The organism is Methylobacterium sp. 13MFTsu3.1M2, from assembly GCF_900112625.1.
GTDB lineage: Bacteria > Pseudomonadota > Alphaproteobacteria > Rhizobiales > Beijerinckiaceae > Methylobacterium.
Genome location: NZ_FOMM01000021.1, coordinates 54642 through 144633, shown reverse-complemented (window position 1 = coordinate 144633; position 89992 = coordinate 54642). Strand labels below are relative to the sequence as shown.

The following is an 89992-nucleotide window of genomic DNA, read 5'->3' as shown; positions in this document are numbered from 1 at the left end:
ATCGCCGCCGTCAGAGACGTCTTGCCGTGATCGACGTGGCCGATCGTGCCAATGTTGCAGTGCGGCTTGGTGCGGGAGAACTTTTCCTTGCCCATGATTCCCATTCCTGCGGCGGGGACCACGCAAGGGCCCCGAATCCTGGTCCGCCGCCCCGAAGTTCCGACAGGGGCGAAAAACGCGGTCCGCTTAGAGGGTCGGCCGCCAGGGATCAAGCTCCGCGACGCGCGGGGGCCCGCCGACCGGCCCCGCTGTCAAGCCGCGGATGCGAGTCTTGAACGCCGAAACATCAATCACAGGCAGTATCCGCGCCGCTTTCGCGCCACAGTGTGGCTTCGCGGGCATAGCGGGATCCGTGCGGCCGAGCTTAAGTGGCGACAACAACGCGTCACCTCGGACCCCCGCCATGATGAAGAAGCTCCTCCTCGCCACCGCCGCGACGGCCCTGGTCACGACGGCCGCCTCCGCCGCCGACCTGCCGCGTCGCGCCGCGCCGCCGCCGGTCTTCACGCCGGTGCCGGTCTTCACCTGGACGGGCTTCTACGCCGGTCTCGAGTCCGCCTACACCTTCACCGACCGCGAGCGCATCACGACCGTCGGCGTCCAGCCCGGCAACGCCACCAACGTCGCCCTCGGCCGCCGCCCGTTCGCGACCTCGACCTCGCAGGACGGCTTCGCCAACATCGGCGGCACCGCCGGCTACAACTACCAGTTCACGCCGGGCGCCGGCATCGTCGTCGGTATCGCCAACAGCATCGACTGGACGGACATCACCAAGAACCGGGTCGTGCTCGGCACCGGCAACGTCGCCGGCGGCCCGCCGAACATCAGCCAGTTCCGCCAGAGCCTCGACTGGCTCGGCACCCTCACCGGCCGCGTCGGCTACGCCTTCGACCGCGTCCTGGTCTACGGGATGGGCGGCCTCGCCTACGGCAACGTGTTCCACGACGCCAACTTCTACACCCCGGGTGGCCGCCTCCAGTTCGCCGGCCGCTACGACGACTTCAAGACCGGCTTCGCCTACGGCGGCGGCATCGAGTTCGCCCTGCCGACCGACAGCTTCCTGAACACCTTCGCGCTCGGCCGCTACATCGGCATCAAGTACGACGCCATCACGGTGAAGGCCGAGTACCTGCACTACGACCTCGGCAGCCAGAACGTTCTCGTCGGCGCGGTCCCGGGCGTGGGCAACGGCGCGTACATCTCGCGCTTCCGCACCGAGGGCAGCATCGTCCGCGCCGGCTTCAACTACAAGTTCGGCGGCATCTGAGTCGGACGACGCCGGGGTCTCCCCGGCGAATCCCAGCGAGGGCGGGTGCCGACATCGGCGCCCGCCCTTTTTTCGTGGCGCACGCGCGCCGCGCGGCCGGCGCGCGAGACCCGGATCGCGCCCCACGATCTGCGACCGGGATCGCGGCCCGAGCCGCCGAGAGCCGCGTCAGCAGGCGCGCAGGTGCGCCACCAGCCGTCCGGCCGCAGCCTCCGCGGAGCCGGTATTGAGGATCGTCAGGTCCGCGGTGACGCCGCCCTCCCGAGCGAGACGCGCGGCCAGGTCGCCGTCCTGCGCCCGGCCGCGGGCGGCGATGCGCCGCGCCAGGATCTCGGCCGGCGCCGTGATCTCGACGACGCTCACCCGCGGGCAGGCCGCCCGCGCCCGCGCGACGACGCGGCGCGAGACGTTGCAGACCGCCACGTGCCCGTCGGCGACGCGCCGGCCGACCGCCTCCGGGAGCGCGTAGCCGAGGCCGTGGGCGCGCCAGCTCAGGGTGAAGCGCCCGGCCGCGCAGCCCTCGGCGAAGGCGGCCTCGTCGATCTCGTCGTTGTCCTCGTCGGCCGAGGGCGGGCGGGTGACGAGGCGGCGCGGGAAGACGTAGCGCGGGTCGTCGGCGAGCGCCGCCCGGGCGAGCCGGAGCAGCGTGTCCTTGCCGGCCCCGCTCGGGCCGACCACGAGGACGAGGCAGCCCGCCATCAGGCGACCCGCCGGCCGGCGCGCCAGACCTCGCGGACGACCGGCACGCCCTCGGCCCGCTGCACGCGCACGAGATCGGCCCGCAGCCCGGGCGCCAGGGCGCCGCGATCGGTCAGGCCGGTGGCGCGGGCGGGGTTTGACGTGACGGTGGCGAGCGCCGCGGGCAGCGTGATCCCGGGCGCCTGCTCGGGCAGCAGGAAGGCCGCCATCAGCAGGCTCGCCGGCACGTAGTCCGACGACAGGATGTCGAGGTGCCCGGCCTCGGCCAGCGCCAGGGCTGCGACGTTGCCGGAATGCGAGCCGCCGCGGATCAGGTTCGGCGCGCCCATCATCACGGTGAGGCCCTGCCGGTGCGCGGCTTCGGCCGCCTCCAGGGTGGTAGGGAACTCGGCCAGCCGCACGCCCTCGCCGACCGCGAGGTCGACGTCGGCCAGGGTGGTGTCGTCGTGGCTCGCCAGCGGGATGCCCATCTCGCGGGCGAACTGGACGAGGGCCGGCCGGTTCTTCGCGTTGAGCGCCCGCCCGTCGCGGACCTTGCGCTCGGTGTTGGCGCGGATCTCGTCCATCGGCCGGCCGCCGCGGGTGGCGTAGGTGTAGTACTTCTCCATGTCGCGGAACTGCCGCTGGCCGGGCGTGTGGTCCATCAGCGAGATCAGCCCCACCGGGTAGCGGGCCGTGAAGGTCGCCACCGTGTCGAGCACGTCCAGGGAGGGCAATTCGCAGCGCAGGTGCGTGAAGTGCTCGGCCCGGAACAGGTCGGCGGCGCGCGCGGTGGCGATGGCGCCGGCGAGCTGCTCCAGCTCGGAGCCGAGGCCGCTGCCGTCCGGATCGCTGCCGGCACGGAGCGAATCGAACACCGTGGTGATTCCCGAGGCGGTGATCTGCGCGTCGTAGGCCAGGACGGCGCCGAGGGGATGCCAGCGCACCTTCGGGCGCGGCGCGAAATGGCTCTCCAGGTGGTCGGTGTGCAGCTCGATCAGGCCGGGGATCAGGTGGTCGCCGCCGAGATCGAGGCCGCGTGCGGGCGGGCGCCCCTCGCCGATCTCGGCGATCGCCCCGTCCGACACCGCGAGCCAGCCGCGCTGTACCCGGTCCGGCAGGACCAGGGTCGCGTTCTCGAGGATGAAATCGTCCATCGTGAGGATCCTCAGGCTGCCCGGGCTTGCGGCGCGAAGCGGGTGACATCGACCACCCGGGTCGCCACAGCGTCGCGCATCTCGCTGTCGTGGAAGATGCCGAGCACGCCGGCCCCGGCCCGGAGCTTCTCACGGACGAGCTCGGCCACCACGGCGCGGTTCTCCGCGTCCAGGGAGGCGGTCGGCTCGTCGAGGAGCAGGAGCGGCCGGTCGGCGATCAGGCCCCGGGCAATGTTCACCCGCTGCTGCTCGCCGCCCGAGAAGGTCGCGGGCGGCAGGCCCCAGAGCCGCTCCGGCAAGTTGAGCCGGGCCAGCAGGGTCTCGGCCCGCGCGCGTGCCGCCGCTTCGGACAATCCGCCCTCGCGGCCGGCGGCCTCGACGACGTCGAGGGCCGGGACCCGGGGGATCACCCGGAGGAACTGCGACACGTAGGCGATCACCCGCGCCCGCAGCGCCAGGACCGCCCGCGGATCGGCCCGGACGACGTCCACGACCGTCGCGCCGTCGCGGACCAGGATCGCGCCGCCGTCGCAGCGGTAGTTGCCGTAGGCCATCTTCAGCAGCGAGGATTTCCCCGCTCCGGACGGGCCGCCGAGCACCACGCACTCGCCGGGCTCCACGGACAGGCTGACATCGCCCACCACCGGCAGCACGACGCCGCCGCGCAGGTGCAGGGTGAAGCTCTTGGCGACGGTCTCGAAGGTCAGGAGCGCGGTCATGCGGCGAGCACCGAGGCAACGAGGAGCTGGGTGTAGGCGTGCTCGGGATCGTCGAGCACGCGGTCGGTGAGGCCGGTCTCGATCACCCGGCCGGCGCGCATGACCATGATCCTGTGCGAGAGGAGCCGCGCCACCGCGAGGTCGTGGGTGACGATGATCACCGCGAGCCCCAGCTCGGCCGAGAGCCGGCGGATCAGGTCGAGGAGCCGGGCCTGGACCGAGACGTCGAGGCCGGAGGTCGGCTCGTCCATCAGCACCAGGCGGGGGCCGGTGACGAGGTTCCGGGCGATCTGCAGGCGCTGGCGCATGCCGCCGGAGAAGCGCGTCGGCGGGTCGTCGATCCGGTCGGCGGCGATCTCGACGCGGCCGAGCCAGTCGAGGGCCTGGGCGCGGATCCGCCCGTAATGGCGGTCGCCGAGCCCCATCAGCCGCTCGCCGACATTGCCGCCGGCCGAGACCGCCATGCGCAGGCCCTGGGCCGCGTCCTGGCGAACGAAGCCCCACTCGGTGCGCATCAGCGCCCGGCGCCCGGCCTCGCTCAAGGTGGCGAGGTCGCGCAGCGCGCCGTCGCGCGTCCGGTAGGCGACCGTCCCGGAATCGGGCGCCAGCTCGGTGGCGATGAGGGAGAGCAGCGTCGACTTGCCCGAGCCGGATTCGCCCACGATCGCCAGCACCTCGCCGGGGACGAGGTCGAACGACACGTCGGCGCAGGCGAGCCGGGCGCCGTAGCGCTTGGTCAGGCCGCGGACCTGAAGCAGGGTTTCGCTCATCGGGTCGCCTCCGCGGCGTCGGGCAGGAAGGGGGGATCGAGGCGGAAGCTGTAGCCGTAGCGCTCGAAGCCGAGGCTCTCGTAGAAGGCGTGGGCCGGCTTGGCGTCGACGTTCGACGACAGGGCGAGCTTGTAGCAGCCCCGCGCCTCGGCGAGCCGGGCCGCCTCGTGCATCATCGCCCGGCCGTGGCCGCCGCCGCGGTGCCGGGACGCGACCACGACACTCTCGACGAGCGCCGAGGGCGTGCCCCAGTGGGCGATGTTGTCGAGGATGACGAGACAGAAGGTGCCGACGACCGCGCCGTCGCGTTCGGCCACGTAGAGCCCGTAATCGGGATAGGCCGCGAGCCGGTCGAGCAGCGCCCCGGCCTGTGCCAGGGTCGCCACCCGCCCGCCGTTCAGCTCGGCGTAGAGGTCGAGGATCGCGGGCAGGTCGGGCTTTCCGGCCCGGCGGACCGTGAGGTCGGTCATAGCGCGTCTCATGCCGCGTCCCCCGTGCCGACATGGCCGTCCGCGCGGCGCCCCTCGCAATGGTCGGTGTCCGAGCAGACGAACATCCGCCGGCCCGCATCGTCGAGCAGCACCTCGTCGAGATAGACGCCCTCGGCACCGCACAGCGCGCAGGGATGCTCGAACGCCTGGATCCGGAACGGGTGGTCCTCGAAGTCGAGGCTGCGCACCCGCGTGTAGGGCGGCACCGCGTAGATCCGCCGCTCGCGGCCCGCGCCGAAGAGCTGGAGCGCCGGGCAGTCGTCCATCTTGGGGTTGTCGAATTTCGGCGTCGGCGACGGGTCCATCACGTAGCGGCCCGCCACCTCCACCGGGTACGCGTAGGTGGTGGCGATGTGGCCGTGGCGGCTGATGTCCTCGTAGAGCTTCACGTGCATGGCGCCGTACTCGGCCAGCGCGTGGAGCTGGCGGGTCTCGGTCTCGCGGGGCTCGAGGAAGCGCAGGGGCTCGGGGATCGGCACCTGGTAGACGAGGGTCTGCCCCTCGGTGAGCGGCGTCTCGGGGATGCGGTGGCGGGTCTGGATCACCGTCGCCTCCGCGGTGCGGGTGGTGGTGGCCACCCCGGAGGTCTTGGCGAAGAAGCGGCGGATCGAGACCGCGTTGGTGGTGTCGTCGGCGCCCTGGTCGATGACCTTCAGCACGTCCGAGCGGCCGAGGATCGCGGCCGTCACCTGCACGCCGCCGGTGCCCCAGCCGTAGGGCATCGGCATCTCGCGGGAGGCGAAGGGCACCTGGTAGCCCGGCACCGCGATGGCCTTGAGGATGGCCCGGCGGATCATCCGCTTCGTGCCCTCGTCGAGATAGGCGAAGTTGTAGCCCGGTTCGCTCTCCGGGCGGTGCGCGATCGCGGCGCTCATTCGGCGGCCTCCTGCATCTCGACGGTGTCGGACCCGTGCTCGAACTCGGTACGTAGCCGGCGAACCAGCTCCAGCTCGGCCTGGAAGTCGACGTAGTGGGGCAGCTTCAGGTGCTCGACGAAGCCGGTCGCCTGGAGACTGTCGCAGTGGGCCAGCACGAACTCCTGGTCCTGGGCCGGGCTCGCCACTGGCTCACCGAGCTCCTCCGCGCGGAGCGCCCGGTCGACCAGGGCCATCGCCATGGCCTTGCGCTCGCTCTGCCCGAAGCTCAGCCCGTAGCCGCGGGTGAACTGGGGCGGGGCCGCCCCGGAGCCCTTGAACTGGTTGACCATCTGGCACTCGGTGAGCCGCACCCGGCCGAGCGGCACCGCGAAGCCCAGCTCCTCGGGCACGAACTCGAGCGCGACCTCCCCGACCCGGATCTCGCCGACGAACGGGTGGGTGCGGCCGTAGCCGCGCTGCGTCGAGTAGGCGAGGCCGAGCACGAAGCCCTCGTCGCCCCGGGCCAGCGCCTGGAGGCGGAGCGCCCGGTCAGCGGGGTAGTCCACCGGCTCGCGGGTGAGGTCGCCCGCGGGCGCGCCGTCGTCCGGGGGCGAGGGCTCGATCAGGCCGTCCCGGGCCAGCAGGTCGGTGACCCGCGGGCAGGTGCTGGCATCGGCGCGCGGCGCGGCCTCGGCGGCGGACTCGATCCCGGCTTCGGACTCGGCCGCGAGCGCGAAGTCGACCAGCCTGTGGGTGTAGTCGAAGGTCGGCCCGAGCACCTGCCCGCCGGGCAGGTCCTTGAACGTCGCGGAGATCCGGCGCTCGACCGCCATGGCGCCGGTGTCGACCGGCGCGGAGGCGCCGAAGCGCGGCAGCGTGGTCCGGTAGGCCCGGACCAGGAACACCGCCTCGACGACGTCGCCGCGCGCCTGCTTGAGCGCCAAAGCCGCGAGGTTCGGATCGTAGAGCGAGCCCTCGGTCATCACCCGGTCGACGAGCAGCGCCATCTGCTCCCGAATCTGCTCGACGGAGAGCTCCGGCACGGCCGGATCGCCCCGGCGCGCCTCGGCGAGGAGACGGTGAGCGTTGTCGATGGCGGCCTCGCCGCCCTTCACGGCCACGTACATGGATCAGGCCTCCGTCACCGTCGTGGAGCGCGGCAGGCCGGCCACGCGGCCGGGCGCCGTCAGGATCAGGTCGACGCCCAGGGGGAAGCCCGCGCGGTTCTCCGCGAGCTGCGCCGCGAAGCCGTCCGGCAGGGGCGCCGGCGCGATCCCGGCGGTGCCCCGGATGCCGGGGCCGGACAGGCACAGCCCCTCCCCCTCCGCGAGCGCGTCGAGGGCGAGCACCAGCGTCGTGGCGGTGTCGGGATAGGTCGGCGTCCCGGCGGCGAACTCCGCCAGCGGCGGGCAGCGCGCCGGGTCGCTGACCAGCGCGAAGGCCGCCGCGGCCGGGTCGCCGGTGAGCGGCGCGCCGGTGTGGAAGCGCAGGTATTCCGCGACCTCCGGCGCCGCGGCGAGGGCCGGATCGAGCCAGACCGGCGTGTCGGCGTCGGTGAGCGTAAGCGCGACGGCGGCCAGTTCCGGCGTCAGGGGCGCGGGCGGCGCGAGGCCCGGCGCGAGGGACCGGACGCGTCCGGGGCGGGCGAGGGCGTCCATCACGGCGCGGAACGTGTCCTGCGCGTCGTGGACCGGGTCGGCGAAGCCGGGGGCGAGCATGCTCAATCCTCTCCGCGGGCGAGGGTCAGGAAGTCGACCCGGGTGGCGGCCGTGCGCCGGGCGGCCCGATCCCGGGAGGCCGCGAGCCGCCGGGCGGCGGGCTCCAGGGCGGCCTCGACCCGGGCGCGCCGGACCGGATCCTGCCAGAGGGCGTCGAGGATCGCGGCGAGCCGCGCCTTCGCGCGGTCGCGGCCGAGATGGTAGGCGAAGCCCGCCGGACCGTCCGCGAGGCGGATGGCGGCCCGGGTCACGCTGACCTCGCCGAGATTGAACGGGCGACCGTCGCCGCCGATCCGGCCCGACGCCATCACGAGACCGGTCTCGGGCGGACGCAGGTCCGCGGCCGCGGGCGCTTCGAGGCCCGACACGGCCGCCTCGAGGGCCGCCTCGAGATCCGCGCGGCTCGCCTCGGCACAGAGGGCCATGACCGCCTGGCGCGCCGCGGTCTCGCCCTCGGATCCCGGATGTCTCGGGGTCGTCGTCATCGCGAATCCCTTCGTCGCTCGGTTGTCTAGGTGTATAGACAACTGGCGTGCGCCGCACAAATGAAGTTTGGATGACAGGATGGATGCGCAGGAGCAGGCGGCCGGCCTCGTCCGGGGCGAGGGGCTGACGGCGTGGCGGCAGATCGCCGACGCGCTGACGGCCGAGATCGCGGCGGGACGCTACGCGCCGGGACAGCAGCTCCCCGCCGAGGCCGCGCTGGCGGCGCGGTTCGCGGTGAACCGGCACACGGTGCGGCGCGCCCTCGCGGCGCTGGCCGAGGGCGGGCTCGTGCGCGCCAGCCAGGGCCGGGGCACCTTCGTGGAGGAGGCGCCGCTCGCCTACCCGATCGGGCCGCGCACGCGCTTCTCCGAGATCGTCGCCGGGGCCGGGCGCGAGGCCTGGGGCGACCTCGTCGCGGCGACCACGGTCCCGGCCGGGACCGAGCAGGCGGCGTCCCTGGCCCTCGCCCCCGGCGCGCCGATCCTGGAGCTGCTGACGGTCCACCGGGCGGACGGCGCCCCGCTCTCGACGGCGCTGACCTGGCTGCCGCTGCCGCGCTTCGCGGGTTTCGCCGAGGCCTACGCGGCGCGTGGCTCGATCACCCGGGCCTTCGCGACCTGCGGCGTCCACGACTACACCCGGCTCTCGACACGGATCCGGGCCCGCCCCGCGGATCCCGCGGAGGCGCAGCGCCTCGACATCGCGCCGGCGCGGGTCGTGCTGGTGGTGTCGAGCGTCAACATCGATCCAGCCGGCGTGCCGATCCAGGCGAACCGCACCCTGTTCGCCGCCGACCGCGTGGAGCTGGTGATCGGCGGGTGATGCGATGCCCGCGCGACGTCCGCGCGACCTCCGCGCGATGTCCGCGCGACGGCCTCGGCACTCCGTCCTCGCGAGCGGAGCGAAGCGAGCCGGGGCAGAGCGACCCTGGGTCATTGCGCTCCGCGCGTGATGCCGGAAAGCCGAGGCCTCCCTCAGCGCGCCGCCGGCCCGATGATCGCCCGGCGCAGGCGGGTCGAGACCCAGTCGATCGCCGCCACGGTCACGAGGATCATCAGCACCAGGAAGGCGACCTGCTGCAGCTCCAGCACGCGGATCAGCTCGGTGAGGTACTGGCCGATGCCGCCCGCGCCGACGATGCCGATGATCGTCGCCGACCGGGTGTTCGACTCGAAGAAGTAGAGGACCTGGCTCGCCAGCACCGGCAGCACCCCGGGGATCAGCCCGAAGCGGATGCGGTGGAGCGCCGAGCCGCCCGAAGCGACGACGCCCTCGCCGGCCCGCTTGTCGCAGGTCTCGATCGCCTCCGAGAACAGCTTGCCGAGCGCGCCGAAATCCGAGCACGCGATCGCGAGCGCCCCGGCGAACGGGCCCAGGCCGACGACGTTGATCCAGATCAGCGCCCAGATCAGCACGTCGACCGAGCGCATCACGTCGAGGCCGCGGCGGACCGCGAACCGCGCGAACGGGTTGGGCACGACATTCCGCGCCGCCAGGAACGCCACCGGGAAGGCGAGGATCGCCGCCGTCAGCGTGCCCAGGAAGGCGATGCCGAGGGTCTCGCCCAGCGCGTGCAGGAAGGTCCAGAACTGGCCCTCCGGCGATGGCGGTAGCATCAGCACCGCGAAGGTGCCGAGCCGCCCGAGCCCGTGGAGGATCCGCGCCACCGAGAAGTCGAGGCGCCAGTAGCCGAGCGCCGCAAGCCCCACCAGGACGACGAGCAGGGCGGCGAGCCGCGCCCGCCCCGGCCAGTCGGTGTGGAACTGCGCGGGGTAGCGCGCGCGCAGGCGGCCGAGGTCGGCCCGGGCCGCCGCCCGCAGGGTCTCGGGACGCGCGCTCATCGGGCGTGCTCCGCGCCGATCAGGCGGTGGCGGACCCGCTCGGTGACGAGGTCGATGCAGAAGACGGTCAGGATGATCAGCACGAGGATCGCGCTCACGTCCGCGTAGTAGAAATTGCGGATCGCCACGAGGAATTCCTGGCCGATGCCGCCGGCGCCGACGAAGCCCATCACCCCGGCGCCGCGCACGTTGATCTCGAAGCGCAGCAGCGCGTAGGAGGCGAAGTTCGACAGCACCTGCGGCAGGACCGCGAAGCGCACCGTCTGGACCCAGGTCGCGCCCGAGGCCGACAGGCCCTCGACGGGCCGCATGTCGATGTTCTCGACCACCTCGGAGAACAGCTTGCCCAGCGCGCCCGTGGTGTGGATCGCGATGGCGAGCACGCCCACCATCGGGCCGAGGCCGAAGGCGATGACGAAGATCAGCGCGAACACGACCTCGGGGACGGTGCGGCACAGTTCCAGGAGGCGCTTGGCGCCGACGCGCAGCACGCGCGACCGCACGAGGTTGGCGGCGGCCACGAAGCTGAGGGCGAAGCCCGCCAGCCCCCCGAGCAGCGTCCCGAGATAGGCCATGAGCAGGGTCTCGCCCAGCAGGCCCAGCCATTTGGGCAGGCCCCAGTACCAGGCGCGGACGTCCTCCAGCGGGTGCTCGAGGCTGATCGGCGGCAGGATCTGCTGGATGTAGGCGGTGAACTTGCCGATGTTCTCGGCGAAGACCAGCGGCCGCACCTCGGCGATCAGGCCCGCGACCACGGCGAGCGCCGCCACCAGGGCGAAGCCCGCCAGCGTGCGGCGGCGGGCCTCGCCGGTCGCCGCCGCGTAGAGGCCGGAGAGGGCGGCTGCCCGCTCCGGCGACAGGGGTGTCAGACCGCGCAAGGCGGGCGGCTCCGGATCAGGACTTCCGGCGCTGCTCGTCATTGAACCGCAGCATGTCGATGATCGGCTGGTAATCCTTGAGGGTCACCGGCGTGAGATCCTGGTCCTTGCCGTCGGAGAGCCGGTCGAACGCGGCCTTGTCGGCCTTCGGCAGGGCCACGAAGGCGTCGCGGATCTTGGCCTTCAGGTCGTCCGGCAGGCTCGCCAGCACGGCGAAGGGCCCCTCCGGCAGGAAGTCGGACTTGAACACGACCCGGAAGTCCGACTGCTGCATCGGCGTGCCGTCGGGCTTCTTGAGCATGCCCTTGGCGGCCATGCGGGTGACCATCGTGTCGGTCTCGGAGTTCCACAGGTTGGCGGCGGCGTCGGCCGTGCCCTGGGTGAGCGCCAGGACGGCGTTCTCGTGGCTGCCCGCGTAGAAGGTCTTGCCGAAGAACTTCTCGACGTCGTAGCCGGCCCGCTTCAGGAAGAAGCGCGGCGCCTGGTTACCGGAGGTGGAGTTCGGATCGACCAGCGCGAGGTTCTTGCCCTTGAGATCCTCGACGGTCTTGTAGGGGCTGGAGGCCAGCACGTAGACCACCGAATAGTAGCCCGAGGCGCCGGTCTCGTGCTTCTGGTTGACGATCGGCTCGATCTTGACGCCGGTCATCACGGCCCGGGCGAAGGAAGCCGGCCCGTACCACGCGATCTGGATGTTGCCGGCGCGCTGGCCCTCGATCACGGCGGCGTAGTCGCTCGCCACCCGCAGCTTCACCGGCACGCCGAGGGTCTTGGTCAGGTAGGCGGTGAGCGGCGCCCAGCGGTCGGCGGTGCCCGAGGCGTTCTCGGCCGGGATCACGCCCAGCGTCAGCTCCGGATACTGAGCCTTCCAGTCCTGGGCGGCGGCCGGCAGGCCGAGGAGGGCGAGGGCCGCGGCGGCGGCGGCGAGGGTGCGTCGGGTGATCATCGGGTCGTCCTTCGTGGCGTCGGCGAGGTTCGGCCGGCCGGAGGCCGGTCGGGCGTTTCCGAACAGTTTCGTTGGCGGTTTCTGTTGGGGCCCGGGGCCCGGGTCAGGCGCCGAGGGCGGCCTCGCGGACCGGGCGTACCGGTACGAGACCGGGCCGGCCCGGCATCGCGGCCCGCTGCTCCGCCTCGCGCTGCGCGGAATCGTCCAGCACCTCGCCGGCCTCCAGGCCGTAGAGCCGGCGCGCCACGTCCTCGGTGAGGTCGAAGGGGCCGCCCTCGAACACGACCCGCCCGGCCGCGAGGCCGACGAGGCGGTCGCAGTAGGCGCGGGCGAGGTCGAGGGAGTGCAGGTTGCACAGCACCGTGATGCCGTAGCGCCGGTTCACGTCGGCGAGCGCGTCCATCACGAGCCGCGTGTTGCGCGGGTCGAGCGAGGCGACCGGCTCGTCGGCGAGCAGGATCTCGGGTTCCTGCACGAGGGCGCGGGCGATGGCGACGCGCTGCTGCTGGCCGCCCGACAGGCCGTCGGCCCGCTGGCCGGCGAACTCGCCCATGTCGAAGCTCTCCAGGGCGGCGAGGGCCATGGCCCGGTCCTCGGCGGACCATTGCCGGAGCAGGGCGCGGTGGGTCGGCACGTGGCTGAGGCGCCCCATCAGCACGTTGGTCATGACGTCGAGCCGGCCGACGAGGTTGAATTGCTGGAAGATCATGGCGCAGCGGGTGCGCCACTCGCGCAGCGGGCGGCCGCGCAGGGTGGTGACCTCGCGGCCGTCGTGGAGGATGCGCCCCGAACTCGGATCCGCCAGCCGGTTGATGAGGCGCAGCAGCGTGGACTTGCCGGCACCGGACCGGCCGATCACCCCGACGAAGCTGCCGGGCTCGATCCGGAGCGACACGCCGTCGACGGCGCGTCGGTCGCCGTACTGGCGCGTGAGATCCTCGATAACCAGCATGCCACCATCCGCCGGGGAACGGCCGCACGTAGACGCCGGTTTGACGACGATTGGATGACGTATTCGGAACGATTATATTTGCCGGCGCAGCATCTCGGCTTTTCGATAGCCGACTTAATCTTCGTGGCGCTCCAGGAATGCTTCGATGGGCAGCCCGCGGAAATCCGGCAGCGCCCGGCGCAGGCGCTCGTGGTCCCAGTCCCACCACGCCAGGCGGGTCAGACGGTCAGCGACCACCTCGGGGAAGCGGCGCCGGACCGGCCGGGCGGGATTGCCGACGACGATCGTGTAGGGCTCGACGTCGCGGGTGACGATGGCGCCCGCCCCCACCACCGCGCCGGTGCCGATCGTGCGCCCGGGCAGGACGACTGCGCCGTGGCCGATCCAGACGTCGTGGCCGATCGCCACCGGGCTCGCCCGGCGCCGGTCGAAGAAGGCGGGCTCGTCCAGTTCCTCCGGCCAGTAGGCGCGCGCCCGGTAGGTGAAGTGCGCCTGCGACGCCCGCTCCATCGGGTGGTTGCCGGGATTGATCCGCACGCTGGCGGCGATCGAGCAGAACTTGCCGATCGCGGTGTAGATCACCTCGCCGTCCTCACCGATGTAGGAATAGTCGTCGAGGGTCGTCTCGGTGAGGCGGGTGCGGGCGCCGACCTCGGTGTAGCGGCCGAGGCGGCTGTCGACGACCCGGGCGCTCGGATCGAGGGCGGGTTCGAGGCCGAGGGGGCGGTCAACCACGGGCCTCTCCGAAGGGCAGGCGCGCCAGGAGCCGGAACGGCCCCGACCCGTCCTGGGTCAGGAGGCTGACGGCGTCGATCCGCAGGGGCTCCGGTCCCGCGGCGGCGTAGGCCTCGGACAGGCGCCGGTGCCAGAGGTCGCGCTCCGCCTCCGGCAGGGCGTCGGTCAGGGTCATGTGGAAGCGGAAGGCCTCGAACACGTAGGGGTAGCCCCAGCGGTCGAGGAGCGCGCGGCCGCGCGGGTCGAGGCGCTCCGGCCGGCGCTTGGCGCGCTCGGCCTCCGTGAGCGGTGCCCGGAACGGGTCGAGGGCGGCGACGCACTCGGCGGCGAGGAGCCCGAGTTCCGGCGGGGGTGTCTCCGGCACCAGGGCGAGGAACGGCCCGAGGGCGGCGACCCGGAGCGGCCCCACCGCCACTGGCGGGTGCGCGGCCGCGAGGGCGCGGGCGGCGGCCACGAGGTCGGCCTCCCCGGTGCCGGGGGCGAGGCGCAGCGGCGCCTTGAGGGTGGCGTGGAACCCGTAGACCCGCGCGCCGGCCGTGACGGGTGCGAGATCGCCGAGCCCCTCCGGGTGCGGCACCGGCAGCCCGGTGACGTTGTCGGTGCCGAGGATCGCCCGGCCGAAGGCTTCGAGGCGCGAATCCGGGGCGGGCAGCCAGTAGAGGGCGTAGCGGCGCGACACGTCAGGGCCTCCGATCGCCGGGCGGTCAGGCCGTCGGCGCGTAGGTGCGCGCGTCGGCGGCCCGCCGGGGGCGCACGTCCATGGCATTGCCCCGCCACACGATGGCGCTCCGCATCCAGGCGCCGACCCAGATCGCCGGGATCAGGGCGTCGCGCGCCAGGAAGGCGGCCAGCGTGCGGGGCGAGCGGTGCCAGCCCGCGCGGACCGCGAGCCGGTGCTCGGCGGCATAGCACAGGGCGGCGAGGCCGGCAGCGCCCGCGAGGCCCGCGAGGCTTCCGGCCCAGAGGGCGACGAGGAGCGCCGGCAGCAGGACGCCGCTGCCGATCTCGGGGGCGAAGAACAGCGGGAAGGTCACGCGGCGCAGGCGCGCCCAGCGCAGCTGCCGCGCCCAGACCTCCCGGAAGCCGCGCGGGCCGAGCGGCTGCTCGAACGGGCTCGCCACGAGGTGGACCCGCTTGCCGGCGGCGCGCACGAGCTTGGTGGCGGCCGCGTCCTCGGCGATCTCGGCCGCGAGCGCCTGGAGGCCGCCCTGCGCCTCCAGGAAGGGCTTGTGCCAGAGCATGCTCTTGCCCTGCGCGAAGCCCAGCCCGAAGGCCTCGGCGGCGTATTGCCAGCGCGCCTGCAGGGTGTTCAGGAAGGCGCACTCCACCTCCGCCATGAAGCTGCCCGGGCGGGCGCCGGCCGGGGTGGAGCAGACGAGGCCGGTATCGGCGCGCCACGCCGCCTGCAGCCGCTGGAGGTAGTCCGGCGGCATGGCGACGTTGGAATCGGCGAGCACCACCCAGTCGTGGGCGGCGGCGCGCCAGCCGCGCAGGCAGTTGTTGAGCTTCGGGTTGGCGCTGACGCGCTCGTCGCCGCGGATCAGGCGGGCGGGCACGTGCGGGTGGGCCTCGATCAGGCGCTCCACCATCGGGACGATCGGGTCGGCCGGGTCGGCCACGCAGAAGATCAGCTCGTAGGACGGGTAGTCGAGACGGAAGCTGCGGAGGAGCATCTCCTCGCTGTAGGCCTCGACCCCGCGCAGGGGGCGGACCAGGGAGACGGGCGCGCCGTCCGGGAACCGCGACGGGCCGTGGTCCCGGCCGAGGCGCCGGGCCGCGACGGCGATGCTGCCGATCTGGACGACGGCCAGGAGCGCGCCGAGGGACAGGGCCGGCACCGTGGCGTCAATCATGCGGATCCCTCGTGCGATCGGGCGAGCGGTCCGGTCCGCTAGCGGCCGGACCGCGTCAGGCGTGTGACAGCGCCGCCCGACGCTCTCGGACACGCTCTCGGACACGCTCGCCGACGCGCGGCGTCGCGGGCCGTCACCCAACCGTCACCGCGCGGTTTTAATCCCCGCTCACCACGAAAGATTCCGCGCGAGGGTTCATGTCCGATACCGCCGTGATGCCGTCGGGGGCGGTGGGAGGCCGGAAGGCGGGCGGCCCGCGCCTCGACCACGGGATGCATCTCGGCGGGGTGGTGGCGTTCCTGCTCGTCCTCGTGGCGGGCCTGGGCTACGCGGTGGTGAGCCTCATCGCGGACATGAACGCGGTCGGGGAAGCGCCCCTGGCCTACGGCGCCTTCGCGCTGCTCGGCCTCGCCCTGCTGATCGCCCTCGCCTTCGAGTTCGTGAACGGCTTCCACGACACGGCCAACGCGGTCGCCACGGTGATCTACACCCACTCGATGCCGCCGCTCGTCGCGGTGATCTGGTCGGGCGTGTTCAACTTCCTCGGCGTGATGCTGTCCTCGGGCGCCGTGGCCTACGCGATCGTCACGCTGCTGCCGGTCGAGCTGATCCTCAACGTCGGCTCGCACGCGGGCTACGCGATGATCTTCGCGCTGCTGCTGGCGGCCATCATCTGGAACCTCGGGACCTGGGCGTTCGGGCTGCCGAACTCGTCGTCCCACGCGCTGATCGGCTCGGTGCTCGGCGTCGGCCTCGCCAACCAGCTGATGAACGGCGGCGACGGCACCGCGGGCGTCGACTGGACCCAGGCGCTCAACGTCTTCAAGGCGCTGCTGTTCTCCCCGGTCTGCGGCTTCGTGCTCGCGGCGCTGCTGCTGCTCGCCCTGAAGGTCACGGTCCGCCGCAGGGACCTCTACGAGGCGCCCGCGGGCGACGCGCCCCCGCCCCTCTGGATCCGCGGCCTGCTGATCCTCACCTGCACGCTGGTCTCGTTCTTCCACGGCGGCAATGACGGGCAGAAGGGCATGGGCCTGATCATGCTGATCCTGATCGGCGCCGCCCCCACCGCCTACGCGCTCAACCGCACCATGGCGGACGACACGACGCCCGCCTTCGTGCAGGCCTCGACGGCGGCGAGCGCGGTGTTCGCCGCCCGCGCCCCCGGCGCGGCGGTGCCGGACGCCGCGGCCGCGCGCCGGACCGTGACGGAGGCGCTCAAGACCAAGGCGCTGAACACGCCGCCCGTGTACGCGGCGCTGGCGGCGCTCTCGAACGACATCGCCGCCAGCGTGAAGAATTACGGCGCGATCCGCACGGTGCCGGCCGCCCAGACCCAGAACCTGCGCAGCGACATGTACCTCGCCGCCGACGCGGTGCGCGTGCTGCCGGGCGCCGGGGCGGACTTCTCGGAGGCCGACAAGGCCGACCTGAAGCGCTACGCGGGCCTGCTCAACGACGGCACGCGCTACATCCCGGGCTGGGTCAAGGTCTGCGTCGCCCTGGCGCTGGGTCTCGGTACCATGGTCGGATGGAAGCGCATCGTCGTCACGGTGGGCGAGAAGATCGGCAAGACCCACCTGACCTACGCGCAGGGCGCCTCGGCCGAGATCGTCGCCGCCGGCACGATCGGACTGGCCGAGCTCTACGGCCTGCCGGTCTCGACCACCCACATCCTGTCGTCGGGCGTCGCCGGCACGATGGCGGCCAACGGCTCGGGCCTCCAGATGTCCACGGTGCGCAACATGGCGCTCGCCTGGATCCTGACCCTGCCGGCGGCGATCACCCTCGCGGCCGCTCTGTTCTACCTCCTGCGCCACGTGTTCTGACGCGGGTCCGGCCGGACGGGCCGGAGACCGCGCTCCGCCCCCCGACGAAGCGACCCGGTCTCCGGCCTCCCGCAGCGCGCCCCGGCGCTTCAGGAACTCGCCATCGCCCGCACGAAGGCCAGGCAGGTCCGGCGCGCCGCCGGACTGTCGATCGCCACGAAGGCCGAGACGAGGTCGGCCGCCTGGGTCATGGCCGCGTCGGGCCGGTCGGCATCCGGGTAGAAGCTCGCCACCGGCACGTCGAGGATGCCGGCGATGCGGCTCAGGGCGTCGCTCGTGCGCGCCGCCCCCGGTAACGGCGCGCGGTCCCGGGCCGGATCCGCGGAAGCGTCGGGCGTCATCGCTCAGGCCGCCTTGTGGCCGAGCTGGATCGCCCGGGCGATCTCCGAGCGCCGCGCGGCGTAGCCCGGGGCCACCATCGGGTAGTCGGCCGGCAGGCCGTACTTGGCCCGGTACCGCTCGGGGGTGAGGCCGTGCGCGGTGAGGTGGCGCTTCAGGGTCTGGTAGGACCGGCCGTCGATGAAGCTGATCAGGCCGTCCTGCTGGATCGAGGCATCGACCTGCGACTGGCTCAGCCCGACCCCGCCGAACTCCGACGGCGCGCAGCGGAGCACCGCGATCGCCGTATGCACTTGGTCGATCAGCGCCGGCAGCGCCGTGACCTCGATCGCGTTGCGCGAGACGTAGGCCGCGACGATCGCGCCGACCTTCTCCAGCATGAAGGTTGAACGGTGGTCGGTGAGGTGGTCCATCTGAGACATCGCTGTTCGAGGGCGTCCCGATCCTCGTGCCCCGTCCCCGGTGGGCCCGCTCGCGCGGGCTTTGCAGGACGAAACCGAGGCGACGGGCCAGCCGAGGGATTTCTACCTCAAGTTGATTTCACTCCGTTTCTTGAGGTTGCAGATAATATACAATATGAGCCGCCGGCGGTTTGTCCGGCAGCGCGAGGCTTTTTGCTCCACCGCGCAACCGGCGGCATTCCCGCCATGGTTACTGATACGTTCACTGATTTCGGTCGCTGAGATCGGCGTCTGAACCGGATATCGGCATCGGCCGATGCCGGCGGCGCGCAACCTCGGGGGCCCCCGGCGCCGATCCGGGACCGCTCGGTCGCGGCGGTCGCGCGCCTGACCGATCCCGCCCGCGCGGCGTGCGGCCACGCCCGTCTCGCCCCGCTCCGGGGCCAGCCGCGACCCGCCGCCCCGGCCGCGCCGGGGCGGCAGGCCGTCTCACGCCGCGCGGTCGCTCCGGCGCAGGCTCGCCGGCATGGCGAAGAGCGCGAGCCCGGCGGCGACGAGGCAGAGCACGCCGATCCCGTAGAGCGCGGGCGTCGTCGAGCCGGTGAGATCCTTCACCCAGCCGACCATCACCGGGCTGACGATGCCGCCGAACTGGCCGAGCGTGTTGATCAGCGCGATCCCGCCCGCCGCGCCGACGCCGGTGACGAGCTTGGCCGGCAGGGTCCAGAAGGTCGGGATCGAGGCGACGATGCCGGCGCCCAGCAGCGCCAGGGCGAACATCAGCGGCACGATGTGCTTGTCGAACAGGCCGGCGCCGAAGAAGCCGAGCGCCGCCGCGATGGCGAGGCCCGCGACGAATTTCGGCCGCTCGCCCGAGGCGTCGGACAGGCGCCCGATCACCACCATGCTGATCGCCCCGCAGATGTAGGGGATCGCCGTCAGGAAGCCCACCGAGGCCGCCTGCCCGCCGCTCGCGGTCTTGATCAGGTCCGGCCCCCAGAAGTTCAGGCCGTACGAGCCGATCTGGAGCAGGAAGTAGATCAGCGCGATCATCAGGAAGCCGGGCTGCTTGATCGCCCCGATCAGCGAGTGGTCGCCGATGTCCCGGTTGTGGTGTGCGATCCGGCTCGACAGGAGCGCCTTCTCGGGCTCGGACAGCCAGCGCGCATCGGCGATCCGGTCGTCGAGGCGCGTCAGCACGAGCATTCCGAGCACGAGGCAGGGCAGGCCGCCGGCCAGGAACAGCCATTGCCAGCCGGCGAGGCCGCCGACGCCGTTGAGGCCGCCGAGGATCAGGCCCGCCACCGGCGCCCCGAAGATCCCCGAGAAGGCCGAGGCCACGAACATGAACGAGGTGATGCGGCCGCGATGCGAGGCCGGGAACCAGATGGTCAGGTAATAGAGGATACCCGGCGCGAAGCCCGCCTCCATGGCGCCGATCAGGAAGCGCAGGGCGTAGAAGTGCCACTCGCTGCGGATGAAGATCATCAGCGCGGTGGCGATGCCCCAGGAGATCATGATCCGGGCGATCCAGCGCCGCGCCCCGACCCGGTAGAGGAACAGGTTCGAGGGCACCTCGAAGATCACGTAACCGACGACGAACATGCTCGCGCCGAGCCCGTAGGCGACGTTGCTGAAGCCGAGGTCGCTCTGGAGTTGGAACTTGGCGAAGCTGATGTTGATGCGGTCGAAGAACGCGAACATGTAGCAGATCATGATCAGCGGCATGAGCCGCCACGCGACCTTGCGGACGACGCCGGTCTCCGTCACCGCGCCGGCCTCGGCGGCGGCCGGCGACCCGGACAGGGCTGCGGTCATGGTTTCCTCCGTGGTGTGGTCTTGAGGGACGTGTCGTGGGCGGTGCCGCCTTCGGGCGGGCGGCTTCCCGCGAAGTCAGGTTCGGGCGCAGCTCACGGCACACGACGGCGACGCCGCCTTCGCCGGACGAGGCGCGGGTCCCCTCTCCCGTGCGGGAGAGGGACAGGGTGAGGGATCAGGTCTGTCCGGATGAGAAGCGTCCTGCCGGCGCGTCGACGGTGTGCCGCATCCGGAGAGTTCTCATCCCTCACCCCGACCCTCTCCCGGACGGGAGAGGGAGCGCGTCGCGTCCAACGCGTGGGGCGGGCCATTGTGAGCCCGCCCCTCCCCGTCTCCGGCTCAGGCCGCCCGGGCGGGGGCCGGATGCAGGTCGCAGGGCCGTCCGGCCTTGGCGACCTGGCCGGGCACGTCGTGGCCGACGAGGCGCGGCAGGTCCCGCGACAGGCCGATCAGCGCCGGGAGGTCGAGGCCCGTCGGCACGCCCATCTCGTGGGCCATGCTGACGAGATCCTCGGTGCAGATGTTGCCGGTGGCACCCGGCGCGAACGGGCAGCCGCCCAGGCCGCCGAGCGCGGCGTCGAAGCGGCGGGCGCCCGCGTCGTAGGCCGCCAGCACGTTGGCGAGGCCGAGGCCGCGCGTGTTGTGGAAGTGGAGCGTCAGGCGCCCGGGACCGACCAGGGGCAGGACCCGCGCGACGAGGCGGCTCACCTGCCGGGGATTGGCCATGCCGGTCGTGTCGGCCAGCGTCACCCCGTCGACGCCCAGCGACAGGTAGCGCTCCACCTGCGCGACGACCCTGTCGGCCGGCTGGTCGCCCTCGAACGGGCAGCCGAAGGCGGTCGCCACCGTGGCGTTGGTGCTGAGCGGGGCGCCGCGCACCGAATCCATGATCCGCGCGAAGCCGGCGATCGAGTCGGCCGGGCTCATGCCCATATTGGCGAAGTTGTGGGTCTCACTCACCGAGGCGACGAGGTTGATCTCGTCGACCCTGGCGGCGAGCGCCCGCTCGGCGCCCTTCGGGTTCGGCACCAGGGCGACGTAGACGGTCCCGGGCCGGCGCCGGATCCCGGAGAAGACCTCGGCCGCGTCGGCGAGCGCCGGCACCGCCTTCGGCGAGACGAAGGACGAGACCTCGATCCGGCTGAAGCCGGCCGCCGCCAGGGCGTCGATCAGGCGGATCTTCTCCACGGTCGGCACGAAGACCGGCTCGATCTGGAAGCCGTCGCGGGTCGCGACCTCCTGGACGATCAGCGCGTCGCCGCTCATGCCACGGCTCCCTTCTCGCGCAGCGCGGCGATGCGCGCCGGGTCGAGACCGAGCTCGGCGAGCACGGAATCGGTGTGGGCGCCGAGGGCCGGCCCCTGCCAGCGGACCTCGCCGGGCGTGTCGGAGAGCTTCGGCACGATGCCGGGCATCTTCACCGCGGTCCCGCCGGGCAGCTCCGCCTGCAGGATCATGTCGCGCGCCTGATAATGCGGGTCGGCCACGATGTCAGCCACCGAGTAGATGCGGCCGGCCGGCACGTCGGCGGCGTCGAGGGCGGCGAGCGCCTCCTCGACCGTCTGCGTCTTCGACCAGTCGGCGATGGTGCCGTCCAGCATGGCGGATTGCCTGGAGCGGCCCTCGTTGTTGCGCAGCGCCGGGTCGTCCGCGAGGTCGGGCCGGCCGATCGCCGTCATCAGGCGGCGGAAGATCGGGTCGCTGTTGCCGGCGATGACCACGTAGCCGCCGTCCCGCGTCGGGTAGGTGTTCGACGGGGTGATGCCCGGCAGGGCGCCGCCGGTGCGGGTGCGGACCTCGCCCAGCAGGTCGTATTCCGGGACGAGGCTCTCCATGACGTTGAACACGCTCTCGACGAGCGAGACGTCGATGACCTGGCCCGCGCCCTGCCCGGTCTTGACCCGCAGCAGGGCCATCAGCGCGCCGATGACGCCGTGGAGCGAGGCAAGGGTGTCGCCGATGCTGACGCCGACCCGGGCCGGCGGGGCCTCCGGGCTGCCGGTGGTGAAGCGGATGCCGCCCATCGACTCGCCGATGGCGCCGAAGCCGGGCCGGTCGCGGTAGGGGCCGGTCTGGCCGTAGCCCGAGATCCGGACCATCACGAGCTTCGGGTTGAGGGCGGAGAGCACGTCCCAGCCGAGGCCGAGCTTCTCCAGGCCGCCGGGACGGAAGTTCTCGACCACCACGTCGGCGCTCGCGGCGAGCTGCTTGACGATGTCGAGCCCCTCGGGCGACTTCAGATTGACGGCGATCGACTTCTTGTTGCGCGACTGCAGGTACCACCAGAGCGAGGTGCCCTCGTGCATCTTGCGCCACTTCCGGAGGGGATCGCCCTCACCCGGGGGCTCGACCTTGATGACCTCGGCGCCGAACTCGGCCATCAGCCGCGTCGCGAAGGGCGCGGCGATCAGCTGACCGAGCTCGAGAACGCGGATACCGCTGAGCGGACCGGACACGGCTTTCCTCCATCGTTTGTTGCCCCGGAGATAGGGCTCTTCCGGTAGCCAAGTCCAAACGCCATGCACCACCGTGCGTTCGCCGCAGGAGAACGCACGCTCAGCGACCGGCGGCCCGGAGATGCTCCAGCAGGAGGGCGGCCGCCGGCGACAGGGCGCCCGGGCGGACCACGAGGCGCAGCGTGCGCACGGCCCAGGGATCGGTGAGCGGCACCGCGGCGAGCCGCATCGGGGGGCCGAGCAGGGCGTAGACGCGCTCCGGCACGGTCCCGAGGCCGAGCCCGACCTGCGCCATGCGGCAGATCGCGTCGAAGCTCGGGACGTGCATGCGCAGCCGCAGCGGCCGGCCGAGGCGCCGGGCCTCGTCGCGCAGGGCGGCGTAGATCGAGCTCTCCGCGTGCAGCCCGACATGGTCGTAGTCGAGTGTGTCGGCCAGCGCGACGGCGCCGCGGCCGCTCAGGGGATGCCCGGCCGGCATCACCAGGACGAGGCGGTCGCTCCGGTACGGGTAGGCGGTGAGGCTGCGGGTGTCGGTGTTGCCCGCGCAGAGGCCGAGATCGGCGAACCCCTCCTCGACGCCGGCGACGACGCCGCCGCTTGGCCGCTCCTCCAGGTCCACCCGGATCCCGTCCTGCGCCGCCAGGAAGGCCTGCAGGTCCTCGGGCAGGAACTCCACGATGGCCGAGAGGTTGGCGAGCACCCGCACGAATCCGCGCACGCCCCGGGCGTGCTCGGCGAGTTCCAAGGCGATCTGCTCGGCGCTCGCCAGCATCCGCCGGGTGTGGTGCAGCAGGGTCTCGCCCGCCGGGGTGAGCCGCATGCCGCGCGGCTCGCGGGTGAGCAGGGTGCAGCCCAGCGCGTGCTCCAGCTCGGCGAGGCGCTTGCTCACCGCCGAGGGCGCGATCGCCGCCCGGCGGGCCGCGCCGTTCAGGGTCCCCTCCGCGCAGATGGCCGCGAACAGCCGGAGCGTCTTCAGGTCGAGGCGGCTCAGGGTCGCGGCCGCGGGCAGGTCGGCGGACATCGGGCGGCTCGGTGCGGGCGCGCCGTCAGTCGCGGGATCCGACCGGCTGGCCGTAGGTGCCGAGACCAGCCTTGGCCCCCTCCCGGTTGACGAGGCCGAAGCGCAGCACAGCCTGCTCCAGGTAGTCGATCGCGTCGACGAGGTGGGCGCGCGCCGCGGCGACGCTCTCGTCCCCCTCCTCGACCGGCGTCTCGGCGAGCTTCACGGCGGCGATCAGGACGCGGTCGCGCTCGTCCTCGATCCGCGGGTCGCGGGCGAGGTGGCCCCGGACCCGGGCGTCGAACGTCGCGATGACCGACCAGGGCAGCGCGTCCTTGCCGGACGGCGCCCGGTACGCCCGGGCGTGGCGCCGCGCGTCGGCGCTGGCGGCCCTGACATGGTCGGCGAGTGCTGCATCCATTCCCGGCCTCCGCGGCGCCGCGCCGATCGGTCCTCGGCCGGACCATCGGCTCGAGGGTCCGAACGTGCGCCGGCCCGGTCCGTTGCCGACGCCCTTAGCGGGTCGCGGCACAAACCTTCAAGCCCGACCGGGCGGGGGCCTTACCTTGGCGGTTCCGGCCCTTATCTCTCGGGCTCGTGATCAAGCGGCCGAGTCTCGGCCGGCAGATGGGGGACGATATGGGAACGACGCTGACGGCCGGCGCGGTGCGCCGGACATCGCCCGCGGCGCGCCTCCTCGGCGTGCTCTCGGTGATCCTGGTGGCCGCGGGTCTCTCCGGCTGCGGGGCGGTGAACCGGGTGCCGACGCTGCAGGAGCAGGCCAAATCCGCGTGGAGCGAGGTGCAGAACCAGTACCAGCGGCGGGCCGACCTGATCCCCAACCTCGTCGAGACCGTGAAGGGCTACGCCCAGCAGGAGAAGGACGTGCTGATCGGCGTCACCGAGGCGCGCGCCAAGGCGTCCAGCGTGAAGGTCGACGCCTCCACGGTCAGCGATCCGCAGAAGTTCAAGGAGTACCAGGACGCCCAGAACCAGCTCTCGGGCGCGCTCGGACGCCTGCTGGTGACGGTCGAGAAGTACCCCGACCTCAAGTCGAACCAGAACTTCCTCGCCCTGCAATCCCAGCTGGAGGGCACCGAGAACCGCATCGCGGTGGCGCGGCGCGACTACATCACGGCGGTCCAGGCCTACAACACCGAGGTGCGCACGATCCCGGGCCGCTGGATCGCGGCGGTCCTGTACCCCGACGCCAAGCCGATGGAGACCTTCACGGCCACGCCGAACGCCGACCGGCCGCCGAACGTGAAGTTCTAGGATGCGGCGCGTGGGGCGGCGCGTAGGACCGACCATGACCCGGACCCGGGGCGGGATCCTGCCCGACCGGGTGCGGCTCGCCCTGTCGCTCGCCGTCCTGGCGGCGTGCCTGACGATCACCACGATCGGGGCGATGGCTGCCGAGCTGACCTTCCCGGCGCTGACCGGGCGCGTGGTCGACGCGGCAGGCATCCTGACGCCGGAGCAGCGCGGCACCCTCGAGGCCAAGCTCAAGGCGCACGAGGACAAGACCTCGGACCAGGTCGTCGTCGCCACGGTGCCGAACCTGCAGGGCACGACCGTCGAGGACTACGCCAATCGCCTGTTCCGGGACTGGAAACTCGGGCAGGCCAAGACCAACAACGGCGTCCTGCTGCTGGTGGCCCCGAGCGAGCGGAAGGTCCGGATCGAGGTCGGCTACGGCCTGGAGGGGGCGCTGACCGACGCCCTGTCCAAGGTGATCATCGCCGGCGCCATCACGCCGCGCTTCAAGACCGGCGACTATTTCGGCGGCCTCGACGCCGGCGTCGACGGCATCCTGTCGATCCTGGCCGGCGACGCGCAGGACTGGCAGCGCAAGCCGCAGGTGCGGTCCGACGAGGTCGATCCCGCCCAGGTGGCGGTCTTCGTCGTCCTGCTCCTGATCGTGGTGTTCGTCGCGTGGCGCATGAGCCGCGGCGGCCGGTCGAGGTCCGGCGGCCTCGTCATCCTGCCGGGGCCCGGCTCGGGCGGGTGGGGCGGCGGCTTCTCGGACGGCGGGTCGGGCGGCTCCTCGGGCGGTTTCGACGGTGGATTTTCCGGCGGCGGCGGCTCGTCGGGCGGCGGAGGGGCCTCCGGTGACTGGTAGACGCGCGGCTGTCCTGACTCCGGAAGCGCGGGAGCGGCTCGCCCACGCGGTCGGGCGCGCGGAGGCCGGGACCTCCGGCGAGATCGTCGTGATGGTGAGCCGGCGCGCCGGCGCCTACCGCTCGATCGTGCTGCTCACCGCCCTCGTCGCGGCGCTGGTCCTGCCCTGGCCGCTGATCGCCCTGACCGCCTGGAGCGCCGCGTCGATCCTGCTGGCGCAGGCGGCCCTCGTGGCGGCGATCCTCGCGGCGAGCCAGAACGAGCGGCTGCGCATGGCCCTGGTGCCGCGCCGCCTGCGCCGCGCCCGCGCCCGGGAGGCGGCCCGCCGGGCCTTCTGGTCGCGCGGCCTGAGCCTGACGCGCCGGCGCACCGGCATCCTGCTCTACCTGTCGCTCGCCGAGCGGCACGCCGAGATCGTCACCGATCTCGGCGTCCTGCGGGAGATCCCGCCCTCCGCCTGGGACGGGATCCTCGCCGAGCTCATACCGGCGCTCGGGCGCGGCGCCATCGAGGACGGCCTGACGGCGGCGGTCGCGCGCGTCGGGGCCTGCCTGGCGGAGCATCTCCCCGCGGGCCCGGGCGATCCCGACGAGCTGCCGAACCGGGTCGTCGTGGTCGACTGACGGCGCCGCCGGCCGTCGCGGTCGGGCGTCCGTGACGCGTCATCCGAACGGTGGAGGCGCCGAGATCCGGCAGGCCGCACGATCGCTGTGGCCTGTGACACTCCGATATTGCGTCGGACTTCAACCGGATGCCATGGTGCGGCGCCGCACCAAGCACCTTGGGGTTGTGTAACTGCGCTGGACCGGCCGCGATTTCCCCTGTGAGTCCGGCGCGCCGGGGGCCACGGGGCACCCGCGCGTGAAAGCGCCGGCACCCGAGCAGGAGCGACGCCGGCCCGACCGGCGGCGCTCGAGGAGGCCGTGATGAAGATCCTGATCGCCGCGACGCCGCTCACCGGCCACGTGAACCCGCTCCTCGCCATCGGTCGGACGGTGGCGGCCCGGGGGGACGACGTCCTCGTGCTCACCGACCCGGCTTTCCGGCCGAAGGTCGAGGCGGCGGGCCTGCGCTTCACGCCCTACGCGGACAACCACGCGGCCGAGTACCGCGAGACCGAGCTGCCGGCCGGCCCGGAGCGCTACCGCCGCGAGTTCGAGCGCCGGTTCGTGGATCCGATGCCGGTCCAGGCCACCGCCCTGCGGGCGCTGATCGCGGCCGAGGCGCCCGACGTGATCCTGGCCGGCAGCATGTTCCTGGGCGCGCTGCCGCTGCTGCTCGACAGCGCGCCGCGGCCGCCGATCGTGACCGTCAACGTCAGCATCCTGTTCCTCGACCGGCCCGACCACGCACCCGTGGGCCTCGGCCTGCCGCCGGCCCGCGACCGGGACGACCTCGTCCGCTATGCCACCCTGAAGGCCGGCATGGACGCGGCCTTCGTCAACCCGGTGCGGGCCTACACGGACGCGAAGCTCGCCGCGCTCGGCCTGCCGCCCCTGCCGGCGTCCCTGCCCCACTCGATCGTGGTCCTGCCGGACCTGTTCCTGCAGCCGACCGTGCCGGGCTTCGAGTACGAGTACGGCACCCTGCCGCCCGGCCTGCGCTTCATCGGCCTGCTCGATCCGCCGACGCCGCCCGCGCCGCTCCCGGACTGGTGGCCCGATCTGGAGGCGGCGAACGCGGCGGGCCGGCCCGTCGTGCTGGTCACCCAGGGCACGCTGGCCAACGCGGATTTCGGCGAGCTGGTCGAGCCGACACTGACCGCCCTGGCCGACCGGGACGATCTGCTGGTCCTGGCCACCACCGGCGGCCGCCCGGTAGACGCGCTGAAGGTTCCGGTCCCGGCCAACGCCCGGGTGTCGTGCTTCCTGCCGTTCCGCGAATTGCTGCCGCGGGTGAGCGTGCTGGTGACCAACGGCGGCTACGGCAGCGTCTCGCAGGCGCTCGCCGCCGGCGTGCCGATCGTGTCGGCCGGCCTGACCGAGGACAAGGCGGAGGTGAACGCGCGCATCGGCTGGTCCGGCGTCGGGATCAACCTCGGGACCAACGCGCCGGCCCCGGAGGCGGTCGGCGCCGCGGTGGCGCGGGTGCTCGGCGAGCCCGACTTCCGGGCGCGCGCCGGGGCGCTGCGGGACGCCTTCGCGGCCCGGGACGCCATGGCGTCGATCCTGACGGCTCTGGACGATCTCGCGCGCGCCGGGACCGATGCCGGGACCACGCGCCGGCTGGCGAGGTCGGCGTGATGCCGGCCTCCGACACCGCGGCGCTCCGGGTCGTCGTGGATCTCAACCGCTGCCAGGGCTACGCCCAGTGCTGCTACGCCGCGCCGGACGCCTTCGCGATCCGCGGCCACGAGATCCTGTTCTACGATCCCGCGCCGCCGGCCGACCGCCGCGGCGCCATCGAGCGGGCCGTGCAGGCCTGCCCGGTCCGCGCCATCAGCCTCCAGGCCGGCCCGGACGACGGAGACGCGCCGTGACTGCCGAACCCGCCGGCATCGTCGTGGTCGGCGCCTCCCTCGCCGGCCTGCGCGGCGCCGAGACGCTGCGGCGGGGCGGGTACGACGGCCCGCTCACGCTGGTCGGCGCCGAGCCGTACCGGCCCTACGACCGGCCGCCCCTGTCGAAGCACGTGCTCGCCGGCGAGCTCGCCGCCGACGCGACCCGGCTGCCGGAGCTGGCGGATCTGCGCGCCCGCTGGCATCTCGGGAGCCCAGCCGTCGCCCTCGACCGGGCAGCCCGCACGCTCCTGCTCGCCGACGGATCGGCGCTGGCCTACGAGGCCCTGCTCATCGCCACCGGCGCCGAGGCCCGGCCCTGGCCGGCCGAGACCGGCGGCGGGCTCGCCGGCATCTTCACCCTGCGCGGGCGCGACGACGCGGCCGCCCTGCGGGACGCCCTGCTGGCGCGCCCGCGGCAGGTGCTCATCGTCGGCGGCGGCCTGATCGGTTGCGAGGCGGCCTCCTGCCTGCGCGACCTCGGCCTGCCCGTGACCCTGGTCGACCCGAACGCCGCGCCCCTGGCCCGGGGTCTCGGGACCTTCGTCGGCGGCGTGATCGCCGAGCGTTTGCGCGAATCCGGCGCCACGTTCCGCCCCGGCACGATGGTGCGGGCGTTCGAGGGCGACGCGGCGGGGCACGTCGCCCGGGCCCGGCTGGCGGACGGCAGCACCGTCGAGACCAACTTGGTCATCGCCGCCCTGGGGGCGACCCGGGCGACGGGCTGGCTGCGGGGTGCGGGCCTGCGCGCCGATGCCGGCGGCGTGACCTGCGACGCCGCCTGCCGGGTCCTCGACGCCGACGGGGTGCCCTGCCCGGACATCTACGCCGCGGGCGACGTCGCCCGGTGGCCGATCCCGCTCTACGGCAATCGGCTGATCGCCGTGGAGCACTGGGGCAACGCCGTCGAGCAGGCCGCCCACGCCGCGCGCAACATGCTGGCCGGCCCCGGCGAGCAGCGCCCCTACGGCCACCTGCCGGCGTTCTGGTCGAGCCAGTTCGGGATCAACATCAAGCTCGTCGGCCTCCCCGACGGCGCCGATTCCGTCGCGGTGGTGCAGGGGTCGCGGGCCTCCCGGCGCTTCCTCGCCGTCTACGGCCGCGCCGGGCGCAGCATCGCGGCCGTCTCGTTCGATCAGGCGCGCTGGCTGCCGGCCTACGCGGAGGCGATCACGGCCGGCGACCCGTTCCCGCCGATCACCGACGCCACCGACCGGCCGCGCGTCGAGATGGCGGCCCCGGGCTTCCCGCCGCCGCGCCGCGCCGCCCCGGCGCCGCCTTCCACCGAGGCCGTCCATGTCTGACGACGCGCTGTTCGCCGCCGTGATGGATCCGGCCAACCGGGCCGACCCGTACCCGCTCTATCGTCGGTTGCGGCAGCAGCCGGTCTCTCGCCAGCGCGACGGCAGCTACGTCGTCTCCACGCACGCGGCGATCCGCAGCCTGCTGTTCGACCCGCGGCTCAGCTCCGAGGATCTGCCACCGCCCCGGCGGCCCCGCACCGGCAACCCGCTCAAGGACCTGATCCTCAACCCGATCAAGAACCGCATCAGCGCCACGCACCGCCCGTTCATCTTCCGCGATCCCCCGGACCACGACCGGCTGCGCAGCCTGGTGATGCGGGAATTCTCGATCGCGCGGGTTCAGGCGCTGCGGCCGCGGATCGCCCGGGAGGTGGACGGCCTGATCGACGCCTGCCGGGACCGGCGGGAGGTCTGTCTCGTGAGCGACCTCTCCTACCCGCTGCCGGTGACGGTGATCTGCGAGCTGCTCGGCGTGCCACGCGAGGACGAGCCGCGGTTCCAGGCCTGGGCGACGCAGCTCGCCACGGCCGTCGAGCCGGACGCGCGCCACGACGACGCGACCCGGCGCCAGATCGTCGGCGCCTTCGACGAGATCGCCGCCTACATGCGCGACCTCATCCGCGAGAAGCGGCGGCGCCCGGCCGACGACATGCTGAGCGGCCTCGCCGCCCCCGGTCCGGACGGCCGGAAGCAGATGAGCGACTTCGACCTCCTGTCGACGGCGGTCCTGCTGCTGGTCGCCGGTCACGAGACCACCGTGAACCTCATCACCAACGCCATGCTGACCCTGCTCCGGCACCCCGAAGAGCTGGAGCGGCTCCGGGCCGATCCGGAGCGGGCGCCGCGGCTGATCGAGGAGGTTCTGCGCTACGAGCCGCCGGTGCACTTCCGGACCCGCAAGGCTCTCGGCGCGATCGCGGTGGCCGGCGAGATGATCCCGAAGGGGGCACCCGTCATCCTGATGTTCGCCGCCGCGAACCGCGATCCCGACCGGTTCGCGGATCCCGACCGCTTCGATCCCGACCGGGGCGACATCGAGCATTTCGGCTTCGGCGGCGGCCTGCACTACTGCGTCGGCGCGCCCCTGGCGCGTCTCGAGGCCGAGATCGCCCTGGTAGCGCTGAGCCGCCGCCTCGTCGCCCCGCGGCTCGCGGTCGATCCGCCGCCCTACCGGCCGGGCGCGTCGCTCCGGGGGCCCGAGCAGCTCGGCATCGGCATCGACGGGATCGCCTGATCCGAGCGGAGCCGCGCGAGTCGTAAAGCGACGGTGAACGGGGCTGTTTCACGTGAAACATTCGTAAACCCCTTCGTCCGCGGTCGCCCGGACGGCGACGCCGGAACTTGGCCGTGCCGAAGCGGGCTTTACGGGAGAGCGGCCGAGACGGCCGCAATCCCGAGAGCTTCCGGAGAGACGACGCCATGAAGGCATTGTGCTGGCACGGCCGCAACGACATCCGCTGCGACACGGTCCCGGATCCGGTCATCGAGGATTCCCGCGACGTCATCATCAAGGTGACGAGCTGCGCGATCTGCGGCTCGGACCTGCACCTGATGGACGGCCTGATGCCGACCATGAAGAGCGGCGACGTCCTCGGCCACGAATTCATGGGCGAGGTCGTCGAGGTCGGACAGGGCTTCACCAAGTTCAAGAAGGGCGACCGGATCGTCGTGCCCTTCAACATCAATTGCGGTGCATGCCGGCAGTGCAAGCTCGGCAACTTCTCGGTCTGCGAGCGGTCGAACCGCAACGCCGAGATGGCGGCCGCGCAGTTCGGCTACACGACGGCCGGCCTGTTCGGCTACTCGCACCTCACCGGCGGCTACGCGGGTGGCCAGGCCGAGTACGTGCGCGTGCCCATGGCGGACGTCGCCCCCATGAAGGTGCCGGACGGCATGGACGACGAATCCGTCCTGTTCCTCACCGACATCCTGCCGACCGGCTGGCAGGGCGCCGAGCACTGCGAGATCCGGGGCGGCGAGACGATCGCGGTCTGGGGCACCGGCCCGGTCGGCATCTTCGCGATCCAGTCCGCGAAGATCATGGGGGCCGAGCGGATCATCGCCATCGAGACCGTGCCCGAGCGGATCGCCCTGGCCAAGAAGGCCGGTGCCACCGACGTCATCGACTTCATGAACGAGGACGTGTTCGAGCGGATCAAGGAGATCACCAAGGGCCAGGGCGCCGACGGCGTGATCGACTGCGTCGGCATGGAGGCGAGCGCCGGCCACGGCGGCCTCACCGGCATGCTGTCGACGGTGCAGGAGAAGCTCACCGCCACCGAGCGCCCCTACGCGCTGGCCGAGGCCATCAAGGCGGTCCGCCCCTGCGGGATCGTCTCGGTGCCGGGCGTCTACGGCGGGCCGATCCCGGTCAACATGGGCTCGATCGTCCAGAAGGGCCTGACCCTCAAGAGCGGCCAGACGCACGTGAAGCGCTACCTCGAGCCGCTGACCAAGCTGATCCAGGAGGGCAAGATCGACATGACCTCCCTGATCACCCACCGCTCGCAGGATCTCGCGGAGGGCCCGGACCTCTACAAGACCTTCCGCGACAAGAAGGACGGCTGCGTGAAGGTGGTGTTCCACCTGAACTGAGGCGGCGGCGTCCCGGTCGGCGATCGGCCGGGACGCCCCTCTCCGCCGGGCTGGGCGCGGCGTCCCGAAAGCGTGTAGAGCCGGCAACGCGCTCACCGACCACGCGGGGTGTCCATGTGCAATCTCTACAGCCTGCGAACCGGCCCGGCGGACCTGCGCCGGGCCTTCGAGATCGCGGAGGATCGCACCGGAAACCTCCCGCTGTTGCCGGCTATCTTTCCCGACCAGCTGGCGCCTGTGGTCCTGAACGGCCCGACCGGCCGCGACCTCGCGATGATGCGCTGGGGCATGCCCGGCCCGAAGGCGTTCGGCGAGCACCCGATCACCAACGTGCGCAACGCCGCGAGCCCGCACTGGCGGCCCTGGCTCGGCGTCGCCCACCGCTGCCTCGTGCCGGTCACCGCCTTCAGCGAGTACGCCGACACCAAGCCGCGCAAGACGCCCGTCTGGTTCGCCCTCGACGCGGACCGGCCGCTCTTCGCCTTCGCGGGGATCTGGCGGCCCTGGACCGGCGTGCGCGGCACGAAGCGCGAGAACCCCGACCGGGTCGCCGCGGAGCACCGGCTCTTCGCCTTCCTGACCACCGAGGCGAACGGCGTCGTCGGGCCGGTCCATCCCAAGGCCATGCCGGTCCTGCTCACGAAGCCGGAGGAATGGGCGACGTGGCTGGAGGCGCCGACCGCGGAGGCGCTCCGGCTCCAGCGGCCGCTTCCGGACACGGCGATGCGCGAGGTCGCCCGCGGCGCGCGCTCGGACGGGCCGGAGGCCGAAGCCGAGGCGTGAGGGGCGCTAGCCGCCGGCCGGCTCGCCGGAGGCCCCGTCGGGCGCGGCCGACCAGCCGCGGGCCCGCCAGCGCGACACCACGGCGGCGTTGAGCCGGGCGATGCGCGCCCGGTGCGCCTCCCAGAACGACATCGGCTTCGCCGGGACGGCGGCGACGCGGGTCCGGTGGACGGGGCCCGCCGGCCGCGCGGCGAGGCGGTCCGGCGCGGCCGCGCGGGCGCTCGCCCGGACGACGCGCGCCTCCGGGTTGCCGAGGATCGCCTGGGCGCGGGCGCAGTAGAGCTGCGACAGCGGCGACATCGCCTCCGAACCGTGGCCGGCCCGGTACTTCATCAGGGCGCGGCAGAGGTCCCCGTCGGCCCGTCGCCACGCCTCGGCGAGGTAGCGGACGCCGTAGCGGACGTTGATCTCCGGCGACGCCAGTTCGGCGACGGTGCCGCGGAAGCCGAGCATCGCCGCGGTGGTCGGGCGGACCTGCATCAGACCGACCTCGCCGACGCTGCCGACGACGGTGGGATCGTAGCCGCTCTCGATCCGCGCGACGGCGTCGGCCACCGCGAGAGGCAGGCCGGTGCCGGCGGCCTCGCGGGCGATGAGCGGCAGGTAGCGGGCGCGGGCGTCGGCGGCGACCGGTGCGGGCGCGGGCACGGCCGCAGGCGCGGGCGGGACCGGCGGCAGGGCGGCCATGCCGACGGCGTGCACCGCCAGGAAGGTGGCGGGCCGGGCCTGCGCGGGGGCGGCGCAGGTCAGCAGCAGGAGAAGCAACGGAGCGCGCATCGACCGCCACGGAGAGGAACCGGGACCTGTCTATCCCGGCCGCCTCAACGAAGCCTTTCGCCGGCGCCGACCCTACTGGATGGGGCCGCGGTCCCGCGCCTGCAGCAGCCGCAGGGCCTCGCCCAGGACCGCGTGGAGGTCGGCCGCGCCCTGCTGGCTCAGCGGCAGGCCGACCCGCTGCCCGTGGATCGTGTCGAGGACCAGCATGGCGAGGTCCTCGCCGATCAGCAGGTTGGATCCGGGCAGGCAGAGCGGCAGGACGAAATCGCCCTCGACCTCGCCGAGGGCGTCGACCGCGTCCGCGGGCCGGAAGGGCGGTTTCCGATCGGTCATCGCTCCCCTCCTCGCATTCCTCCCGGCGCCGGTCCCCGGCGCCGCGTCTCAGTCGCGGTCCGGCATCCGCACCGACCGCACCGTGAGCGTGTCGATCTCCAGCGAACCGACCTCCAGGGTGCCGACCCGGGCGCGGCCCACCGAGAGGCGGCCGATCGCGAAGGCGCCGACCGCCACGACGCCGAGGGCCGCGGCCCCGAGGGCCAGCGCGCCCAGGGCCGACGCCCCGATCGCCCCCGCGCCGACGGCGCCCGATCCCAGGATCGCCGTGTCGTGGGACGGGATCACCCCCGTCCCGTCGGGGCGGCTCTGCGCCTCCGGAACCCTCGAACGCGACATGCGGATTCCTCTCCGAGCGGGCGATTGCGGAGCCAGCTATACCTGACGTTAACCGCGTTTTCACGCCGCTCGGAGACGATGGCGCTCGATCCCGGCCGGGCCGGACCGCGCGTCCGCCGCCAGAGAGGACGTCGCCCGTGCAGCACCTGTTCCAGGCCGTCGCGATCTTCGCGTTCGGCTGCCTGCTGATCCACGCCGGTCGCGCCTATGCCCGGGCGACCACGCTCCTGCTCTCCGCGACCGTGCTGATGCTGAGCGTCACCCTCGGCACCGTGCTCTGCCAGCGGATCGGTCTTCCGGGGCGCTCCGTCGCGGCCGGCCCGTCCTACACGGTGGCGCTCGGCCGGCCCGCTCCGTAGAGCCGCGTCCGGTCGGACGGGATGCGCCCGAGGCTCGGGACGGTGTCGCGCGGTGGGGCCGCGCCGGTCGAGCGGGATCAGGGCCAGACGCGGATCGCCACCGGGCGGCGCAGCAGGTCGCGGTCGGAAGTGATCGTGCAGCCCTCCGTGCGCAGGCTCGCGTAGGTCAGCAGCGCCCGGTCGCCGACGTCGTCGAAGTTGCGGCCGCGCGCGTCCGGGTCGAGCAGCGACGGGTAGGCGAGGAGCGGCGCCGTCGCCGCGCACGGGTCGTCGTAGAGGGTCGCGCCCTCGAGCAGCAGGCGCGGGCTGTCCCAGGTGATCAGGTCGCGGGAGGTGGTCCAGTAGAAGCCCGACCGGGGAAAGCCCTCCCCCGCCTTGGCCATGAACACGGCGATCCAGGCGCCCGTGCCGCGGTGCCGGACGACGGCGCCGACCGGGCCCGGGAACGGCCCGACCGGCCGGCAGGTCGCCGTGTTCGGGCGGGCGGCGCGGTAGGGGTCCGGGAAGGCGGCGGTGAAGCCGGTGCCGGTCCAGGCCCGCCAGCGGGTCGGATCGGCCGGGTCGTCGCTGCGGAACAGGCAGACCCCGGCCTCCTGATCGCTGCCCGGTCGGGTCCAACCGGTGGTCGAGGCGAGGAAGTACCGCCACGTCCCGTCCGCGACGATGTTCGACGGGTTGAAGAAGCCGCGGTGGCGGCCCTGGTCGATCTCCTGCCGGAACGGCGCTCCGGCGACCACCGCGGGCGGGTTCTGCCGCTTGAAGCTGCGGCCGCCATCCGTCGAGGCGGCGGCCGTGATCGTGTTGTACCAGCAGGCCATGTAGCTGGCGGCCGGGCAGCGGCCGGGATGCTCGTTGGCCTGGTACTCGTGGTGGAGGAGCGCGGCCACGCGGCTCCCGTCCTCGGTCCAGGTGGCGGTGATCCAGGAGCGGTCGTCGTAGGTGGCCGGATCGGGCTTCTCGCCCGAATCGAGCACCACCGCGCAGTCGATCTTGAGATGCTCGAGGTCGGGACCGCGCAGCGCCCGGTTGCGGTAATGCATCCCGTAGAGCGCCACCGCGCCCGACGCGTCCCGGAAGGCGCGCGCCGGCGCGTCGGGCACGTCGGCGCCGTCGCAGGCGTCGCGCCCCGCCTTGAAGACGAGCGCGGGTGGCCCGACCAGCGTCAGCGCCGAGAGCGGCGGCTCGGGCGCGGCCGCGGCAACGCGCGGGAGGAGCGGCAGAAGCACCAGGGGGAGCGCCAGGGATAGCGCCAGGGAAAGCGTCGGCAGGATCCGGCGCGCCGCCGTCCCGGAGCCGGTTGGGCGCGCGGCGCGCGCCCGTCCGGCGATCCCGTTCGCCCAACCCATGATCGCCACCCGGCTGCGTCCCGGCCGCGCCTGGACAAACAGGCGGAGATTCGCTTGAGAACCATTACAGAGTGCTTGCCGCCGACCGGACGCGCGCGGCCCGACCGAAAGTCATCCATGGTTCTCCTGATCCTCGGGCTGGTGCTGTTCCTCGGCACGCACGCCTTCTCGATGGCCCGCACCCGGCGCGCCGCGATCGTCGGCCGGATCGGCGAGGGCCGCTACAAGCTCGGCTACACCGCCCTGTCGCTGCTCGGGCTCGTGCTGATCGGGATCGGCTTCCACGATTACCGGCTCGCCGGCTACATCCCGGTCTGGGACCCGCCGGTCTGGACGCGCCACCTCGCCCTGACGCTGGTCTGGGCCGCCTTCGTGTGCCTCGCGGCCGCCTACCTGCCGGGCCATATCCGCGCCAAGGCCAAGCACCCGATGCTGCTCGCCGTGAAGGTCTGGGCGACGGCGCACCTCCTCGCCAACGGCGATCTCGGCTCGATACTGCTGTTCGGCGGCTTCCTCGCCTGGGCGGTGACCGCGCGGATCAGCGCCAAGCGCCGGGGCCTCGCCCCGGGGGCGGTCGCGGCCCAGCACGGCGGTCCGGCGGCGGCCCCGCTGGGCTGGCGCAACGACGTCCTGGCCCTGGTGATCGGCACGGCCGCGTGGTTCGTCTTCGCCCGCTACTTGCACTACCCGGTGATCGGCGTGCCGGTCTGGCCGGGCACCCCGGCCTGAGCCGGCACCCGAGACGACACACGAGGCGGCCCCGAGACATGGCCTGTCGCCAACCCGGCGCCCGTGTGTTAGGCGCGGGGCCCGAACGCGACGAGGTGGCCCGCTGAGATCATGCGGGCCGGGATAGAATGGCCGAGAACAACGAGTTCCTCCGCGAGGTCGACGAGGATTACCGCCGCGACCGGATCCTCCAGATCTGGAAGCGCTATAGCGGCGTGATCATCGCGCTCGCCGTGCTGCTGGTGGCGGGCGTCGCGGGCTGGCGCTACTGGCAGGCCCAGCAGCGCGCGGCGGCCGAGGTGGCCTCGGTGCAGTTCGATGACGCCAACCGCCTCGCCAAGGACGGCAAGGTCGCGGAGGCCGACAAGGCCTTCGACGCCCTGGAGGCGCAGGGCCCGGCGGGCTACCGCCTGCTCGCCCGGTTCCGGGCGGCGGCCGAGACCGGCAAGCGCGACCCGGCGGCCGGGGCCGCGGAGTTCGACAAGCTGGCCGACGATACCGGCCTCGGCGACGGCCTGCGCGACCTCGCGCGCCTGCGCGCCGCGCTGCTGCGCCTCGACGGGCAGAACCCGGATCCGGCGCTCGCCAACCTCCAGGGCCTCGCGGCCGGGACCCCGTTCCGCCACACCGCCCGCGAGATGCTGGGCCTCGCCGCCCTGAAGAAGGGCGATTACGAGGACGCCAGCCGCTGGTTCGACCAGATCGTGGCCGATCCCGACACGCCGCGGAACCTGCGCGAGCGGATCGAGGTCTACGCGGCGATCGTGGCGGGCGGTCCCGTGACGGTGACCGCGGCCAAGCCCGAGCCCGCCGCGCCGCCCCCGCCGATCACGCGCTGATTTCATCGTCCGGACTGTCTCGAGAACCACCATGGATATGCCGACCGTCGCGATCGTCGGGAGGCCGAACGTCGGCAAGTCGACCCTGTTCAACCGCCTCGTGGGCAAGAAGCTCGCGCTGGTCGACGACCGCCCGGGCGTGACCCGCGACCGGCGCGAGGGCGACGTCGCGTTCGGCGGCCTCCAGTTCCGGGTGATCGACACCGCCGGCCTGGAAGAGGCCGACGAGAAGACCCTCACGGGCCGGATGCGGATGCAGACCGAGGCGGCGATCCTCGCCGCCGACGTGGTCCTGTTCGTGATCGACGCCCGCGCCGGCGTGCTTCCGGCCGACCAGCCCTTCGCCGAGCTGGTGCGCCGCGCCGGCTGCCCGGTGATCCTGATCGCCAACAAGGCCGAGGGCGGCGCCGGCCTCGCCGGCGCCTACGAGGCCTTCATCCTCGGGCTCGGCGACCCGATCCCGTTCTCCGCCGAGCACGGCGAGGGCCTGGGCGAGCTGCACGAGGCGCTCAAGGGCGCCCTGCCCCAGCGCGACGAGGACGAGGAGGCCGACGACGACGCCCCCGGCGGCCGCGCCCTGAAGGTCGCGATCGTCGGCCGCCCGAATGCCGGCAAGTCGACCCTGATCAACCGCATGCTCGGCGAGGAAAGGCTGCTCGTCGGCCCCGAGGCCGGCATCACCCGCGATTCGATCTCGCTGGACTGGGAGTGGCGCGGGCGGCGGATCAAGCTGCACGACACCGCCGGAATGCGTCGCCGCGCCCGGATCGACGACAAGCTGGAGAAGCTCGCTGTCTCGGACGGCCTGCGCGCGGTGCGCTTCGCCGAGGTGGTGGTGGTGCTCCTCGACGCGACGATCCCGTTCGAGAAGCAGGACCTCACCATCGTCGACCTCGTCGAGAGCGAGGGCCGCGCCCTGGTGATCGGCCTCAACAAGTGGGACCTGGTCGCCGACCAGCCGGGCCTGCTCAAGCAGCTCCGCGAGGATTGCACCCGGCTGCTGCCGCAGGTGCGCGGCGTCGGGGTCGTGCCGCTCTCGGGTCTCGCGGGCGACGGCGTCGACAAGCTGATGCAGGCGGTGGTGCAGGCCGCCGAGGTCTGGGACCGGCGCGTCTCGACCTCGCGCATCAACGACTGGCTGAACGAGGCCACCTCCCGCAACCCGCCGCCGGCGGTGTCGGGCCGGCGGATCAAGATCCGCTACGCCACCCAGGTGAAGAGCCGGCCACCGCACTTCGCGCTGTTCGGCAACCAGCTCAACGCCCTGCCGAAATCCTACACGCGCTACCTCGTGAACGGCCTGCGCGAGGCGTTCGACCTGCCGGGCACGCCGATCCGCCTGTCCCTGCGCACCTCGCAGAACCCGTTCGACAAGGGCTGATCCGAGCTCCTGTCGTCCTTGCGAGCGGAGCGAAGCAACCCAGTCTCGCGCCGGGCTGGTCGAAGTCGCGGCACCCTGGGTCGCTTGGCTGCGCTCGCGATGACGGCGCGGGTGCGGCACTCCTCAGCGCGCCGCGTCGGCGATCCAGTCTACCGAGGCCGCCAGGGCGGCGCGCTCGTCCTGCCCGGCGGCGAGCGCGGCCTCGTAGGCCGCGATCTGCCCGTCCGCGCTGGTCCCCTCGGCCACGATCGCCCGCGCGCGGGCCACGTCCGCCGCGCAGCCGAGAGCGTCCGCGTCCTCGGCCACCAGCGTGAGCACCGCCTCCAGCGCCTCGGCGAACGGCACGGCCTCGCCGCGCGCCTCGTCGATCAGGGACGCGGCGACGCCGCTGTGCTGGGCGCGCCAGAGGTTCTCCGAGGCCAGCGCCCGCGAGACGCCGTCGAGCCCGGCATGGAGGTCCGGCCGGCGCGCGCACAGGCGCACGAGGCAGCGGAACAGCGCGGCGACGCAGAGCGAATCGTCGAGGCGCGTGCAGGCGTCGGCGATGCGCAGCTCCAGGGTCGGGAACTTGATGGAGGGCCGCAGCGACCACCACAGGAAGCTCGCGTCCGCGATGGCGCCCGACCGGGTCATGATGGCGACGAACCGCGCGTGGGCGGCGGCGTCGGCGAACAGTTCCGGCAGGCCGGTGCGCGGCAATTCCCCGAAGACGCTGAGCCGGTAGGCCCGCAGGCCCGTCGCCTCGCCCTGCCAGAACGGCGAGGAGGCCGACAGCGCGAGCAGCAGCGGCTGGAACGGCAGCAGCCGGTTCATCAGGTCGACCCGGGCGTCGGGGTCCGGAACCTCGACGTGGACGTGCATGCCGCAGATCAGGGCCCGCCGCGCCGCGATGCCGACATCCGACAGGATGCCCTTGTAGCGCGCGCCGTCGGTGGCGGTCTGGCGCGACCAGCGCGCGAGGGGGTGCGTGCCGCAGGCCAGCAGCCGCAGGCCGTTCTCGGTCGCGATCCCGGCGAGCTGCCGCCGCTGGCCGCCGAGATTCTCCCGGGCGGCCGCCGCGTCGGTGAGCGGCGGCGTGCAGACCTCGACCTGCGCGGCGACCAGCTCGCGGCCCGTCTCGGGGAGCTCCGCCTTCACTCGCGCGTGGAAGGCGGCGAGGTCGCCCCGGGGCGTCCCCCGGGTCTCGGCATCGGCCAGGAAGTACTCCTCCTCGATGCCGAAGCGGTAGCTCGGGGCGCTCATCGTGGTCTCCGGAAAACGCGACGCGTGCGCGCCAACGCGCCGGCGGGGACGAAGGTGCCGCTCAGGGCGTCCGCAGCGGCCCGCCGACCAGCCAGGCGGGATCGAACCAGCGGTCGGCCTCGCCGTCGTAGGGCAGGCGCGTGATGTCCCAGTTCTGGATGTACCGCGCGTAGACGTTCCACACCGCGATCCCGCCGCCGACGAAGATCCGCCGCCCGGGATAGCGCTTGAGCACCGCCTCCGGATCCTCGTGGCTGCGGATCACGTCGATGGTGCGGTCCTTGAAGGCGAATTCGGGCACCGAGGCCACGGTCTTCGGCCCAGCGATCAGCACGTGGCCCATGGTCAGCGCGAAGAAGCGCGAGACGTCCTCCACGAAGAGCGGGTCGGTGTTGCCCTCCCAGGGCAGGTGGCCGTTGAGGCCGAGCTGGCCCCGCAGGCCGATCGCGCAGATGCAGCGGACGTCGATCATCGTGATGAACTCAGAGAGGAAGATCAGGCCCGTCCCATACAACCCCTCATCCCGAGGTGCCCGCGCGAGCGGACCGCGAAGGAGGGCTCCAGGGATCGCGCGACCTCCGGGCCGTCCTCTCGAGGCCTCCGCTTCGCTCCGGCACCTCAGGATGAGGCAGGCGGTGGGATGTGCGTTCGAATAACAGCGCAGGGGCTCACTCGGGTGCGCGGAAACTCAGCACCCGGTCGGTGGGGAAATCGTAGAGCTTGCCGGTCTCGGTCCAGTCCGGGGACGCGAGCCGCACGAAATGGGGCGCGAGTTCCTCGGGCGTCCGAAGGGTCTCGGGATCCTCGCCGGGCATGGCCGAGCGGCGCATGCCGGTCCGCAGGGGGCCCGGATTGAGCAGCATGGCCCGGATCGCCGCGCTCTCGTTCTCGGCCGCGTAGGTCCGCACCAGGGCCTCCAGCGCCGCCTTCGAGACCGAGTAGGGCCCCCAGTAGGGCCGGCACTTCGAGGCGGCCCCCGACGAGACGAAGATCGCCCGGCCGGCGTCCGACATGCGCAGCAGCGGGTCGAGGGAGCGGATCAGGCGCCAGTTGGCGGTGACGTTCACGTCCATCACCTGCCCCCAGATCTTCGGGGTGATGTGGCCGATCGGCATGAGCGCGCCGAGGATGCCGGCATTGGCGACCAGGATGTCGAGGCGCTTCCAGCGCTCGTTGATCGCCGCGCCCAGGCGGTCGATCGCGTCGTAGTCGGCGAGGTCGAACGGCACCAGGGTGGCGCTGGAGCCGGCCGCCCGGACGGCGTCGTCGAGCTCCTCGAGGGCGCCCACGGTCCGGGCCACCGCGATGACGTGCGCGCCGGCCCCGGCCAGCGCCAGGGCGGCGGCGCGCCCGATGCCGCGGGACGCGCCAGTGACGACCGCGACGCGGCCTTCCAGGGGTCTTTGGGAGTCAGCCATGGGGAGCACGTAGCGCATTCCCGCGCCAAGGGTCGAGGAGTCCGGTTTCAAATGGCCAGTAACCGGGCCCTTTCGACCACTTTCGGTCGATGGCCCCGACCCGCGTCTTTGCGAGCGGAGCGAAGCAATCCAGGCGGCGCCATGCTCACCGATGTTGCGCTACCCTGGATTGCTTCGCTCCGCTCGCAAAGACGGCTGTGCCGAAGCCGTGTCTCTGCTTTGCCGGTCGCGCCCTTCCGGAGAGGCTCAGTCGGCCTCGGCCAGCATGGCGAAGCGCTTCGGGCCGGCGATGGACAGGTCGGTCAGGCCCGTCGGGTAGTCGCCCGTGAAGCAGTGGTCGGTGTATTGCGGGCAGGCCGCGTTGCGCGCCTCCTCGCCCATCGCCCGGTAGAGGCCGGGGATCGACAGGAAGGCCAGCGAATCGGCGCCGATATACTTGCGCATCGCCTCGAGATCGTGGGTCGCGGCGAGCAGCTTCTCCCGCTCGGGCGTGTCGATCCCGTAGAAGTCCGGGTAGGTGATCGGCGGCGAGGCGATCCGGAAATGCACCTCCGCGGCGCCGGCCTCGCGCATCATCCGGACGATCTTCACCGAGGTCGTGCCGCGCACGAGGCTGTCGTCCACGAGGACGATGCTCTTGCCCTCGATCGCCGCGCGGTTGGCCGAGTGCTTCATCCGGACGCCGAGCTCGCGCACCGACTGGGTCGGCTGGATGAAGGTCCGGCCGACATAGTGGTTGCGGATGATGCCCATCTCGAACGGGATCCCGGTCTCCTGCGCGAAGCCGAGCGCCGCCGGCACCCCGGAATCCGGCACCGGCACGACGATGTCGGCGGGCGCCGCGGCCTCGCGGGCCAGCTCCCGGCCGATCGCCTTGCGCACCGCGTAGACGCTCTTGCCGTTCACCACCGAGTCCGGCCGGGCGAAGTAGATGTACTCGAAGATGCAGGGCCGCATCGGCACGGCGTCGGCGAAGCGGATCGACTCGATCCCCTCCTCGGAGATCACCACGATCTCGCCGTTCTCGATGTCGCGCACGAAGCGGGCGCCGATGATGTCGAGCGCGCAGGTCTCGGAGGCCAGCATGTAGCGGCCGTCGAGCTCGCCCAGCACCAGCGGGCGGATGCCCAGCGGGTCGCGGGCGCCGATCAGCTTCTTGTTGGTGAGCGCCACGATCGCGTAGGCGCCCTGGATCGCCTGCAGGGCGTCGATGAAGCGCTCGATGATCCGCGGCTTCCGCGAGCGGGCCGCGAGGTGCAGGATCACCTCGGTGTCGGAGGTCGACTGCGTGATCGCGCCGTCGCGCACGAGGTCGCGGCGGATCGACAGGGCGTTGGTGAGGTTGCCGTTGTGGGCGACCGCGAGGCCGCCGCTGGCGAGCTCGGCGAAGAGCGGCTGGACGTTGCGCAGGATCGTGCCGCCAGTGGTCGAGTAGCGCACGTGCCCGATGGCGGCGCGGCCCTTGAGGCGGGCGATCGTGTCCCCGTCCGAGAAGGAATCACCGACGAGGCCGGGGCGTCGCTCGGAGTGGAATACCGAGCCGTCGAAGGAGACGATGCCGGCCGCCTCCTGGCCCCGGTGCTGCAGGGCGTGCAGGCCCAGCGCGACGATCGCCGAGGCGTCCGGATGGCCGAAGATGCCGAAGACGCCGCACTCCTCGCGGAGCGTGTCGCCGTCGAGATCGAGATCGAAGGTGTCGGTGGTGGCGGCGGCGTGTGACATGGGGCTGTCGATCACTCACAGATCCCGGCGGCGACGGGCCGGCGCGCCGGTCGTCGCGGAAGCAATCCGTACACCACCGGAACCGCTATCTAGGCGTTCCGCGCGACGAGACCTACGGCGAATACCGCAGATCAGCGTCGCGTCGGGGTCGGCGCGGTCTCGGTCCGGCGCTGCGGCGCCGCGTCGGTCTCGGCCGGGGCGTCGGCGGAATCGCTCGGCGGCGCGCCGGTCTTCGGCTTCTTGAACTGCTTGAGGAAGCCTTCCGGATTCTCGGGCAGCTGCGCCACCAGGGCGTCGCCGGACTTCTCCAGCATCGGGCGCGTGCGGGCCTGGGCGGCCCAGTCCGGCACCTTGCCCTGCACCAGCCACGACAGGAACACCCAGCCGATCACGCAGATCAGGAAGCCGCGGGCCGCGCCGAACAGGAAGCCGAGCGAGCGGTCGACTGCGCCGATCCGCGAGTCGAGCACGACGTCGGAGATCTTCACCGTGATGATCGACACGACGATCAGGGTGCCGAGGAAGATCGCTGCGATCGAGGCGACGAGCGCCACGGTGTCGCTGTTCACGTGCTGCTTCACGGTGGGCAGCAGCATGGGGTGGAGCGTCCACGCGACCGCGGCGGCCGCCACCCAGGCGACGATCGCCAGGACCTCGCGGGTCACACCACGCACGGCCGCGAGCAGCGCGGAGACCGCGACGATGCCGAGCACGGCGAGATCCAGGACGGTAAACGGCATCGTTGAGCTTTTTGGTACCCGCGGGGAAAGCGCGTCGGCCGTGCGGCTCCCCCGGACCGCGGCGGATTTATACCAAGCCCGACCTCGGCCGTCACCCTGGCGCGCCCGCCTGATCGCGCGCCTGTGCCGTCCATGCATCAGACCGTGCATCGGACGCGCCGATCACCGTGGCGCGCGCCGCCGCGCGGAATGCCCGGCTCCACCCGGGCACCGTCCCGGTGCTATGGGTCGCGCCCGGGGTCCGGTCCGCGCGTCCGGACTCCCGGTGGCGAATGGATGGAGGCGTTCCGCGTGTCCGAGGCCGGACCTGTGACGGAGATCGGCGCCCACGGCGCCCGGCTGACGATCGACCTCGGGGCGATCGCGGCCAACTGGCGGATCCTGGCGGCCCGCGGCGCGGGCGCCGACTGCGCCGCCGTGGTGAAGGCCGACGCCTACGGCTGCGGCGTCGGCCGCGTCGGGCCGGCCCTGTGGGCCGCCGGATGCCGGACCTTCTTCGTCGCGCACCTGTCCGAGGGCGTCGCCGCCCGGGCCGCCCTGCCGGACGCCGCGATCTACGTCCTGAACGGCCTGCCCCCGGGCGCCGCGGCGGCCTTCGCGGCCCACGGTCTGCGCCCGGTGCTCGGCAGCGTGGAGGAGCTGTCGGACTGGGCGGCGTTCCCGGGGAGCCGGCCGCCCGCGGCGCTCCACGTCGATACCGGCATGAACCGGCTCGGCCTGTCGGTGCCCGAGGCGCTGGACCTCGCCGGGGACGCGCGGATCGCGGCCGCCGGGATCGACCTGCTCCTCAGCCACTTCGTCAGCGCCGAGAAGCCGGAGGACCCGGTCAACGCCCGGCAGATCGCCGATTTCGCGCGGGTCCGGGCGGCCTATCCCGGGCTTCGGGCCTCGCTGGCGAACTCTTCCGGGGTCTTCCTCGACGGGGCCCGGCACGACCTGCTGCGGCCGGGCTACGCCCTGTTCGGCGGCAACCCGACGCCGGGCGCCGCGAACCCGATGCGCCCGGTGGTGCGGCTGGAGGCGGCGATCGCGCAGGTGCGCGGCGTCGCGGCCGGTGCCACCGCGGGCTATAACGGCCGCTGGACCGCCGCCGCGCCGAGCCGGCTGGCGACGCTCTCGCTCGGCTACGCCGACGGCTTCCCCCGGGCGATCAGCGGCCGCGGCCACGCGCTGGTCGGCGGCGTCCCGTGCCCGATCCTGGGCCTCATCTCCATGGACCTGATCATCCTCGACGTCACGGCGGCGCCCGCGGCCCGGCGCGGCGCGGAAGCGGTGCTGATCGGCGACAGCCTCGACATCGACGCGGTCGGCCGCGCCGCCGGCACGATCGGGTACGAGATCCTGACCGGGCTGGGTTCTCGGTATGTTCGAACTTATGTAGGCTGACGCGACTCCACCCTGACACGCCGGATCGCCGGCGCCCGGACCCGTATGGCCAAGATCCACCAGACCTTCGTCTGCCAGTCCTGCGGGGCGGTCTACAATCGCTGGCGCGGCCGCTGCGAGGCCTGCAACGGCTGGAACACGATCGTCGAGGAGGCGCCCTCGGCGCCAGGTCAGTCGGGTCCTGCCGCGACCCGGCCGTCGCGCAACCGCGGCCGGGTCTTCCCCCTCGAGGGCCTGACCGGCGAGGCCAAGGAGGCGCCGCGCATTCCCTCGGGGATCGGCGAGCTCGACCGGGTGACCGGGGGCGGCTTCGTGCGCGGCTCGGTGATCCTGCTGGGCGGCGATCCCGGCATCGGCAAGTCGACGCTGCTGATGCAGGCCTCGGCCGCCATGGCGGGCACGGGCGAGCGGGTCGCCTACATCTCGGGCGAGGAGGCGGTCGGGCAGGTGCGCCTGCGGGCCGAGCGGCTGGGCCTGAGCGCGCGCCCGGTCCAGCTCGCCGCCGAGACCAACGTCGAGGACATCGTCGAGACCCTGAGCCAGGGGCGCCCGCCCGCGCTCGCGATCATCGACTCGATCCAGACCATGTGGACCGAGACGGTGGAATCGGCCCCCGGCACGGTCACGCAGGTGCGCTCCTCCGCGCAGGCGCTGATCCGCTTCGCCAAGACCACCGGCACGGCGGTGATCCTGGTCGGCCACGTCACCAAGGACGGGCAGATCGCCGGTCCCCGCGTGGTGGAGCACATGGTCGACGCGGTCGCCTCCTTCGAGGGCGACCAGGGCCACCATTTCCGCATCCTGCGCGCCGTGAAGAACCGGTTCGGGCCCACCGACGAGATCGGCGTGTTCGAGATGACCGATGCCGGCCTCAGCGAGGTGCCGAATCCGTCGGCGCTGTTCCTGGCGGGCCGCGACCATCAGGCGGCGGGCACCGCGGTCTTCGCCGGCATGGAGGGGACGCGGCCGCTGCTGGTGGAGATCCAGGCGCTCGTCGCGCCCTCGTCGCTCGGCATGCCCCGGCGCGCCGTGGTCGGCTGGGACCCGAACCGGCTGTCGATGGTGCTCGCCGTGCTGGAGGCCCACGGCGGCATCCGGCTCGGCAGCCACGACGTTTATTTGAATGTTGCCGGAGGCTTGCGCATCACCGAGCCGGCAGCAGATCTGGCGGTGGCGGCCGCCCTGGTCTCGTCGCTGTCGGGGGCCGTGCTGCCGCCCGAGACGGTCTATTTCGGCGAGATCGGCCTGTCGGGGGCGATCCGGCCCGTGGCGCAGGCCGGCTCCCGGCTGAAGGAGGCGCAGAAGCTCGGCTTCGCCAAGGCGCTGATCCCGCAGGGCCGCGGCGAGGGCGAGAAGGCGCTCTCCGTGGAGACGCTCCGCCACATCGCCGACCTGGTGGCGGGGATCAGCGCGGGCTCGCCGCAGCGGGGATCCGGCCAGCGCGGGCGGCAGCCGGCCCGCTACGCCGACGAGGAGATGTGAGCGCTCCCGTCCCTGCGAGCGGAGCGAAGCAATCCAGGGATGCGCTACGTCCGGGAAGGGCCCGCTGCCCTGGGTTGCTTCGCTGCGCTCGCAAGGACGGAGGCGGTCAGCCCCCCGTCACGCTCATGTGCCGCGGCACGGCGGCCGGGCGCTGGCGCTCGATGACGAAGTCGTGGCCCTTGGGCTTGCGGGTGATCGCCTCGACCACCGCCGCGGCCAGCACCGCGTCGTCCTGGGAGGCGCGCAGGACCGCGCGCAGGTCGGCCGAATCTTCCTGGCCGAGGCACATGTAGAGTTGGCCCGTGCAGGTCAGGCGGACCCGGTTGCAGCTCTCGCAGAAATTATGGGTCAGCGGCGTGATGAAGCCGAGCTTCCCGCCGGTCTCCTCGACCCGCACGTAGCGCGCCGGGCCGCCGGTGCGGTCGGGCAGCGGCGTCAGGGTGTAGCGGGTCTCCAGGCGCTGCCGGGCGACCGACAGGGGCAGGAACTGGTCGGTCCGGTCCGCCTCGATCTCGCCGAGCGGCATGACCTCGATCAGCGTCATGTCCATGCCGAGGCCGTGGGCCCAGGCGATCATGCCGGGGATCTCGTCGGCGTTGACGTCGCGCAGCGCCACCGCGTTGATCTTCACCTTCATCCCGGCGGCGCGGGCCGCCGCGATGCCGTCGAGCACCACCTTGAGGTCGCCGCGGCGGGTGATCGCCCGGAACTTGTCCGGGTCGAGGGTGTCGAGCGAGACGTTGATCCGGCGCACGCCCAGGCTCGCCAGCTCGTCGGCGTAGCGCGTGAGCTGCGTGCCGTTGGTGGTGAGCGTCAGCTCCTCCAGCGCCCCCGAATCGAGGTGGCGCGAGAGCCGGCGGAACAGGTGCATGATGTCGCGGCGCACGAGCGGCTCGCCGCCGGTGATCCGGAGCTTGCGCACGCCCCGGGCGATGAACACGCCGCAGAGCCGGTCCAGCTCCTCCAGGGTCAGCAGGTCGCGCTTGGGCAGGAACTCCATGTGCTCGGACATGCAGTAGGCGCAGCGCAGGTCGCAGCGATCCGTCACCGAGATGCGCAGGTACGAGATCGCCCGCTGGAACGGGTCGATCAGCGGCGCGGGCCCGGCGGGCGCGCCGACCGCGGATGTCTGCGGCGTCAGGGAGCTGTCATCGAGCATCGTCCGGCATATGATGCCACCGGCGGTCGCGGGCAAGCCGATCCCGCGCCGCAGTCCCAGATTGCGTGAGGAGTGTGACCCGTGAGCGAGGATCTGTGGCCGACCGAGATCCGCCTGTCGGCCGACCGGCGGGTGCTCAACGTCGCCTTCGAGGATGGGGCGCGCTACGCCCTGCCGGCCGAGTACCTGCGGGTGTCGAGCCCCTCGGCCGAGGTGCAGGGCCACTCGCCGCTGGAGCGGAAGGTGATCGGCGGCAAGCGCGCCGTGGCCATCCTGGCGGTGGAGCCGGTCGGCAACTACGCGGTGAAGCTCGGCTTCGACGACATGCACGACACCGGCATCTACGGCTGGGGCTACCTCCACACCCTGGGCCGCGAGTACGAGACGCGCTGGAACACCTATCTCGGCGAGCTCGCCGAGCGCGGCCTGGACCGCGAGACCGCGCGCACCGCCCCGGTGAAGCAGGGCGGGGGCTGCGGGTCGGGCTCGTGCGGCTGCCACTGAGGGCAGCCGCTCCCGCTCACTCCGGCCCCGAGCCTCGTCTTTGCGAGCGGAGCGAAGCAATCCAGAGTGGCACCACGATTTTCGGCGTCGCGCATCCCTGGGTCGCTTCGCCGCGCTCGCGATGACGGCAGAGTCGAGCCGCGCACCTGTCAGCCCGCACCTTCGGAGCCGCCATGGCCTTCGCCTGCACCATCCCCGCGACGCCCACGATCCAGCAGGACGACGCCGCCGTGCGTATTACGCGCTGGGATTTCCCGCCCGGCGGCGTGACCGGCTGGCACGAGCACGGCTGGCCCTACTTCGTGGTGATGCTGGTGGACGGGATCCTGCGCGTCCACGACGGCGCGGCGGTCAGCGAGACGGCGCTCGCGGCCGGGCAATCGTACATGCGTCCCGCGGGCATCCGGCACGACGTGATGAACGGGTCCGACCACCCGATCGCGTTCATCGAGATCGAGGTTAAGCGTCCGGACGCGCTGGTCACGCTGCCCTGATCCGGTTTCCGTTTGAACGCATCGGTTGATGTGCCTATCCCGTCATCACGAGCGAAGCGAAGTGACCCAGGGCAGCGCGACCTCTGCAGGCGTGGCGCCGCTGGATTGCTTCGCTCCGCTCGCAAAGACGGCCGTGCCGAAGCCATCGACCGGAAACCCTACGAAACGCGAAAAGGGCCGACCTCGCGGCCGGCCCCCTCGTCGAAGCTCCGAAAAGGAATCAGCGCTGGACGATGACCTTCGTGCCGACCTTGGCGCGGGTGTAGAGGTCCGTCACGTCGTCGTTGGTCATGCGGATGCAGCCCGACGAGACGGCCGTGCCGATCGTCTCCGGCTCGTTGGAGCCGTGGATGCGGTAGATCGAGCCGCCGAGATACATGGCGCGGGCGCCGAGCGGGTTCTCGAGACCGCCCTTCATGTAGCGCGGCAGGTCGGGCCGGCGCTTCAGCATGGTCGCCGGCGGGCGCCAATCCGGCCACTCGCGCTTCATCGTGATGGTCTGCACACCGCCCCAGGTGAAGCCCGGCCGGCCGACGCCGACGCCGTAGCGCAGGGCCTGGCCGCCGCCGAGCACGTAGTAGAGCCGCCGCTCGGCGGTGGAGACGACGATCGTGCCGGCGCCGTAGGGGCCGTTATAGGCCACCGTCTCGCGCGGGATCGCCGACATCTGCGGGACCGCCGCGTCGGCGCTCAGCGGGTCGGCGGGGTTCAGGGAGGCGTTGGCCACCGGCACCGCGACGGTCTCGACGGCCTGCGGGCGGACGCGCACGGTGAGCGCGTCGTTCAGCGGCTGGCGGGTCAGCGGGTCGATCTCGTAGGCCAGTGCCGGCGCGGCGCAGGCGGCCGCGCCGAGAAGCCCGATCAGGGCGGGGAGAAAACGACGCATCAAAGCCTCTCGGGGCAGGCGCGGACTATGGCGGGAACGCGGCGAAGACCGCGGCACGATGCCGTGCCGATCCTCGCCAAGGGGTAAACGCTCGCGCCTCAAATCCAAGCCTGAAACCGCCCGGCCGGGGCGGTTCCGCCCGCCCGTGACTCGATGGCAACACTGTGGCAGCTTGGCCGTAAGAGCCGGGATGACGGGCGCGGATCCGCGCGTTCGCGCCCCCCGTCAGGCCTCGTCGGCGGCGAGCCAGATCGCCGGCTCGCGCGCGGCCGGGCGGAGGGGGGCCGGCGCGGCGGGCAGGCCGCGCAGCTGGGCGAGTTCGGCGAGCTCCGGCGCCTGCGCGGTGTCGTCGGCGTTCAGGAACAGGCCCCGCGCCCGGGCGGCGCGGCCGAGATCGGCCCGGCTGGTCCAGACGCTCTGGGCCGGGCTCGTGAGCAGCGCCAGGGCGACCGGCGCCAGCCAGAGGGCGAGCCACGGGTTCCCGACGAGGACCAGGGCGAGCACCATCAGCGCGCCGACCACCACGGCGTCGGCCTGGAGCCGGAACGCCTCCGCCCAGGAGACCTGCCGGTCGTCTCGGTCCTGCGTCTCCCAGCGGACCACCCGGCCGAAGAAGGTCGAGACCACGGCGCCGGCGGTGAACAGGGTCAGGACCGGCCACAGGATCACCCACACCGCCTGCTCCAGGGCGGCGCTCGCGAGCAGCGCCCGCGCGCCGCCGAAGGCCGCCCGGCGCTCTGCGGAGGCGAGGACGTGGCCGAGGCTCAGGAGCTTCGGCAGGGCCAGCACGGCGACGCTGAGGGCGGCGAGCGCGTGGGCGGCGGCGCCCTGCCCAGTCAGCCCGTAGGCCAGGAGGCCGAGATCGCCGGTCCGGGCGGCCTGCCACGCGGCGAGGCCCAGGAAGGCGATCCAGAGCGGCAGCACCCCGTAGGAGAGGATGCCGACGAGGAGGTGCCAGCGGCTCGCGCCGTGAAGGCCCGCCCAGGGCAGCACCCGCAGGTGCTGGAGGTTGCCCTGGCACCAGCGGCGCTCGCGGCCGAGCAGGTCGACGAGGTTGGTGGGCATCTCCTCCCAGGTGCCGCCCATCTCGGGCAGCAGCCGCACCTCCCAGCCGGCGCGCACCATCAGCGCGCCCTCGACGATGTCGTGGCAGAGGATCTCGCCGCCGAGCGGCTCCCGGCCCGGGAGCTTCGGGAGCTGCGCATTCTCCGCGAAGGCCTCGACCCGCAGGATCGCGTTGTGGCCCCAGTAGCTGCCCTCCGGGCCCTGCCAGGTCTCCAGGCAGCGCAGGGCCAGCGGCGCGTAGAGCCGGACGGCGAATTGCTGGATGCGGGCGAAGAGCGTGTCCCGGCCGGCCGCGTACGAGACGGTCTGGATCAGGCCGGTGCGCGGGCTCGCCTGCATCAGCCCGACGAGCCGGCCCATGGCCGCGCCGGTCATCAGGCTGTCGGCGTCCAGCACGATCATGAAGGCGTACTCGCCGCCGTAGGTGCGGCAGAACTCGCCGATATTGCCGGCCTTGCGGCCGACATTCTCCGTCCGGCGCCGGTAGCGGATCCGCGGCAGCGCAGGGTCGGAGGCCGCCCAGGCCTGGATGCGGGCGTACTCGTGCTCCTCCACGGCGGCGATCGCGCCGTCCCGTGTGTCGGAGAGGACGAAGATGTCGATGCCCCGCGCCTCGGCGCGGGCGAGCGACCGGGCCATCACCCGCAGGCGGGCGAAGACCGCGACCGCGTCCTCGGCGTGGATCGCCACCACGGCGGCGGTGCGTCCGGCCCCGTCCGGGCCGGCGCCCGCCTGCTCGGAGCGGCGCTCCAGCGCGGACTTCGCCCGGTCGCCCAGGAGGGCCGCGACGAACCCGTAGACGTACTGGAAGGCGACGAAGGCCTGCCAGCCCATCACGAGGCCGAACAGCACCAGGACCGCCCAGGCCAGCGGGCTGACACCCGCCGGGTAGGCGAGCGCGGCGAGCCAGACGAGGCCGCCGGCGGTGGCGAGGCTCGGGACGGCCAGGGCGAGGCGGCGGGCGCGCAGGGCGCCGCGCGGCGCGTCGGTCCAGACCTCGCGGCAGGCTGCGTTCTCCGACGGATCGGGTATGGCGGGAGCCGCGTTCCGGTGCGACCGCTCGGCGGAGGAGGTGACGCGTGACGACATGGCGCGAGGAACTCGACCGTGGAAGGCTGCCGGCCGCCCGGCCGTGCGGGGCCGGGAACCGATGACCGTGGATACCGATGTGCGGGGTGAGGATACGGAGCCGACCCGGCAGCCCAGGCCGCCGGAAGCCGAACGGATCAATCCCCCCTCCCGGCGCCGCGTTCTTCGAACAGTCCTGGCCGCGGCTGCCGGCACGGTTCTACCTAGCGCGACGGATCTGAATGGGTCCAGAACGTGGGCCGGGCCGGCGCTTCCGCCGCAGGGCGACGCGATGACCTTCGAGACCCTCTCGGCCGAGGCGGCGCGGCGCGCCGCAGCGCCCTACGCCCCGCCGCCCGAGAACCTGCCGCCGGCGCTCGCCGCCCTCGACTACGACGGCTACCGGGCGATCACCTTCCGGCCGGACGCGGGCCTGCGGCTCGGCGCGCATTTCAGCGCCCAGCTGTTCCACCGCGGCTTCCTGCAGCGCCGGCGCGTGGCGCTCCACCTCCAGCCGCTCCGGGGGCCCGCGCGGCCGATCCCCTACGACACGGGGCTGTTCGACCTGGGCACGCGGCTCGCCGGCCAGGGCTTCCCGGCGGATCTCGGCTTCGCGGGCTTCCGCCTGCACTACGCCTTCCCGGACACGCCCGCCTGGCGGCCGAAGGGCTTCCAGGAGGAGTTCCTCGTCTTCCTGGGCGCCTCCTACTTCCGCCTGCGGGCGGCGAACCAGGAATACGGGCTCTCGGCCCGGGGGCTCGCCATCGGCACCGGCGCCCCGGAGGGCGAGGAATTCCCCGACTTCGTCGCCCACTGGATCTGCGAGCCGGAGCCGGAGGCGCGCACCCTCACGGTGCTCTCCCTCCTCGACAGCCCGAGCGTGGCCGGCGCCTACCGGTTCGAGATCGCGCCCGGCGACCCGGCCCGGATCGCCGTCACGGCGGCGCTCCACCCGCGCCGGGCGCTCCCGAAGCTCGGGCTGGCGCCGCTCACCAGCATGTTCCTGTACGGCCAGAACGGGCCCGGGGCCCGGGGCGCCAAGCCCTTCGACGATTTCCGGCCGCAGGTGCACGACTCCGACGGGCTCTGCGTCGCGGCGGGGGCCGACCCGGCGCGGATCGACCGGATCTGGCGGCCCCTGGTCAACGGGCGGGCGCAGCCGCAGATCTCCGCCTTCGCGGCCCGGCCGCTCGCCGGCTTCGGGCTGCTGCAGCGGGAGCGGAGCTTCGCGGCCTACCTCGACGTGGAGGCGCGCCACGAGGCGCGGCCGGGCCTGTGGGTGGCGCCGGATTCCGCCGGGGGCGCCTTCGCGGACGGCGCCGTGCAGCTCTTCGAGATCCCGTCGGGCGAGGAGTACATGGACAACATCGTGGCGGCCTTCGTGCCGGCGGCCCCGGCGCAGCCCGGCGCGCCGCTGCACGTCAGCTACGGGCTGACCACGGTGGGGGCCGAGCCCGTGCCGGCGATCCCGGAGACCGCCCTCGCCCGGGTGACGTCGACGCGACTCGGCTCGGCGGAGCGCCTGCGCCCGTCGAACCCGCCCGACCCGCGGCGGCGGCTCTGCGTCATCGACTTCGAGGGTCCGGGCCTGCCGAAGGGTCCCGACGACGCGGTCGCCGCGGAGGTCTCGGCCAGCGCCGGCACGCTGCACGATCCGGTGGCCAACTTCGTGCCGCAGACCGGAGGCTGGCGGATCTACGTCGAGTGGCGCCCGCCGGAGCCGGTGCCGCCGGGCGACGTCGTCCTGCGCGCCCGGCTGGTCCGCGGCACGGCACCCCTCAGCGAGACCTGGGACGCCGCCGTGTAGGCTCCGTCATCGCGCGCGTGGCGAAGCGACCCGGGGCGGCGCGACATCCCCGAAGGTGGCGCGACACTGGGCCGCTTCGCCGCGCTCGCGAAGACGGCGTGTCTCAGGCGGTCCGGCGCTCCTGCTCCAGGCGCCGGGCCAGGCGGGTGGCGCCGTAGACCTCGCTCAGGCGGCGGCGGGCCGCGGTGACCGGCGGCGCCTGCCGCTCGTCGTGGGCGGCCGCGATGACGCGCAGGGCGGCGGCGACCGAACGCTCCAGGCGACGCTCGGCCTGGACGGCCGCGTCCCGATGATGGTCCAGCATGTGATGATCCCTCGTGCTGCGCCGTCTCCACCCTCTGGCGGGGCGGTATCCGGCAGCGCCGACAGATTTCACATCCGGCTTGACCGTATCAAGGCAGCTTGGCCGTGAGCCGCGGCGCGTCGTTACCGCAATTCCTCGTGCCACGTCCGGCCGTCGCGCTCGATCAGCGCGATGGCGGCGGTCGGGCCCCAGCTGCCGGCCGGGTAGGGCCGCGGCGCCTCGGGCCGGTCGGCCCAGGCCTTGAGCACGCCGTCCGCCCAGGCCCAGGCGGCCTCGACCTCGTCGCGGCGCATGAACAGCGTCGCGTTGCCGCGGACCACGTCCATCAGCAGGCGCTCGTAGGCGTCGGGGTAGCGCTGCTTGAAGGTCTCCTCGAAGGAGATGTCGAGGTCGGTCGGGCGCAGCCGCAGGCCGCCGGGCCCCGGATCCTTGGTCATCACCTCGAGCTTCATGCCCTCCTGCGGCTGCAGGCGGATCACGAGGCGGTTGGGCTCGCGGCCGAAGGCCTCCTCGGGGAAGATCGAGAACGGCGAGGCGCGGAACTGCACCACGATCTCGGAGAGCTTCTGGGGGAGGCGCTTGCCGGTGCGCAGGTAGAACGGCACCCCGGCCCAGCGCCCGGACTGGATCTCGACCTTCATGGCCACGAAGGTCTCGGTCCGGCTCTCGTGGCCGAGCTCGGCGAGGTAGCCCTCGACCGGTTTGCCGTCGACGGCGCCCGCCACGTACTGGCCGCGCACCGTCACCAGCGGGATGTCCTGGCTGGTGATCGGCTTCAGGGCGCGCAGCACCTTGAGCTTCTCGTCGCGGACGGAGTTCGCCTCGAGATTGAGCGGGCTCTCCATGGCGGTGAGGCAGAGGAGCTGCAGGATGTGGTTCTGCAGCATGTCGCGCATCGCGCCCGACGTGTCGTAGTAGCCGGCCCGGCCCTCGACCCCCACCGTCTCGGCGACCGTGATCTGGACGTGGTCGATCACGTCGGAGGTCCAGAGCCGCTCGAAGATCGTGTTGGCGAAACGGAGCGAGAGCAGGTTCTGGACCGTCTCCTTGCCGAGATAGTGGTCGATCCGGAAGATCTGCGATTCGGGGAAGACCTCGCCGACCGCGTCGTTGATCGCCCGGGCCGATTTCAGATCCTTGCCGATCGGCTTCTCCAGCACGACGCGGGACTTCTCCCCCACGAGCCCGTGGGCGGCGAGGTTGCGGCAGATCGAGCCGTAGAGGTCGGGCGAGGTGGCGAGGTAGTAGGGCCGGACCTGGTCGGGCCGCTCGTCGAGCTTGGCGACGAGGTCGGTCCAGCCGATGTCGCCGGCGCCGTCGACCGCGACGTAGTCGACGTGGTCGAGGAAGCGGTGGAGCATGTCGTCGGACAGGTCGGACGCCGGCACGAAGCGCTTGAGCGCGTCGCGGGCGTGCTCGCGGAAGGCGTCGAGGGACAGTTCCGAGCGCGAGGCGCCGATGATCCGGCTGGTCTCGGGGATCTGGCCGTCGCGGAATCGGTAGAACAGGGCCGGCAGGAGCTTGCGCGCGGTCAGATCGCCGGTGGCGCCGAACACGACGCAGTCGAAGGAAGCGACGGGGATGATCGTGGCCAAGTGCGGCTCCCGGTTGTCGTGCGCTGGTCTCGTGCGGCGGCTGCGTCGCACTGACCTAGCCCGTGTGCAAGGGCTTCGCCAGACGAGGGGCGCAGGCCAGCGCTGTCCGGTTCAGGGGGCGACCGGGACAGGTCCGAGCAAGTCCACGCTGCCACGCTCCGTCCTTGCGAGCGCAGCGAAGCAACCCAGGGCAGCGCGGCGGCGCCGAAGGACAGCACGATGCGCGAGCCGGCCGTCTACATCATGGCGAGCCGCCGCAACGGCACGCTCTACACAGGCGTGACCGCGAATCTCGCCAGGCGGGTCTACGAGCACCGGGAGGCGCTGCTTCCCGGTTTCACGAGCCGCTACGCTTGCAAGCGCTTGGTCTGGTACGAGCCATACCCGACCATGGCCGAAGCCATCACCCGCGAGAAGCAGATCAAGGCGGGTTCACGGAAGAAGAAGCTCGCGCTGATCGAGGCGATGAATCCGGACTGGAACGACCTGTATCCCGATCTCGCGTGAACGGGTCCGGCGTCGCGGATCCCTGGATTGCTTCGCTGCGCTCGCAAAGACGGCGTCGTCTGGCTCATCGCGGCCCCCCAGGCCGCCTTCACACACTCCGTCATCACGAGCGGAGCGAAGTGACCCAGGGCAGCGCGAGGCCGCGTGGGTCACCCCGCCATGTACCGCTTGAACGCCTCGGCGTAGTCCGGGTGCCAGCGCGACAGGGCGGGCCGGTTCTCGACGATGTCGCCGGACGCCCAGGCGATCCGCTTCGCGTCCTGGGCGCGGGTGGTCTCGTTGTCCGGGCAGAGGATGTAGAAATCGCCGGCGGCGAGCCGCTCCAGCAGGAAGGCCACGGTCTCGTCGGGCGTCCAGGCCCCGGCGGGCTTCTCGGCGACGCCGCGGGCCTTCGTGAGGCCCGTGTAGACGAAGCCCGGGATCAGCAGGTGGGCCGTGGTGTGGCAGCCCTCCCGGTTGCGCAGCTCGTGGGCGAGCGCCTCGGTGACCGCCTTCACGCCCGCCTTCGAGACGTTGTAGGGCGCGTTGCCCGGCGGGGTGGTGATGCCCTGCTTCGAGCCCGTGACGACGATCGCCCCGGGCCTGCCGCCCTCGATCATCCCGGGCGCGAAGGCGTGGATGCCGTTGACGACGCCGCCGAGGTTGGTGCCCAGGATCCGCGTCCAGGTGTCGGCGTCGGAGAACAGTTTTCCGCCGGCCTCGATCCCGGCGTTCAGCATCACCAGGGCGGGCGGCCCGCCCTTGGCGACGGCGGTCGCCAGGGCCTCGACGGCGCCCCGGTCCGACACGTCGGTGGGCACGGCGCGCACCTCGACGGCGGCGAGTTCGGCGACGGCGGCCCGGGCCGCGTCCAGGGCCGGGCCCGGCAGGTCGGCGAGCCAGACGTTCATGCCGGCCCGGGCGAAGGCCTGCGCGGCGGCGAGCCCGATGCCGCTCGCAGCCCCGGTGACGACCGCGCTGCGGCCCGGACTGATCGCGGGGTGCTGGCTCATGACGGATCCTCGGCTGACGGGCGCCCATCAGATGGGGCGCCCCGGGCGGAAGGCGAGTTCGCGCCGCGGTCCCGCGCCGCCCCGGCAGAACCAGCGGATCGCCGCCGCGGCGGCTTCTGCTAGGGTGGCGGGCACGTCACGGAACGAAGCACCCGGATGCCCCCTCTCCCGCACCGCCGGTCGATCCTCGCCGGCGCGGCCGCCCTCGGCCTCGCCGGCGCGGCGCGCGCGGCCGGCCCGGCGGGGTTCGGTCCCCTCGGCCGGCCGTCCTGGTCGGCCGACAGCCTCCAGGCCGCCGCGGCCGCCAAGGGCCTGACATACGGCTGCGAGGTGCCGTTCCACCGCTTCGACGCGACGCCCGCCTACCGGCAGGCGGTGGCGCGGGAATGCGGCATCCTCGTCTGCGGCACCGAGATGAAGATGGAGGAGGTCCTGCCGGCGCCGGGCAAGACCGACTTCGCCCGCGGCGACGCCATCCTGCGCTTCGCGAGAGCGAACGGCCAGCGCATGCGCGGCCACACGCTCGTCTGGCACGCGGCGCTGCCGCCCTGGGTCGGACCGCTGCTCGGCCGGGCGAGCGCCGTCCAGGCCGAGGACTTCATGCGGCGCTGGATCGAGACGGTGGCGGGCCATTACCGCGGCCAGATCGTCGCCTGGGACGTGGTCAACGAGATCCTCGGCAACGAGGCCGATCCCGACCGCGGCGGCGGCCTGCGCGACTCGCCCTGGCTGGCCTCCATCGGCCCCGGCTACGTCGACCTCGCCTTCCGGATCCTGCACGAGACCGACCCCGCGGCCGCCGGCACGTGGAACGAGGACGCGGTGGAGCAGGGCGTGCCCTGGATGGAGGCCAAGCGCACCAAGGTCCTGCGCCGCCTGGAGGCGATGCGGTCCCGCGGCGTGCCGATCCGGCGCTTCGGGCTCCAGTCGCACCTCACCAGCACGATCCCGATCGATCAGGGCCAGCTGCGGCGCTTCCTGCGGGAGATCGGCCAGATGGGCCTCGGCATCGAGATCACCGAGCTCGACATCGACGACCGCGCCTTCCCGTCCGACGTGGCGACCCGCGACCGGATGGTGGCCGATTACGCCCGCCGCTACCTCGACGTGGTGTTGGACGAGCCCGCCTGCCTCGACGTCCTGACCTGGGACATCTACGACCCGGACACGTGGCTGAACGACCACCCCTACCGCAAGCGGCCCGACGGCCTGCCGCAGCGGGCGCTGCCGCTCGACGCGCAATTCCGGCGCAAGCCCCTGTGGCACGCGATGAAGGCGGCCTTCGAGGCCGCGCCCGATCACAGGGCCGCCCGCGAGAAGCTCAGGCGGGCGTGACCTCGGCCCGGCGGCCGTCCTCGGCTAGGCTCGGCTCCGGCGGCCGATCCGCCAGGAGCCGGCGGCGGAGGCGCGCGCAGGGGCGCTCGACGAGGCCGTACATGCCCCAGCACCACAGCAGGGTCACCGGGAAGGCCGCCAGCATCAGGCCGACGCCGTGCAGCCCGGGCCGCAGGTGCAGCACCAGGGCCACCACGGTCATGTGCGCGAGGTAGAAGCTGTAGGACCAGAGCCCGAGCCGGCGCATCGGCCGGCTGGCCAGCAGCCGCACCAGAGGTCCCTCGCCGTGCAGCAGGTACGCGAAGGGCACGAACAGGGCGGCGCTCTGGAGCGTGTAGCGCAGGCTCTCCCGGAAGGCGGGATCGCGGACCGCCAGGGTCCCGAGGATCACCGCGAGGCTCGCCGCCACGTGCCAGGGCGCGGGGCGCCACGCCCGGTCGGCCGGGACCACCGGGTTGTTCCACAGCCCGAGGCAGCACCCGAACAGGATCGCGTCGATCCGGGTGTGGGTCCAGCTGTAGTTCAGGCTGTAATCCGGCAGCCGCCAGACGTTGACGCACCGGATCGCCAGGACCGCCGCGCAGAGCCCCAGGCAGGCCAGGGCCGCGCGGCGCGGCCGCAGGCGCCCGAGCCAGAGCAGGAAGACCAGCGGGAAGACGAGGTAGAAGTGCTCCTCGATGGCGAGGCTCCAGAGCGGCACCGGCAGCACCGCCTCGGTGCCGAACAGGCCGGGATAGTTCGTCAGGAAGGTCGCCTGCCCGAGGACCGCCGCCGGCGCGACCGGCATCCAGTCGAGCCACCCCGCCGCGTAGAGCGCGCCGGAGGCGAGCAGGGTCAGGTACATGGGCGGCAGGATGCGTAGGCTCCGCCGGAGGTAGAAGGCGGGAAGCGACACCGTCCCGGTCCGCGCCCGCTCGATCCGCAGGAGCGTGGTGATCAGGTAGCCGCTGAGGAAGAAGAAGACGGTCACGCCGAAGCCGCCCGGCACCACGTGCCCGTAGCCGCAATGGGCCGCGAACACGATCAGGATGGCGAGCGCCCGCACCCCGTCGAGCTGCGGCAGGTAGGGCATCGTCCTCGGGATCGGATCACCGGAATCCGGCATGCTGGGGACCGATCTCCTGTCCGGGCCTGGGCAGCCGTGGCGGCCCGGCCACGCGGTGTCCGACGGAACGCTTCGATGAAGGTGTCCTACTCCGTCATCGCGGGCGGAGCGAAGTGACCCGGGGCAGCGCGACGACGGGCGGCGTCGCGCCGTCTGGATCGCTTCGCTCCGCTCGCAAAGACGTGGGCGCCGGAGCCAGCAACGCATGAATGTATGAGCGCGACGTTCACGCCGACCGACATCCGCGCCGTCACGCGCGGATGAGTCAATTGCGGGATCGTGAATCCCGATCCTGCCAGCTTTCAGGGTCGGAGGAGATTGGTAACCACGCCGGCCCATCATCCGGCCCGGTCGCGCCGCCTGAGCGCGTCGGGAGTGTTGCGTATGGTCCCGGTCCAGCCCCGCCGTCACGCCCGCCCGCACGCCGCGCTGGGTGCGGGCCTGTCCCTGCTGGCCCTGCTCGGAGCGCCCGGCGTCGCCCAGGCGCAGGGGACCGGCGCGGTGCCGCCCGCCGCGGGCGAGACCGCGAGGAGCCAGGAGCCCCGCGCACCGGAGGCGAAGGGTGAGGCGAAGGGCGCGACCGGCAAGCCGGCGGAGGCCAAGCGGGCCGACACCAGGCCGGCCGAGACCAGGCCAGCCGAGCCCCGGGCGACCGAGGCCGCGCCGGAGCCAGTCCCGGCGCAGGGCAAGGCGCAGGATGCCAGGGCGCAGGACGCGAAGGGACAGGACGCGAAGGCCCAGGACAGCAAGGCGTCGGAGAGCAAGGCGTCCGACGCCCGATCGGCCGAGACCAAGTCCCAGCCGGCCAAGCCTCAGGAAGCTGCGAAGAGGTCCCGCGAGCCGGCGCCGCTGGTCTACGCCAAGGTCTCCGCCGACCCGAACCCGACGCTGACGCCGCGGACGTTCCTCGACACGCTCCGGGCGGCCGAGCGCTACGCGGCCTTCGCGGAGGCCGGGGGCTGGGAGCGGCTGCCAGACGATCTCGCGCGCCTCAAGCCCGGCGAGCGCCACCCGGCGATCCCCACCCTGCGCCACCACCTGACGCTGACCGGCGACCTGCCGGCGGATGCCCCCCCGAACGACCGCCTCGACCCGCCCCTGGTGGCGGCGATCGCGGCGTTCCAGGCCCGTCACGGCCTGCCCGACAGCGGTATCCTTGGCCGGCTCACGATCAACGCGCTCAACGTGCCGGCCGCGGTGCGCCAGCGCCAGCTCGCTGCCTCCGCGGCCCGGCTGATGGGCTCGAAATTCCCGTTCGGCGAGCGCTACGTGGTGGTCAACATCCCGTCCGCCGCCGTGGAGGCGGTGGAGAACGGCGCCGTGACGCGCCGCTACGTCGCGGTGGTCGGCTCCCCCGACAAGGCGACGCCGTCCGTCGAGACGCGGATCACCGACATCAACTTCAACCCGACCTGGACCGTCCCCGCCTCGGTGGTGAAGAACGAGATCATCCCGGCGATGCGCAAGAACCCGGGCTACCTCGCCAAGAACCGCATCCGGATCCTGGGCCCGGCGGGCGAGGTCGACCCGACCCGGATCGACTGGGCGGGCCAGAAGGCCGTCAACTACACGCTGCGCCAGGATTCCGGCCTCGACAATTCGCTGGGCCAGGTGCGGATCGACATGCCGAACCGCTTTGCCGTCTACATGCACGATACGCCGGCGAAGTCGCTCTTCGCCGCGAGCGTCCGCTTCCACAGCCACGGCTGCGTCCGGGTCGGACAGGTGAAAGAGCTGGTCGGCTGGCTGCTGCAGGGCACGGACGGCCCCAACGGGCCGGGCACGAGCTGGGGGCCGATCGAGATCGAGACCGGCATCGCCGACGGCGAGCGCCGCGACATCAAGCTCACCAAGCCGATTCCGGTCACCTTCGTGTACCTCACCGGCTTCGCCACGCCGGACGGGAAGGCGCATTTCCGCGACGACATCTACAACCTCGACACGCCGGCGCCCGAGCCCGCCGCCACCGGCGCGATCCCGCCCGCGGCGGGCGCGGACGCCGCGAAGCCGGCCCCCGCCACCGCGCCGGCCCCGCCCCGGCCCGGTGCCGCCCACGACGCGAAGCCGGCTCCCGCGCGGGCTGCCGCGGCCAAGCCCGCGACGGTCGGGCCCGCGCCGGTCAGGCCCGCACCGGCGAAGCCGTCGCCGGAGCGGCCCGTTACCGAGCACCGCAGTTTGGAATCCGTCGAACCTACCCGCTAAAGCCAACCCAGCTATGCGATTCTCGGTACGCCGGAACATCCCGGCGGGCCGGCCATTGGCCTGCAGAAGGCGCGTCCGCACCTCCGCGGAGTGACGGAGCGGCGCGCCGAGCCAGCGAATCGCATTGGAGACGACCATGGCCAAGGCCAAGCCGAGCAGCCGCATCGAGAGCGCGCGCCTCAACACCCCGACCGACCTCGATCCGAGCGACGTCCGGACGATCGCCGAGGGCCTGACGGTCCTGAGTTCGGACCTGTTCGCCCTCTACATCAAGACCAAGAACTTCCACTGGCACATGAGCGGACCCCATTTCCGCGACTACCACCTGCTGCTGGACGAGCAGTCGGCCCAGATCTTCGAGATCATCGACGCGGTGAACGAGCGCGCCCGCAAGATCGGCGGCACGGTCCTGCGCTCGCTCGGCCAGGCCAAGAGCCTGACCCGCGTGGCCGACAACGATGCCGAGTACGTCTCGCCCCTCGACATGCTCAAGGAGCTGCGCGACGACAACAAGGCCCTCACCGCCAACATGCGGACCCTCCACGGGGTCACCGACGAGGCCGGCGACGTGGCGACCACCTCGCAGCTCGAGGAGTGGATCGACCAGTCCGAGGAGCGGACGTGGTTCCTCTACGAGACCACCCGCAACGCGACCGACAGCGGCCACTGAGCCGCGCCCCCCGGCACCGGCGCGGCCGGCGCCGGGTCGGGCCTCGCCGCGCCGCTAGCCGGTTGCGAGATCGAGGTGCACCTTCACGAGGCCCGGATCGTCCGGGTCGCGCCCCTGCGTGAAGCCGAGGCGGCGGCACACCGCCAGCATCGGCCGGTTCTCGGCCAGCACCGTGCCCTCGACCCGGCCGATCCCCTCGGAGCGCGCCCAGTCGATCATCAGGCGCATCAGCGCGAAGGCGAGGCCCGTCCCGCGGGCGTCGCGGCCCACCGCGATCGCGTACTCGCCGCTCTCGTGGTTGGCGTCGGCGTGGAGCCGGACCGCACCGAGCATGCGCTCGCCGCCGCCCGGCCCGATCTCCGTGGCCACGAACGCGATGGCGCGGGCGTAGTCGAGCTGCGTCAGGCGGACCAGGAAGGCGTGGCTGAACTCGCGCACCGGCCCGAAGAACCGCAGCCGCAGGTCCTCCGGGTCGAGACCCTTGAAGAAGGCCAGGAACAGGCCCTCGTCCTCCGGGCGCACAGGCCGCACCCGCACGGTCCGGTCCTTGAGGTTGAGCGTGCGGATCCACTCGGCCGGATAGGGCCGGATCGCGAAGCGCGGGTGGCCGCGGCCGTGGGCGCTACCGTGGACGCTGCCGTGGTCGCCGCGCTCGGCGCGCCCGATCCGGACCCGGGCGTCGAGGGCCAGCACGCCGGTCTCGTCGGCCAGGAGCGGGTTGATGTCTAGCTCGCGCACCTGCGGCAGGTCGGCGGCGAGCTGGGACAGCTTCACCAGCGTCAGCGCGATCGCCCCGAGATCGGCCGCCGGCACGTCGCGGTAGGCCTCCAGGCGGCGCGCGACCCGGGTTCGGGCGATGAGGTCGCGCGCCAGGGTCAGGTCGAGCGGCGGCAGGCCGAGGGCGCGGTCGTCGATCACCTCCACGGCGGTCCCGCCCCGGCCGAACACCACCACCGGGCCGAACACCGCGTCCTCCGCGAGCCCGGCGATCAGCTCCCGGCGCTGGCCGCGGCGGACCATCGGCTGCACGGCGAAGCCGGTGACCCGGGCGTCGGGCCGCTCCCGGCGCGCGCGGGCCAGGATGCTGCGGGCGGCCTCCGCGACGTCGGCCTCGCTGGTCAGGTCGAGGTGGACGCCGCCGATGTCGGATTTGTGCACGATGTCCGGCGAGACGACCTTCAGCGCCACCGTCCCGCCCGCCGCGATGATCGGCCACGCGGCCGCGGCGGCCGCGTCCGTGTCGGGGGCGAGCGTGATCGGGACGGTCGGGATCCCGTAGGCCTGCAGGAGGCCGTTCACCGCCACCGGGTCGAGCCACGCGGCGCCCTGGCGCAGGGCGCCGGCGACGATCGAGCGGGCCCGCGCCGTGTCGGGGGAGAAGTCCCGCGGCAGCGAGTCCGGCGTGCGCATCAGGTCGTCCTGGGCCTCGCGGTAGCGCACGAGGTGCAGGAAGCCCTCGATCGCCTCGGAATCGGTGGCGAAATGCGGGATCCCGGCCTGCGCGAAGGTCTCGCGCGCCGCCTCCGCGTCGCCCAGCGTGACCGCGAAGACCGGCTTCTTGCGGGTCTGGCCGGCGCGGGCGGCCTTGACCGTCGCGGCGACGGCCTCGGCCACCGCGCCGGCCTCCGAGCGGATCGTCGGCACGTGGATCGCCAGCACGGCGTCGCTCGTCCGATCCGTCAGCAGCGGCGTCAGCGCGGACGCGAAGGCCGGACCGGCGGCGTCGACGCCGAGGTCGAGGGGGTTTCCCGGCGCGCGGCCCTCCGCCTCGGCGGGCGCCGCCAGGGTCCCGGCCCGCTCGATCAGCCGGTCCGCCGCGAGGAGGCCGATGCCGCGGCCGTTGGACACGATCGCCAGCCGGTGGCCGGGGAACGGCCGCTGCCGCCCCAGGGTCTCCACGGCGGAGAACATCGCGTCGAGGTCCGGCACGGCCAGCAGGCCGGCCCGCCGGAAGGCCGCGGCGTAGACCGCGTCCGGGCGGGCCAGGGCGCCGGTATGGGTGACGGCGGCGCGGGTGTCGGGCCGGTGCCGGCCCGCCCGCAGGACCACGACGGGCTTGGCCCGGGCCGCGGCGCGGGCGGCCGACATGAACCGGCGGGCATCCGCGACCCGGTCGAGGCAGAGCAGGATCGCGCGGGTGCGGAAATCGGCGGCGAAGTGGTCGAGGCAGTCGGCCACGCCGATGTCGAGGACGCTGCCGAGCGACAGCACGGCCGAGAAGCCCGTGCCGTGGCGGGCGCCCCAGGCGACGATGGCGGCCGCGACCGTGCCGGATTGCGAGACGAGGGCGAGGTCGCCGGCCTCGGGCGCTTGGGCGAACAGGCTGGCGTTGAGCCTCGCGCCCGGGACCGCCAAGCCGGCGCTGTCGGGCCCGAGCAGGCGCAGGCCGTGGGCGCGGGCGATCCCGTGGGCGACCGGACCGGGATCCCCCGGCCCGGATCCGAGCCGTGCCGTGAGGATCACGGCCGCCCCGGCGCCGATCGCGGCGGCCTGCGCGACGACCTCGGGCACGCTCGGCGGCGGCACCGCGATCAGGACGAGGTCGGGGGCGGCGGGCAGATCCGCGACCCGCGGCACGCAGGCCAGCCCGTCGACGGTCGTTTGGTCGGGCTGGACCGGCATGATCGCGCCGGGAAAGCCCGCGGCGCGCAGGCTGTCGAGCACGCTGCGCCCCAGTGAGCCCTCGCGCCCCACCGCCCCGACCAGGGCGATCGAGCGGGGCGCCAGCAGCTTGTCGAACCGGTAGGTGCTCACGACCGGCGGCTCACGACATCGTCACGGGACGCGGTCCCGCAGGCCGTTCCTTGCGGCACGCATCTGGCCTCTCGCTCACGTCCGAACGGACGAGGCGCCGGGGCGCCCGCCGCCCTCCCAGATGGCGCGATCCGGCGCGCCTGCAACGCCCGGTCGGCACGCGCCGGCCGGAAATCGCGTGGTCGACGCGAGCGCGGTCTCCAGACCTCCTTTTGTTCAATATCGGGCGCCATTTATCCACTCTAAGACGGCACTTGTGGGCATGTGTGGATTGGACTTGCTATTGAATTCACACCACCATAGTAACTGCCCATTAACTACCCTGTATCGGGTCGAGCAGAGACAGATCCCGGCCGGCGTCGGTGGCCGGCTGGGATCGATTGGAGGTTACGGGATGGACGCCACGGGTGAAGGGCAACCGGACTATCTCACGCTGTCCGTCGACATCGTGTCGGCCTTCGTGAGCAACAATCCGGTCCCCGCGCCGGAACTGCCGGGGCTGATCGCGGCCATCCACGCGACGCTGCACGGGCTCGGCGAGCCGTCCGCCCCGCCGGCGGAGCAGCTGCGGCCGGCCGTGCCGGTCCGGCGCTCGGTCCAGCCCGACTTCATCGTCTGCCTGGAGGACGGCAAGAAGTTCAAGTCGCTGAAGCGCCACCTGCGGACGCACTACAACCTGACGCCCGAGGAGTATCGGGGAAAGTGGGGCCTGCCGCCCGACTACCCGATGGTGGCGCCGAACTACGCCGCGGCGCGGTCCAGCCTCGCCAAGAGCATGGGCCTCGGCCACCAGCGTCGGAAGGGCTGACGGCGCGGCGCTCTCATCCGCGCCCGCGTCCACAGCTTTCGGAGGCGGGTTAGGCATCGGGCAAGCCGCACTTGCGAGGGTCGGGGGCCCGTCAGCGCCCCCGAGACCCGATGCCCGGCAAGCCCAGCCTCGTCGCCCGCCTGTTCTGGACGGCCGTGATCGGCCTCCCCTTCGGGCTCTGGTACGGCCGGCCGGCGCTCGCCGCGACGGGACTCGCCCTCGCGCTCGTCCTGCTGCGGCATCTCGGGCGCCCGCGCCGGTTCCGGGCCCGGGTGCGCCGGATCGCCCGCGCCCATGCCGAGACGCTGGCGCTGCGGCGGCGGCAGGAGAGCTACACCGACCCCTACGGCAACCGGATCGAGGACGGCTGGCTGCGCGAGCGCGATTATTTCCTCGAGCGGACCGTCCTGCCGCAGTTCGGTCCCCGCTTCGCCGACCTCGCCGAGGCGGAGCACGCGCGGATGCTGGCGATCGTCGAGGCCGAGGCCGCCGCCGTCGCGCTCCCGGAGGAGGACGAGGCGCCCGGGGACGGGCTGGACTACGAGCGCTACTGCGCCGAGCGCCTGGTCCGGGCGGGCTGGCGGGCGCACCGGACGCCGGCGAGCGGCGACCAGGGCGCCGATATCGTGGCGGTGCGGGACGGGCTGCGCCTCGTCGTGCAGTGCAAGCGGCTGAGCAAGCCCGTGGGCAACGCCGCCGTGCAGGAAGCCGCCGCGGCCCTGCGCTACTGGGACGGGGACCGGGCCGCCGTGGTGTCGAACGCCGGCTTCACGCCGGCGGCGCGCCGGCTCGCCACGGCCACCGGCGTCCTCCTCCTGCACCACGACGCCCTCGAGGCGATCGAGGCGTTCGACCTCGCGGAGACGTGATGCCCGTCAGGCGAGCGGGCCGGGGATGGCGATCTCCGCCTCGCTGAGCAGGCGCGCCTCGTGGCGGCGCACGAACAGCCACAGGGCCAGGCCGCCGAACACCACCAGGGCGAGCAGGGTCAGGCCCACCGGGCCGACGATGTGCTCGATCTGGCGCCCGCAATAGTACGAGCCGATGCCCATGCTGCCGGCCCAGACGATGCCGCCGAGGGCGTTGAAGGCGAAGAAGCGGCGCGCGTCCAGGCGGTTGACCCCGGCGAGCAGGGCCGCGTAGGCGCGCAGCATCGCGGTGAAGCGGCCGAAGAACACGATCTTCCCGCCGTGCTGGCGGAACAGGTACTGGCCGAGCTTGAGCCGCCCGTGATCGAGGGCGATGAGATGGCCGTAGCGGAGCAGCAGCGGCATGCCCCAGCGCCGCCCCGCCCAGTAGCCGACATTGTCGCCCAGGATCGCGGCCGTCGCCGCCGCGGCGATGACCAGGCCGATGTTCAGGTTCCCGGTGCTGCCGGCGTAGACGGCGGCCGAGATCAGCACCGTCTCGCCGGGGCACGGCACGCCGGCGCTCTCGAGGGTGATGATCACGAAGATCGCGATGTATCCGTAATTCGCGATCAGGTCGGCGATGGGCAGGTCGTTCAGGAAGGCCATGCGGTCCTCGGGCCGGTCTCCGGGCAGAGCCCGGCGACACAAGCGGACGGAACGTGGCCTTAAGAGGGCCGATCTGCGGCCGGCGGCGTCCTCAGAGGACCTTCAGTAGTGCCTCGGCGCCGGACGCCTCGGCCTTCGAGGGTGTCTCCTCGACGTTGAGGATCCGGACGACGCCGTCCTCGACCAGCATCGAGTAGCGCTTCGAGCGCATCCCGAGGCCGAAGCCGGTGCCGTCCATCTCCAGGCCGAGGGCCTTGGCGAAATCGGCGTTGCCGTCGGCGAGGAATTCCAGCCCCTCGGCGCCGCTCGCCTTCGACCACGCGTCGAGCACGAACACGTCGTTGACGCTCGTGACCGCGATGGCGTCGATACCGCGCCCGAGGATCTCGTCCTTGTGGGTCACGAAGCCCGGCAGGTGGTTGCGGTGGCAGCTGGGGGTGAACGCGCCCGGCACGCCGATCAGGACCACGCGCCGGCCCTTGAACACGTCGTCGGTGGTGCGCGCGATCGGGCCCTCGGGGCCGATCACCCGGAAGGTGGCCTGGGGCAGGTGGTCGCCGACCTGGATCATCGCGGGTCCCTCGTTGTCGCGCGCTGGGATGGCGCGCGTGAGCAGCGCGCCTGACCTAGCGTGGCAGGGGGTGCCTGTCGAGGATCGGGAGCGGCCTGCGGCTCACGGTCCGAGAAGCTTGACGAAGGCCGCCCCGGCGCCGAACAGCGCGGCCCCGGCCGTCATGTCGGACAGCGCCACCTGCCAGGGCGCGAGACTCCGGTCCCGGCCGATCTTGGCGGCCTCGGCCGCGAGCTTGGTCTGCTCGACGGCCGTCTTCGAAGCCTCGGCCGTCATCTTGAACTGCTCGGCCGCCAGCTTGGTCTGCTCCGCGGCCAGGTTCGACTGCTCGGCGATCAGCTTGTGCTGCTCGGCGACGAACTTCCGCGTCTCCTCGTGCGCGCGCTCGATCCGGGCGCGCTGCTCCTCGATGTCGAACGCGGTCTGAGAGGCGGATCCAGCCATGATGGTCACGGTCTCGAACGTGGCCGGAACGATCGCCTCGCGTGCCGGCCAGGACATTCTGCGGCGCGCATGAGACCCGCACAAGCTTGGGGGAGGCTTGCTGCGTCCCTTTTGCCCGCTGGACAACGGAGGGGCGCGGCGTAGCATGGACGCATGGCGCACCCTCCGCACCGCAGGCCCGATCCCATGTCGGCAGCGTCGTCCCAGGCCGGGAAGGCGGCGCCGCTCCGCACGGAGCTGGCGGGCCCGCACTTCCTCGACGGGCAGTTCCTCGTGGCCATGCCCGGCATGGCCGACGAGCGCTTCGCGCGCTCGGTGATCTACATCTGCGCCCATTCCGCCGACGGGGCCATGGGCATCATCGTCAACAAGGCGGCGACCGACATCAGCATGCCGGACCTGCTGGTCCAGCTCGACGTGGCGCCCGAGGCGGACGCGATCCGCCTGCGCGAGCGGGTCGGCCACATGCCGGTCCTGATGGGCGGCCCGGTGGAGGGACGGCGCGGCTTCGTGCTCCACAGCGACGATTTCCACATCCAGCAATCGACGCTGATCATCGACGACGGCATCTGCCTGACCGCGACCGTGGAGATCCTCCGCGCCATCGCCAGCGGCGAGGGGCCGGCCAGCGCCGTGCTGGCGCTCGGCTACGCCGGCTGGCAGGCCGGGCAGCTGGAGAGCGAGATCATGGCCAACGGCTGGCTCAACTGCCCGGCCGACCCGGCCCTGATCTTCAACGCCGACCTCGACGCCAAGTACGACCTCGCCCTGCGGGCCAACGGCATCGACCCGGCGATGCTGTCGATGACCGCCGGCCGGGCCTGACCCGACCGCGCTCGCCGGGGCGGCACGCCGTCTTTGCGAGCGGAGCGAAGCGATCCAGGAACGCTACGCCGGCCAGCCTCGCGCTACCCTGGGCTGCTTCGCTCCGCTCGCAAAGACGGTTGCGCCGGGCCGTTACGGGGCGGTCTTACTCCGGAACGGCGTCGCCGCCGCCGACCGCGTCCGGGTTCATGCCCTCGACCGCCGGCTTGGGCCGGGGCCGCCGGGGGGCCACGGCGGCGGTGGGCGTCGCCGTGTTGGCGCCGAGCCGGGTCGCCAGGGCCAGGGCGCGGTTCTCCGTCACCCGCAGATGGCAGAACCCGTGCGTGCCCTCGCGCGCGTAGGTGCGGCAGAGCTGCTCCCGGTCCGACGAGAACGCCGCCTGTTCGCTGACGATCGGCCGGACATCCTCGCGCCGGGCCCGCTGGGTCATCAGCTTGTAATTGTCCCGGACGGCCTTGTCGGCCACGCCGCGGGCGGTGTCGAACTCGCCGGCCCGCGGGATCAGGGTGGCGGCGCCCGGCCCCCAGAGGCCGACCGGCGTGGTCGCGCAATCCGCCGCCGAGAAGGTGCAGACCGGGCCCGAGCCCAGGCTCGAGACCAGGACGCCGCCGTCGGTCACGTCGAAGCGCAGCGGGCACTCGGCCCCGGCGGCCTCGAAGCGCGGCACGCCCTCGGGCTTGCCCTCGGCGGTGAGCGTCACCGGATTGCCGCCCGCGAGCGGCACCGTGCACGAATCCGCCGGCTGCGAGATCTTGGTCCCGGGCAACTTGATCCGCGCCGTGACGGCCGTGCCGGAGCGCTCGAGCTTCAGCGAGCCGGACAGGCCGTTGAGCTGCAGCTCCTGGCCGATCACGCCGTCCTCGGAGGGCGTCTTCAGCACGACCGGGCGGGCCGGCGCGGGGGCCGGCCGGGGCGCCTCGGGGGCCGCCGCGGGCGGGCCCGGCTCGCCCGGTGCCCCGGGCGCGGGCGCCGGCTCCGGCAGGCCGCGCGGCGGCACCGGCGGCCGCTCCGGCTTGATGCCGAACAGGCGCTCGAAGAAGTTCTGGGCCCGCGCGGGGGGCGCGGCGAGCATCCCGGGCGCCGCGACGGCGACCGCCAGGATCGGGAGCAGGAGGCTGCGGGTCGGGCGCATCGGACTCTACGACGGGGACACGAAGTGGCGGGGCCACGCGCAACCCCTTGTCGAAACGTTAACACGCCGTCGATGGCGCCGACGTGGCAGCGGAGCAACAAAATGCAGCCACGCCACCGGGCCGACGTCGGCCGTGCGGCGAGATCCTGCCGGAATGCCAAGGGGATGGCGCGGATTCGCGTGGCCGATCCCGCCGCGCAGGCTTCGCCTTGCGGGCCCGGAACGGGCTTCTTATATCGCCCTCGACGCGGGATTGCGCGCTGGGTTTCAGCCGTTCACGGCCCTTGATCCGGCCCGGGTCCCATACTCACATCACCCCCGACACCGCCATGGGCCGAGCTGCTTCGGGGCTCGGCGGTCTGCTTGAACGCGACACAAAGAGGGATCCCACCATGGGTAAAGTTATCGGCATCGACCTCGGCACCACCAATTCCTGCGTGGCCGTGATGGAAGGCACGCAGCCCAAGGTCATCGAGAATTCGGAAGGCGCGCGCACCACGCCGTCCATCGTCGCCTTCACGGACGACGGCGAGCGGCTCGTCGGCCAGCCGGCCAAGCGCCAGGCGGTCACGAACCCCGAGCGCACGTTCTTCGCCATCAAGCGGCTCATCGGCCGGACCTACGACGACCCGATGACCCAGAAGGACAAGGGCCTCGTGCCCTACAAGATCGCCCGCGGCGATAACGGCGACGCCTGGGTCGAGGCGGACGGCAAGAAGTACTCGCCCTCGCAGATCTCCGCCTTCACTCTGCAGAAGATGAAGGAGACCGCCGAGTCGCATCTCGGCCAGCCGGTCACGCAGGCGGTCATCACGGTCCCGGCCTACTTCAACGACGCCCAGCGTCAGGCCACCAAGGACGCCGGCAAGATCGCGGGCCTCGAGGTGCTGCGCATCATCAACGAGCCGACCGCGGCGGCGCTGGCCTACGGCCTTGACAAGAAGAAGTCCGGCACGATCGCGGTCTACGACCTCGGCGGCGGCACCTTCGACGTCTCCATCCTGGAGATCGGCGACGGCGTCTTCGAGGTGAAGTCGACGAACGGCGACACCTTCCTGGGCGGCGAGGACTTCGACAACCGGATCGTCGAGTACCTGACGGCCGAGTTCAAGAAGGAGCAGGGCATCGACCTGACCAAGGACAAGCTCGCCCTCCAGCGCCTCAAGGAGGCCGCCGAGAAGGCCAAGATCGAGCTGTCCTCGGCCACCCAGACCGAGATCAACCTGCCCTACATCACCGCCGACAACACCGGCCCGAAGCACCTCGCGCTGAAGCTCAGCCGCGCGAAGTTCGAGTCGCTCGTCGACGATCTGGTTCAGCGGACGATCGAGCCCTGCCGCAAGGCGCTCAAGGATGCCGGCGTGTCGGCCTCCGAGATCGACGAGGTGGTTCTGGTCGGCGGCATGATCCGCATGCCCAAGATCCAGGAGGTGGTGAAGGCCTTCTTCGGCAAGGAGCCCCACAAGGGCGTCAACCCGGACGAGGTCGTGGCCATCGGCGCCGCCGTCCAGGCGGGCGTGCTCCAGGGCGACGTCAAGGACGTGCTGCTGCTGGACGTGACCCCGCTGTCGCTCGGCATCGAGACGCTGGGCGGCGTGTTCACCCGGCTCATCGACCGCAACACCACGATCCCGACCAAGAAGTCCCAGACCTTCTCGACCGCCGAGGACAACCAGAACGCGGTCACGATCCGGGTCTTCCAGGGCGAGCGCGAGATGGCGGCCGACAACAAGCTGCTCGGCCAGTTCGACCTCGTCGGCATCCCGCCGGCGCCCCGCGGCATGCCGCAGATCGAGGTGACCTTCGACATCGACGCCAACGGCATCGTCAACGTGACGGCCAAGGACAAGGCGACCAACAAGGAGCACCAGATCCGCATCCAGGCCTCGGGTGGCCTGTCGGACGCCGACATCGACCGGATGGTGAAGGACGCCGAGGCGAACGCCGAGGCCGACAAGAAGCGGCGCGAGCTCGTCGAGGTGAAGAACCAGGGCGAGAGCCTGATCCACGCCACCGAGAAGTCGGTGACCGAGTACGGCGACAAGGTCCCGGCCACCGACAAGGGCGCGATCGAGACCGCGATGACCGCGCTCAAGACCGCGCTGGAGGGCGACGACGTCGAGACCATCAAGGCCCGGACCACGGACCTGATGCAGGCCTCGATGAAGCTCGGCGAGGCCATGTACGCCGCCAACCAGGCGGCCGGCCCGGATGCGGGCGCCGAGGCGGCGGCCTCCGAGAAGAAGGACGACGTCATCGACGCCGACTTCCAGGAGGTCGACGAGAAGGACCAGAAGAAGCGCGCCTGAGGCGCGGATCTGATACGACCGCGCGGGGCCGGAGCGATCCGGCCCCGCCTTTGCGTGAGAAGCGTATTCAGAAGCTCCGTCATGCCGGGCCTGCGGGGCCCGGAACCGGGAGCCGCCGGCCGATCGCGGATCCGCGTCGTCGGCGCCTCCGGTTTCCGGGCTCGTCGCGGCCTCCCGGAACGGCGGCGCGGTGGTAGAGAAGCGTCGCGGCCCGGGGTACGGGACGGGACGGGAAGGCACCTGAGGGCGGGATGTCGAAGCGGGACTACTACGAGATCCTGGGGGTCACCAAGACCGCCACGGAAGGCGAGATGAAGGTCGCCTTCCGCAAGCTCGCGATGACCTATCATCCCGACCGGAATCCCGGCGACAAGGACGCCGAGATCAAGTTCAAGGAAATCAACGAGGCCTATCAGTGCCTCTCCGACGGCCAGAAGCGCGCCGCCTACGACCGGTTCGGCCACGCGGCCTTCAGCCAGGGCGGGGCCGGCGGTCCCGGATTCGGCAACGAGTTCGGCGACTTCATGTCGGACATCTTCGACAATTTCTTCGGCGACGGCCGCGGGGCCGCCGGCGGTGGCCGCGGACGCGGCGGCACGCCGGGCCGCGAGCGCGGGGCCGACCTGCGCTACAACCTCGAGATCACTCTGGAGGAGGCCTTCACCGGCAAGGCCGAGACCATCAAGATCCCGACCTCGATCACCTGCGAGGTCTGCGACGGGTCCGGCGCGAAGCCCGGCTCGAAGCCGCGGACCTGCCCGACCTGCGCGGGCTACGGACGGGTCCGGGCGGCGCAGGGCTTCTTCGCCATCGAGCGGACCTGCCCCAACTGCCACGGCCGCGGCGAGATCGTCGACGACCCCTGCACCGCCTGCCAGGGCGCCGGGCGCGTCAACCGCGAGCGCACCCTCTCGATCAACGTGCCGGCGGGCGTCGATGACGGGCTGCGGATCCGGCTCGCCGGCGAGGGCGAGAGCGGGCTGCGCGGCGGGCCGGCGGGCGACCTCTACGTCTTCCTGTCGATCAAGCAGCACGAGTTCTTCCAGCGCGACGGCGCCGACCTGTTCTGCCGGGTGCCGATCTCGATGGTCACGGCCGCGCTCTCGGGCGAGATCACCGTTCCGGTGATCGACGGCTCGCAGACGCAGGTGCGCATCCCGGCGGGGACGCAGACCGCCAAGCAGTTCCGCATCAAGGGCAAGGGCATGCCGGTGCTGCGCTCGCGGGAGGTCGGCGACCTCTACATCCAGGTCTTCGTCGAGACCCCGCAGAACCTGACCAAGCGCCAGCGCGAGCTGCTCCAGGAGTTCGACCAGTCGGCCTCCCCGGAGAACCATCCCGAGTCCGCGGGCTTCTTCTCGAAGGTGCGGGACTTCTTCGGGGGCGCGGTCCGGCCGTGAGGCCGGATCCGAATCCCGGGAAGACCCGTTATGCAAGCGGCCGGCGTGGCTTGCATCCCCTAGGCGCGGCGCCGGCTTGACTGTAAGACAGCGCCGTCCCTAGCCATTCATTCTCATCCGGCATCAAGGAATCCAGGACTTGCCGCCGCTCCGCCGTCCCAACGCGAAGGCTCCTGCGGGCAGGAGCGCGATTTTCGGGCCGCGGCGCGACCCCCTCGAGGACGAGGCCCGATTCCTGCGGTCCTGGCTGGAGCGCCCCCTGGTCACGGGGGCCGTGACGCCCTCGGGCAAGATGCTCGCCCGGACCATGGCGGCCTACGTCGACCCGCGCCTCGAAGGGCCCGTGGTCGAGCTGGGCCCCGGCACCGGTCCTGTGACCGAGGCGCTGATCCGGCGCGGCGTCGCGCCGGAGCGGCTGATCCTCGTGGAGTTCAACCCCGATTTCTGCCGCCTCCTGACCCATCGCTTCCCGGGCGTGCGGGTCATCCAGGGCGACGCCTACAACATGCGCGCGAGCCTCCAGGACGTGCTGACGGAGCCCGCCGCCGCGACGATCTCGAGCCTGCCGCTGTTCACCAAGCCGCTGGAGCAGCGGCTCGACCTGCTCAACACCGCCCACGACCTGATGCGGCCGGGCGCGCCCTTCGTGCAGTTCACCTACGCGGTCGTTCCGCCGATCCCGGCCCGCTGCGAGGCCGGCAGCTACACCGCCGATCGCTCCAACCGGGTCTGGCTGAACCTGCCGCCGGCGCGGGTCTGGGTCTACCGCCGACCCTGACCTGAACACGGCCTGAGCGAACAGGTCACGTTTGCGTCAACTGGAAAGGCGCACACCTGAGACACGGCCGGACGCCACAGGGCGACCGGCGTGGATCAGGAGAACGCCGATGTTCACCAAGACCGCACGGACCCGTTTGGCCGCCGCCCTGGCCTTCGGCGGACTCGCCTTCGCGGCGCCGGCCATGGCCGCGCCCCTCGGTCACGACGCCGGCCTGCAGGCGGAAGCCGGCGACGTCCAGACCGTCCAGTACGGCTACGGCTACGGGCACCGCCACGGCGGCTGGGGTCACCGCGGCTACGGCCCGCGCCATCACCACCACGGCTGGGGCCGGGGCCACCATCACGGCTGGGGGCACCGCGGCTTCGGCCCGCGTCACCATCACCACGGCGGCTGGGGCCATCGCCACGGCTACGGCCGCTGGTAAGGGCTCCGAGCCCGCCGCGCCCGGCCACGGCTCCGTGATGGCCGGGCGCGCCCGCTAGCCGGCGCCCACCCGCTCGAGGACGGGCGGGCGCTCCGGCGGCGCGTCGCCCATCCGGTAGGCCGCCCGCAGCGCGGCCTCCGCCCGGTCCGCGGCGGCCTCGTCTGCCGCGTGGACGATCCCGAGCAGCCCGCCGGACGATCCGGGACCGGCGAGATCCGTGAAGCCGACCCGTGGGTCGACCGGATCCTCCGGCCGGGTGCGGCCGCCGCCGAGCCCGATCACCGCCAGGCCCAGCGCCCGCGTCGCGATCCCCGCGACGGTCCCGTCCTGACGGACCGCCCGGCGCACCGGCGCGGCGGGCAGATGCGCCTCCGGCCGCTCCAGGAGATCGCCCGGTCCGCCGAGCGCCGCGACCATGCGGCCGAAGCCCTCGGCCGCCCGGCCCGAGGCGAGGGCCTGCTCCAGCCGCTCCGCGGCGCTGTCGCGGTCCGGCGCCAGGCCGCCCACGACCAGCATCTCGGCGCCCAGCGCCACCGTGACCGCGTGGAAGCGCGGCTCGCGGCGCGCGCCCGTCAGGTAGTCGAGCGCGTAGGCGACCTCGACGGCGTTGCCGGCTGCGCTGGCGAGCGGCGCGTCCATGTCGGTGATCAGCGCGGCGGTGTGCAGGCCGGCCCCCTCCGCCACCGTGACGATGCTCTGGGCCAGCGCCCGCGCCTCGGGCACGCCCGCCATGAAGGCGCCGGAGCCCTGCTTCACGTCCATCACGAGCCCGTCGAGCCCGGCGGCGAGCTTCTTCGACAGGATCGAGGCGGTGATCAGGTCGCGGGACTCGACCGTGCCGGTGACGTCGCGGATCGCGTAGAGGCGCCGGTCCGCGGGCGCGAGTTCGGCGGTCTGGCCGATGATGGCGCAGCCGACCTCCGCGACGACCCGGCGGAACGCGTCGAGCCCGGGCGTGGCGTCGTAGCCCGGGATGCTGCCGAGCTTGTCCAGCGTCCCGCCGGTATGGCCGAGGCCGCGCCCCGAGATCATCGGAACGTAGCCGCCGCAGGCCGCGACCATCGGAGCGAGCGGCAGGCTCACCGCGTCGCCGATGCCGCCGGTGGAGTGCTTGTCGAGGACGGGCCCGGGCAGGTCCCAGGCGAGGATCCGGCCCGATTCCGCCATCGCGCGGGTGAGCGCCACCCGCTCCGGCAGCGACAGGCCGCGGAAGAACACCGCCATGGCGAAGGCCGCCGCCTGCCCCTCCCCGACCGTGCCGTCGGTGAGGCCGCGGATGAAGGCCCCGATCTCGTCCGGATCGAGGGGCTGGCCGTCGCGCTTGGCCCGGATCGTCTCCTGAGGCAGCCGCACGCTCACAGCGTCCGTGCCCGCATCAGGGTCTCGAACAGGCTGCTCGCCCCGAGCCGGAAGGTTCTCGGGCTCACCCAGCCGGGACCCATCAACCGGTCGGCGAGGTCGAGGTAGGTGGCGGCGTCGGCGACGCTGCGCAGGCCGCCAGAGACCTTCAGGCCCGCGGGGCGGCCGCCGGCGCGGATCTCGGCCAGCATCGCCTCGGCGGCTTCCGGGGTCGCCGAGACCGGGCTCTTGCCCGTGGAGGTCTTCAGGAAGTCGGCGCCCGCCTCCAGGGCGATCCGGCTGGCCTCCCGGATCCGCTCCGGCTCGGCGAGCGCACCCGTCTCCAGGATCACCTTGAGGGTCGCGGATCCGCAGGTGTCGCGCACGGCCTCGACCATGTCGCGGGCGACCGCCGCCTCGCCCCGCAGCAGCGCGCCGTAGGGCAGGACGAGGTCGATCTCGTCGGCGCCGTCGCGCAGGGCCTCGGCGGTGTCGTCGGTGGCGCGGGCGCAGTCCTCGCCGCCCGCGGGGAAGTTGATGACCGTAGCGATCCGGATCCCGGTGCCCGCGAGCGCCCGCGCGCCCTGCGCGACGAAGCGCGGCCAGACGCAGATCGCCGCGACGCCGCCGCGCTTCGCGTCCCGGCAGAGGACGTCGATCCGGGTCTCGGTGCAGGTCTCGCCGAGGTCGGTGAGGTCGAGGAGCGGCAGGGCCCGGCGGGCGACCGCGCCGGCTTCGGGGTCAGTCATCGGCTGTCTCTCCGTCGGGCAGGCCGGCCACGAACGCCCGGACCAGGCGGCCGAGATCCTCCGCGGCCCGGGCCGCGACTTCCTTCGTCTCCGCGTGGTGCGGCGCGCCGCCGGCGATGCCGGCCGCGAGGTTCGTCACCACCGAGACCGCCGCCACCGGCAGGTCGAGGAACCGGGCGAGGATCACCTCCGGCACGGTGGACATGCCCACGAGGTCGGCGCCCAGGATGCCGGCCATCCGCACCTCCGCGGGCGTCTCGAAGCTCGGGCCCGAGAACCACGCGTAGACTCCCTCCCCCAGGGGCACGCCGCAGGCCCCGGCCGCCGCGCGGAGCCGCGCCCGCAGGTCCGGGTCGTAGGCCTCGGTCATCGGCACGAACCGGGCGTCGCTGGCCTCGCCGATCAGCGGGTTCAGGCCGGAGAGGTTGATGTGGTCGGCGAGCAGCACGAGGCAGCCGGGCCCGGTCGCGGGCCGCAGCGATCCGGAGGCGTTGGTGAGGAGCAGGCGGCGGGCGCCGAGGTGCCGGGCGCAGGCGAGCGGCACCCGCATCGCCGCCGGGTCACCGCGCTCGTAGGCGTGGGCCCGCCCCTCGAAGATCAGGACCGGCCGCCCGGCGAGGCGGCCGCGATGCAGCCGGCCGCCGTGGCCGCTGACGCCGGGCCCCGGAAATCCGGGTATCGCCGCGTAGTCGACGGCGCTCGCGTCCGTGAGGGCCGCCGCGATCCCGCCGAGGCCGGTGCCGGTCACCACCGCGCAGGCGTAGGGACCCGCGAAGCCGGCGGCGCGCAGGGCGTCGCGGGCGGCCGCCTCACTCACCGAGCGTCTCCGGGCCGAAGGATTCCGGCAGCAGCTCCGCCAGCGTGAAGGTGCGGGCGACGCCGCCCGGACCGGCGGCGTGGATCGGGGTGTCCGGCCCGGCGAACTCGCGGATGCGCTGGCGGCAGGCGCCGCAGGGCGTCACCAGGCCGTTGCCGTCGCCGCAGACCAGGATCGCCGCGATGCGCCGGCCGCCGGCCGCCACCATGGCGGCGATCGCCCCGGCCTCCGCGCAGGTTCCGACCGGGTAGGCGGCGTTCTCGACGTTGCAGCCGGCGTGAATCGCGCCGCGCTCGTCGCGCAGCGCGGCCCCGACGGGGAAGCGGGAATAGGGCGCGTGCGCGTGCGCGCGCACCGCGCGCGCCGCCTCGAACAAGGCTGCGAGCCCGTCATCGTCCCGTGCTGGGTCCCGTGCTGGATCCGCGGCCTGCATGGCCGATCTTTGGCACCCGCCGGGGCGCCCTGTCGAGGCCCCGGGCGGGAGTCCGGCGCGGCGCTCAGCGGGTCGCCGGACCGGCGCCGAGGAGGCTCGCCGCCTGACGCAGGTCCGCGTCGCTGCGCGGGCCGCTCAGGGCGTAGGCGGTGTCGCCCGCGTTCCACGAGACGACGTCGCCGTCGTCCGAGCCGGTGATGAGCGTCGTCGGTCCGCCGCGGATGCCGCGGGTGGCGAACAGCGACGCCTCGCCGAAGCGCTCGGTCTCGAGGGCGACCTCGATCCCGGTGCCGTGCCGGGCGGGGAAGACCTGGATGTCGCGCACCCGCCAGCCGTCGGGCAGGGCCGGCAGGTCGATGCCGGTCGCCGAGCGGAGGCGCGCCCGGTCGTAGACCGGATCGTCGGCCTGGCCACCGATGCTCTTGCGCAGCTGCGCCACGACCCGGGCCTGCCGCGCGTCTGCGATCAGGGCCGGATCCGGGGTCGCCGCCAGGGTGTCGGGAACGCCGAAGCGGCCGATCTCGTCGTGGGCCAGCCAGCCCGCGCCCACGAGCACCGCGATCGCGGCGGCCCGCTTCAGGCGCGAGGCGACGCGGCGCCAGCGCAGGTTCCGGTCGAAGCGGCGCGCCAGGACCATGTTCCGGTCCGGCCCGGGCCCCGGAACGCGCTCGAAGCAGGCCCTGAGGGCGTCGCGATCGTGCATCTCGGCCATCACCCGGGCCGCGGCCTCGGGATTGGCCGCGAGGTGCGCCTCGACGTCGAGACGGCGCATCGGGTCGATCTGGCCGTCGACGAAGGCGATGAGATCGTCGTCTGTGATCGGATCGATCATCGTGAAGTCCTCGAATCCAGCGTGCCCGGAGGCGATCCGCCGGTCGCAATCGTCAGTCGGCACCGGCGCCCGCGGGTGCCGGTCCTTCATCAGCTCCGCGCTCAGCTCTCTCCGACGGCGCGTCGCAGAGGCCAAGCGGACCTTTCCCGCGGCTCGTCGGACACGACGAGCCGGAGGGTGGAGGGCGGTCCGCGCCGCGTCTCGGGTGTCTTGGCGGGCTCCGCCTCGTCGGAGCCGCGGTCGGTCCGCGTCCCCTCCTCGAAGGCCCGCAGGGCCGCCCGGCCGCGGCCGAGACGGGACATCAGCGTGCCGATTGGGATGCCGAGCACGGCCGCCGCGTCGGCGTAGGCCATGCCTTCCAGGGTGACGAGGTGGAGCGCGGCGCGCTGCTCCTCCGGAAGCTTGAGGAAGGCTTGCCGGATCTGGGCGAGGCGCACCTGACCCTCCTGGGCCGGCGGCGCCATGTCCTCGGTCATCCGGACCAGCGTGTCGGCGTGCCGCGCCTCCACCTGCCGGCGGCGCTGCTCGTCGATGAAGGCGTTGTGCAGCACCGTCATCATCCAGGTGCGCAGATTGGTGTTCGGCCGGAGCGAACCCTGCATCTCCAGGGCCCGCACCAGCGTGTCGTGCACGAGGTCGTCGGCCCGCAGCGTGTCGCGGGTGAGCGACCGCGCGTAGCGCCGCAGGGGCACCAGCAGGTCGAGGAGGTCCGCGCGCTTGTTCTTGTCCGATGCCATGATGTGTGAACGCGGGGGCCGCACGTTTAATCCCGCCTGCCGGCCCGGCGTCGCGGTCAGGCCTGGTCGAGGGTGGCGGCGATCCCCGAGATCACCCGCGGATCGGTCGGCTCGACCTGCGTGGCGAAGGCCGCCGCGAGGCTGCCGTCGCGGGCGATCAGGTACTTGTGGAAGTTCCAGCGCGGCGTTTCGGCGGGGCGCTCGGCCGCCGCCCAGCGGTAGAACGGGTGGGCGCCCGGCATCTTCACCCGGGTCTTGGCCGTGAGCGGGAAGGTGACGCCGTGATTCCTCCGCGCCGCCTCCGCGATGGCCGGGCCGTCCAGGGGTTCCTGGTTGCCGAAATCCGGCGACGGGACGCCCAGCACGATGAGCCCGCGATCGCCGAACCGCGTCCAGAGCGTCTGCAGCCCGGTGAGCTGCCCGGCATAGCCACACGCTGTCGCGGTGTTGACCACGAGGATCGGCTTCCCCGCGTAGGCGGAGAGCGGCATCGGCGCGCCCTCGGGCGTTTCGAAGGTGAAGTCCGTGGCCCGCGCGGCCTCGGCGGCGCGGGCGGTGCCGGCGAGGCCGAGGCCGATCAGGATGAGAGCCTCGCGGCGCAGCAGGGTCATGTCAGATCTCCGGCTCGGACCGCCCACGGCCCCGATGGGCCGGGTCGGATGCGGGATTACCTCACTGATATGCCTGCTGCAGGTCGACCGTACAGTCTCGGCCGACTGCGTCATAATTCTCGGCGAGCCAGGCCTGCGCGGCGGCGCGGCCCTTGTCGCGCAGGCGCTTGAACACGGTCCAGCGCGCGTCGAGCTTGGAGGCGGCGTTGTAATCCTCAAGGGCGTCGGTGCCGTCGATCCGGTGCACGAGGACCCGGCGGTACTGGCCCTGGCCGAGGGTGCCCTCCTCGATCAGCCCGTCGAGGAAGTCGATCGCCCGCAATTCCCGCATCAGATTCGCGTTGAACGTAATCTCGTTGAGCCGGTCGCGGATCTCGGCCTCCGTGCGCGGGGTCTCGCGCCGCTCCACGGGGTTGATCTGCACGAGCAGGATGTCGCGGGTCTGGGCGCCGCGGTGCAGGGGGTAGAGCGGCGGGTTGCCGAGGTAGCCGCCGTCCCAGTAGGGCACGCCGTCGATCTCCACCGCCTGGAAGACCGTGGGCAGGCAGGCCGAGGCCATCAGGTGGTCGACGGTCAGGCGCTCGCGCTCGAACACCGCGAGCTTGCCGGTCCAGACGTTGGTCGCCGAGACGAACAGGCCCGCCGTGTCGGCCTCGCGGAGGCGGTCGAAATCGACCTGCTCGGCGAGCGCCTTGCGCAGCGGATTGATGTTGAGCGGGTTCGACACGTAGGGGCTCGGCGCCAGCATCTTGGCCCAGAACTCGGCCACCGGGTTGCCTTTCCATAGGCTGAACAGGCCGCTCACGAGGTTGCGCTGGGCCGGCCCCAGGTCGCCGTCGAGGCTGACCTCGCGCCAGAACCGCTCCAGACCCTCGCGGGCCCCGTCCGGGCCGCCCTTCAGCCAGCCATCCATCAGGACGACGGCGTTCATCGCCCCGGCGCTCGCCCCCGTCACCGCCTCGAAGCCGAGGCGGCCGTCCTCGATGAGCGCGTCGAGCACGCCCCAGGTGAAGGCGCCGTGCGCGCCGCCGCCCTGGAGGGCGAGCGCCACCGGCTTCTCGAACTTGGGCCCGGCGAGCGCGGGGCCCGGCACCTGCGCCGGCTGCGCCTCGATCGCGTCGGTGACGGGCGATTCGGGAACGGCGGTGGCGGGGTTGTGCGGCTCGGCGCCACCGAATTGCTCGCTCATGTCGGCCTCCTGATCCACCACACAGATGGGATGCTGCGATGCAGCATCAACCGTGCGACGGGATCGCGGCGGGGTGCCCGCCCCGCGCCGGCACCTGTCCCGGCCCGAGCGAATCGGCAACAGAGTCCGGCGAAAACCGGCCGGTGACGGCGGCGGGTGCCTCCGGGACGTGCAGGAAACTCGACATCCGCGCCCGGATACGACATGACAGCCACGATGCTGTCCTGCGCGATGCTGCCCCGCGCGGCGCCGGGTTGACGCGGCGCCGGGTCGTCCGCAGCTAACCCGCGGCAGCCCCGAAGTTCCGGCGAGGCGTGTCCCCGGGACCGGCCCGGCAGCCGTCACGGCTCCGGCACCCGCGAGGCGCGCCCGCGAAAGTCCACGATGGAAGTCATGGAAGCCACCCGTTCCGAGAACCCCGCCGACAACCCGCTGGCCGGCGGCGGACCGGAGATCGCCGGCCCCGCCCCGCGCCACCGCACCGTCGGCGTCACGGTCGGCGAGGGCGAGGGCGCGGTCACCGTCGGCGGCGGCGCCCCGATCGTCGTCCAGTCGATGACCAACACCGACACGGCCGACATCGACGCTACGGTGGCGCAGGTCGCCCAGCTCGCCCGGGTCGGCTCGGAACTCGTGCGCATCACGGTCGACCGCGACGAGGCGGCGGCCGCGGTGCCGAAGATCCGCGAGCGCCTCGACCGGATCGGCGTCCACGTGCCACTGGTGGGCGACTTCCACTACATCGGCCACAAGCTGCTCGCCGACCATCCGGCCTGCGCCGAGGCGCTGGCCAAGTACCGGATCAACCCCGGCAACGTCGGCTTCAAGGACAAGAAGGACACGCAGTTCTCGGCGATCATCGAGCAGGCGATCAAGCACAACAAGACCGTGCGGATCGGCGCCAACTGGGGCTCGCTGGACGGCGAGCTGCTCACCCACCTGATGGACGAGAACGCCAAGGCGCCGCGGCCGATCGACGCCCGGGCGGTGATGCGCGAGGCGATGGTCCGCTCGGCGATCAGCTCGGCCGACCGCGCCGTGGAGCTCGGCCTGCCGCAGAACAAGATCATCCTCTCGGCCAAGGTCTCGGCAGTGCAGGACCTGATCGCCGTCTACCGCGAGGTGGCGCGCCGCTCGGACTACGCGATCCATCTCGGCCTGACCGAGGCCGGCATGGGCTCGAAGGGCCTCGTGGCCGCCTCGGCCGCCATCGGTGTGCTGCTCCAGGAGGGGATCGGCGACACGATCCGCTACTCGCTGACCCCCGAGCCGGGCGGCGACCGGTCCGTCGAGGTCAAGGCCAGCCAGGAACTCCTGCAGACCATGGGGTTCCGCACCTTCGTGCCGATGGTGGCGGCGTGCCCGGGCTGCGGCCGCACGACCTCGACCACGTTCCAGGAACTCGCCCGCGACATCCAGAACTGGATCGTCACCTCCATGCCGGAGTGGAAGAAGACCTATCCAGGCGTCGAGGGGCTGAACGTGGCCGTGATGGGCTGCATCGTGAACGGCCCGGGCGAATCGAAGCACGCCGATATCGGCATCTCGCTGCCCGGCACCGGCGAGACCCCGACCGCGCCGGTCTTCATCGACGGCAAGAAGGCGATGACGCTCCGCGGCCCGACGCTGGCCAAGGACTTCGAGACGATCGTGATCGACTACATCGAGCGCCGATTCGGCCAGGGCGGGAACCGCACCGCCGCCGAGTGACGGGCGGGCCGACGCGCAGGTCCCGCGAGACGGAGACCGCCTCGCCTCCCGCCGTCGCTCCGGGGCGCCGCGCGTCCGGTTAACGTTGGCGGCGTGGCCCGCCGTGCCGAGACCCAGCTCCGCGTTCTTCGCGGGTGCACACGGTTTCCGGGCGCACGAGGGCATGATAGCAAGGCCGCACGATCCCGCGAGCGGTCGGCCCGGTGGCCGGCCCGCACGGTTCGGCGGAGTCTTCGCGTTTTCTGCCCGGCCCCGACTGGCCCCTGAGCCGAACCGCGAAGCGCCGGCCACGCCCGAGCTTCCGACATCCGCATGAGCCAAACCTTCGCACCCGGCGTAGCCCCCCAGCCCGCGCCTGCAGCCCCCGACGCCGCGCGCGCGGCCGCCCAGGCCGCCGACGAGACCGGCGCCCCGGCGCCGACGCACGGGCCGGCCACTGCCGGCAGCCTCGACGCCCCCGAAAAGGCCGAGACCCAGCACGGCCATGCCGGGTTCTGGACGCTGCTGGTCGGCTCCGTCGGCGTCGTCTACGGCGATATCGGCACCAGCCCGCTCTACGCGTTCCGCGAGGCCCTGGTCCCGGCCCGGACCGACGGCATCCTGCTGCCCGAGGAGGTGATCGGCACCGTGTCGCTGATCCTCTGGGCCCTCTTCATGATCGTGACGGTCAAGTACGTCGCGATCCTGCTGCGCATGGACAACAACGGCGAGGGCGGCATCCTCTCGCTGATGGCGCTGGCCCGGAAGGCGCTCGGCGGCTCGCGCATCGTGTTCATGCTGGGACTCCTCGGCGCCTCGCTGTTCTACGGCGACGCGGTGATCACGCCGGCGATCTCGGTCCTCTCGGCGGTGGAGGGCCTGAAGCTCGTCACGCCCGCCCTCGACGAGTACGTCCTGCCGATCACCGTGGTGATCATCGTCGCGCTGTTCCTCGTGCAGAACCGCGGGACCGGGAAGGTGGCGGCCTTCTTCGGGCCGGTGACCGTCGTGTGGTTCCTCGCCATGGCGCTCGCGGCGCTGCCGCACATCACCCTGCACCCGGAGGTGTTCCGCGCGCTCAATCCCTGGCACGCCGTGCACTACCTGCTCGGCCACGGCAGCGGCGCGCTGATCGCCCTGGGGGCGGTGTTCCTGGCGGTGACCGGGGCCGAGGCCCTGTTCGCCGATCTCGGCCATTTCGGCCGCAAGCCGATCCAGGTGGCCTGGATCTGCCTCGTCTTCCCGGCGCTCGCCCTCAACTATCTCGGGCAGGCGGCCCTGGTGCTGGAGAAGCCCGACACGGCCGATCCGTTCTTCCAGCTCGTGCCCGCCTGGGGCCTGCTGCCGATGGTGGTGCTCGCCACGATCGCCACCGTGGTGGCGAGCCAGGCGGTGATCACCGGTGCCTTCTCGCTGTCCCGGCAGGCGATCCAGCTCGGCCTGCTGCCGCGGCTGGAGATCCGCCACACCTCCGAGTCGCATGCCGGCCAGATCTACCTGCCGCAGATCAACGCCCTCCTGATGTTCGGCGTGGTGCTGCTCGCCGTGCTGTTCAAGACCTCGTCGTCGCTGGCCTCGGCCTACGGCATCGCGGTGACCGGCACGATGCTGCTCACCGCCTCGCTGACCTTCCTGGTGATGTGGCGCATGTGGAAGTGGTCGCCGGTCGCGGCTGCCGCCGTGATGCTGCCCTTCATCGTCCTCGAGTTCCTGTTCCTGCTCTCCAACCTGATCAAGGTCGTGGAGGGCGGCTACGTACCCCTGCTGCTCGCGGGCGGCCTCATCATCCTGATGTGGACCTGGGTGCGCGGGGTGACGATCCTGTTCAACAAGACCCGCAAGACCGACGTGCCGCTGGTCGAGCTGGTCGGCATGCTGGAGAAGAGCCCGCCCCACCACGTGCGCGGCACTGCGGTGTTCCTGACGAGCGATCCCGAGATCGCCCCGGCGGCGCTCCTGCACAACCTCAAGCACAACAAGGTGCTGCACGAGAAGAACGTGATCCTCACCGTCGAGACGGTGGACACGCCGCGCTCGAACGAGGCCGACAAGGTGCGGATCGAGCCGGTGGGCCCGCATTTCTACAAGGTTGTGATGAAGTTCGGCTACATGGAGACGCCGAACATCCCGAAGACGCTGGTGCTGCTGCGCCGCCAGGGCTTCAAGTTCGACATCATGGCGACGTCGTTCTTCCTGTCGCGCCGCTCGATCCGGCCGGCGGCGCATTCGGGCATGCCGCTCTGGCAGGACCGGATCTTCATCACCCTCGCCAAGAACGCCAACGACGCCACGGACTTCTTCCAGATCCCGACCGGGCGCGTGGTGGAGGTCGGGACGCAGGTGACGGTCTGAGGGCCGCACGCTGGTGTAGATCGGCGGAAGGGCTTATCTACATCATGCCCGAGGGCCGACCGCATGCCGATCAACGTCAACAATCCCGAGGCCGACGCGCTGACACGCCGGTTCGCCGCCCTGGCGGGAGTCGGCATCACGGAGGCGATCGTCATCGCCATGCGTGAGGCGATCGAGCGCCGCCACCGGGAGGAGTCCCCGCGGGAGACCGCCGCACGGGTGCGCCAGAAGCACGGGGTCGCGCTCAGCGAGACCGCCCGCGTGCCTCTCGCGCGGGACGCGTATGACGCGATGTGGGAAAGCGCCTGATGTTCGTGGATGCGTCCGCGATCGTGGCCCTGCTCGCCGACGAGCCCGAGGCCGAGCGGATCTCCACGGCGCTCGCCTCGGCACACCAAAGCAGAACGTCGCCCATTGCCGTCCTCGAAACGGTGCTGGCCCTCGCGCGGCCCGACAAGTTCGACATGACGGTCGAGGCGGTCGGGCCGATCGTCCTCGAATTTCTCGAGGCCAGGGGCATCGAGATCTGCGACCTGCCGCCGGCCAGCGAGACGACGGCGCTCGCCCTGTCGGCCGCGCATCGATACCGGGCCGGCCGCCACGGCCTCAACCTCGGCGATTGTCTCCACTACGCGGCGGCACGGTTCTACCGCACGCCGATCCTGGCCACGGCCGACGAGTTCCGCAGGACGGATCTGGAGACCGTGCCGTGACGGTCTGCGACCGACGTGCCTCGGTTGCATCCGGAATGGGTCAGTGCCAGGGGCTCTGAGTTGGACGCGAAACGCCGTCCTCGCGAGCGAAACGCCTGAGGATCGACACGCTATGTCGGGGCGTAACGATGCGTTCGCGCTTCGAACCAACCGCGGCCATGGCGCGCGGTTGACCGGGCCGCCGGCCTGAATCGACCCGCCCGCGTCTCCGCATCGATGGTCGCCCATGTGCGCCGCCGCACGCGGCATGCCCGGGGCGCAGAGGCTCGGGGATGACCGGCCGCGTCCCCGCGTTGCGCCGACCCCGCCGCGTGCCTTAGAATATTTATTATTCTGAGCTTGAGCGTTCGCCCCGCGGCCTGTCCGCACCGGGGAACGTGAGCCGGCTAAGCCGGCCGAGGCCCCCGGCCCGGCTCGGACCCGACTGATCGCCGCTCCGGCGCCGCCAGACAGGACGCAACGATGATCAAACTCACCGTGAACGGGGCTGCGCGCAGCTTCGACGGCGACCCCGACATGCCGCTGCTGTGGTATCTGCGGGACGAGCTCGGGCTCACCGGCACCAAGTTCGGCTGCGGCGTGTCGCTCTGCGGGGCCTGCACCATCCATCTCGGCGGCGCGGCGACCCGCGCCTGCATCACGCCGGTCTCGGCGGCCGCCGGCCAGGAGGTCGTGACCATCGAGGGTCTGTCGCCGGACGGCAACCATCCCGTGCAGGTGGCGTGGCGCGACCAGAACGTCGCCCAGTGCGGCTTCTGCCAGTGCGGCCAGATCATGCAGGCGGCCGCCCTCCTCAAGGACACGCCGAAGCCCACCGACGACGACATCGACACCACGATGAGCGGCAACATCTGCCGCTGCGGCACCTACCCGCGCATCCGCGCCGCGATCCATCAGGCCGCCGGCCAGCCGGCGCCCGCCAGCAAGGGAGAGCGCCTGTGATCCACGACGCCAAGCTCACCGCTGAGCGCGCCGCCGGCACCAGGCCGGCCCTCGACAATGTCAGCCGCCGCGGCATCCTCGGCGGTGCCGGCGCCCTGGTGCTGGCCCTCTCGCTCCGCCCCGCTCGGGCCGACGAGACCCAGACCAAGGAGCAGAAGGAGCAGAAATTCGGCGCCGACGGCATGCCGCACGGCTGGCGCGACGACCCGAAGGTCTTCGTCGCGATCGCGCCGGACGGCACCGTCACCGTGACCAACCACCGCTCCGACATGGGCCAGGGCATCCGCACTTCGGTGGCCTTCACAGTCGCCGACGAGCTGGAGGCCGACTGGTCGAAGGTGAAGGTGGTCCAGGCCTGGGGCGACGAGACCCGCTTCGGCAACCAGGACACGGACGGTTCGCGCTCGACTCGCCACTTCTTCCAGCATTTCCGCCACGCCGGCGCCGCCGCGCGGCTGATGCTGATCCAGGCTGCGGCCAAGCAGTGGGGCGTGCCGGCCTCCGAGGTGACGGCCGTCAACCACACGCTGACCCACGCCAAGTCGGGCCGCACCCTCGGCTACGGCGCGGTTGCCAAGGCCGCCGCCGAGCTGCCGGTGCCCACCGACGTCAAGCTGAAGGATCCCAAGGACTTCCGCTACATCGGCACCGGCAAGGTCGGGCTGATCGACAACTTCGACATCACCACCGGCAAGGCGGTCTACGGCCTCGACACCAAGCTCGACGGGATGCTGTACGCGGTCGTCGCGCGCCCGGCCGTCTACGGCGGCACGGTGAAGTCCTTCGACGACAGCGAGGCCAAGAAGGTCCCGGGCGTCGTGAAGATCTTCAAGATCGACGCCACCCCGATCCCCTCGGAGTTCATGCCGCTCGGCGGCGTCGCCGTGGTGGCCAAGAACACCTGGGCGGCCCTGAAGGCCCGGGACGCGCTCAAGATCACCTGGGACGACGGCCCGAACGCCGGCTACGATACCGACGCGTTCCGCAAGGAGCTGGAGGGCGCCGCGCGCAAGCCCGGCAAGGTCGTGCGCACGCAGGGCGACGTCGACGGCGCCATGGCCAAGGCCAAGACCAAGGTCCAGGCCGAGTACTTCGTGCCGCACCTCGCCCAGGCCCCCATGGAGCCCCCGGCGGCGGTAGCCCGGGTGAAGGACGGGTTCTGCGAGGCCTGGGCCTGCACGCAGGGTCCGCAGGCGGCCAACGATCGCCTGATGAAGGCGCTCAAACTGCCCGACGACAAGGTCAAGGTGAACGTCACGTTGCTCGGCGGCGGCTTCGGCCGCAAGTCCAAGCCCGACTACGTGGTCGAGGCGGCTTTGTGCTCGCAGGCCGTCGGCGGCGCGCCGGTGAAGCTCGCCTGGACCCGCGAGGACGACCTCCACCACGGCTTCTACCACACGATCTCGGTGGAGCATCTGGAGGCTGGCCTCGACGAGAAGGGCATGCCGGTGGCGTGGCTGCACCGCTCGGTGGCGCCGACGATCGGCTCGATCTTCGCGCCCGATCCGAAGCACGAGCTGCCGTTCGAACTCGGGATGGGGCTGGTCAACACGCCGCTCAACATCCCGAACATGCGGCTGGAGAATCCCGAGGCCGCCGCCCATGTCCGCGTCGGCTGGTTCCGCTCGGTGTCGAACATCCCGCACGCCTTCGCGATCCAGTCCTTCGTGTCGGAGCTGGCGCACGCCGCCGGCCGCGAGCCGAAGGAGTACCTGCTCGAGCTCATCGGACCGGATCGCAAGATCAGCCCGACCGAGATCGGCGACGTCTGGAACTACGGCGAGGACCCGAAGCTCTACCCGATCGAGACCGGGCGCCTGCGCGGCGTGATCGAGGCGGCCGCCAAGGGCGCGGGCTGGGGGCGGCAGATGCCCAAGGGCACCGGCCTCGGCATCGCCGGCCACTACAGCTTCGTCACCTACACGGCGGTGGCGGCCGAGGTGGAGGTCGACGACAAGGGCCAGGTGAAGGTGAAGGCGATCGACATCGCGGTCGATTGCGGGCCGCAGGTGAACCCGGAGCGCATCCGCTCGCAGATGGAGGGCGCCGTGGTCATGGGGATGGGGCTCGCCCTCACCTCCGAGATCACCTTCAAGCAGGGCCGGGCGGTCCAGAACAACTTCGACGGCTACGAGGTCCTCCGGATCGACGCCGCCCCGAAGGCGGTCCGCGTGCACTTGGTGCCGACCGGCCGCTGGGACGGTCCGCTCGGCGGCGTCGGCGAGCCCGGCGTGCCGCCGGTTGCGCCGGCCATCGCCAACGCGATCTTCGCGGCCACCGGCCGGCGGGTCCGGCAATTGCCGATCCGCGATCAGCTGAGCGCCTGAACCGTCACCCGTCGCGAGGCGTTG

Annotated in this window: 91 protein-coding genes; 38 read left to right on the top strand and 53 right to left on the bottom strand. The window is 72.6% G+C overall.

All coding sequences use genetic code 11. The features are described from left to right. Window positions 1-95: GTP-binding protein (locus BM314_RS30835; RefSeq protein WP_133250949.1), on the bottom strand; the 95-nt coding region annotated here is incomplete at its 3' end. Window positions 96-403: 308 nt separating this feature from the next. Between BM314_RS30835 and BM314_RS21305 the strand changes: the two genes are divergently transcribed. Beyond that, window positions 404-1267: an outer membrane protein gene (locus BM314_RS21305; protein WP_020093755.1), complete on the top strand. Its 864-nt coding sequence runs from the start codon at window positions 404-406 to the stop codon at window positions 1265-1267. A 168-nt stretch (window positions 1268-1435) separates the two neighbouring features. Here BM314_RS21305 and phnN read toward each other — a convergent pair whose 3' ends face one another. Genes phnN through phnG form a run of 9 tightly spaced genes read right to left on the bottom strand, consistent with a single transcriptional unit; the run spans window position 1436 to window position 8142 of the window. Further along, window positions 1436-1966: a phosphonate metabolism protein/1,5-bisphosphokinase (PRPP-forming) PhnN gene (gene phnN, locus BM314_RS21300; RefSeq protein WP_091980062.1), complete on the bottom strand. Its 531-nt coding sequence runs from the start codon at window positions 1964-1966 to the stop codon at window positions 1436-1438. Further along, a complete protein-coding gene (locus BM314_RS21295; RefSeq protein WP_091980060.1) occupies window positions 1966-3102 on the bottom strand; it encodes an alpha-D-ribose 1-methylphosphonate 5-triphosphate diphosphatase in 1137 nt (378 codons plus the stop codon). Before BM314_RS21295 ends, phnN begins: the two co-directional genes overlap by 1 nt. An 11-nt stretch (window positions 3103-3113) precedes the next feature. Next, window positions 3114-3821 (bottom strand): phosphonate C-P lyase system protein PhnL, encoded by a 708-nt coding sequence (gene phnL, locus BM314_RS21290; protein WP_020093758.1) that lies wholly within the window; start codon window positions 3819-3821, stop codon window positions 3114-3116. Further along, on the bottom strand, window positions 3818-4591 hold the full coding sequence (phnK, locus tag BM314_RS21285; RefSeq protein ID WP_091980058.1) for a phosphonate C-P lyase system protein PhnK: 774 nt from the start codon (window positions 4589-4591) through the stop codon (window positions 3818-3820). The genes phnL and phnK overlap by 4 nt, the downstream gene beginning before the upstream one ends. Continuing rightward, window positions 4588-5061, bottom strand: a complete 474-nt coding sequence (locus tag BM314_RS21280; RefSeq protein WP_091980056.1) for a GNAT family N-acetyltransferase — start codon at window positions 5059-5061, stop codon at window positions 4588-4590. The genes phnK and BM314_RS21280 overlap by 4 nt, the downstream gene beginning before the upstream one ends. A gap of 8 nt (window positions 5062-5069) precedes the next feature. After that, window positions 5070-5957, bottom strand: coding sequence for an alpha-D-ribose 1-methylphosphonate 5-phosphate C-P-lyase PhnJ (locus tag BM314_RS21275; protein ID WP_020093761.1), 888 nt, complete (start codon window positions 5955-5957; stop codon window positions 5070-5072). Beyond that, window positions 5954-7066: a carbon-phosphorus lyase complex subunit gene (locus tag BM314_RS21270; protein ID WP_091980054.1), complete on the bottom strand. Its 1113-nt coding sequence runs from the start codon at window positions 7064-7066 to the stop codon at window positions 5954-5956. The genes BM314_RS21275 and BM314_RS21270 overlap by 4 nt, the downstream gene beginning before the upstream one ends. Before the next feature lie 3 nt (window positions 7067-7069). Continuing rightward, the gene (gene phnH / locus BM314_RS21265) at window positions 7070-7657 is read right to left on the bottom strand and encodes a phosphonate C-P lyase system protein PhnH (RefSeq protein WP_091980053.1); all 588 of its coding nucleotides are present in this window, start codon (window positions 7655-7657) and stop codon (window positions 7070-7072) included. Window positions 7658-7659: 2 nt separating this feature from the next. Continuing rightward, window positions 7660-8142, bottom strand: coding sequence for a phosphonate C-P lyase system protein PhnG (gene phnG, locus BM314_RS21260; protein WP_091980051.1), 483 nt, complete (start codon window positions 8140-8142; stop codon window positions 7660-7662). A 79-nt stretch (window positions 8143-8221) separates the two neighbouring features. Between phnG and phnF the strand changes: the two genes are divergently transcribed. Further along, the gene (gene phnF / locus BM314_RS21255; RefSeq protein ID WP_091980049.1) at window positions 8222-8965 is read left to right on the top strand and encodes a phosphonate metabolism transcriptional regulator PhnF; all 744 of its coding nucleotides are present in this window, start codon (window positions 8222-8224) and stop codon (window positions 8963-8965) included. A 152-nt stretch (window positions 8966-9117) separates the two neighbouring features. On the opposite strand, the gene phnE (BM314_RS21250) is transcribed toward phnF, so the two are convergent. The 7 genes from phnE (BM314_RS21250) to BM314_RS21220 all read right to left on the bottom strand — a co-directional run bounded on the left by phnE (BM314_RS21250) (window position 9118) and on the right by BM314_RS21220 (window position 15348). Beyond that, window positions 9118-9984, bottom strand: a complete 867-nt coding sequence (phnE, locus tag BM314_RS21250; protein WP_091980047.1) for a phosphonate ABC transporter, permease protein PhnE — start codon at window positions 9982-9984, stop codon at window positions 9118-9120. Beyond that, window positions 9981-10862, bottom strand: a complete 882-nt coding sequence (gene phnE, locus BM314_RS21245) for a phosphonate ABC transporter, permease protein PhnE (protein WP_020093767.1) — start codon at window positions 10860-10862, stop codon at window positions 9981-9983. Before phnE (BM314_RS21245) ends, phnE (BM314_RS21250) begins: the two co-directional genes overlap by 4 nt. Window positions 10863-10878: 16 nt before the next feature. Beyond that, on the bottom strand, window positions 10879-11808 hold the full coding sequence (gene phnD / locus BM314_RS21240) for a phosphonate ABC transporter substrate-binding protein (RefSeq protein ID WP_026605019.1): 930 nt from the start codon (window positions 11806-11808) through the stop codon (window positions 10879-10881). Window positions 11809-11911: 103 nt separating this feature from the next. Continuing rightward, on the bottom strand, window positions 11912-12760 hold the full coding sequence (gene phnC, locus BM314_RS21235) for a phosphonate ABC transporter ATP-binding protein (RefSeq protein ID WP_020093769.1): 849 nt from the start codon (window positions 12758-12760) through the stop codon (window positions 11912-11914). A gap of 114 nt (window positions 12761-12874) precedes the next feature. Beyond that, window positions 12875-13495: an LbetaH domain-containing protein gene (locus tag BM314_RS21230; RefSeq protein ID WP_091980043.1), complete on the bottom strand. Its 621-nt coding sequence runs from the start codon at window positions 13493-13495 to the stop codon at window positions 12875-12877. Next, a complete protein-coding gene (locus BM314_RS21225; protein WP_091980041.1) occupies window positions 13488-14174 on the bottom strand; it encodes a DUF1045 domain-containing protein in 687 nt (228 codons plus the stop codon). The genes BM314_RS21230 and BM314_RS21225 overlap by 8 nt, the downstream gene beginning before the upstream one ends. Before the next feature lie 25 nt (window positions 14175-14199). Next, complete coding sequence (locus BM314_RS21220; protein ID WP_091980039.1) at window positions 14200-15348, bottom strand: ceramide glucosyltransferase; 1149 nt, start codon at window positions 15346-15348, stop codon at window positions 14200-14202. Window positions 15349-15545: 197 nt separating this feature from the next. Here BM314_RS21220 and BM314_RS21215 point away from each other — a divergent pair, with 197 nt between their 5' ends. Beyond that, window positions 15546-17174: an inorganic phosphate transporter gene (locus BM314_RS21215; RefSeq protein WP_091980037.1), complete on the top strand. Its 1629-nt coding sequence runs from the start codon at window positions 15546-15548 to the stop codon at window positions 17172-17174. Between the two features lie 89 nt (window positions 17175-17263). Here BM314_RS21215 and BM314_RS21210 read toward each other — a convergent pair whose 3' ends face one another. The 7 genes from BM314_RS21210 to BM314_RS21175 all read right to left on the bottom strand — a co-directional run bounded on the left by BM314_RS21210 (window position 17264) and on the right by BM314_RS21175 (window position 23609). Continuing rightward, window positions 17264-17515 (bottom strand): hypothetical protein, encoded by a 252-nt coding sequence (locus BM314_RS21210; RefSeq protein WP_091980035.1) that lies wholly within the window; start codon window positions 17513-17515, stop codon window positions 17264-17266. Window positions 17516-17518: 3 nt separating this feature from the next. After that, window positions 17519-17926 (bottom strand): Ros/MucR family transcriptional regulator, encoded by a 408-nt coding sequence (locus BM314_RS21205; protein WP_020093775.1) that lies wholly within the window; start codon window positions 17924-17926, stop codon window positions 17519-17521. Between the two features lie 477 nt (window positions 17927-18403). Beyond that, a complete protein-coding gene (locus BM314_RS21195) occupies window positions 18404-19732 on the bottom strand; it encodes an MFS transporter (protein WP_056523767.1) in 1329 nt (442 codons plus the stop codon). 339 nt (window positions 19733-20071) lie between these two features. Then, a complete protein-coding gene (locus tag BM314_RS21190) occupies window positions 20072-20998 on the bottom strand; it encodes a hydroxymethylglutaryl-CoA lyase (protein WP_091980031.1) in 927 nt (308 codons plus the stop codon). Then, the gene (locus BM314_RS21185; RefSeq protein ID WP_020093779.1) at window positions 20995-22188 is read right to left on the bottom strand and encodes a CaiB/BaiF CoA transferase family protein; all 1194 of its coding nucleotides are present in this window, start codon (window positions 22186-22188) and stop codon (window positions 20995-20997) included. Before BM314_RS21185 ends, BM314_RS21190 begins: the two co-directional genes overlap by 4 nt. Before the next feature lie 100 nt (window positions 22189-22288). Next, window positions 22289-23209 carry a LysR family transcriptional regulator gene (locus BM314_RS21180; RefSeq protein WP_091980029.1) on the bottom strand — a complete coding sequence of 307 codons (921 nt, stop codon included), beginning with the start codon at window positions 23207-23209 and terminating at the stop codon, window positions 22289-22291. A 25-nt stretch (window positions 23210-23234) separates the two neighbouring features. Then, window positions 23235-23609: a hypothetical protein gene (locus BM314_RS21175; protein ID WP_091980027.1), complete on the bottom strand. Its 375-nt coding sequence runs from the start codon at window positions 23607-23609 to the stop codon at window positions 23235-23237. A gap of 218 nt (window positions 23610-23827) precedes the next feature. On the opposite strand from BM314_RS21175, the gene BM314_RS21170 reads away from it, so the two are divergent. The 9 genes from BM314_RS21170 to BM314_RS21130 all read left to right on the top strand — a co-directional run bounded on the left by BM314_RS21170 (window position 23828) and on the right by BM314_RS21130 (window position 32488). Beyond that, a complete protein-coding gene (locus BM314_RS21170) occupies window positions 23828-24463 on the top strand; it encodes a LemA family protein (protein ID WP_091980025.1) in 636 nt (211 codons plus the stop codon). Window positions 24464-24596: 133 nt separating this feature from the next. Next, window positions 24597-25310: a TPM domain-containing protein gene (locus BM314_RS21165; RefSeq protein ID WP_244539994.1), complete on the top strand. Its 714-nt coding sequence runs from the start codon at window positions 24597-24599 to the stop codon at window positions 25308-25310. Continuing rightward, window positions 25300-25932: a TPM domain-containing protein gene (locus BM314_RS21160; RefSeq protein ID WP_091980021.1), complete on the top strand. Its 633-nt coding sequence runs from the start codon at window positions 25300-25302 to the stop codon at window positions 25930-25932. Before BM314_RS21165 ends, BM314_RS21160 begins: the two co-directional genes overlap by 11 nt. A gap of 303 nt (window positions 25933-26235) precedes the next feature. Then, window positions 26236-27552, top strand: coding sequence for a glycosyltransferase (locus BM314_RS21155; protein WP_091980019.1), 1317 nt, complete (start codon window positions 26236-26238; stop codon window positions 27550-27552). Then, window positions 27552-27788: a ferredoxin gene (locus tag BM314_RS21150; protein WP_020093786.1), complete on the top strand. Its 237-nt coding sequence runs from the start codon at window positions 27552-27554 to the stop codon at window positions 27786-27788. Before BM314_RS21155 ends, BM314_RS21150 begins: the two co-directional genes overlap by 1 nt. After that, the gene (locus BM314_RS21145) at window positions 27785-29110 is read left to right on the top strand and encodes an NAD(P)/FAD-dependent oxidoreductase (protein ID WP_091980017.1); all 1326 of its coding nucleotides are present in this window, start codon (window positions 27785-27787) and stop codon (window positions 29108-29110) included. Before BM314_RS21150 ends, BM314_RS21145 begins: the two co-directional genes overlap by 4 nt. After that, window positions 29103-30344, top strand: coding sequence for a cytochrome P450 (locus BM314_RS21140; protein WP_056523747.1), 1242 nt, complete (start codon window positions 29103-29105; stop codon window positions 30342-30344). The genes BM314_RS21145 and BM314_RS21140 overlap by 8 nt, the downstream gene beginning before the upstream one ends. A 185-nt stretch (window positions 30345-30529) precedes the next feature. After that, the gene (locus tag BM314_RS21135) at window positions 30530-31705 is read left to right on the top strand and encodes a zinc-dependent alcohol dehydrogenase (RefSeq protein ID WP_056523740.1); all 1176 of its coding nucleotides are present in this window, start codon (window positions 30530-30532) and stop codon (window positions 31703-31705) included. A 114-nt stretch (window positions 31706-31819) separates the two neighbouring features. Next, entirely contained in the window at window positions 31820-32488 is a 669-nt protein-coding gene (locus tag BM314_RS21130; RefSeq protein ID WP_091980015.1) for an SOS response-associated peptidase, read from the top strand. Window positions 32489-32494: 6 nt separating this feature from the next. Here the strand turns inward: BM314_RS21130 and BM314_RS21125 are convergent, their stop codons facing one another. From BM314_RS21125 to BM314_RS21115, 3 genes are all read right to left on the bottom strand, one after another. After that, the gene (locus BM314_RS21125; protein WP_091980014.1) at window positions 32495-33265 is read right to left on the bottom strand and encodes a lytic transglycosylase domain-containing protein; all 771 of its coding nucleotides are present in this window, start codon (window positions 33263-33265) and stop codon (window positions 32495-32497) included. Window positions 33266-33337: 72 nt separating this feature from the next. Continuing rightward, complete coding sequence (locus tag BM314_RS21120; protein WP_020093792.1) at window positions 33338-33598, bottom strand: hypothetical protein; 261 nt, start codon at window positions 33596-33598, stop codon at window positions 33338-33340. A 48-nt stretch (window positions 33599-33646) separates the two neighbouring features. Next, window positions 33647-33937 carry a hypothetical protein gene (locus BM314_RS21115; protein ID WP_170863009.1) on the bottom strand — a complete coding sequence of 97 codons (291 nt, stop codon included), beginning with the start codon at window positions 33935-33937 and terminating at the stop codon, window positions 33647-33649. A 137-nt stretch (window positions 33938-34074) separates the two neighbouring features. Here BM314_RS21115 and BM314_RS21110 point away from each other — a divergent pair, with 137 nt between their 5' ends. Next, window positions 34075-34296, top strand: coding sequence for a hypothetical protein (locus BM314_RS21110; RefSeq protein WP_020093794.1), 222 nt, complete (start codon window positions 34075-34077; stop codon window positions 34294-34296). Window positions 34297-34373: 77 nt separating this feature from the next. Here BM314_RS21110 and BM314_RS21105 read toward each other — a convergent pair whose 3' ends face one another. Next, the gene (locus BM314_RS21105; protein WP_170868156.1) at window positions 34374-35642 is read right to left on the bottom strand and encodes a hypothetical protein; all 1269 of its coding nucleotides are present in this window, start codon (window positions 35640-35642) and stop codon (window positions 34374-34376) included. Window positions 35643-35759: 117 nt separating this feature from the next. Here BM314_RS21105 and BM314_RS21100 point away from each other — a divergent pair, with 117 nt between their 5' ends. The 3 genes from BM314_RS21100 (at window position 35760) to der (ending at window position 38591) form a co-directional block, all read left to right on the top strand. Further along, a complete protein-coding gene (locus tag BM314_RS21100; RefSeq protein WP_091980012.1) occupies window positions 35760-36371 on the top strand; it encodes an NnrU family protein in 612 nt (203 codons plus the stop codon). Window positions 36372-36499: 128 nt separating this feature from the next. After that, the gene (locus BM314_RS21095) at window positions 36500-37210 is read left to right on the top strand and encodes a tetratricopeptide repeat protein (RefSeq protein WP_091927367.1); all 711 of its coding nucleotides are present in this window, start codon (window positions 36500-36502) and stop codon (window positions 37208-37210) included. Between the two features lie 31 nt (window positions 37211-37241). Next, window positions 37242-38591 carry a ribosome biogenesis GTPase Der gene (gene der / locus BM314_RS21090; RefSeq protein WP_091980010.1) on the top strand — a complete coding sequence of 450 codons (1350 nt, stop codon included), beginning with the start codon at window positions 37242-37244 and terminating at the stop codon, window positions 38589-38591. A 123-nt stretch (window positions 38592-38714) separates the two neighbouring features. On the opposite strand, the gene BM314_RS21085 is transcribed toward der, so the two are convergent. The 5 genes from BM314_RS21085 to BM314_RS21065 form a co-directional block, all read right to left on the bottom strand. Further along, complete coding sequence (locus tag BM314_RS21085) at window positions 38715-39833, bottom strand: carboxylate-amine ligase (RefSeq protein ID WP_091980008.1); 1119 nt, start codon at window positions 39831-39833, stop codon at window positions 38715-38717. A gap of 61 nt (window positions 39834-39894) precedes the next feature. Further along, the gene (locus tag BM314_RS21080; protein WP_091980074.1) at window positions 39895-40305 is read right to left on the bottom strand and encodes a dihydrofolate reductase; all 411 of its coding nucleotides are present in this window, start codon (window positions 40303-40305) and stop codon (window positions 39895-39897) included. 196 nt (window positions 40306-40501) lie between these two features. Beyond that, window positions 40502-41251: an SDR family NAD(P)-dependent oxidoreductase gene (locus BM314_RS21075; protein ID WP_026605024.1), complete on the bottom strand. Its 750-nt coding sequence runs from the start codon at window positions 41249-41251 to the stop codon at window positions 40502-40504. A 246-nt stretch (window positions 41252-41497) separates the two neighbouring features. Then, window positions 41498-42973, bottom strand: coding sequence for an amidophosphoribosyltransferase (gene purF, locus BM314_RS21070; RefSeq protein ID WP_091980073.1), 1476 nt, complete (start codon window positions 42971-42973; stop codon window positions 41498-41500). A gap of 131 nt (window positions 42974-43104) precedes the next feature. Continuing rightward, window positions 43105-43713, bottom strand: coding sequence for a CvpA family protein (locus BM314_RS21065; protein ID WP_056523728.1), 609 nt, complete (start codon window positions 43711-43713; stop codon window positions 43105-43107). Window positions 43714-43989: 276 nt separating this feature from the next. Here BM314_RS21065 and alr point away from each other — a divergent pair, with 276 nt between their 5' ends. Together alr and radA are read left to right on the top strand one after the other, a co-directional pair. After that, a complete protein-coding gene (gene alr, locus BM314_RS21060; RefSeq protein WP_139237851.1) occupies window positions 43990-45099 on the top strand; it encodes an alanine racemase in 1110 nt (369 codons plus the stop codon). Window positions 45100-45144: 45 nt separating this feature from the next. Next, window positions 45145-46581, top strand: coding sequence for a DNA repair protein RadA (gene radA, locus BM314_RS21055; protein ID WP_091980006.1), 1437 nt, complete (start codon window positions 45145-45147; stop codon window positions 46579-46581). Window positions 46582-46687: 106 nt separating this feature from the next. Here radA and moaA read toward each other — a convergent pair whose 3' ends face one another. Continuing rightward, window positions 46688-47740 carry a GTP 3',8-cyclase MoaA gene (gene moaA, locus BM314_RS21050; protein WP_091980004.1) on the bottom strand — a complete coding sequence of 351 codons (1053 nt, stop codon included), beginning with the start codon at window positions 47738-47740 and terminating at the stop codon, window positions 46688-46690. 81 nt (window positions 47741-47821) lie between these two features. On the opposite strand from moaA, the gene BM314_RS21045 reads away from it, so the two are divergent. Further along, window positions 47822-48244 (top strand): gamma-butyrobetaine hydroxylase family protein, encoded by a 423-nt coding sequence (locus tag BM314_RS21045; protein WP_056523722.1) that lies wholly within the window; start codon window positions 47822-47824, stop codon window positions 48242-48244. Window positions 48245-48417: 173 nt separating this feature from the next. Next, window positions 48418-48738, top strand: coding sequence for a cupin domain-containing protein (locus BM314_RS21040; protein WP_091980002.1), 321 nt, complete (start codon window positions 48418-48420; stop codon window positions 48736-48738). Between the two features lie 220 nt (window positions 48739-48958). Here BM314_RS21040 and BM314_RS21035 read toward each other — a convergent pair whose 3' ends face one another. Together BM314_RS21035 and mdoH are read right to left on the bottom strand one after the other, a co-directional pair. Beyond that, entirely contained in the window at window positions 48959-49624 is a 666-nt protein-coding gene (locus BM314_RS21035) for a L,D-transpeptidase (RefSeq protein ID WP_091980000.1), read from the bottom strand. 225 nt (window positions 49625-49849) lie between these two features. Continuing rightward, window positions 49850-51778: a glucans biosynthesis glucosyltransferase MdoH gene (gene mdoH, locus BM314_RS21030; protein WP_091979998.1), complete on the bottom strand. Its 1929-nt coding sequence runs from the start codon at window positions 51776-51778 to the stop codon at window positions 49850-49852. A 271-nt stretch (window positions 51779-52049) separates the two neighbouring features. Between mdoH and BM314_RS21025 the strand changes: the two genes are divergently transcribed. Continuing rightward, window positions 52050-53564 carry an OpgD/OpgG family glucan biosynthesis protein gene (locus BM314_RS21025; RefSeq protein ID WP_091979996.1) on the top strand — a complete coding sequence of 505 codons (1515 nt, stop codon included), beginning with the start codon at window positions 52050-52052 and terminating at the stop codon, window positions 53562-53564. 103 nt (window positions 53565-53667) lie between these two features. On the opposite strand, the gene BM314_RS21020 is transcribed toward BM314_RS21025, so the two are convergent. Both BM314_RS21020 and zwf read right to left on the bottom strand, forming a co-directional pair. Then, window positions 53668-53868, bottom strand: a complete 201-nt coding sequence (locus tag BM314_RS21020) for a hypothetical protein (protein WP_056523710.1) — start codon at window positions 53866-53868, stop codon at window positions 53668-53670. Between the two features lie 122 nt (window positions 53869-53990). After that, window positions 53991-55463: a glucose-6-phosphate dehydrogenase gene (gene zwf / locus BM314_RS21015; RefSeq protein WP_091979994.1), complete on the bottom strand. Its 1473-nt coding sequence runs from the start codon at window positions 55461-55463 to the stop codon at window positions 53991-53993. Between the two features lie 219 nt (window positions 55464-55682). On the opposite strand from zwf, the gene BM314_RS21010 reads away from it, so the two are divergent. Continuing rightward, window positions 55683-55970, top strand: a complete 288-nt coding sequence (locus tag BM314_RS21010; protein WP_091979992.1) for a GIY-YIG nuclease family protein — start codon at window positions 55683-55685, stop codon at window positions 55968-55970. Window positions 55971-56119: 149 nt separating this feature from the next. Here the strand turns inward: BM314_RS21010 and BM314_RS21005 are convergent, their stop codons facing one another. Continuing rightward, window positions 56120-56962, bottom strand: coding sequence for an SDR family NAD(P)-dependent oxidoreductase (locus tag BM314_RS21005; protein WP_091979990.1), 843 nt, complete (start codon window positions 56960-56962; stop codon window positions 56120-56122). 156 nt (window positions 56963-57118) lie between these two features. Here BM314_RS21005 and BM314_RS21000 point away from each other — a divergent pair, with 156 nt between their 5' ends. Then, window positions 57119-58297 (top strand): endo-1,4-beta-xylanase, encoded by a 1179-nt coding sequence (locus BM314_RS21000; RefSeq protein ID WP_091979988.1) that lies wholly within the window; start codon window positions 57119-57121, stop codon window positions 58295-58297. On the opposite strand, the gene BM314_RS20995 is transcribed toward BM314_RS21000, so the two are convergent. After that, window positions 58284-59402, bottom strand: coding sequence for an acyltransferase family protein (locus BM314_RS20995; protein ID WP_091979986.1), 1119 nt, complete (start codon window positions 59400-59402; stop codon window positions 58284-58286). The two genes, BM314_RS21000 and BM314_RS20995, sit on opposite strands and share 14 nt — an antisense overlap. A 384-nt stretch (window positions 59403-59786) precedes the next feature. Between BM314_RS20995 and BM314_RS20990 the strand changes: the two genes are divergently transcribed. Beyond that, window positions 59787-61604, top strand: coding sequence for a L,D-transpeptidase family protein (locus BM314_RS20990; protein ID WP_091979984.1), 1818 nt, complete (start codon window positions 59787-59789; stop codon window positions 61602-61604). A 136-nt stretch (window positions 61605-61740) separates the two neighbouring features. Next, window positions 61741-62274 (top strand): Dps family protein, encoded by a 534-nt coding sequence (locus BM314_RS20985; protein WP_020093819.1) that lies wholly within the window; start codon window positions 61741-61743, stop codon window positions 62272-62274. Window positions 62275-62328: 54 nt separating this feature from the next. On the opposite strand, the gene BM314_RS20980 is transcribed toward BM314_RS20985, so the two are convergent. Further along, window positions 62329-65028 carry a bifunctional acetate--CoA ligase family protein/GNAT family N-acetyltransferase gene (locus BM314_RS20980; protein ID WP_091979982.1) on the bottom strand — a complete coding sequence of 900 codons (2700 nt, stop codon included), beginning with the start codon at window positions 65026-65028 and terminating at the stop codon, window positions 62329-62331. A gap of 394 nt (window positions 65029-65422) precedes the next feature. On the opposite strand from BM314_RS20980, the gene BM314_RS20975 reads away from it, so the two are divergent. Continuing rightward, complete coding sequence (locus tag BM314_RS20975) at window positions 65423-65836, top strand: Ros/MucR family transcriptional regulator (RefSeq protein ID WP_020093821.1); 414 nt, start codon at window positions 65423-65425, stop codon at window positions 65834-65836. Window positions 65837-65946: 110 nt separating this feature from the next. Beyond that, window positions 65947-66705 (top strand): restriction endonuclease, encoded by a 759-nt coding sequence (locus tag BM314_RS20970; protein ID WP_091979980.1) that lies wholly within the window; start codon window positions 65947-65949, stop codon window positions 66703-66705. A gap of 6 nt (window positions 66706-66711) precedes the next feature. Here the strand turns inward: BM314_RS20970 and BM314_RS20965 are convergent, their stop codons facing one another. From BM314_RS20965 to BM314_RS20955, 3 genes are all read right to left on the bottom strand, one after another. Continuing rightward, window positions 66712-67353: a DedA family protein gene (locus BM314_RS20965; RefSeq protein WP_056523681.1), complete on the bottom strand. Its 642-nt coding sequence runs from the start codon at window positions 67351-67353 to the stop codon at window positions 66712-66714. 91 nt (window positions 67354-67444) lie between these two features. Further along, window positions 67445-67924: a peroxiredoxin gene (locus BM314_RS20960; protein WP_091979978.1), complete on the bottom strand. Its 480-nt coding sequence runs from the start codon at window positions 67922-67924 to the stop codon at window positions 67445-67447. Window positions 67925-68026: 102 nt separating this feature from the next. Next, window positions 68027-68425, bottom strand: a complete 399-nt coding sequence (locus tag BM314_RS20955) for a hypothetical protein (RefSeq protein ID WP_244539993.1) — start codon at window positions 68423-68425, stop codon at window positions 68027-68029. A 129-nt stretch (window positions 68426-68554) separates the two neighbouring features. Between BM314_RS20955 and BM314_RS20950 the strand changes: the two genes are divergently transcribed. Beyond that, complete coding sequence (locus BM314_RS20950) at window positions 68555-69193, top strand: YqgE/AlgH family protein (RefSeq protein WP_091979976.1); 639 nt, start codon at window positions 68555-68557, stop codon at window positions 69191-69193. A gap of 145 nt (window positions 69194-69338) precedes the next feature. Here BM314_RS20950 and BM314_RS20945 read toward each other — a convergent pair whose 3' ends face one another. Further along, window positions 69339-70325, bottom strand: coding sequence for a hypothetical protein (locus BM314_RS20945; protein WP_091979974.1), 987 nt, complete (start codon window positions 70323-70325; stop codon window positions 69339-69341). Window positions 70326-70717: 392 nt separating this feature from the next. On the opposite strand from BM314_RS20945, the gene dnaK reads away from it, so the two are divergent. The 4 genes from dnaK (at window position 70718) to BM314_RS20925 (ending at window position 75239) form a co-directional block, all read left to right on the top strand. Further along, window positions 70718-72634, top strand: coding sequence for a molecular chaperone DnaK (gene dnaK, locus BM314_RS20940; protein ID WP_091979972.1), 1917 nt, complete (start codon window positions 70718-70720; stop codon window positions 72632-72634). A 251-nt stretch (window positions 72635-72885) separates the two neighbouring features. Continuing rightward, window positions 72886-74034, top strand: coding sequence for a molecular chaperone DnaJ (gene dnaJ / locus BM314_RS20935; protein ID WP_020093829.1), 1149 nt, complete (start codon window positions 72886-72888; stop codon window positions 74032-74034). A gap of 139 nt (window positions 74035-74173) precedes the next feature. Continuing rightward, on the top strand, window positions 74174-74812 hold the full coding sequence (locus BM314_RS20930; protein WP_020093830.1) for a class I SAM-dependent methyltransferase: 639 nt from the start codon (window positions 74174-74176) through the stop codon (window positions 74810-74812). Between the two features lie 109 nt (window positions 74813-74921). Beyond that, the gene (locus tag BM314_RS20925; protein WP_091979970.1) at window positions 74922-75239 is read left to right on the top strand and encodes a hypothetical protein; all 318 of its coding nucleotides are present in this window, start codon (window positions 74922-74924) and stop codon (window positions 75237-75239) included. 54 nt (window positions 75240-75293) lie between these two features. Here the strand turns inward: BM314_RS20925 and deoA are convergent, their stop codons facing one another. The 8 genes from deoA to BM314_RS20885 form a co-directional block, all read right to left on the bottom strand. Then, window positions 75294-76592 (bottom strand): thymidine phosphorylase, encoded by a 1299-nt coding sequence (deoA, locus tag BM314_RS20920; RefSeq protein ID WP_091979968.1) that lies wholly within the window; start codon window positions 76590-76592, stop codon window positions 75294-75296. Between the two features lie 2 nt (window positions 76593-76594). Further along, the gene (deoC, locus tag BM314_RS20915) at window positions 76595-77326 is read right to left on the bottom strand and encodes a deoxyribose-phosphate aldolase (RefSeq protein ID WP_091979966.1); all 732 of its coding nucleotides are present in this window, start codon (window positions 77324-77326) and stop codon (window positions 76595-76597) included. Next, on the bottom strand, window positions 77319-78143 hold the full coding sequence (locus tag BM314_RS20910; protein WP_091979964.1) for a purine-nucleoside phosphorylase: 825 nt from the start codon (window positions 78141-78143) through the stop codon (window positions 77319-77321). The genes deoC and BM314_RS20910 overlap by 8 nt, the downstream gene beginning before the upstream one ends. Next, complete coding sequence (locus tag BM314_RS20905) at window positions 78136-78576, bottom strand: cytidine deaminase (protein WP_091979962.1); 441 nt, start codon at window positions 78574-78576, stop codon at window positions 78136-78138. Before BM314_RS20905 ends, BM314_RS20910 begins: the two co-directional genes overlap by 8 nt. A 64-nt stretch (window positions 78577-78640) precedes the next feature. Beyond that, window positions 78641-79408, bottom strand: coding sequence for an anti-sigma factor (locus BM314_RS20900; protein ID WP_026605029.1), 768 nt, complete (start codon window positions 79406-79408; stop codon window positions 78641-78643). 101 nt (window positions 79409-79509) lie between these two features. Next, window positions 79510-80145 carry a sigma-70 family RNA polymerase sigma factor gene (locus tag BM314_RS20895; RefSeq protein ID WP_091979961.1) on the bottom strand — a complete coding sequence of 212 codons (636 nt, stop codon included), beginning with the start codon at window positions 80143-80145 and terminating at the stop codon, window positions 79510-79512. A gap of 56 nt (window positions 80146-80201) precedes the next feature. Next, window positions 80202-80756: a glutathione peroxidase gene (locus BM314_RS20890; protein ID WP_091979959.1), complete on the bottom strand. Its 555-nt coding sequence runs from the start codon at window positions 80754-80756 to the stop codon at window positions 80202-80204. Between the two features lie 61 nt (window positions 80757-80817). Beyond that, window positions 80818-81945 carry a patatin-like phospholipase family protein gene (locus BM314_RS20885; RefSeq protein ID WP_091980068.1) on the bottom strand — a complete coding sequence of 376 codons (1128 nt, stop codon included), beginning with the start codon at window positions 81943-81945 and terminating at the stop codon, window positions 80818-80820. Window positions 81946-82329: 384 nt separating this feature from the next. Here BM314_RS20885 and ispG point away from each other — a divergent pair, with 384 nt between their 5' ends. The 6 genes from ispG to BM314_RS20855 all read left to right on the top strand — a co-directional run bounded on the left by ispG (window position 82330) and on the right by BM314_RS20855 (window position 89968). Continuing rightward, window positions 82330-83655: a flavodoxin-dependent (E)-4-hydroxy-3-methylbut-2-enyl-diphosphate synthase gene (ispG, locus tag BM314_RS20880; RefSeq protein ID WP_056523641.1), complete on the top strand. Its 1326-nt coding sequence runs from the start codon at window positions 82330-82332 to the stop codon at window positions 83653-83655. Between the two features lie 312 nt (window positions 83656-83967). Next, window positions 83968-85986 carry a potassium transporter Kup gene (locus tag BM314_RS20875; protein WP_056523636.1) on the top strand — a complete coding sequence of 673 codons (2019 nt, stop codon included), beginning with the start codon at window positions 83968-83970 and terminating at the stop codon, window positions 85984-85986. Between the two features lie 63 nt (window positions 85987-86049). Then, window positions 86050-86295 (top strand): type II toxin-antitoxin system VapB family antitoxin, encoded by a 246-nt coding sequence (locus BM314_RS20870; protein ID WP_091681826.1) that lies wholly within the window; start codon window positions 86050-86052, stop codon window positions 86293-86295. Beyond that, window positions 86295-86699, top strand: a complete 405-nt coding sequence (locus BM314_RS20865; RefSeq protein ID WP_091979957.1) for a type II toxin-antitoxin system VapC family toxin — start codon at window positions 86295-86297, stop codon at window positions 86697-86699. Before BM314_RS20870 ends, BM314_RS20865 begins: the two co-directional genes overlap by 1 nt. Window positions 86700-87161: 462 nt before the next feature. Then, window positions 87162-87641: a (2Fe-2S)-binding protein gene (locus BM314_RS20860; RefSeq protein WP_012320864.1), complete on the top strand. Its 480-nt coding sequence runs from the start codon at window positions 87162-87164 to the stop codon at window positions 87639-87641. After that, complete coding sequence (locus BM314_RS20855) at window positions 87638-89968, top strand: xanthine dehydrogenase family protein molybdopterin-binding subunit (RefSeq protein WP_091979955.1); 2331 nt, start codon at window positions 87638-87640, stop codon at window positions 89966-89968. The genes BM314_RS20860 and BM314_RS20855 overlap by 4 nt, the downstream gene beginning before the upstream one ends. Window positions 89969-89992 lie beyond the last annotated feature (24 nt).

Bases quoted from the DNA above. Each gene is read 5' to 3' on its own strand.
- der (WP_091980010.1), top strand. From the start codon at position 37,242: ATGGATATGCCGACCGTCGCGATCGTCGGGAGGCCGAACGTCGGCAAG.
- BM314_RS20950 (WP_091979976.1), top strand. From the start codon at position 68,555: ATGTCGGCAGCGTCGTCCCAGGCCGGGAAGGCGGCGCCGCTCCGCACG.
- BM314_RS20955 (WP_244539993.1), bottom strand. From the start codon at position 68,425: ATGTCCTGGCCGGCACGCGAGGCGATCGTTCCGGCCACGTTCGAGACC.
- dnaJ (WP_020093829.1), top strand. From the start codon at position 72,886: ATGTCGAAGCGGGACTACTACGAGATCCTGGGGGTCACCAAGACCGCC.
- BM314_RS20945 (WP_091979974.1), bottom strand. From the start codon at position 70,325: ATGCGCCCGACCCGCAGCCTCCTGCTCCCGATCCTGGCGGTCGCCGTC.
- BM314_RS21130 (WP_091980015.1), top strand. From the start codon at position 31,820: ATGTGCAATCTCTACAGCCTGCGAACCGGCCCGGCGGACCTGCGCCGG.
- BM314_RS21035 (WP_091980000.1), bottom strand. From the start codon at position 49,624: ATGCGTCGTTTTCTCCCCGCCCTGATCGGGCTTCTCGGCGCGGCCGCC.
- mdoH (WP_091979998.1), bottom strand. From the start codon at position 51,778: ATGTCGTCACGCGTCACCTCCTCCGCCGAGCGGTCGCACCGGAACGCG.
- BM314_RS20925 (WP_091979970.1), top strand. From the start codon at position 74,922: ATGTTCACCAAGACCGCACGGACCCGTTTGGCCGCCGCCCTGGCCTTC.
- phnE (WP_091980047.1), bottom strand. From the start codon at position 9,984: ATGAGCGCGCGTCCCGAGACCCTGCGGGCGGCGGCCCGGGCCGACCTC.
- BM314_RS21025 (WP_091979996.1), top strand. From the start codon at position 52,050: ATGACCTTCGAGACCCTCTCGGCCGAGGCGGCGCGGCGCGCCGCAGCG.
- BM314_RS21010 (WP_091979992.1), top strand. From the start codon at position 55,683: ATGCGCGAGCCGGCCGTCTACATCATGGCGAGCCGCCGCAACGGCACG.
- BM314_RS21075 (WP_026605024.1), bottom strand. From the start codon at position 41,251: ATGGCTGACTCCCAAAGACCCCTGGAAGGCCGCGTCGCGGTCGTCACT.
- BM314_RS21205 (WP_020093775.1), bottom strand. From the start codon at position 17,926: ATGGACCACCTCACCGACCACCGTTCAACCTTCATGCTGGAGAAGGTC.
- BM314_RS21115 (WP_170863009.1), bottom strand. From the start codon at position 33,937: ATGTCGCGTTCGAGGGTTCCGGAGGCGCAGAGCCGCCCCGACGGGACG.
- BM314_RS21020 (WP_056523710.1), bottom strand. From the start codon at position 53,868: ATGCTGGACCATCATCGGGACGCGGCCGTCCAGGCCGAGCGTCGCCTG.
- BM314_RS20970 (WP_091979980.1), top strand. From the start codon at position 65,947: ATGCCCGGCAAGCCCAGCCTCGTCGCCCGCCTGTTCTGGACGGCCGTG.
- BM314_RS21270 (WP_091980054.1), bottom strand. From the start codon at position 7,066: ATGTACGTGGCCGTGAAGGGCGGCGAGGCCGCCATCGACAACGCTCAC.
- BM314_RS21125 (WP_091980014.1), bottom strand. From the start codon at position 33,265: ATGCGCGCTCCGTTGCTTCTCCTGCTGCTGACCTGCGCCGCCCCCGCG.
- phnL (WP_020093758.1), bottom strand. From the start codon at position 3,821: ATGACCGCGCTCCTGACCTTCGAGACCGTCGCCAAGAGCTTCACCCTG.
- phnC (WP_020093769.1), bottom strand. From the start codon at position 12,760: ATGCTGGTTATCGAGGATCTCACGCGCCAGTACGGCGACCGACGCGCC.
- BM314_RS21040 (WP_091980002.1), top strand. From the start codon at position 48,418: ATGGCCTTCGCCTGCACCATCCCCGCGACGCCCACGATCCAGCAGGAC.
- BM314_RS20870 (WP_091681826.1), top strand. From the start codon at position 86,050: ATGCCGATCAACGTCAACAATCCCGAGGCCGACGCGCTGACACGCCGG.
- BM314_RS20990 (WP_091979984.1), top strand. From the start codon at position 59,787: ATGGTCCCGGTCCAGCCCCGCCGTCACGCCCGCCCGCACGCCGCGCTG.
- BM314_RS20975 (WP_020093821.1), top strand. From the start codon at position 65,423: ATGGACGCCACGGGTGAAGGGCAACCGGACTATCTCACGCTGTCCGTC.
- BM314_RS21175 (WP_091980027.1), bottom strand. From the start codon at position 23,609: ATGGATGCAGCACTCGCCGACCATGTCAGGGCCGCCAGCGCCGACGCG.
- BM314_RS20890 (WP_091979959.1), bottom strand. From the start codon at position 80,756: ATGACCCTGCTGCGCCGCGAGGCTCTCATCCTGATCGGCCTCGGCCTC.
- BM314_RS21085 (WP_091980008.1), bottom strand. From the start codon at position 39,833: ATGAGCGCCCCGAGCTACCGCTTCGGCATCGAGGAGGAGTACTTCCTG.
- BM314_RS21165 (WP_244539994.1), top strand. From the start codon at position 24,597: ATGGCTGCCGAGCTGACCTTCCCGGCGCTGACCGGGCGCGTGGTCGAC.
- BM314_RS21105 (WP_170868156.1), bottom strand. From the start codon at position 35,642: ATGGGTTGGGCGAACGGGATCGCCGGACGGGCGCGCGCCGCGCGCCCA.
- BM314_RS21000 (WP_091979988.1), top strand. From the start codon at position 57,119: ATGCCCCCTCTCCCGCACCGCCGGTCGATCCTCGCCGGCGCGGCCGCC.
- phnG (WP_091980051.1), bottom strand. From the start codon at position 8,142: ATGACGACGACCCCGAGACATCCGGGATCCGAGGGCGAGACCGCGGCG.
- BM314_RS21180 (WP_091980029.1), bottom strand. From the start codon at position 23,209: ATGTCCGCCGACCTGCCCGCGGCCGCGACCCTGAGCCGCCTCGACCTG.
- phnH (WP_091980053.1), bottom strand. From the start codon at position 7,657: ATGCTCGCCCCCGGCTTCGCCGACCCGGTCCACGACGCGCAGGACACG.
- BM314_RS21305 (WP_020093755.1), top strand. From the start codon at position 404: ATGATGAAGAAGCTCCTCCTCGCCACCGCCGCGACGGCCCTGGTCACG.
- phnK (WP_091980058.1), bottom strand. From the start codon at position 4,591: ATGAGCGAAACCCTGCTTCAGGTCCGCGGCCTGACCAAGCGCTACGGC.
- BM314_RS21140 (WP_056523747.1), top strand. From the start codon at position 29,103: ATGTCTGACGACGCGCTGTTCGCCGCCGTGATGGATCCGGCCAACCGG.
- BM314_RS21220 (WP_091980039.1), bottom strand. From the start codon at position 15,348: ATGATTGACGCCACGGTGCCGGCCCTGTCCCTCGGCGCGCTCCTGGCC.
- BM314_RS21170 (WP_091980025.1), top strand. From the start codon at position 23,828: ATGGGAACGACGCTGACGGCCGGCGCGGTGCGCCGGACATCGCCCGCG.
- BM314_RS21155 (WP_091980019.1), top strand. From the start codon at position 26,236: ATGAAGATCCTGATCGCCGCGACGCCGCTCACCGGCCACGTGAACCCG.
- BM314_RS20860 (WP_012320864.1), top strand. From the start codon at position 87,162: ATGATCAAACTCACCGTGAACGGGGCTGCGCGCAGCTTCGACGGCGAC.
- BM314_RS20985 (WP_020093819.1), top strand. From the start codon at position 61,741: ATGGCCAAGGCCAAGCCGAGCAGCCGCATCGAGAGCGCGCGCCTCAAC.
- alr (WP_139237851.1), top strand. From the start codon at position 43,990: ATGGAGGCGTTCCGCGTGTCCGAGGCCGGACCTGTGACGGAGATCGGC.
- BM314_RS21215 (WP_091980037.1), top strand. From the start codon at position 15,546: ATGTCCGATACCGCCGTGATGCCGTCGGGGGCGGTGGGAGGCCGGAAG.
- purF (WP_091980073.1), bottom strand. From the start codon at position 42,973: ATGTCACACGCCGCCGCCACCACCGACACCTTCGATCTCGATCTCGAC.
- radA (WP_091980006.1), top strand. From the start codon at position 45,145: ATGGCCAAGATCCACCAGACCTTCGTCTGCCAGTCCTGCGGGGCGGTC.
- BM314_RS21080 (WP_091980074.1), bottom strand. From the start codon at position 40,305: ATGATCGACGTCCGCTGCATCTGCGCGATCGGCCTGCGGGGCCAGCTC.
- BM314_RS21120 (WP_020093792.1), bottom strand. From the start codon at position 33,598: ATGACCGATCGGAAACCGCCCTTCCGGCCCGCGGACGCGGTCGACGCC.
- BM314_RS20885 (WP_091980068.1), bottom strand. From the start codon at position 81,945: ATGAGCGAGCAATTCGGTGGCGCCGAGCCGCACAACCCCGCCACCGCC.
- BM314_RS20865 (WP_091979957.1), top strand. From the start codon at position 86,295: ATGTTCGTGGATGCGTCCGCGATCGTGGCCCTGCTCGCCGACGAGCCC.
- BM314_RS20905 (WP_091979962.1), bottom strand. From the start codon at position 78,576: ATGCAGGCCGCGGATCCAGCACGGGACCCAGCACGGGACGATGACGGG.
- BM314_RS20900 (WP_026605029.1), bottom strand. From the start codon at position 79,408: ATGATCGATCCGATCACAGACGACGATCTCATCGCCTTCGTCGACGGC.
- moaA (WP_091980004.1), bottom strand. From the start codon at position 47,740: ATGCTCGATGACAGCTCCCTGACGCCGCAGACATCCGCGGTCGGCGCG.
- phnD (WP_026605019.1), bottom strand. From the start codon at position 11,808: ATGATCACCCGACGCACCCTCGCCGCCGCCGCCGCGGCCCTCGCCCTC.
- BM314_RS21280 (WP_091980056.1), bottom strand. From the start codon at position 5,061: ATGACCGACCTCACGGTCCGCCGGGCCGGAAAGCCCGACCTGCCCGCG.
- BM314_RS20965 (WP_056523681.1), bottom strand. From the start codon at position 67,353: ATGGCCTTCCTGAACGACCTGCCCATCGCCGACCTGATCGCGAATTAC.
- BM314_RS20895 (WP_091979961.1), bottom strand. From the start codon at position 80,145: ATGGCATCGGACAAGAACAAGCGCGCGGACCTCCTCGACCTGCTGGTG.
- dnaK (WP_091979972.1), top strand. From the start codon at position 70,718: ATGGGTAAAGTTATCGGCATCGACCTCGGCACCACCAATTCCTGCGTG.
- BM314_RS21295 (WP_091980060.1), bottom strand. From the start codon at position 3,102: ATGGACGATTTCATCCTCGAGAACGCGACCCTGGTCCTGCCGGACCGG.
- BM314_RS21275 (WP_020093761.1), bottom strand. From the start codon at position 5,957: ATGAGCGCCGCGATCGCGCACCGCCCGGAGAGCGAACCGGGCTACAAC.
- BM314_RS21210 (WP_091980035.1), bottom strand. From the start codon at position 17,515: ATGACGCCCGACGCTTCCGCGGATCCGGCCCGGGACCGCGCGCCGTTA.
- BM314_RS20995 (WP_091979986.1), bottom strand. From the start codon at position 59,402: ATGCCGGATTCCGGTGATCCGATCCCGAGGACGATGCCCTACCTGCCG.
- BM314_RS20960 (WP_091979978.1), bottom strand. From the start codon at position 67,924: ATGATCCAGGTCGGCGACCACCTGCCCCAGGCCACCTTCCGGGTGATC.
- BM314_RS21190 (WP_091980031.1), bottom strand. From the start codon at position 20,998: ATGAGCGGCGACGCGCTGATCGTCCAGGAGGTCGCGACCCGCGACGGC.
- BM314_RS21005 (WP_091979990.1), bottom strand. From the start codon at position 56,962: ATGAGCCAGCACCCCGCGATCAGTCCGGGCCGCAGCGCGGTCGTCACC.
- BM314_RS21100 (WP_091980012.1), top strand. From the start codon at position 35,760: ATGGTTCTCCTGATCCTCGGGCTGGTGCTGTTCCTCGGCACGCACGCC.
- phnF (WP_091980049.1), top strand. From the start codon at position 8,222: ATGGATGCGCAGGAGCAGGCGGCCGGCCTCGTCCGGGGCGAGGGGCTG.
- BM314_RS21135 (WP_056523740.1), top strand. From the start codon at position 30,530: ATGAAGGCATTGTGCTGGCACGGCCGCAACGACATCCGCTGCGACACG.
- BM314_RS21095 (WP_091927367.1), top strand. From the start codon at position 36,500: ATGGCCGAGAACAACGAGTTCCTCCGCGAGGTCGACGAGGATTACCGC.
- phnN (WP_091980062.1), bottom strand. From the start codon at position 1,966: ATGGCGGGCTGCCTCGTCCTCGTGGTCGGCCCGAGCGGGGCCGGCAAG.
- BM314_RS20875 (WP_056523636.1), top strand. From the start codon at position 83,968: ATGAGCCAAACCTTCGCACCCGGCGTAGCCCCCCAGCCCGCGCCTGCA.
- deoC (WP_091979966.1), bottom strand. From the start codon at position 77,326: ATGACTGACCCCGAAGCCGGCGCGGTCGCCCGCCGGGCCCTGCCGCTC.
- BM314_RS21195 (WP_056523767.1), bottom strand. From the start codon at position 19,732: ATGACCGCAGCCCTGTCCGGGTCGCCGGCCGCCGCCGAGGCCGGCGCG.
- BM314_RS21150 (WP_020093786.1), top strand. From the start codon at position 27,552: ATGCCGGCCTCCGACACCGCGGCGCTCCGGGTCGTCGTGGATCTCAAC.
- BM314_RS21065 (WP_056523728.1), bottom strand. From the start codon at position 43,713: ATGCCGTTTACCGTCCTGGATCTCGCCGTGCTCGGCATCGTCGCGGTC.
- ispG (WP_056523641.1), top strand. From the start codon at position 82,330: ATGGAAGTCATGGAAGCCACCCGTTCCGAGAACCCCGCCGACAACCCG.